Source organism: Planococcus wigleyi, assembly GCF_014836985.1.
Lineage (GTDB): Bacteria > Bacillota > Bacilli > Bacillales_A > Planococcaceae > Planococcus > Planococcus notacanthi.
Map to the genome: position 1 here is coordinate 1 of NZ_JACSPU010000002.1, position 115343 is coordinate 115343.

Annotated in this window: 100 protein-coding genes and 1 riboswitch (1 of these 101 running past the window's edge); of the genes, 71 read left to right on the plus strand and 29 right to left on the minus strand. The window is 45.1% G+C overall.

Going from position 1 to position 115343, the window contains the following annotated elements; all coding sequences use genetic code 11:
- Window positions 1-801 precede the first annotated feature (801 nt).
- The 6 genes from gyrA to dnaA form a co-directional block, all read right to left on the minus strand.
- Window positions 802-3384 (minus strand): DNA gyrase subunit A, encoded by a 2583-nt coding sequence (gene gyrA, locus H9630_RS05530; protein WP_191714523.1) that lies wholly within the window; start codon window positions 3382-3384, stop codon window positions 802-804.
- 30 nt (window positions 3385-3414) lie between these two features.
- Window positions 3415-5343, minus strand: coding sequence for a DNA topoisomerase (ATP-hydrolyzing) subunit B (gene gyrB, locus H9630_RS05535; RefSeq protein ID WP_191714524.1), 1929 nt, complete (start codon window positions 5341-5343; stop codon window positions 3415-3417).
- A gap of 164 nt (window positions 5344-5507) precedes the next feature.
- Window positions 5508-6620, minus strand: a complete 1113-nt coding sequence (gene recF / locus H9630_RS05540) for a DNA replication/repair protein RecF (protein WP_191714525.1) — start codon at window positions 6618-6620, stop codon at window positions 5508-5510.
- Window positions 6610-6849, minus strand: coding sequence for a S4 domain-containing protein YaaA (gene yaaA / locus H9630_RS05545; protein ID WP_146555346.1), 240 nt, complete (start codon window positions 6847-6849; stop codon window positions 6610-6612). The genes recF and yaaA overlap by 11 nt, the downstream gene beginning before the upstream one ends.
- A gap of 106 nt (window positions 6850-6955) precedes the next feature.
- Window positions 6956-8092 carry a DNA polymerase III subunit beta gene (dnaN, locus tag H9630_RS05550; protein WP_191714526.1) on the minus strand — a complete coding sequence of 379 codons (1137 nt, stop codon included), beginning with the start codon at window positions 8090-8092 and terminating at the stop codon, window positions 6956-6958.
- Between the two features lie 173 nt (window positions 8093-8265).
- Window positions 8266-9609, minus strand: coding sequence for a chromosomal replication initiator protein DnaA (gene dnaA / locus H9630_RS05555; RefSeq protein ID WP_191714527.1), 1344 nt, complete (start codon window positions 9607-9609; stop codon window positions 8266-8268).
- A gap of 490 nt (window positions 9610-10099) precedes the next feature.
- On the opposite strand from dnaA, the gene rpmH reads away from it, so the two are divergent.
- The 15 genes from rpmH (at window position 10100) to H9630_RS05630 (ending at window position 23821) form a co-directional block, all read left to right on the plus strand.
- Window positions 10100-10237 carry a 50S ribosomal protein L34 gene (gene rpmH, locus H9630_RS05560; protein ID WP_038705267.1) on the plus strand — a complete coding sequence of 46 codons (138 nt, stop codon included), beginning with the start codon at window positions 10100-10102 and terminating at the stop codon, window positions 10235-10237.
- An 80-nt stretch (window positions 10238-10317) separates the two neighbouring features.
- Window positions 10318-10659: a ribonuclease P protein component gene (gene rnpA, locus H9630_RS05565; RefSeq protein WP_191714528.1), complete on the plus strand. Its 342-nt coding sequence runs from the start codon at window positions 10318-10320 to the stop codon at window positions 10657-10659.
- A 60-nt stretch (window positions 10660-10719) separates the two neighbouring features.
- Window positions 10720-11499, plus strand: a complete 780-nt coding sequence (gene yidC, locus H9630_RS05570; RefSeq protein ID WP_191714529.1) for a membrane protein insertase YidC — start codon at window positions 10720-10722, stop codon at window positions 11497-11499.
- Entirely contained in the window at window positions 11496-12242 is a 747-nt protein-coding gene (gene jag / locus H9630_RS05575; protein ID WP_191714530.1) for an RNA-binding cell elongation regulator Jag/EloR, read from the plus strand. The genes yidC and jag overlap by 4 nt, the downstream gene beginning before the upstream one ends.
- Window positions 12243-12707: 465 nt before the next feature.
- The gene (gene mnmE, locus H9630_RS05580) at window positions 12708-14093 is read left to right on the plus strand and encodes a tRNA uridine-5-carboxymethylaminomethyl(34) synthesis GTPase MnmE (RefSeq protein ID WP_191714531.1); all 1386 of its coding nucleotides are present in this window, start codon (window positions 12708-12710) and stop codon (window positions 14091-14093) included.
- 22 nt (window positions 14094-14115) lie between these two features.
- Entirely contained in the window at window positions 14116-16005 is a 1890-nt protein-coding gene (gene mnmG, locus H9630_RS05585; protein ID WP_191714532.1) for a tRNA uridine-5-carboxymethylaminomethyl(34) synthesis enzyme MnmG, read from the plus strand.
- Between the two features lie 139 nt (window positions 16006-16144).
- Entirely contained in the window at window positions 16145-16858 is a 714-nt protein-coding gene (rsmG, locus tag H9630_RS05590) for a 16S rRNA (guanine(527)-N(7))-methyltransferase RsmG (protein WP_191714533.1), read from the plus strand.
- Between the two features lie 86 nt (window positions 16859-16944).
- Entirely contained in the window at window positions 16945-17808 is an 864-nt protein-coding gene (gene noc, locus H9630_RS05595) for a nucleoid occlusion protein (protein ID WP_191714534.1), read from the plus strand.
- 158 nt (window positions 17809-17966) lie between these two features.
- Entirely contained in the window at window positions 17967-18728 is a 762-nt protein-coding gene (locus H9630_RS05600) for a ParA family protein (RefSeq protein ID WP_191714535.1), read from the plus strand.
- On the plus strand, window positions 18721-19554 hold the full coding sequence (locus H9630_RS05605; RefSeq protein ID WP_191714536.1) for a ParB/RepB/Spo0J family partition protein: 834 nt from the start codon (window positions 18721-18723) through the stop codon (window positions 19552-19554). Before H9630_RS05600 ends, H9630_RS05605 begins: the two co-directional genes overlap by 8 nt.
- Window positions 19555-20171: 617 nt before the next feature.
- The gene (locus H9630_RS05610; RefSeq protein ID WP_191714537.1) at window positions 20172-20885 is read left to right on the plus strand and encodes a DUF554 domain-containing protein; all 714 of its coding nucleotides are present in this window, start codon (window positions 20172-20174) and stop codon (window positions 20883-20885) included.
- 19 nt (window positions 20886-20904) lie between these two features.
- Window positions 20905-21792 carry a mechanosensitive ion channel family protein gene (locus H9630_RS05615; RefSeq protein ID WP_191714538.1) on the plus strand — a complete coding sequence of 296 codons (888 nt, stop codon included), beginning with the start codon at window positions 20905-20907 and terminating at the stop codon, window positions 21790-21792.
- 19 nt (window positions 21793-21811) lie between these two features.
- Entirely contained in the window at window positions 21812-22012 is a 201-nt protein-coding gene (locus tag H9630_RS05620; protein WP_146555360.1) for a DUF951 domain-containing protein, read from the plus strand.
- An 88-nt stretch (window positions 22013-22100) separates the two neighbouring features.
- Window positions 22101-23201 (plus strand): redox-regulated ATPase YchF, encoded by a 1101-nt coding sequence (gene ychF / locus H9630_RS05625; RefSeq protein ID WP_191714539.1) that lies wholly within the window; start codon window positions 22101-22103, stop codon window positions 23199-23201.
- A gap of 239 nt (window positions 23202-23440) precedes the next feature.
- Window positions 23441-23821, plus strand: coding sequence for a gamma-glutamylcyclotransferase family protein (locus H9630_RS05630; RefSeq protein WP_191714540.1), 381 nt, complete (start codon window positions 23441-23443; stop codon window positions 23819-23821).
- Window positions 23822-23835: 14 nt separating this feature from the next.
- Here H9630_RS05630 and H9630_RS05635 read toward each other — a convergent pair whose 3' ends face one another.
- Window positions 23836-24396 (minus strand): DUF3267 domain-containing protein, encoded by a 561-nt coding sequence (locus H9630_RS05635; protein ID WP_191714541.1) that lies wholly within the window; start codon window positions 24394-24396, stop codon window positions 23836-23838.
- A gap of 177 nt (window positions 24397-24573) precedes the next feature.
- On the opposite strand from H9630_RS05635, the gene rpsF reads away from it, so the two are divergent.
- The 18 genes from rpsF to H9630_RS05725 all read left to right on the plus strand — a co-directional run bounded on the left by rpsF (window position 24574) and on the right by H9630_RS05725 (window position 44084).
- Complete coding sequence (rpsF, locus tag H9630_RS05640; RefSeq protein WP_106533339.1) at window positions 24574-24861, plus strand: 30S ribosomal protein S6; 288 nt, start codon at window positions 24574-24576, stop codon at window positions 24859-24861.
- 50 nt (window positions 24862-24911) lie between these two features.
- Entirely contained in the window at window positions 24912-25385 is a 474-nt protein-coding gene (ssb, locus tag H9630_RS05645) for a single-stranded DNA-binding protein (RefSeq protein ID WP_008427713.1), read from the plus strand.
- A 49-nt stretch (window positions 25386-25434) separates the two neighbouring features.
- On the plus strand, window positions 25435-25671 hold the full coding sequence (gene rpsR / locus H9630_RS05650) for a 30S ribosomal protein S18 (protein WP_006830564.1): 237 nt from the start codon (window positions 25435-25437) through the stop codon (window positions 25669-25671).
- A 341-nt stretch (window positions 25672-26012) separates the two neighbouring features.
- A complete protein-coding gene (locus H9630_RS05655; protein WP_191714542.1) occupies window positions 26013-26972 on the plus strand; it encodes a YybS family protein in 960 nt (319 codons plus the stop codon).
- Window positions 26973-26986: 14 nt separating this feature from the next.
- Window positions 26987-28963, plus strand: a complete 1977-nt coding sequence (locus tag H9630_RS05660) for a DHH family phosphoesterase (protein WP_191714543.1) — start codon at window positions 26987-26989, stop codon at window positions 28961-28963.
- A complete protein-coding gene (gene rplI / locus H9630_RS05665) occupies window positions 28960-29409 on the plus strand; it encodes a 50S ribosomal protein L9 (RefSeq protein WP_191714544.1) in 450 nt (149 codons plus the stop codon). Before H9630_RS05660 ends, rplI begins: the two co-directional genes overlap by 4 nt.
- 12 nt (window positions 29410-29421) lie before the next feature.
- On the plus strand, window positions 29422-30777 hold the full coding sequence (gene dnaB / locus H9630_RS05670) for a replicative DNA helicase (protein WP_191714545.1): 1356 nt from the start codon (window positions 29422-29424) through the stop codon (window positions 30775-30777).
- Between the two features lie 131 nt (window positions 30778-30908).
- A complete protein-coding gene (locus H9630_RS05675; protein ID WP_191714546.1) occupies window positions 30909-32195 on the plus strand; it encodes an adenylosuccinate synthase in 1287 nt (428 codons plus the stop codon).
- Between the two features lie 376 nt (window positions 32196-32571).
- Window positions 32572-33849 carry a peptidoglycan DD-metalloendopeptidase family protein gene (locus H9630_RS05680; protein WP_191714547.1) on the plus strand — a complete coding sequence of 426 codons (1278 nt, stop codon included), beginning with the start codon at window positions 32572-32574 and terminating at the stop codon, window positions 33847-33849.
- A gap of 191 nt (window positions 33850-34040) precedes the next feature.
- Window positions 34041-34748, plus strand: coding sequence for a response regulator YycF (yycF, locus tag H9630_RS05685; RefSeq protein ID WP_191714548.1), 708 nt, complete (start codon window positions 34041-34043; stop codon window positions 34746-34748).
- Window positions 34749-34757: 9 nt separating this feature from the next.
- Window positions 34758-36587: a cell wall metabolism sensor histidine kinase WalK gene (gene walK, locus H9630_RS05690; RefSeq protein WP_191714549.1), complete on the plus strand. Its 1830-nt coding sequence runs from the start codon at window positions 34758-34760 to the stop codon at window positions 36585-36587.
- A complete protein-coding gene (locus H9630_RS05695) occupies window positions 36578-37909 on the plus strand; it encodes a YycH family regulatory protein (protein WP_318247981.1) in 1332 nt (443 codons plus the stop codon). Before walK ends, H9630_RS05695 begins: the two co-directional genes overlap by 10 nt.
- A complete protein-coding gene (locus H9630_RS05700; protein ID WP_191714551.1) occupies window positions 37896-38705 on the plus strand; it encodes a two-component system regulatory protein YycI in 810 nt (269 codons plus the stop codon). The genes H9630_RS05695 and H9630_RS05700 overlap by 14 nt, the downstream gene beginning before the upstream one ends.
- 12 nt (window positions 38706-38717) lie before the next feature.
- Window positions 38718-39506: an MBL fold metallo-hydrolase gene (locus H9630_RS05705; protein ID WP_191714552.1), complete on the plus strand. Its 789-nt coding sequence runs from the start codon at window positions 38718-38720 to the stop codon at window positions 39504-39506.
- A 390-nt stretch (window positions 39507-39896) separates the two neighbouring features.
- The gene (locus H9630_RS05710; protein WP_191714553.1) at window positions 39897-41099 is read left to right on the plus strand and encodes a S1C family serine protease; all 1203 of its coding nucleotides are present in this window, start codon (window positions 39897-39899) and stop codon (window positions 41097-41099) included.
- A 409-nt stretch (window positions 41100-41508) separates the two neighbouring features.
- Window positions 41509-41673, plus strand: a complete 165-nt coding sequence (locus H9630_RS05715) for a CxxH/CxxC protein (protein ID WP_191714554.1) — start codon at window positions 41509-41511, stop codon at window positions 41671-41673.
- Window positions 41674-41762: 89 nt separating this feature from the next.
- A complete protein-coding gene (gene rlmH, locus H9630_RS05720) occupies window positions 41763-42242 on the plus strand; it encodes a 23S rRNA (pseudouridine(1915)-N(3))-methyltransferase RlmH (protein WP_191714555.1) in 480 nt (159 codons plus the stop codon).
- Window positions 42243-42575: 333 nt separating this feature from the next.
- Entirely contained in the window at window positions 42576-44084 is a 1509-nt protein-coding gene (locus H9630_RS05725; protein ID WP_191714556.1) for a DUF1846 domain-containing protein, read from the plus strand.
- A 362-nt stretch (window positions 44085-44446) separates the two neighbouring features.
- Here H9630_RS05725 and H9630_RS05730 read toward each other — a convergent pair whose 3' ends face one another.
- Entirely contained in the window at window positions 44447-44857 is a 411-nt protein-coding gene (locus H9630_RS05730) for a GlcG/HbpS family heme-binding protein (protein ID WP_191714557.1), read from the minus strand.
- A gap of 45 nt (window positions 44858-44902) precedes the next feature.
- Entirely contained in the window at window positions 44903-46120 is a 1218-nt protein-coding gene (gene fdhA / locus H9630_RS05735; RefSeq protein WP_191714558.1) for a formaldehyde dehydrogenase, glutathione-independent, read from the minus strand.
- 216 nt (window positions 46121-46336) lie between these two features.
- Between fdhA and H9630_RS05740 the strand changes: the two genes are divergently transcribed.
- The 3 genes from H9630_RS05740 to H9630_RS05750 all read left to right on the plus strand — a co-directional run bounded on the left by H9630_RS05740 (window position 46337) and on the right by H9630_RS05750 (window position 48080).
- Window positions 46337-46708 (plus strand): winged helix-turn-helix transcriptional regulator, encoded by a 372-nt coding sequence (locus tag H9630_RS05740; protein WP_191714559.1) that lies wholly within the window; start codon window positions 46337-46339, stop codon window positions 46706-46708.
- Between the two features lie 184 nt (window positions 46709-46892).
- Complete coding sequence (locus tag H9630_RS05745) at window positions 46893-47510, plus strand: NAD(P)-dependent oxidoreductase (RefSeq protein WP_191714560.1); 618 nt, start codon at window positions 46893-46895, stop codon at window positions 47508-47510.
- 87 nt (window positions 47511-47597) lie between these two features.
- Window positions 47598-48080, plus strand: coding sequence for a nucleoside deaminase (locus H9630_RS05750; RefSeq protein WP_191714561.1), 483 nt, complete (start codon window positions 47598-47600; stop codon window positions 48078-48080).
- Between the two features lie 95 nt (window positions 48081-48175).
- On the opposite strand, the gene ahpF is transcribed toward H9630_RS05750, so the two are convergent.
- Together ahpF and ahpC are read right to left on the minus strand one after the other, a co-directional pair.
- Window positions 48176-49723: an alkyl hydroperoxide reductase subunit F gene (gene ahpF / locus H9630_RS05755; protein ID WP_191714562.1), complete on the minus strand. Its 1548-nt coding sequence runs from the start codon at window positions 49721-49723 to the stop codon at window positions 48176-48178.
- A gap of 12 nt (window positions 49724-49735) precedes the next feature.
- On the minus strand, window positions 49736-50305 hold the full coding sequence (gene ahpC / locus H9630_RS05760) for an alkyl hydroperoxide reductase subunit C (protein ID WP_191714563.1): 570 nt from the start codon (window positions 50303-50305) through the stop codon (window positions 49736-49738).
- A 499-nt stretch (window positions 50306-50804) separates the two neighbouring features.
- Between ahpC and H9630_RS05765 the strand changes: the two genes are divergently transcribed.
- Window positions 50805-51998: a DUF4317 domain-containing protein gene (locus H9630_RS05765; protein WP_191714564.1), complete on the plus strand. Its 1194-nt coding sequence runs from the start codon at window positions 50805-50807 to the stop codon at window positions 51996-51998.
- 104 nt (window positions 51999-52102) lie between these two features.
- On the opposite strand, the gene H9630_RS05770 is transcribed toward H9630_RS05765, so the two are convergent.
- Entirely contained in the window at window positions 52103-53071 is a 969-nt protein-coding gene (locus H9630_RS05770; protein WP_191714565.1) for a sugar phosphate isomerase/epimerase family protein, read from the minus strand.
- A gap of 200 nt (window positions 53072-53271) precedes the next feature.
- Between H9630_RS05770 and H9630_RS05775 the strand changes: the two genes are divergently transcribed.
- The 6 genes from H9630_RS05775 to H9630_RS05800 all read left to right on the plus strand — a co-directional run bounded on the left by H9630_RS05775 (window position 53272) and on the right by H9630_RS05800 (window position 59965).
- Complete coding sequence (locus H9630_RS05775; protein ID WP_191714566.1) at window positions 53272-54261, plus strand: LacI family DNA-binding transcriptional regulator; 990 nt, start codon at window positions 53272-53274, stop codon at window positions 54259-54261.
- A 118-nt stretch (window positions 54262-54379) separates the two neighbouring features.
- On the plus strand, window positions 54380-55363 hold the full coding sequence (locus H9630_RS05780; protein WP_191714567.1) for a substrate-binding domain-containing protein: 984 nt from the start codon (window positions 54380-54382) through the stop codon (window positions 55361-55363).
- 64 nt (window positions 55364-55427) lie between these two features.
- Window positions 55428-56942 carry a sugar ABC transporter ATP-binding protein gene (locus tag H9630_RS05785; RefSeq protein ID WP_191714568.1) on the plus strand — a complete coding sequence of 505 codons (1515 nt, stop codon included), beginning with the start codon at window positions 55428-55430 and terminating at the stop codon, window positions 56940-56942.
- On the plus strand, window positions 56935-57909 hold the full coding sequence (locus tag H9630_RS05790; RefSeq protein WP_225218411.1) for an ABC transporter permease: 975 nt from the start codon (window positions 56935-56937) through the stop codon (window positions 57907-57909). Before H9630_RS05785 ends, H9630_RS05790 begins: the two co-directional genes overlap by 8 nt.
- A gap of 11 nt (window positions 57910-57920) precedes the next feature.
- Entirely contained in the window at window positions 57921-58979 is a 1059-nt protein-coding gene (locus H9630_RS05795) for a Gfo/Idh/MocA family protein (RefSeq protein WP_191714569.1), read from the plus strand.
- A 209-nt stretch (window positions 58980-59188) separates the two neighbouring features.
- Window positions 59189-59965: an alpha/beta hydrolase gene (locus H9630_RS05800; protein ID WP_191714570.1), complete on the plus strand. Its 777-nt coding sequence runs from the start codon at window positions 59189-59191 to the stop codon at window positions 59963-59965.
- Between the two features lie 231 nt (window positions 59966-60196).
- Here H9630_RS05800 and H9630_RS05805 read toward each other — a convergent pair whose 3' ends face one another.
- From H9630_RS05805 to H9630_RS05815, 3 genes are all read right to left on the minus strand, one after another.
- Window positions 60197-61645, minus strand: coding sequence for an SLC13 family permease (locus H9630_RS05805; protein WP_225218412.1), 1449 nt, complete (start codon window positions 61643-61645; stop codon window positions 60197-60199).
- A 1-nt stretch (window position 61646) separates the two neighbouring features.
- Window positions 61647-62828 carry a glycerate kinase family protein gene (locus tag H9630_RS05810; RefSeq protein WP_191714571.1) on the minus strand — a complete coding sequence of 394 codons (1182 nt, stop codon included), beginning with the start codon at window positions 62826-62828 and terminating at the stop codon, window positions 61647-61649.
- Between the two features lie 238 nt (window positions 62829-63066).
- Window positions 63067-63636 (minus strand): YdeI/OmpD-associated family protein, encoded by a 570-nt coding sequence (locus H9630_RS05815; protein WP_191714572.1) that lies wholly within the window; start codon window positions 63634-63636, stop codon window positions 63067-63069.
- 378 nt (window positions 63637-64014) lie between these two features.
- Between H9630_RS05815 and H9630_RS05820 the strand changes: the two genes are divergently transcribed.
- The 4 genes from H9630_RS05820 (at window position 64015) to H9630_RS05835 (ending at window position 66262) form a co-directional block, all read left to right on the plus strand.
- The gene (locus tag H9630_RS05820) at window positions 64015-64467 is read left to right on the plus strand and encodes a helix-turn-helix domain-containing protein (RefSeq protein WP_191715064.1); all 453 of its coding nucleotides are present in this window, start codon (window positions 64015-64017) and stop codon (window positions 64465-64467) included.
- Between the two features lie 248 nt (window positions 64468-64715).
- Window positions 64716-65210, plus strand: coding sequence for an LURP-one-related/scramblase family protein (locus H9630_RS05825; protein ID WP_191714573.1), 495 nt, complete (start codon window positions 64716-64718; stop codon window positions 65208-65210).
- A 280-nt stretch (window positions 65211-65490) separates the two neighbouring features.
- On the plus strand, window positions 65491-65916 hold the full coding sequence (locus tag H9630_RS05830) for an ATP-binding cassette domain-containing protein (RefSeq protein WP_191714574.1): 426 nt from the start codon (window positions 65491-65493) through the stop codon (window positions 65914-65916).
- Window positions 65909-66262 (plus strand): ABC transporter permease, encoded by a 354-nt coding sequence (locus H9630_RS05835; RefSeq protein ID WP_191714575.1) that lies wholly within the window; start codon window positions 65909-65911, stop codon window positions 66260-66262. The genes H9630_RS05830 and H9630_RS05835 overlap by 8 nt, the downstream gene beginning before the upstream one ends.
- Before the next feature lie 10 nt (window positions 66263-66272).
- On the opposite strand, the gene H9630_RS05840 is transcribed toward H9630_RS05835, so the two are convergent.
- Complete coding sequence (locus H9630_RS05840; protein WP_191714576.1) at window positions 66273-66500, minus strand: hypothetical protein; 228 nt, start codon at window positions 66498-66500, stop codon at window positions 66273-66275.
- Window positions 66501-66838: 338 nt separating this feature from the next.
- Here H9630_RS05840 and H9630_RS05845 point away from each other — a divergent pair, with 338 nt between their 5' ends.
- The 8 genes from H9630_RS05845 (at window position 66839) to H9630_RS05880 (ending at window position 77377) form a co-directional block, all read left to right on the plus strand.
- On the plus strand, window positions 66839-67420 hold the full coding sequence (locus H9630_RS05845; RefSeq protein ID WP_191714577.1) for a VanZ family protein: 582 nt from the start codon (window positions 66839-66841) through the stop codon (window positions 67418-67420).
- 29 nt (window positions 67421-67449) lie between these two features.
- On the plus strand, window positions 67450-68142 hold the full coding sequence (locus tag H9630_RS05850; RefSeq protein ID WP_191714578.1) for a response regulator transcription factor: 693 nt from the start codon (window positions 67450-67452) through the stop codon (window positions 68140-68142).
- Complete coding sequence (locus H9630_RS05855) at window positions 68126-69232, plus strand: sensor histidine kinase (RefSeq protein WP_225218413.1); 1107 nt, start codon at window positions 68126-68128, stop codon at window positions 69230-69232. The genes H9630_RS05850 and H9630_RS05855 overlap by 17 nt, the downstream gene beginning before the upstream one ends.
- A gap of 281 nt (window positions 69233-69513) precedes the next feature.
- Complete coding sequence (locus tag H9630_RS05860) at window positions 69514-71427, plus strand: PTS mannitol transporter subunit IICBA (protein ID WP_191714579.1); 1914 nt, start codon at window positions 69514-69516, stop codon at window positions 71425-71427.
- A gap of 96 nt (window positions 71428-71523) precedes the next feature.
- On the plus strand, window positions 71524-73611 hold the full coding sequence (locus tag H9630_RS05865; protein WP_191714580.1) for a BglG family transcription antiterminator: 2088 nt from the start codon (window positions 71524-71526) through the stop codon (window positions 73609-73611).
- A gap of 4 nt (window positions 73612-73615) precedes the next feature.
- The gene (locus H9630_RS05870; protein WP_191714581.1) at window positions 73616-74755 is read left to right on the plus strand and encodes a mannitol-1-phosphate 5-dehydrogenase; all 1140 of its coding nucleotides are present in this window, start codon (window positions 73616-73618) and stop codon (window positions 74753-74755) included.
- Window positions 74756-75106: 351 nt separating this feature from the next.
- Entirely contained in the window at window positions 75107-76606 is a 1500-nt protein-coding gene (locus H9630_RS05875) for a malate:quinone oxidoreductase (RefSeq protein WP_191714582.1), read from the plus strand.
- A 129-nt stretch (window positions 76607-76735) separates the two neighbouring features.
- Window positions 76736-77377, plus strand: coding sequence for an O-methyltransferase (locus tag H9630_RS05880; protein WP_191714583.1), 642 nt, complete (start codon window positions 76736-76738; stop codon window positions 77375-77377).
- A gap of 58 nt (window positions 77378-77435) precedes the next feature.
- Here H9630_RS05880 and H9630_RS05885 read toward each other — a convergent pair whose 3' ends face one another.
- From H9630_RS05885 to glcT, 4 genes are all read right to left on the minus strand, one after another.
- Window positions 77436-77978 carry an ECF transporter S component gene (locus H9630_RS05885; RefSeq protein ID WP_191714584.1) on the minus strand — a complete coding sequence of 181 codons (543 nt, stop codon included), beginning with the start codon at window positions 77976-77978 and terminating at the stop codon, window positions 77436-77438.
- 103 nt (window positions 77979-78081) lie between these two features.
- Window positions 78082-78897: an endonuclease/exonuclease/phosphatase family protein gene (locus H9630_RS05890; RefSeq protein WP_191714585.1), complete on the minus strand. Its 816-nt coding sequence runs from the start codon at window positions 78895-78897 to the stop codon at window positions 78082-78084.
- Between the two features lie 96 nt (window positions 78898-78993).
- Window positions 78994-81030 (minus strand): glucose-specific PTS transporter subunit IIBC, encoded by a 2037-nt coding sequence (ptsG, locus tag H9630_RS05895; protein WP_191714586.1) that lies wholly within the window; start codon window positions 81028-81030, stop codon window positions 78994-78996.
- 163 nt (window positions 81031-81193) lie between these two features.
- Window positions 81194-82036 (minus strand): glucose PTS transporter transcription antiterminator GlcT, encoded by an 843-nt coding sequence (gene glcT, locus H9630_RS05900; RefSeq protein ID WP_191714587.1) that lies wholly within the window; start codon window positions 82034-82036, stop codon window positions 81194-81196.
- 251 nt (window positions 82037-82287) lie between these two features.
- Here glcT and H9630_RS05905 point away from each other — a divergent pair, with 251 nt between their 5' ends.
- Entirely contained in the window at window positions 82288-83169 is an 882-nt protein-coding gene (locus tag H9630_RS05905) for a Cof-type HAD-IIB family hydrolase (RefSeq protein ID WP_191714588.1), read from the plus strand.
- 146 nt (window positions 83170-83315) lie between these two features.
- Here H9630_RS05905 and H9630_RS05910 read toward each other — a convergent pair whose 3' ends face one another.
- Both H9630_RS05910 and H9630_RS05915 read right to left on the minus strand, forming a co-directional pair.
- Entirely contained in the window at window positions 83316-84290 is a 975-nt protein-coding gene (locus tag H9630_RS05910; protein WP_191714589.1) for a cation diffusion facilitator family transporter, read from the minus strand.
- A gap of 167 nt (window positions 84291-84457) precedes the next feature.
- On the minus strand, window positions 84458-85717 hold the full coding sequence (locus H9630_RS05915) for a YeeE/YedE family protein (RefSeq protein WP_191714590.1): 1260 nt from the start codon (window positions 85715-85717) through the stop codon (window positions 84458-84460).
- Window positions 85718-85945: 228 nt separating this feature from the next.
- Between H9630_RS05915 and mnmH the strand changes: the two genes are divergently transcribed.
- The 12 genes from mnmH (at window position 85946) to H9630_RS05975 (ending at window position 103211) form a co-directional block, all read left to right on the plus strand.
- Window positions 85946-86995 carry a tRNA 2-selenouridine(34) synthase MnmH gene (gene mnmH, locus H9630_RS05920; protein WP_191714591.1) on the plus strand — a complete coding sequence of 350 codons (1050 nt, stop codon included), beginning with the start codon at window positions 85946-85948 and terminating at the stop codon, window positions 86993-86995.
- A 408-nt stretch (window positions 86996-87403) separates the two neighbouring features.
- Complete coding sequence (locus H9630_RS05925; RefSeq protein ID WP_191714592.1) at window positions 87404-90559, plus strand: DEAD/DEAH box helicase; 3156 nt, start codon at window positions 87404-87406, stop codon at window positions 90557-90559.
- 157 nt (window positions 90560-90716) lie between these two features.
- Window positions 90717-91331, plus strand: a complete 615-nt coding sequence (locus H9630_RS05930) for an NUDIX hydrolase (protein ID WP_191715066.1) — start codon at window positions 90717-90719, stop codon at window positions 91329-91331.
- A gap of 145 nt (window positions 91332-91476) precedes the next feature.
- A complete protein-coding gene (locus H9630_RS05935) occupies window positions 91477-92550 on the plus strand; it encodes a branched-chain amino acid aminotransferase (RefSeq protein ID WP_191714593.1) in 1074 nt (357 codons plus the stop codon).
- Between the two features lie 240 nt (window positions 92551-92790).
- On the plus strand, window positions 92791-93990 hold the full coding sequence (locus H9630_RS05940) for a multidrug effflux MFS transporter (RefSeq protein WP_191714594.1): 1200 nt from the start codon (window positions 92791-92793) through the stop codon (window positions 93988-93990).
- Between the two features lie 150 nt (window positions 93991-94140).
- Window positions 94141-95571: an alkaline phosphatase gene (locus H9630_RS05945; RefSeq protein ID WP_191714595.1), complete on the plus strand. Its 1431-nt coding sequence runs from the start codon at window positions 94141-94143 to the stop codon at window positions 95569-95571.
- A gap of 35 nt (window positions 95572-95606) precedes the next feature.
- Entirely contained in the window at window positions 95607-96251 is a 645-nt protein-coding gene (locus tag H9630_RS05950; protein ID WP_191714596.1) for a hypothetical protein, read from the plus strand.
- 200 nt (window positions 96252-96451) lie between these two features.
- Complete coding sequence (locus tag H9630_RS05955) at window positions 96452-97462, plus strand: hypothetical protein (protein WP_191714597.1); 1011 nt, start codon at window positions 96452-96454, stop codon at window positions 97460-97462.
- 315 nt (window positions 97463-97777) lie between these two features.
- On the plus strand, window positions 97778-99214 hold the full coding sequence (locus tag H9630_RS05960; RefSeq protein ID WP_191714598.1) for a carbon starvation CstA family protein: 1437 nt from the start codon (window positions 97778-97780) through the stop codon (window positions 99212-99214).
- 126 nt (window positions 99215-99340) lie between these two features.
- Window positions 99341-100588: a TerD family protein gene (locus H9630_RS05965; RefSeq protein WP_191714599.1), complete on the plus strand. Its 1248-nt coding sequence runs from the start codon at window positions 99341-99343 to the stop codon at window positions 100586-100588.
- A 548-nt stretch (window positions 100589-101136) separates the two neighbouring features.
- Complete coding sequence (gene proB, locus H9630_RS05970; protein WP_191714600.1) at window positions 101137-101907, plus strand: glutamate 5-kinase; 771 nt, start codon at window positions 101137-101139, stop codon at window positions 101905-101907.
- Between the two features lie 29 nt (window positions 101908-101936).
- Window positions 101937-103211, plus strand: coding sequence for a glutamate-5-semialdehyde dehydrogenase (locus H9630_RS05975; protein ID WP_191714601.1), 1275 nt, complete (start codon window positions 101937-101939; stop codon window positions 103209-103211).
- 46 nt (window positions 103212-103257) lie between these two features.
- Here the strand turns inward: H9630_RS05975 and H9630_RS05980 are convergent, their stop codons facing one another.
- A complete protein-coding gene (locus tag H9630_RS05980) occupies window positions 103258-103671 on the minus strand; it encodes a DUF4395 domain-containing protein (RefSeq protein ID WP_191714602.1) in 414 nt (137 codons plus the stop codon).
- Window positions 103672-103763: 92 nt separating this feature from the next.
- Window positions 103764-105122, minus strand: coding sequence for a magnesium transporter (gene mgtE / locus H9630_RS05985; protein ID WP_191714603.1), 1359 nt, complete (start codon window positions 105120-105122; stop codon window positions 103764-103766).
- 124 nt (window positions 105123-105246) lie between these two features.
- Window positions 105247-105334, plus strand: a riboswitch (cyclic di-GMP riboswitch).
- Window positions 105335-105380: 46 nt separating this feature from the next.
- Here mgtE and H9630_RS05990 point away from each other — a divergent pair.
- From H9630_RS05990 to H9630_RS06000, 3 genes are all read left to right on the plus strand, one after another.
- A complete protein-coding gene (locus H9630_RS05990; RefSeq protein WP_191714604.1) occupies window positions 105381-106250 on the plus strand; it encodes an amidase in 870 nt (289 codons plus the stop codon).
- 197 nt (window positions 106251-106447) lie between these two features.
- A complete protein-coding gene (locus H9630_RS05995; RefSeq protein WP_191714605.1) occupies window positions 106448-107494 on the plus strand; it encodes a HEAT repeat domain-containing protein in 1047 nt (348 codons plus the stop codon).
- The gene (locus tag H9630_RS06000; protein WP_191714606.1) at window positions 107491-108930 is read left to right on the plus strand and encodes a glycosyltransferase; all 1440 of its coding nucleotides are present in this window, start codon (window positions 107491-107493) and stop codon (window positions 108928-108930) included. Before H9630_RS05995 ends, H9630_RS06000 begins: the two co-directional genes overlap by 4 nt.
- A 34-nt stretch (window positions 108931-108964) precedes the next feature.
- Here H9630_RS06000 and H9630_RS06005 read toward each other — a convergent pair whose 3' ends face one another.
- The 5 genes from H9630_RS06005 to mtnW all read right to left on the minus strand — a co-directional run.
- A complete protein-coding gene (locus tag H9630_RS06005; protein WP_191714607.1) occupies window positions 108965-112165 on the minus strand; it encodes a hypothetical protein in 3201 nt (1066 codons plus the stop codon).
- A 133-nt stretch (window positions 112166-112298) separates the two neighbouring features.
- On the minus strand, window positions 112299-112835 hold the full coding sequence (locus tag H9630_RS06010; protein WP_191714608.1) for a 1,2-dihydroxy-3-keto-5-methylthiopentene dioxygenase: 537 nt from the start codon (window positions 112833-112835) through the stop codon (window positions 112299-112301).
- Window positions 112836-112850: 15 nt separating this feature from the next.
- Window positions 112851-113465, minus strand: a complete 615-nt coding sequence (locus H9630_RS06015) for a methylthioribulose 1-phosphate dehydratase (protein WP_191714609.1) — start codon at window positions 113463-113465, stop codon at window positions 112851-112853.
- Window positions 113462-114127: a 2-hydroxy-3-keto-5-methylthiopentenyl-1-phosphate phosphatase gene (locus H9630_RS06020; RefSeq protein WP_318247982.1), complete on the minus strand. Its 666-nt coding sequence runs from the start codon at window positions 114125-114127 to the stop codon at window positions 113462-113464. The genes H9630_RS06015 and H9630_RS06020 overlap by 4 nt, the downstream gene beginning before the upstream one ends.
- A 5-nt stretch (window positions 114128-114132) precedes the next feature.
- Window positions 114133-115343 carry the 3' portion of a 2,3-diketo-5-methylthiopentyl-1-phosphate enolase gene (gene mtnW / locus H9630_RS06025; protein ID WP_191714611.1) on the minus strand. Its footprint extends 4 nt past the window's final position, so only the last 1211 of its 1215 coding nucleotides appear in the window; the start codon falls outside the window, past its right edge; the stop codon is at window positions 114133-114135.

Below are 115343 nucleotides of genomic sequence, written 5' to 3' on the forward strand. Positions count from 1 at the left end.
GTTCGTCCTGAGCCAGGATCAAACTCTCCATTATAGAGTAGTTGATTGCTCAAATACTTGCTGGCGTACCGCCGTCCCGAAAGACGCACGGTTCGCTTTGATCTGCGTGAGCTGATCAGTAAGTTTTGCGCGGGCCGCGTTCAACGGCCGTTGCTGTATGTTGACGTTTTGCTGTTCAGTTTTCAAGGTTCAAGTTGTTTGCCGCGCTCATTGGCGACTCAACTAATATACCATGCTTACGTAATAGAAGTCAACACTTTCTGCAAAAAACTTTAAAACTAATAAAAATGCCTGTGGTAAAAATGAAAAAACTGAAGTTTTGCCAAAGAATAAGGCTTGCAGTAAAGCCTTGATCCAGTCTGCAGATACCGCATGATCCACTCTATAATCTTTGCAGCATGTGCTGTTGCTGTCTTACTGCCAAAAGAAAGACTTTACCGAAAAGCTTGCTGGCTACCAAAAGGAATCAACCATAAGACGGCGCCGAACAGTCCCACTTTCAAAGACTAAACCATCATATTCTATAGAGTTCCGGCTTTTATAAAAACGAAAGCCCTCCAATACTTTTCTCTTTCTCTTAATGATAGAAGAAACAAACGCTACAAGTTTATTGCGGGCAGACGCTACTGCATTCGTACGACTTTAATCCGTTTGTTCGATCCGGAAGATTCATTCTTACCGCACAACTCTCTGAACAGCTGTTCCCGCTCCTGCAGGCGAGAATGTCCGCATTCTTTCATTGCTCGCTGTTTCCATAAAAAAAAGCCGGCTGAATATGATCAGCCGGCTGCAAAAATCCAATTATTCTTCGTCTTCTTCTGGAGTTTCTTCTATATCATCAATCTTCTCATCAGCTACAACGTCTTCGTCTTGGAAAACATCTGCTTCAGCACTTTCTTCAATCAAAGTTTTCTCAACATCTTCATCGATGTCTTCCAGATCGTCAGGCATTTCAATATCTTTCTTCACTTTAGCTACAGTTGCCACAATTTCATCTTCACCCAATCGGATCAACCGAACGCCTTGTGTGCTTCTGCCCGTCGTTGAAATATCGTTGACATCCATACGGATCAAAATGCCATTGACGGTAATCAGCATAATATCTTCTGTTCCATTCACCGTCCGTACCGCAACAAGAGGTCCGTTTTTGTCGGTGATTTGGCAAGTCTTGATTCCCATACCGCCTCGGGATTGAACGCGGTACTCGGATTCTTTCGTCTGTTTGCCGTATCCTTTTTCCGTGATGACCAATACATTGTCGTTTGGATCCAAAATCTCCATGCCGACCACTGCATCTCCTTCACGAAGACGGATGCCCCGAACGCCACTGGCAGTTCGGCCCATGCTGCGGATATCGGTTTCAGGGAATCGGATCAAGGCACCGTCTCTCGTACCGATGACCATTTCCTTATTGCCGTCTGTCAGCTTCACTGAAATCAGTTCGTCTTCTTCACGAAGGCTGATGGCAATCAAACCGTTTTGGCGAATGTTGGCATAATTCGTCACAGGCGTCCGTTTGCTGACTCCTTCACGCGTCGTAAAGAAGAAGAATGCATCTTCTTTGAATTCGTTGACACGAATAACAGCTGTGACTTTCTCTTCCTTGCCGATTTCCAACAAGTTGACCAATGGCAAGCCTTTGGCAGTACGGCCGTATTCAGGAATCTGATAGCCTTTTTTACGGTATACTTTCCCTTTGTTGGTGAAGAACAGGATCGTATCGTGAGTAGACGTGTACAGCAAATGTTCGACGAAATCATCTTCGTTCGTACCCATTCCCTGTACGCCGCGCCCTCCACGTTTCTGGCTGCGGTAAGTATTGGCTGGAAGACGTTTGATATAGCCATTATGCGTCAGCGTCAATACAGATGCTTCCACTGGAATCAAATCTTCGTCTTCAAACATTTCCGCTCCGCCGGTTGTGATTTCAGTTCTCCGTTTGTCGCTGAAACGTTCTTTTATTTCAAGCATTTCTTCCTGGATGATCTCAAGAATGCGGTATTCATTCGCTAAAATCTCTTTAAGGTCGTCAATCAATTTGACAAGAGCTTGATATTCTTCTTCAATTTTGTCTCTTTCCAATCCAGTCAAACGCTGTAGGCGCATATCTAAAATGGCTTGAGATTGGCGTTCAGTCAAGTTGAAGTCGGACATCAGCCCATTGCGTGCCTGCTCAGCAGTCTGTGATCCACGAATCAAGGCGATGATTGCATCAATGTGATCCAATGCAATACGCAGTCCTTCAAGGATATGTGCGCGGTCTTCCGCTTTCGTCAATTCAAATTGCGTCCGGCGGCGAATCACTACTTTTTGATGTTCCAGGTAGTGGAACAGAATTTCTTTTAGGCCAAGAACTTTTGGATGGCCGTCTACAAGCGCCAGCATATTAATACCGAAGCTTGTCTGCATTGCGGTTTGTTTGTACAAGTTATTCAATAACACACTCGCACTCGCATCTCTGCGCACTTCAATAACGATGCGCATGCCGTTGCGGTCAGACTCATCCCGAAGATCGGTGATGCCATCAATCCGCTTGTCACGCACAAGCTCGGCAATTTTTTCGATCAACCGGGCTTTATTCACCTGGAAAGGAATTTCGTTGACGATGATGACTTCCTTGCCGTTGGCTTTTGTTTCAATATCGACTACTGAACGGATCAGGATGGAACCTTTGCCCGTTTCGTAAGCACGGCGAATGCCGCTGCGGCCAAGGATGATGCCGCCAGTCGGGAAATCAGGTCCTGGAATGAATTCCATCAGCTCTTCCGTAGTAATTGCCGGGTTTTCAGCCAATGCTAAAACAGCATCAATGGTTTCACCCAAATGATGAGGAGGAATATTGGTAGCCATACCAACTGCAATGCCTGAAGTTCCGTTGACCAATAGATTCGGAAAACGGCTCGGCAAAACAACCGGCTCTTTTTCTTGTCCATCGTAGTTGTCTCTGTAATCAATTGTGTTTTTATTCAAATCACGGAGCAATTCCATGGAAATTTTCGACATTTTGGATTCCGTGTAACGCATCGCAGCTGCGGAATCGCCATCAACCGACCCGAAGTTACCGTGTCCATCTACCAGCATATAACGGTAGCTGAAATCCTGTGCCATGCGGACCATTGTTTCATAAACAGCTGTGTCACCGTGGGGATGGTATTTACCAATAACATCTCCGACAATACGCGCTGATTTTTTATAGCCTTTGTCTGAAGTGATCCCTAAATCGTACATTGCATAAAGAATGCGGCGATGGACAGGTTTCAGTCCATCACGCACATCCGGTAAAGCACGGGAAACGATAACGCTCATTGCGTAATCCAAAAATGAAGTCCGCATTTCCGTACTTATATTTATTTCTTCAACACCACTGCTAGGCCGTTCAGCCATACCTGCAGCCTCCTCTCAACTCTCTATCACTTAAACGTCCAGATTTTTAACGTATTTCGCATTTTCTTCGATAAAGTTACGGCGTGGTTCGACGTCGTCTCCCATCAGGATATGGAAAGTTTCATCCGCCACCATCGCATCGTTTAATGTCACCTGGAGCAATGTCCGAACATCCGGATCCATTGTCGTATCCCATAGCTGTGTCGCGTTCATTTCTCCAAGCCCTTTATATCGTTGAATATTCGGTTTCGGTGTCGGAGACAATTTTTCAAGCGCCTCTTTTAACTGTTGGTCTGTGTAAACATAATCCACGTGCTTGCCTTGTTTGATTTGGAACAAAGGCGGCTGGGCAATATAAATATAGCCTGCTTCAAGCAATGGACGCATATAGCGGAAAAAGAACGTCAGCAGCAAGGTGCGGATATGGGCACCATCGACGTCCGCATCGGTCATGATGACGACTTTATGGTAGCGTGCTTTTTCCAAATTGAATTCCTCGCCAATCCCTGTTCCAAGCGCTGTAATGATGTTGCGGATTTCAGCGTTGGTAAGAATCCGGTCAAGACGGGCTTTTTCTACGTTGAGGATTTTCCCACGAAGCGGCAGGATCGCTTGGAAATGGCGATCACGCCCTGATTTTGCAGAACCGCCGGCTGAGTCGCCCTCAACGATATAGATTTCACTGACTTTCGGATCCCGTGATGAACAATCTGCCAATTTACCCGGAAGACTGGATACTTCAAGCACGGATTTGCGGCGCGTGAATTCACGTGCTTTTTTAGCGGCCATCCGTGCATGGGAAGCCATGATGCCTTTTTCAACAATTTTTCGCGAAACGGAAGGATTCTCCAATAAGAACCGCTCAAATCCGCCAGAGAATAAATTATTGACGATTGTGCTGACTTCCGTGTTGCCCAGTTTGGTTTTTGTCTGGCCTTCAAACTGTGGATCCGGATGCTTAATGGAAATGATGGCAGTCAAGCCTTCACGCACATCGTCACCCGTCAAGTTAAGATCCTGCTCTTTTAACATGCCATTTTTGCGGCCATAATCATTGACCACACGAGTCAAAGCCGTTTTAAAGCCCGATTCGTGCGTTCCGCCTTCATGGGTATTGATGTTGTTGGCGAATGAAAAGATGTTTGCTGCATAGCCGGCATTGTATTGCATAGCTACTTCAACAGTGATTCCTTCTCTTTCGGCTTCAACGAAAATCGCTTCTTCATGAAGTGGATCTTTTGTTTTATTCAAGTGTTCGACATAGGACTTGATGCCGCCCTCAAAATGATAGTTCTTCTCTTTCTCTTCACCTTCACGTTCATCTCTTACCACGATTTTCAAGCCGCGATTCAAATAGGCAAGCTCACGAAGGCGGTGATCAAGAATATCAAACTCGTAAACGGTCGTTTCTTTGAAAATTTCAGAATCTGCTTTAAAACGAATCGTTGTGCCGGTATGTTCTGAATCACCGATTACGTGAAGATCTTCTGTTACGGCACCACGTTCGAACTTGATGTAATGGCGTTTTTCGTCACGGTTGACGTATACTTCCGTAACTTCAGACAAAGCGTTGACGACCGAAGCCCCAACACCGTGGAGGCCGCCGGATACTTTGTAACCACCGCCCCCGAATTTACCGCCAGCGTGCAATACCGTCATAATAACTTCAACTGCCGGGCGCCCCATTTTTTCCTGCATGCCGACAGGGATTCCGCGTCCGTTGTCTTCTACGCGAATCCAGTTGTCCGGTTCGATTGAGACTTGGATTTCTGTACAATGACCTGCCAATGCCTCATCTATACTGTTATCAACGATTTCCCAAACCAAATGGTGAAGTCCTCTTGAACCCGTAGAACCGATATACATACCCGGTCTTTTACGAACGGCTTCCAATCCTTCCAATACTTGAATCTGATTGGCTTCATATGATTCCTGTAGACCTTTTTCTTCCATAGACATTCCATTCACCTGCTCTTTCTTACGCATTTCTTTCTCTTGTATAAACAAACTCTTGATTTCCAAACGGACAAGCAGCCGCACAAAAACAGCCGGCATCTGATTTTCTTATTAAATGACGGCTCAGCTATTCAAAGGATATGTGCGGGTGCATAAGGCATTTGTTTTCACTTCTTGACTGTCCCGGCAGAAACCTCAAACAAGCGGGCACTTTGAATCGTTTCGTGCTGGATGCCTTCAACGCTGGTTGTTGTGACAAACGTTTGGACAGACCCTTTGATCGTATTCAATAAATGCGATTGCCTGTAATCATCCAATTCGGAAAGGACGTCATCCAGCAACAGGATCGGCGCTTCTCCGACTTCTTGCTTGATCAATTCGATTTCCGCCAATTTCAGAGACAATGCAGTGGTGCGTTGCTGTCCCTGTGAGCCGTAAGTCTGGACATCGTAACCATTCACGAAAAATTGAAGTTCATCACGGTGTGGACCCACCAGCGTCACTCCACGTTCGATTTCTCGTTTCCTGACCTCTGCCAATTTCTGCTCTAAAAAAGACGCCATTTCCTCAGGCGTCCAGTCGGGCTTTAAACCGTTGATCGGCTGATAACGGATTTCAAGTTGTTCCAGCCCCCGGGAAATGCCGTGATGGATCGGTTCAGCCCACTTCTGCAAAAGCTCCATAAACTGATACCGCTTGCGGATGATTTTGACAGCCGACTCGATAAATTGTTCGGTATAAACGTCAAACATGACGTCATTGATTGTTTGTTTCCCATAATGTTGCTTTAATATATGATTTCTTTGTTTGAGGAGTTTTTGATAAGTTACTAAATCATGCAGATAAACTGGAGAAATTTGTCCAATTTCCATATCAATGAACCGTCTGCGGACCTGTGGACTGCCTTTTACAAGATGCAGATCTTCAGGAGCAAACATCACGACATTCAATTGGCCGACATAATCACTCAGCCTGCGTTGTTCCAAATGATTGACTTTCGCTTTCTTCCCTTTTTTTGACAATGTAATTTCAAGGGGCAGTTTGCCGTATTTACGGTAAACATCAGCTTTTATTTTACCATATTCGGCGTCCCAGCGTATCAATTCCTTGTCATTGGAAGTGCGATGGGATTTAGCCATGGATAAAACATACAAGGATTCCATGATATTGGTTTTTCCTTGTGCATTCTCTCCTATAAAGACGTTGATGTCTGGAGAAAACTCCAGTTCCAGCGTTTCGTAGTTTCGATAATTGACAAGCTCGAGGCGGTCAATCCGCATCGAAGCTCATGCCTTCAGCCGTCACGATACGAAAATCTCCAAACCCTGGAATGTTGACCAGATCATCAGGGCGCAATTTGCGGCCTCTGCGGTTTTCAGCTTCCCCGTTTACAAAAACCTCGTGTTCGCCTAAGAACCATTTGGCCATTCCGCCAGAACTTATCGTGTCTGTCATTTTCAATAATTGGCCAAGCGTAATATATTCAGTCTCAATCCCGATTTCTCTCAAAATGCACTCATCCTTCGATTCATAGTCTATCCCTTTATTTTACCCTATTTTAGCTAAAAAGTAAAAAGGATAGCCTATATGGCTATCCTGAGGGTCTGTTTTAAATTTAATAGGTTCGGACGGGAAGAATAAGCTGCAAAATCGAATCATCCAATGCCGATTTTAAAATGAACGGGCGCATCGCTCCAGTGAACTGGATGACGACATCCTGTCCGTCGATCGCTTTCAATGCATCCATCATAAATTTAGCACTGAAAGAGATTTTCAATTCTTCTCCTTCGATGCTTTGTGCTTGAAGCTGCTCTTCCACTTTCCCGACTTCCGGAGAATTAGATGAAACTTCGACCTCACTGCCGGAATTAGTAGAGAAGCGTACAACGTTGTTGCGTTCTTCTCTTGCCAGCAAGGATGCACGGTCAATTGCCTGAAGCAATGAACGGCCGTTTACTGTAACAGTTGTTTTGTATTCTGCTGGAATCAGGCGGCTGGTGTCCGGATAGTTCCCTTCCAATAGACGGGAAAAGAATAAAATGTGTTTGGATTTGAAGAGAACCTGCTGGTTGGTCATGACGATTTCCACTGCTTCAGAAGTGTCATCCAGAATTTTATTCAACTCAGTCAAACTCTTGCCGGGAATGACAACACTGTATTCCCCTTCCGGCAAAGTTTCGAGTTTTGTTTTACGGCGTGCCAAACGGTGGCTGTCAGTTGCTACACAAACAAGCTCCCCATCTTTGACTTCCCAATGAACGCCTGTCAACACAGGACGTGTTTCAGAACTTGATACAGCAAATACCGTTTCGCGGTTAATGGTCTTCAATAGATCTGCTGGAATGGTAAACAGCCGATCATCTTGAATATCAGGCAATTGTGGATAATCCATCGCATCCAACCCGATCAAATGGAATTCTGACTTCCCTGAACGGATATGAGTCTGGAAATTTCCTGTGATTTCGATTTCCACTTCATTTGTCGGTAATTTACGGATGATTTCACCAAAAACTTTGGCTTGAAGAACAATGCTTCCTCCATTGGTAACTTGGATGATCTGCTCTCCATCTTCTTCAGCTGGAATAAACGTTTGGATCGTGATGTCAGAATCACTTCCTGTCAATCTCATTCCTTCAGAAGAAACGTCCATTTTAATTCCTGTCAAAATCGGAATGGTCGTTTTTGAACTTACTGCTTTCATTACATCGTTTAATCCTTCAACTAGTCGCTCACGTTTTATCTCGAATTTCATTCTCGAACCTCGCTTATATATATATTTTATTTAAAGGCTTTTAAAGTAATAGTAGTAGTAGGGCCTGTGAATATGTGGATAAGCCTTTTAAAGTCAATAAAAGCAGCTTATCCACATGTAGACAGTCTGTGCATAAACTGCTTGCTTATTTATTGGGTTATCCACAAGGGATTTTACTTGCCGAGTGAACTTTTGATGTCTTTTACATCTTGCTGAAGCTGTTGATTATCTTTCAGCATCTTGGAAATTTTGTCGTGCGCATGAATAACCGTCGTATGGTCACGGCCTCCGAATTCTTCACCAATTTTCGGCAAAGAGAAATCGGTCATTTCACGGGACAAATACATCGCCACTTGGCGCGGATAAGCAATGTCCTTGGTGCGGCGTTTTGTTTTGAAATCTTCCAGTTTGACGTTGAATTGCTCACCGACCGCGTTTTGGATGTCCAAAATCGTAATCACTTTCGGCTTGGAATTCGGCATGATGTCTTTTAAGGCTTCAGCTGCCAATTCTGCACTCATATCACGGTTGATGAGAGAGGAGTAAGCCACAACACGGATCAAAGCCCCTTCCAATTCACGGATATTGGAGTCGATGGAGTTGGCAATATAGGTCATAACGTCGTTTGGAATATCCAAACCATCAGCTTTTGCTTTTTTGCGCAAAATGGCGATGCGTGTTTCCAGATCAGGCGGGGTAATATCAGTGATTAAGCCCCATTCAAAGCGGGAGCGGAGCCGATCTTCCAGTGTTGGAATTTCTTTTGGCGGCCGATCACTCGAAATGATGATCTGTTTGGATTCTTCATGCAGTGTGTTGAATGTATGGAAGAATTCTTCCTGGGTCTGCTCTTTGCCCGCTAAAAACTGGATGTCATCAATCAAAAGAATATCGACACCTCTGTATTTATCGCGGAATTCTCCAGTTTTATTGTCACGGATCGAATTGATGAATTCGTTCGTAAATTTTTCCGAAGATAAGTAAACCACTTTAGCATTCGGGTTGTGTTCGAGGACATAATGTCCAATTGCGTGCATTAAATGTGTCTTCCCAAGTCCTACTCCCCCATAGATAAACAGCGGATTATAAGCTTTTGCTGGAGCTTCGGCCACGGCCAAAGAGGCGGCATGGGCAAAGCGGTTACCTGAACCAATGACAAATGTGTCAAAAGTATATTTAGGGTTCAGCATACCAGGCAAAAACTCTTGCTGCTGGTCTTGCCCCGGTTTAATGCGAGGTGCAGGGAGTTGAAAATCATCCATATCCTGATCTTTTGGCACAACAAATTTAATCATCATATCATCGCCGGTGGAATCCGATAAGATCCCTGTAATCAAATGGACGTAATGGTTTTCCAACCAATCACGTGCAAAAGAATTAGGCGCTGAAATAGTGACTGTATCATCCTGGTAGGATAAAAGCTTTGTCGATTTTAACCATGTTTCAAAACTTGGTTTGGAGATTTTGGTTTCAACTTGGGCTAAGACACTCGACCATAGTTCGTCTAAGTGTTCCAATAGCTCGTCTCCTTTATATGCAATTATATTTTAGAGTATACCATACACAAAACCACAGCTTGTGGATAACATTTGCAAACAAGGTGGTGAATAACTATCCACACCTTACCCACAATTTGTGGATAACTTATTTAGGATGAAAACTGTTAACAAGTGAAAACAAGTTAATGTTACCAAAAAAGATGAGACAACACAAGAAGTTCTTTAAGTTATCCACATTTCTTTTTTTGTTCACATTGAATCTATCCACAAGGAGTTCTTATGTTAAAAAACTGTAGATAAGGCATGTGGATAATTATTTTTTGAAAAAATTAATGCACAGGGGATCAAGGGATAAAAAAAGAAACTGTGTATAACTTAAGAGATGGAGAAGAAGAGGATCTGAAGAGGTTTTACAATAAGATATTGACATTTATACCCGTGCGCCTTTATAATAGTCGAGACTGTCTTTAGAAAAATAGTTAACTCTTTATATAGGAGGTGTCTTATAATGACATTGCGCACATATCAACCAAATACACGTAAGCACAGCAAAGTACACGGCTTCAGAGCACGTATGAGCACAAAAAACGGACGCAGAATCATCGCTGCACGCCGTCGCAAAGGAAGAAAAGTATTATCAGCTTAAGTCCACTGACCGCATCAGTGGTCTTTTTTTCTTTTCTGCTGCATTTTAGCGGAGAGGCATTAAAATAAGCAGGTGAAAGAATGAACAAGCACCAACGGATCAAGAAGAACAAAGAGTTCCAGCATGTTTTCAAAAAAGGAAAATCTTTTGCGAATCGGCAGTTTATTGTTTACGTATTAAAAGGTGAGCAGCCCGAATTTCGCCTGGGATTGTCCGTCAGCAAAAAAGTAGGAAATGCAGTAGCCCGCAACCGTGTTAAACGGTATATCCGGCAAACGTTCCTGGAATTGAAGGACGATTTGCTGCCGAATGCAGACTACATTATCATCGCCCGACCACAGGCGGCCACATTGGATTTTCATGAAAGCAAGAAAAGTCTTGAACACGTATTGAAAATAGCACGTGCATTACCCAAGAAGTAGAAGACCGTGCCGAATAGATGTTATTATAGAAGTAATTGAAATTAGTTTGGGGGAAGAAGGGTGAATAAGAAATTAGTTTTACTTATTTCACTGATTGCAGTTACGTTGCTGCTTTCCGGCTGTACGGAGTTTGATCAGCCAATCAGTGACCAGAGTGAAGGGTTTTGGAACGAATTTATCGTTTGGCCGTTAGTATCAGCCATCACGTACTTCAAGAATTTACTGGGAACTTATGGCTTCGGGATTATTGCCGTTACGATCATCATCAGATTGGTAATGCTTCCATTGATGATCAAACAAACGAAAAGTTCGAAGCGTATGCAGGAAGTACAGCCTGAACTTGTTAAGTTAAAAGAAAAGTACAAGTCGAAAGATGCTGTAACGCAACAGAAATACCAAACAGAAATGATGGCGTTGTTCCAGGAAAAAGGCGTTAATCCGATGGCAGGTTGTTTGCCTGTCTTGATCCAAATGCCTGTCTTGATTGGGTTCTATCACGCAATCAGCCGAATGAACAATACACCTGAAATCGATTTGGGAGCGTTTCTCATCTTCCCATTGGCAGAGCCAAGCATTATTTTAGCGGTAATCGCAGGGTTGATGCAGTTTATCGTTTTGCGGACTGGACCAGCTATGGACAATCCACAAATGAAGATCATGATGTATTTCATGCCGGTAATGATCATTGGATTTGGTATTATCTTGCCGTCCGCATTGACACTTTACTGGGTTATTGGAAATATCATTTCACTTATTCAAAACCTGTTCATCTACCGTCCATGGGAGAAAAAAGAAGTGCAGCAACCTGTTAAAACGAAAGCAGGAGGGGTTAAAAAGTGAAACAGATTACGCAGACGGGTTTAACTGTTGAAAACGCGATATCTGAAGCATTAGAAAAACTCCAAGTTACACGTGAAGAAGTAAGCATCAAGATCATTCAGGAACAGAAAAAGGGTTTTTTCGGATTTGGGGCCAAAAAAGCAGAAGTTGAAGTCACAGTCATCGAAAAAATGCCGATTTCGGAAAAATCGCTGGATGAAACATCAGAAAAACTTGAAGAAATTCAGGAAAAATCTGAACTTTTGCCTAAAAAAGAGGAAGAAGAGGAAGCGATTCCGGCTCTTTCCAATGAACAAGCAATCCAGGAGACAAAAAATTACATTCAATCCATTGCTGAAGGCATGAAGATCGAAGATTTATCGATTACGCATGAGCAGCGGGGGAAAAAAGTGAATTTTTACTTGGAAAGCGAAAAAGTGGCGATGCTGATCGGAAAACGGGGACAAACCTTGAACTCCCTTCAGCAATTGGCACAGCTTGTTGCCAATAAATACTCAAATCAGTTTATGATGGTCGAATTGGACGCTGAGAATTACCGGGAGCGCCGCCAGGAGACACTGGAGCAGTTGGCAGACCGGATGGCGGATAAAGCGATCCGGACTGGTGGGCGTGTACAGTTCGAACCGATGCCTTCTTATGAAAGAAAAGTCATTCATCAGGCGTTATCAAGACGTCTAGACATTGATACGCATTCTGAAGGAAAAGATCCGAACCGTTATTTGGTCATTGAACCTCATAAATAAGCTTGAATCCGCCGATCTGGCGGTTTTTTTTATGCCGAATATGCTGCTTCAAACAAGAATTTCTATGGTTTTCCCGGAATCTCTGTATTTCTTGTATAGCTAAGCGGCTGCAGTGATTAAAAAGATAGGGGAGTTTCAGTTTCTACATGAAAAATGAAATTTGAATTGTTGGAAAGCCGGAAATACGGAGATTTCGCGTTAAACCAAGCCAATACAAAAAGCTTTGTGAACTTTTGAAGCGGAATTTTATTAAGGCGAAGCACTGTGTCTTTTGATTTCGACCATTTTATGCTATTGTAGTATGTTAGAAAGCCATGTGCATTTACTGGTTGTCCACATGTGGACAACTTTTTTAAAGCGTAAAATAAAGTTATGAACATAGATTTTGGTAATCAGGCCGACGCGCTGTTTTATTTGTTATCCACAGGACAGCGGGAACGCCTTTCTTTAAGAGGAGGAAACATCATGGAATTCGACACAATCGCTGCGATATCGACACCGAGCGGAGAAGGAGCAATTGCAATTGTCCGTTTGAGCGGTCCGGAAGCAGTAGCTATTGCGGACAAATTATTCCGGGCTCCCAGCAAAAAAGCGTTGGCTGTTCAGCCTACACACACCATCCATTACGGACATCTTGAAGATCCGGCCACAGAGGAAGTAGTGGAGGAAGTTATGGTCTCCCTCATGAAAGCCCCTAAAACCTTCACACGTGAAGATGTCATTGAAATCAATTGCCACGGTGGAATTGTTTCAGTCAATCGAGTACTGGAATTGGCGTTGCGCGCAGGAGCAAGACTTGCAGAGCCTGGCGAGTTCACCAAACGGGCATTTTTGAACGGCCGCATCGATTTGTCGCAGGCAGAAGCAGTGATGGATTTGATTCGCGCGAAGACGGATCGTGCCATGGATGTTGCACTCAACCAGATGGAAGGCCGGCTATCCAAGCTGATCGGTACATTGCGCCAGGCATTACTGGAATCAATTGCCCAAATGGAAGTGAACATCGATTATCCGGAATACGACGATGTGGAAGAAATGACACGTCCGGTTATGCTGGAAAAATCAAAATGGGTGCAATCGGAAATCGAGAAATTGCTGCAGACTTCCTCACAAGGCAAAATTTTGCGAGAAGGGCTTTCAACCGTCATTTTGGGGCGTCCCAATGTCGGAAAATCTTCTTTATTGAACAGCCTTGTTCAGGAAAATAAAGCCATTGTCACAGAAATAGCGGGAACAACCCGTGATATAATAGAGGAATACGTAAATGTCCGTGGTGTTCCATTGCGTTTAGTCGATACGGCAGGCATCCGGGAAACGGAAGACATTGTCGAACGGATCGGTGTTGAACGTTCACGAAAAGTGTTGAAGGAAGCGGATTTGATTCTTTACGTTCTGAATTATGCAGAAGCACTGACTCCGGAAGATGAGCTGCTGTTTGAAACAGTCAAGGATATGGACTATATTGTCGTTATCAATAAAACCGATTTGCCGCAGAAAATCGACTTGGAACAAGTACAGAGACTGGCGGGCGATAAATTGTTGGTGACCACTTCTCTGATTGAAGAAGAAGGGATCGATCAGCTTGAAGAAGCGATTGCTGACCTGTTCTTCCAGGGAGAGATCGAAGCAGGGGACATGACCTATGTATCCAATGTGCGCCACATCGCATTGCTGCATCAGGCACATCAAACTATTTCAGATGCGATCGGAGCAGCCGAAATGGAAGTTCCCGTGGATATGATTCAAATTGATGTCACTCGAACTTGGGAAATTCTTGGTGAAATTATTGGAGATACCGCAGATGACGGCCTCCTGAACCAATTATTCTCTCAGTTCTGTCTAGGGAAATAAAACTCGAAGGGAATGAACGAACATGCCACAATACGAAGCAGGCACGTTCGATGTCATCGTTGTAGGAGCAGGACATGCAGGAGCGGAAGCCGCTCTTGCATCTGCACGGATGGGCGCTAAAACGCTTGTTTTGACGATGAATCTGGATATGATCGCATTCATGCCATGCAACCCATCAATCGGTGGGCCGGCAAAAGGCATTGTCGTACGTGAAATTGACGCACTTGGCGGAGCCATGGGGCGCGTTATCGATAAAACACACATTCAAATGAGAATGTTGAATACAGCTAAAGGACCGGCTGTACGCGCTTTGCGTGCACAGGCGGACAAAGTGCTTTACCAACAGGAAATGAAGCGCTTGATGGAAGAAGAACCGAATTTAACTTTGCATCAAGGCATTGCTGAGGAATTGGTTGTAGAAGATGGTAAAGTACAAGGGTTGATTACGCAGGTAGGAGGCATTTACCGTGCCAAATCCGTCGTTATTACAACAGGGACATTCCTGCGCGGCGAAATCATCATTGGGGATCTGCGTTATTCAAGCGGACCGAACAACCAGCAGCCATCTATTAAATTGGCAGAAAACCTGGAAAAACTCGGCTTTGAAACGGTCCGTTTCAAAACGGGTACGCCTCCACGCGTCAACAGCAACAGCATTGACTACAGCAAAACCGAAATTCAGCCCGGCGATGAAGTGCCGCGCGCTTTCGGCCATGAGACCACCGAATACATTACAGATCAACTGCCATGCTGGCTGACTTATACAAATGAAAAGACCCATCAGATCATTGATGACAATCTGCATCTGTCGCCAATGTATTCCGGGATGATCAAAGGAACCGGGCCGCGCTATTGTCCGTCAATCGAAGACAAGGTTGTCCGTTTCAATGACAAACCACGTCATCAGATCTTCTTGGAGCCTGAAGGCCGTAATACGCGTGAGGTTTACGTACAGGGCCTTTCAACCAGTTTGCCGGAACATGTGCAACGACAGCTTCTAGAATCGATTCCAGGGCTTGAGAAGGCAGAAATGATGCGTGCAGGCTATGCCATCGAATACGATTCCATCGTGCCTACACAATTATGGCCGACATTGGAGTCAAAACAGATTGAAAATCTTTATACTGCCGGGCAAATCAACGGAACTTCCGGTTATGAAGAAGCGGCTGGCCAAGGATTGATGGCTGGCATCAATGCAGCGGCTAAAGTGTTGGGCAAAGAAGAAGTTATTCTCAGCCGTTCTGACGCCTATATCGGTGTATTGATCGATGACTTGGTGACAAAAGGGACCAACGAACCTTATCGCTTGTTGACTTCCCGTGCGGAATACCGCTTATTGCTCCGCCATGACAACGCAGATATGCGTTTGACAGATCTTGCCTACTCAATCGGCATGATTTCAGAAGAACGCTACGTGAAATATTTGGCGAAAAAAGAGCGTATTGAAGAAGAAATCAAACGTTTAAGAAGCATCATGATCAAGCCGAACGAAACGACCCAGCAAGTGATTCGCGATGCTGGCGGCAGTGAATTGAAAGACGGCATTCGCGGAGCGGATTTATTGAAACGCCCGGAAATGACCTATGACATGATTTCGCAGCTGACAACGTCGGTAGTGGATCTGGAAGACGAAGTAAAAGAACAAGTCGAAATTCATATCAAATATGAAGGCTATATCGAAAAATCGTTGCAGCAGGTCGATAAACTCAAAAAAATGGAAAACAAAAAAATTCCGGAAAACATCGATTATCATGCCATTTCAGGAATCGCTACAGAAGCGCGTGGAAAACTGGCGGAAGTCCGTCCGCTTTCCATCGCACAGGCTTCTCGCATCTCTGGCGTGAATCCGGCTGACATATCCATCTTATTGGTGTATATTGAACAAGGAAAGATTGCTAAGATTTCAGTGTAAACACGCAGGTGGGAGCACCTGTTCGGTATCATGGGACCCCCGTGAACAAAAGGCATAAGCTAGACAACAGAATGGGCTGGCTCACACCAGCCCATTTGCTTTTACATAGAAAACCCATAACAAGAGGGAGGAAGCCAACTTGAATGAACAACAGTTTAAAGATGCCCTCAGCGAAAAAGGGATCCTCTTAACAGAGGAGCAACTTGAACAATTCGGGATTTACCATAAGGAACTGGTTGAGTGGAATGAAAAAATGAACCTTACTGCAATTACGGAACAAACTGCTGTTTACTTAAAACACTTCTATGACTCCATTACTGCAGCTTTTTATATAGACTTTACAAAACCGATGAAGATTTGTGATGTCGGTGCAGGTGCAGGATTCCCCAGTATCCCACTAAAAATTTGTTTTCCCCATATCGAGGTTACGATTGTGGATTCATTGAATAAACGCATTCAATTCCTGGAGCATTTGAGTGGTGAACTTGGTCTTACGAAAGTTAAATTTGTTCATTCGCGGGCAGAAGATTTCGGCCAGTCGAACCATCGTGAAAGCTACGATCTGGTAACTGCACGTGCGGTAGCCAGACTGTCCGTGCTGGCTGAATTATGTGTGCCTCTTGTTAAAAAAGGAGGCGTATTCGCAGCTATGAAAGCTGCATCAGCATCAGACGAATTGGAAAATGCCGAAAAAGCGTTGCAGAAGCTCGGAGTGAAATTGGAAGCTGTTCATTCGTTCCTGCTGCCAGTGGAAGAAAGCGAACGCTATATTCAGGTCTTCAAAAAATTCAAGGAAACGCCAAAAAAATACCCTAGAAAAGCCGGAGTTCCAAATAAATCGCCAATCTCGTAATGTTTCACGTGGAACATTTTTGCCGATGGAATAATAGCGATGAAGATTAAGCAGCTAAGTGAGCTTGCAAAAGGTGGTGCTTGAGGATGAAAAGTCCTTTTTCCCGTTTCTTCGGAGGCGGCGATAAAGCAAATGATACAGCGAAGAAGGAAATGGTAGAACACAAAGCTTCAGAAGAAGTCATCAAACTGCCGCTCGACAAAATACATGCCAATAAATATCAGCCAAGAACAGTCTTCGATCAAGAAAAGATTGAAGAATTGGCAAGAACCATCCATGTTCACGGCGTTATTCAACCGATTGTAGTCAGGAAGTCAGAAGTTGAAGGCCAGTATGAGATCATAGCAGGGGAACGGCGTTTCCGTGCCATGAAGTCACTGGAATGGACCGAAGTGCCGGCCATTATCCGAAACTTGAGTGACAAAGAAACGGCCTCCATCGCATTGATTGAAAATCTTCAGCGTGAAGAACTTACTTCAATTGAAGAAGCACATGCTTACCAAAATCTGCTGGAAATTCAGGAGATTACACAGGAGGCATTAGCGCAACGTCTTGGAAAAGGCCAATCGACAGTAGCTAACAAACTTCGGTTATTGAAATTACCGGAAGAAATCCAAACAGCGTTGTTGAACCGCCTATTGACGGAACGGCATGCAAGAGCCCTTTTGAAAGTGAAAGATGCAGAACTTCAGAACAAGTTGTTCGAAGAAACGATTGAAGAGAGCTTGAATGTAAAACAGTTGGAAGAAAAAGTGAGCAAGCTGCTGACGCCTCAACCGAAAAAACCGAAAGCCCGCAGAAAAGCATTCAGCCGAGATATGCGGATTGCGATGAATACCATTAAAGAGTCCTTGAATATGGTTTCTAAAAGCGGCATTGATTTGACGGCAGAAGAGGAAGAACACGAAGATTATTATCAAATCACAGTAAAAATTCCAAAAAAGAAATAGTAGAGGCTCTTTCCTTCTTGGAAAGAGCTTTTTTTACTAGCTTTGCCATCATATTGTTGAAAAATTTTGATACAATAGGAAAATGGAGCCCGCTAAAATAGCATAAATAGAGGTTCCGCAGTAAAATGAAGAGAGTATTAAAGAAAGTTGGTGCAAGTGTGGGTAGAACTATTGCGATCGCCAATCAAAAGGGCGGCGTAGGGAAAACAACGTCTTCAGTGAACTTAAGTGCCTGCCTTGCTTATTTGGGCAAAAAAGTTCTGTTAATAGATATCGATCCTCAAGGGAATGCCACGAGTGGAGTGGGTGTAAACAAAGGGGATGTCGATCAATGCATCTATGAAGTTTTGATTGATGATGTAGATGTAAAGAGCACCATTATGGAAACCAAGGTGGAGAATCTGCACGTGGTTCCTGCTACAATTTCGCTTGCAGGCGCTGAGATTGAATTAGTTTCAACCATTTCAAGAGAAGCACGCCTGAAAAACGCCTTAGCAGAAGTCAAAGATATGTACGATTACATAATCATTGATTGTCCACCGTCATTAGGGTTGTTGACTTTGAATTCATTGACGGCATCTGATGCGATCATTATTCCGGTGCAATGCGAATATTATGCGTTAGAAGGACTAAGCCAATTATTAAGTACTATTCGCTTAGTGCAAAAGCATTTGAATCATGATTTAATGATTGATGGTGTGTTGTTGACCATGCTGGATGCCCGAACAAATTTGGGCATGCAAGTGATTGAAGAAGTGAAGAAATATTTCCAGGATAAAGTTTACAAGACTATTATTCCTCGGAATGTAAGACTTAGCGAAGCACCAAGCCATGGAGAGCCAATTATCATCTATGATCCAAAATCCAGAGGCGCAGAAGTGTATTTAGAATTGGCGAAGGAAGTGATTCATAATGGCTAAAGGATTAGGAAAAGGTATCAATGCGTTGTTTCCTGGCGAAACAATCAATGAAGCGGATAAAGTTACCCAAATCAGTATCAGTAAAATCGGTGCAAACCCATATCAGCCGCGCAAAATTTTTGATCAGGCAGCTTTAGAGGAACTGGCGGAGTCCATTAAGGAACACGGCATCCTACAGCCGATTGTCGTAAGAAAAAAAGGTGAAAAATTCGAATTGGTAGTGGGGGAACGCCGTTTCCGTGCAGCTAAGTTGATTAAATTGAAAGAAGTTCCGGCAATCATCAAAGAGCTGACCGATCAGCAAATGATGGAACTTGCTATATTAGAAAACCTTCAACGCGAAGACTTAACGCCGATTGAAGAAGCGGAAGCTTACCAGAAATTGATGGAAGCTTTGAATTTAACGCAAGAGCAGCTTGCTTTCCGATTAGGGAAAAGCCGGCCTCATATCGCCAACCATGTCCGCCTGTTGGCCTTGCCTGCAAACGTCCGAAAACTCATTTCTGACAAGGAATTGTCGATGGGCCATGGACGTACGCTGCTAGGTTTAAGAAGCAAAAAACTTATTCCGGAAACTGCGGAAAAAGTGGTCAAGGAAAACCTCAATGTGCGTCAGCTTGAAAATCTCGTACAGCGATTGAACGAAGATGTTCCACGTGAAACAATTGAAAAAAAGAAAGATATTTTTATAGAAGAAAAGCAATCTGAGTTAAGAGATCGTTTCGGTACGAATGTACAAATCAAGAAGAGCAAGAACAAGGGGAAGATTGAAATCGAGTTTTTCTCAGAAGATGATCTGGAGCGGATTTTAGAGTTGTTAAGCTGACGAGTGCCTATTTCCCAAAATGGGAAATAGTTTCAGACTGTAGACAAAGTCTATTCAAAATGCATAACAGTGTATACCTCCAACCAGGCTGGCCACTTCGCTTTCCGTGGGCTCAGCTTCAGCCTCCTCGTCACTGGCGTTCCTGCGGGGTCTTCAGCTTTCGCTGTTCCCACAGGAGTCTTCGTGGCCAACCCGGTTGGAAGCGTCCTGCTTCAAAAAAGAGAGTAAGCTAGTCAGTCACATAAAAAACAGCTTAGATGAAACGAATCATCACGTGACTGAAAGATCCGAAGCGCAAGGCGGCGACTCCTGCGGGATAGCGAAGTGTCGAAATCCACTCGGACCCGAGTCCGAGTTAGTTCGGCGCGAGCCCGCGGAAAGCGTCCGCCTGGAGCGCAGGATCTGGTGTAAACAAGATAAAATGAACAATTATTCTTTAAAAGATATCACTATTCTTTTGTCTACAAGCTGTGCCTATTTCCCAAAATGGGAAATAGGTTCTGTTTTTGATAGGTGAAATACGGTGGGGATTGGACGAAGACGTAAAATCGACCTTCAAAAGAGGGAGAAGAGAGTCGGAAAAGAATTAACGCATATTGTGGGAGAGGAGAAATAAAGTGGTTCTCTTAGGGACGTTTATAAATGCGGTTTTAATTGTAGTGGGAACCATTATTGGACGGGCTCTTCGCAATATTCCTGACAAGATGAAAGAGACGGTCATGTATGTGATTGGACTGGCGGTCATTGTGCTTGGTTTGCAGATGGGATTTGAAAGCCGAAATTTCGTCATTGTCATCATTAGTCTGGTACTTGGAGCGGTTCTTGGAGAATGGGCAGATCTGGATGGCAAACTGAATGCCTTTGGCCATTGGATTGAGCGCATGTTGGGAGCGAAGGAAAGCAAAGGCAGCATCGCACAAGGGTTTGTAACTGCCACCTTGATTTTTGTCATCGGAGCGATGGGAATTATCGGGGCAATGGAGAGCGGCTTGAGCAATGAACACGGAGTGCTGATCTCCAAAGGGATCATTGATGGATTCACATCTATTGTATTGGCTTCTACACTTGGTTTTGGTGTTTTGCTTGCTGCCGTTCCTGTATTTGTTTATCAGGGTTTGATTGCTTTGTTTGCTACTCAAATCAGTCGGGCTATTCCAGATGCTGCATTAGATATGTTCATTATGGAAATGACTGCGACAGGCGGCGTTATGATCGCTGCCATCGGTTTGAATATGATGGGTCTTACGAAAATTAGAGTGGCCAACCTATTGCCTGGAATATTGGTGGTCGGAATAGTGGTCACGGTCATCTATAAATTTAACTTGATGTAAGAGGTAGGAAGGTGAAAGAGTGAATTTAGAGAAAATAACGCATGAAATAACAACTGTATTGTCGGACCAGGAGATGTGGATTGACTTGGTTGTCATTTTATTGAAAGTGGTTTTGATCACCATCGCTGCGGTTGTACTGGTGAAAGTTTTGCGTGTTGTCATCCGTAAAACATTTTCTGTACGCATTAAAGGGCCATTGCTATACAACGAACGCCGGCAACAAACTTTGTCGAAGCTATTGTCCAACGTTGTAGCCTATGTCGTGTATTTTATAGCGGCTGTTTCGATTTTATCGACGTTTACAATTGATATTACCGGCTTGATCGCCGGAGCTGGGGTGCTCGGCTTGGCCGTTGGTTTTGGTGCGCAAAACCTGGTGCGCGATGTGATTACAGGGTTTTTCATTATTTTTGAAGATCAGTTTTCAGTAGGGGATTACGTCCGCATTGGTGCTGCAGAAGGCACTGTCGAAGAAATCGGTTTGCGGACAACAAAAGTGAAAGCATGGACAGGGGAGCTGTTTATCTTCCCTAACGGCACCATAACAGATGTCGTAAACTTTTCGATTCACAATTCCATTGCGGTCGTCGATGTCAATATTTCGTATGAATCGGATATTACCCGCGTGGAAAGTTTGATTATGGAATTTTTGGACGGTCTCCAGGATCGCTACGAACAAATCATCAAGCCGGCTGAATTGCTGGGTGTCCAAAATTTGACGACCACTGAAATTGTCATGCGGATCACTGCAGAGACATTGCCGATGCAGCATTTCGCTGTAGCCAGAGGAATGCGGCGCGACTTGAAGGACTTCCTTGATCATCGTGGAGTCGAAATCCCGTATCCGCGTATGGTAATGATGCAGCGTTCTCCAGAAGAAGCGCTTGGAAAAAACGCAAACAGTTAATATAGAAGGAGGCAGGCTCATGGAAATGAAGGAGTTTGGACTGAACGATATAGTTGAAATGAAGAAAGGCCATCCGTGTGGAGCTAATGCGTGGAAGATTATCCGTATGGGGGCTGATGTCCGGATTAAATGTGAGGGCTGCCAGCATAGTGTCATGCTGCCGCGTATGGAATTCAATAAGAAAATGAAAAAAGTTTTAGTAAAAGCCGAAGCGGAATGAAAAATGGACATTTTCAGGTTCTATTCCTATAATGGAATGGTTGTGTAAAAAATAATTCGTTTTATATAGAGGAAAGGTTGTGCATCCTATGGCATTAACTGCAGGGATTGTAGGATTACCAAACGTAGGGAAATCCACATTATTTAATGCAATAACAAAGGCGGGCGCTGAAGCAGCAAACTATCCGTTCTGTACAATAGATCCAAACGTCGGAATCGTTGAAGTACCGGATGAGCGACTTGATAAATTGACTGAACTAGTAGATCCGAAAAAAACCGTACCGACGGCTTTTGAATTTACCGATATTGCCGGAATCGTAGAAGGCGCCAGCAAAGGTGAGGGATTAGGAAATAAATTCCTTTCCCACATTCGCGAAGTTGATGCGATTTGCCAAGTTGTCCGTTGTTTTGCTGACGACAACATCACGCACGTAACTGGAAAAGTGGATCCGATTGCTGATATTGAAGTCATTAACCTGGAATTGATCTTAGCAGATATGGAAAGCATCGAAAAACGCATTGCGCGCGCAGCAAAATTGGTGAAACAAAAAGACAAAGACGCTGTTGCTGAAGAACCGGTTCTGATGAAATTGCGTGAAGCCTTTGAAAATGGCCAATTGGCGCGTTCAATCGAATTCACAGAAGACGAACTGCGCATTGCAAAAGGTCTGAACTTATTGACGATCAAACCGATGCTGTACGTAGCAAACGTATCAGAAGATGAAATCGCAGATGCGGACAACAATGAATACGTTCAACAAGTCCGTGATTTTGCTGCTAAAGACAATGCAGACGTAATCGTAATTTGCGCGAAGATCGAAGAAGAAATGGCTGAACTGGAAGATGAAGAAAAAGAAATGTTCCTTGAAGAGTTGGGCATTAAAGAGTCTGGACTCGATCAACTGGTCAAGGCTTCATACAGCTTACTTGGATTAGCCACTTACTTTACAGCGGGTGTCCAGGAAGTTCGTGCATGGACATTTAAAAAAGGCATGAAAGCACCACAATGTGCCGGCGTCATCCACTCTGACTTCGAACGCGGATTTATCCGTGCCGAAACTGTGGCTTATGAAGACCTGGTTGAAATAGGTTCAATGGCAGCAGCTAAAGAAGCAGGAAAAGTGCGCCAAGAAGGTAAAGAATACATCGTCAAAGATGGCGACGTAATGTTGTTTAGATTTAACGTCTAAAAGCGGAGGCGCCTGTCCAGCCCCGACAAGCGCTGGAGACCTTGCTGGTAATGACGTACTTTGCCATTGCTGGCAGGGCGAAGCGACCTCGAGGGGCTAGGCGCCGCAGCTGGATAAGTCTAAAAGCGGAAACGACCGTTCTGCCTTAAAAGTATTTAAAGTTCGAATGTGCAGTACCACAAAACTAAAAAGCAACCGGATGCCTTACCGCATCCGGTTTTTGCATGGAGGAATAGAAGATGTTGTTATTTGCATACGGAACGCTGAAACAAGGCGGGAAGTATCATTGTTATTTGGAAGAAGCGGAATTGGTGGAAGAACAGGCAACAGCAAAAGGAATCTTGTACGATACCGGAATGGGCTACCCGGCAATGGTTTTGTCGGATAATGGGCAGGTTGAAGGAGAACTTTATGAAATTCCTGACGTCCTTTGGCCGGCTTTGGATTATTTGGAGGACTATTCAGGGAATCCTGAAACCGATTTGTATGAAAAGGTGACGATTACCGTGCAGGCGGGAAGCGAAACGCTTGAAACGCTCGTTTATCTGGCAAAAGATGAAAAAATACTGAAGCAGCAGATCTCTACAGGAACATGGGATGTAGTTCATTCGGTAGTATAGAAAAAGCGCCGATATCAGTCGGCGCTTTTTCTATGTTCAGGGTATTGATCATAGACGTGCAGGCGCGGCAATGAAGGGTCATCAATGATCCATGCGGCATTTTTTTCTTTGCGTAATTCCTTATACATGATGAAGTCGCCGAACGCTCCAGCGGTCAGCATGGCACCGAGCAGGACAAGCACCTGGCTGTCGAGCCAAAAGCCTATTACAGTAGGAAGAGCAGCTGTCATCCAAAAAGGCAGCAGCAGTGCTTTGCGCATGGCGTGATTCTGCAGAGGTTTGTTAGTGGTGGCATAAGCAACACCAAGTTTCAAATTAAGGCCATAATTCAGGGAAGACACCGGGACTTTTCCAAATACCACAAAGCCGATCAAATGGAAGATTTCATGGACGACAATCAACAGCAGGTAGCCGATCAGAAACAACAAAATTCCCGACAATGAAAAATAAAAAGATAATGGTTCGTTCAAAAAATGATAGGCAGCTGCGAATGCCGCCAATAAAATGACATTGAACCAAAGTGCTTTGGGTGCTATTTCTTCCATTTTCAATTCAATGATATGGGTGGGTGTCATGCCTTCACATCCTTTGCATCTATAATCAAAAGTATAGTTGAATCTAAATGGAAAATCGCGCTTGCGGGACCTTGTGAATTGTGATACAATACTGTGATGTGAGTAATATTTATGAATTGCTTGCTCCTTGCCCGCTGGATACAGCAGGGCCCAAGTCCATGAGGAGGTGACAACACGATGAGAGAATATGAATTAATGTATATCATTCAGCCTGCAATTGAAGAGGAAGCTAAAAAAGCTCTAGTTGAGCGTTTTAACGACATCCTTACTTCTAACGGTGCTGAAATCATCGAGTCGAAAGAGTGGGGTAAACGTCGTTTAGCTTATGAAATCAACGATTTGCGTGAAGGTTTCTACCAGATCGTAAAAGTAAACGCTGGTTCTGAAGCTATCAACGAATACACACGTCTTGCGAACATTAACGAAGACATTATTCGTCATATCGCTGTACGCAAAGACGCGTAAACAGGATAATGGCACTGCAAATTTTTTGACTTGAAGGAGGTTGAATTCTGATGATTAACCGAGTTGTTTTAGTCGGAAGACTGACAAAAGATCCAGATCTTCGTTACACACCAAGCGGCGCGGCAGTTGCCCGTTTTACACTTGCTGTAAACCGGACATTCTCCAACGCTCAAGGTGAACGCGAAACTGATTTCATTAATTGTACCGTTTGGCGCAAACAAGCTGAAAACACAGCGAATTTCCTGAAAAAAGGAAGCTTGGCTGGCGTTGAAGGCCGCATCCAGACTGGTAGCTACGAGGGACAAGACGGGAAACGCGTCTATACGACTGAAGTAGTGGCGGACAGTGTTCAATTCCTTGAACCGAAGAATGCCAATACAGACCGTTCACAAGGGCAGCAGCCTTCCTATCAACAGAACCAATCACCGAGTCCAAGTCAGCAAAACCATACTCGTGTAGATGAAGATCCATTCTCAAGCGGCAGCGGTCCGATAGAAGTATCGGATGACGATTTACCGTTCTAAGATGGACTGAAGCTGACGAACAACTACTAAGCAAAGGAGGTAATTCGATATGGCACCACGTCGCGGAGGAAAAAAACGGAAAAAGGTTTGTTACTTCACTTCCAACAACATCACGCACATTGACTATAAAGATACTGACCTTTTGAAGAAATTCATTTCTGAAAGAGGAAAAATCTTGCCACGCCGTGTTACAGGCACTAGCGCTAAATGGCAACGTAAGTTGACAATCGCTATTAAACGCTCACGTATCATGGCACTTCTACCGTTTGTTGCGGAAGAAAGATAATTAAAGAAAAGCGAAAGCGCCCTAGAATCTGGGTGCTGGAGTCTGGACAATGATTTCAAAAAGACCGGGAAACCGGTCTTTTTTTTATGCCTTGAAACCGGTTGGTAGCCAGGCAAAGGTGCAATGCAAGAATGTAGTTTTTAAGAGGTGGCTTGTAGAATATCGAAGCGCCCGATGACCGAGTTTAAAGAAACCCAAGAGTTGTCCCCTTTGTGTCCGCTTCTCTTTAAAAGTCGGGCTTTTGCGCATTTCCCCAGACACTGCTGGTTTTGTTCAGGTTAATGAATCATGGTACAATTACAAGGATGAAATCTACCCGAAAGAAGGGGAAAAACAGTCATATGCAAAATCAACAAACGCGACAACTTACAAATGGGGCGATGATGGCGGCGGTCTTTACCGTACTGCTGGCGATCTCGGTATATGTGCCTGTTTTAAGTATAGTAAGTACTTTGTTTCTCGCATTGCCGGTCGCTTGGTACAGCGCAAAATATCCCTGGAAAGCTTCAGCGCTTTTCGCATCGGTCTGCCTGGTGCTGTCCTTTATCATCGGCGGGCTTTTGTCAGTGCCGCTGGCGTTGATTCATGTACCATTGGGATTGGCAATCGGCATTTCAATTTATTATAAGAAAAGCAAACTATTTATGTTCATGGGTGCGAGCATCGTGCTCTTGGCATCATTGATGATCCAATATGTGGCTTCCATTGCTTTGTTCGGCATCAATGTCCTGGAAGAGTTTAAGAACATGTTCGATCAATCTTATGAGCAGGCAGGTTCTATGATGAAGACGATGGGAGCTTCCGAGGCTTCCATAAAAGAATACAATGAGCTCGTGGCGCAAATGCAGTTTTCATTTGAAACGCTTTTGCCGGTGCTGCTGGTATTGGGTGTGTTCATCACGGTCTGGGTCTTGCTGCTGATCCTGCTGCCAATCTTGAAACGCTTGGGGATTGCAATTCCTAAGTTTCCGCCTTTCCGGAACATGAAATTGCCGAAATCCGTTTTATGGTATTATTTAATCGTGTTGCTTGTCTCGCTGTTATCGGAATTTGAACCCGGGACGATGGCATACATGATTTTCATTAATGCATCCGTGCTGCTTCAATTCCTGTTATTCCTGCAAGGTGTTTCTTTTTATCATTTCTACATCCACCAGGAAGGCTGGCCGAAATGGGTGACAGTGCTGGTGACGTTCTTGGCATTGCCGCTGCAATCATTTACGAGTATCGTCGGAATCGTAGACCTTGGATTTGATATTCGGGGCTGGGTCAAGCGGGCACACGAGTTTAAAGGAAAATAAGGAGCTGAAGAATAATGTCGGCTTTTTTTAGAAAGAGAAAACTTCGATATCCGCTTATTGCGCTGCTGTTTCTTGGTATTGTGGCAGCGATTCTGATTTCACTCTGGTCGGAATGGGCAGCGGGAATATTTACGCTGCTTTTTATTATTGCCTTCGCTGTAGCGTGGGTGACGGAAAAAAGAGTTTATGAAGCCACTGAAAAACACATTGAAACTTTGTCCTACCGAATGAAGAAAGTCGGAGAGGAAGCATTGCTCGAAATGCCGATCGGGATTTTGCTGGTCAATGAAAAATACGACATTGAATGGGCTAACCCCTATATGACATCGACACTTGAGTACGATACATTAATCGGCGAATCTCTTTATACCCTGTCGGACGAGTTCCATACATTGGTGAAATCAGAGGAACCGAGAGAGCTAACCATTACTTTGGGAGAGCGCAAATACCGCGTATTCTACAAAGCGGATGACCGGTTGTTCTACCTTTTCGATATTACCGAGCAAGTGGAAATCGAGACGCTTTATTACGCGGACCGCACGGTTATCGGTATTTTGTTCATTGATAACTACGATGAATTGGCACAAGGCATGGATGATCAGACGCGCAGCAATCTCAACAGCCTGGTGACTTCGCTCGTCAACCAATGGGGCGCCGATCATGGGATTTTCGTCAAACGCATTTCATCCGACCGTTTTATGGCAGTCTTCAACGAGTCGATTCTGAAGGAATTGGAACTGTCCAAGTTCGCCATTTTGGATGACATCCGTGAAGTTACCTCCAAAGATAATTTGGCATTGACTTTGAGCATCGGAGTAGGAGCCGGATCTGCATCATTAGTCGAGCTTGGAGGCCTGGCTCAATCCGGGCTGGATCTGGTGCTCGGCCGCGGAGGAGATCAGGTTGCCATCAAACATCCAAGCGGAAAAGTGAAGTTTTACGGAGGCAAGACCAACCCGGTCGAAAAACGGACACGGGTCAGGGCGCGCGTCATTTCCCACGCGTTGCGTGATTTGATTCAGGAAAGTGATCAGGTCTTTGTCATGGGCCATAAAATGCCCGATATGGATTCGATTGGCGCTGCTGTCGGTGTCGCTAAAATGGCCGCGATGAATAAAGTCAAAGGCCGCATCGTCATCGACTTTGATGAGTATGACCGCAGTGTCATGAGGCTCATGGAAGAAATTGAAGGTGCTCCAGAGCTGTTTGAACAGTTCATCACGCCTGAAGAAGCGCTGGCGGACATGACCGAACATTCCCTGCTGGTCATCGTGGATACGCATAAGCCGTCGATGGTCATAGATGAACGGCTGCTGCAGCGGATGGAACGGGTCGTTTTGATTGACCACCACCGCCGAGGCGAAGAATTCATTACCAACACCATGCTGGTTTACATGGAGCCTTATGCTTCATCGACGGCTGAATTGGTGACCGAATTGATTGAATACCAGCCGAAGCATGAAAAACTGTCTATGCTGGAAGCGACAGCTATGCTGGCCGGAATCATTGTCGATACCAAGAGCTTTACGTTAAGGACGGGGGCGCGGACATTTGAAGCAGCTTCTTATCTGCGGTCGAATGGAGCGGACACCGTGCTGGTACAGCGGATCCTGAAAGAAGACTTGGAAACTTATGTTGAACGTGCGAAAATCGTTCAGACGGTGGAATTTGTCGGAGACGGCATCGCTATCGCCAGAGGCGAACCTGGACGCGTATACAGTCCGGTGTTGATTGCCCAGACCGCAGACATCCTGCTGACGATGAAAGACGTCAACGCGTCTTTCGTAGTGGCTGAGCGCTCAGAAGGCGGCATCGGCATCAGTGCCAGGTCGCTTGGAGAAGTGAATGTCCAGATTGTTATGGAAAATCTTGGCGGAGGCGGCCATTTAACCAATGCGGCCACCCAGATGCCGAACGCAACGATAGAAGAAGCCATTGGCCAACTAAAAGCGGCCATTATGGAAAACAATGAAGGAGGAACAAACGAATGAAAGTGATCTTTTTGAAAGACGTAAAAGGCAAAGGCAAAAAAGGTGAGATTAAAAACGTGGCGGATGGCTACGCACATAACTTCCTGTTGAAAAACAATTTGGCGATTGAAGCGAACCAGGCGACCATCAGCAAATTGGACGGACAGAAGAAGAAAGAACAGAAGGAAGCTGATCTTGAGCGCCAGGAAGCTGAACAGCTGAAAGAAAAGCTGGAAAGCCTGACGATCGAACTGACAGCTAAATCAGGAGAAGGCGGACGCATTTTCGGATCGATCACAACCAAACAAGTGGCAACAGCGCTTGAGAAAAAACACGGCATCAAATTGGACAAGCGCAAAATGGAATTGGACGACGCAATCCGCGCGCTTGGCTATACCAATATTCCTGTAAAATTGCATCATGATGTGTCTGCTACGCTTCGAGTTCATGTTACTGAAGAAGCGTAAGGTGGAAGACCGATGAACGAAATGATAGATCGTGTCCCCCCGCACAACCATGAAGCCGAACAATCGGTTATTGGCGCCATCTTTTTAGAACCGCCATCTCTCATCACGGTTGCTGAAATCGTGATGGCAGAAGATTTTTACCGGATTGCCCATCAGAAGATTTTCCAGACGATGCTGAACTTGGCGGATCAGGGAAAAGCGATCGATGTGGTGACCGTGACAGAAGAGCTTTCGGTCAAAAAAGAGTTGGAAGACATCGGCGGCCTATCGTATTTGACGGAAATCGCCAATGCTGTACCGACGGCCGCCAACGTGGCGCATTACGCCCATATCGTTGAAGAAAAAGCATTGCTGCGCCGCCTCATCCGAGTAGCGACGACGATTGTCGAAGACGGCTTTACGCGCGAAGATGAAGTGGAAGCATTGCTTTCCGAAGCGGAAAAGAAAATGATGGAAGTATCGAGCCGAAAAAAAGCCGGTGACTTTACCCACATCAAAGATGTCCTGGTCAAGACCTATGACAACATCGAACTTTTGCATACACGCAAAGGAGACGTTACAGGCATCCCTACAGGCTTCCGAGACCTCGATAAGGTAACTGCAGGGTTTCAGCGAAACGACTTGATCATCGTGGCTGCACGGCCTTCTGTCGGTAAGACGGCTTTCGCTTTGAATGTCGCGCAGAACGTTGCGACTAAAACAGACGAAAACGTCGCCATCTTCAGTCTGGAGATGGGCGCAGAACAGCTCGTCATGCGTATGCTTTGTGCGGAAGGCAATATCGATGCCCAAGTGTTGCGTACAGGTGCCCTTCAGAACGAAGACTGGCGCAAGCTGACGATGGCTATGGGAAGTTTGTCCAATGCCGGGATTTTCATCGATGATACACCGGGTATCCGCGTCAACGACATCCGTGCCAAATGCCGCCGCCTGAAACAGGAATACGGACTTGGCATGATCATGATCGATTACCTTCAGTTGATCCAGGGACCCGGTAAATCCGGTGAAAACCGTCAGCAGGAAGTATCGGATATTTCCCGTTCCCTAAAAGGCTTGGCGCGTGAACTCGAAGTTCCGGTCATCGCCTTGTCGCAGTTATCCCGTGGAGTGGAGCAGCGGCAGGACAAGCGGCCGATGATGTCGGATTTACGTGAATCCGGAAGTATTGAGCAGGATGCCGATATCGTATCCTTCCTGTACCGGGAAGATTATTACGACAAAGAAACAGAAGACCAGAACATGATTGAAATCATTATTGCCAAACAGCGTAACGGCCCGACCGGTACCGTAAAACTGGCTTTTGTGAAAGAATACAATAAATTCGTCACCATCGACTGGAGCCAGCATGAATCCGGCGGAGACTTTTAAACACGAACATTAAATGTGGTAACACATTTATATGTTCGTGTTTTCTTCTGTTTTGTATTGACGACAGTCCATTTCATTGATACAATAAACACTGTTTGAGACAGGGCATATGCCTAACGGAGGTGCGGACGATGACATCAGTCGTAGTAGTAGGAACGCAATGGGGAGACGAAGGAAAAGGGAAAATCACTGATTTTCTATCTGAACATGCAGAAGTAATTGCACGTTACCAAGGCGGGAACAACGCTGGACACACTATCATTTTTGGTGGAGAAACGTACAAATTGCATTTGATTCCTTCAGGAATTTTTTATAAGGATAAAGTATCGGTAATCGGAAACGGTATGGTTGTAGATCCAAAAGCGCTTGTGAAAGAACTAAAAGGGCTTCACGACCGTGGAGTGACAACCGAGAACCTGCGCATTTCCAACCGCGCACACGTTTTATTGCCATACCACATCAAGCAGGATGAAGTAGAAGAAGCACGCCGCGGAGCAAATAAAATCGGAACAACAGGCAAAGGCATCGGACCTGCTTATATGGACAAAGCAGCACGTGTCGGAATTCGCATGGCGGATTTACTGGACCATGTTGTGTTCGAAGAAAAGCTGCGCATGAACTTGAAAGAAAAGAACCGTCTGTTCGAGAAGTTCTACGAAACAGAAGGCTTTACTGTAGAAGAAATTATGGAAGAGTATTATGCATATGGCCAGGAAATCGCCAAATACGTAACGGATACGTCAAAAGTATTGAACGATGCAGTTGACGCTGGCCGCCGCGTGTTGTTTGAAGGTGCTCAAGGCGTTATGCTTGATATCGACCAAGGGACTTACCCATTTGTTACATCTTCGAACCCGGTAGCGGGCGGAGTGACAATTGGTGCAGGTGTCGGCCCGACAACAATCCAGCACGTCATCGGCGTCTGCAAAGCCTATACATCACGTGTCGGCGATGGACCATTCCCAACGGAATTATTCGATGAAGTGGGCCAGCAGATCCGCGAAGTCGGCAAAGAATACGGAACAACCACTGGACGCCCACGCCGCATTGGCTGGTTCGACAGCGTTGTTGTCCGCCATGCAAGACGCGTCAGCGGTTTGACAGATTTGACCGTCAACTCGATCGACGTATTGGCAGGCCTTGATACGGTGAAGATTTGTACAGCTTACCGCTACCAGGGAGAATTGATTACGGAATACCCAGCGAACTTGCGTATGCTTGCTGAATGCGAACCCGTCTATGAAGAACTTCCAGGCTGGCCGGAAGATGTAACAAACTGCAAATCATTGGATGAACTTCCTGCAAACGCACGCCATTACCTGGAGCGCATCGCTCAGTTGACAGGCGTACAAATTTCGATTTTCTCTGTCGGTCCTGACCGCAACCAAACGAATATTGTTACAAGTGTTTGGAGATAATACTAAACATTGCTGATGAAAGCAGTCGCCTCAGGGCGGCTGCTTTTTTGCGTTTACCGGGCTCTTTTAACATTTTCGCCACAAATGAAAAAGAGGGAAACAGATAAATGTGACAAGTATGACGAGAAAAAAGAGAATGGCAGTTGAAAGAGAGAGGAATGTGCGTTTATTTCCCGGTGATTTCTCTCAGGTATTTTGCTGTAAAGCAAAATAAATCCAATTAATAACTATAAGTGGATGAAATGATACGTTTCCGTTACGAGTGCTAAGAATCTGCTGTTCAGGTGTTTGGATATGATAAAGTTGGGAAGGAAAAAACGATATTGCAGAATGGCTGCAGTGCAGCACTCGAATAAATGAAGGAGTTACATAAGAAATGAAATACAGATTAAAAAACAACAAAGCGCGCCAATTGAAAGTAGGAGCTGCAGCGGTGCTGTTGGTGTCCGTGATTGGCGCGAATACCATATTTGCGAAAGATGCACCAAAAGAGCTGGAAACAATCCATCATTTATACAGTAACGGAAACTACATTGGAGCGGTTTCACAAGAGGGGCCGGTTGAAGAGCTGATCGAAGAAAAGCTGGTGGAAGTGGACCAGCAATTCAAGGATTTGAAACTGCAGCCGAGCGAGGACTTTAAAGTGGTGACCGAACAGAGTTTTTCACCCAATGAAGCTGACGAGGAAGAAGTGCTGGACCGGCTGGATGGACAATTGGAGATCAAAGCATCGTCGTTTGCACTGGCTCTTAATGATGAACTGACGGTTTATCTGAAGGATCGGGCAGCTTATGAAGAAACGGTTCGGCTTTTGAAGCTGGCAGCCGTTTCTGAAGAAGAATTGAAAATCTGGGAAGATCAACAGGCTGCTGCAGAAAACTGGCGGGAAGTGGAGGCAGGAGAAACACGGATAGCTGATCTGGCCATCAGCCATAAAATCTCAGGAGTGACCCGGCAGGTTGACCCGGCAAAAGTCTTGACTGCCGAACAGGCAGCTGCTTTCCTGCTGGACAAAGCTAAGGTAAAAGTTATGGTGACAAAACAACAGAACGAAAAACAAGCCGTCGATTACAAAGTCATTGAAAAAGAGGATTCGACGTTATTGATTGGCGAAACGAAAGTGGAACAAAAAGGGCAACAAGGCGAAAAAATGGTCAGTTATACAATACGTGAAGAAAACGGAAAACAGCTGGAGCGCGTGGCAGGGGAAGAAGAAGTCCTCAAGGAGCCGCTAGAGGAAATTGTGCTGAAAGGCACCAAAGAACTTCCAACTGTCGGAACCGGAGAATTTGCATGGCCTGCTGAAGGCGGTTATATTTCAAGTGGGCGCGGGCAGCGCTGGGGAAGAATGCATAACGGCATCGACATCGCCCAACCGGATGAATTGACGATTAAATCTGCCGACCATGGCATTGTCAAAGCAGCAGGAGCTGCAGGCACTTTTGGAAACCGTGTAGTAGTCGATCATCAAAACGGCTATGAAACCATTTACGCTCATCTGTCTTCCATTGATGTAAGGGTGGGAGATAAGGTCCCGAAAGGCACCAAGCTTGGGAATATGGGCAGTACAGGGCGTTCAACGGGGCTTCATCTGCATCTGGAAATATCATTGAATGGAGTTACGCAGAATCCGTTAAACTACATCTCTTCATAAAGTTCCAGGCCGCGCCATGAAAATGGCCGGTTTTTTCTTTGGTGCTTACGCCATGCCTGCCTGATCCGATCAGGGGCTTAGCCGCTGATAGGTGCGAAATGCCCTAAACAATGATAAAGTATAGGGTAGTAAAGAATGTGCAACGGCTGTCAAAATAGGGTGTAAGCGGGAAGAAAAAGGGGAGAAAAATGATGAGTAAAACCATTTTGGTTGTAGACGATGAGAAACCGATTGCAGATATTCTGCAGTTTAACTTAAAAAAAGAAGGCTTCAACGTGGTATGTGCTTACGATGGAGATGAAGCGATTAAGATTGCCGGTGAAATTCAGCCGGATCTGATGTTGTTGGATATCATGCTGCCGAACCGTGATGGTATGGAAGTGTGCCGAGAAATCCGTAAGAAATTCGATTTCCCGATTATCATGCTGACGGCGAAAGACTCGGAAATCGACAAAGTTCTCGGCTTGGAATTGGGGGCAGACGATTATGTCACAAAGCCTTTTTCAACCCGTGAATTGATTGCGCGTGTAAAAGCAAACTTGCGCCGCCAAAACATTGCGCCTGCTGAAGAAGAAGGGCAGAATTCAAACGATATTCAGGTCGGTTCATTGACGATTCAGCCGGATGCCTATTTGGTCCTGAAGCGTGATGAAACCATTGAATTGACCCACCGTGAATTCGAGCTGCTCCATTACCTCGGAAAACATATCGGCCAGGTCATGACGCGGGAGCATTTACTGCAGACTGTATGGGGCTATGATTATTTCGGGGACGTTCGGACAGTGGATGTCACAATCCGTCGCTTGCGTGAAAAAATCGAAGACAACCCAAGCCATCCGGCGTGGATCGTGACACGCCGCGGCGTGGGCTATTATTTGCGAAACCCTGAACAGGAGTAGGTCGAGTTAATGTCTAAAGTGAATTTTTTAAAATCGATACATGTGAAGTTTGTATTAATCTATATTCTGTTGATTTTGCTGGCGATGCAGATCATCGGACTTTATTTTGCCCAGCAGCTTGAAGAAACCCTGAAAGGGAACTTTGAAAGCTCCATTAGAGACCGTATGGAAATTATTGAATTCAGTGTCCGGGAAGAAATGATCAAAGAGCGCACAGAGGAAGACCTGACTCTCGAGCAGACATTGCGGACCGTATTATATGGTTTCCAGTCGGACGACATCATTGAAATACGCGTCGTCAATACACGCTACAGCATTCTGGCGTCGTCAGTTATCGAAAACCAGTCATCCGTTGGCCAACGTTCCACGAATGATCTCGTCCGGCGTTCCATCATCGGAGAAACAGAGCTGGAGCAAACGTATGTGGATGAAGAAAGTGAAGAACGCATATGGGTGCGAACGCAGCCGATCATTGCAGCTGGCGGGGAAGTATTGGGAACGTTATACGTCGTGGCGGAAATTGAGAATGTCTATGACCAAATGGACGACATCAACTCTATTTTGGCTGTCGGCACCGCGATTTCTCTTGTGATCACGGCGATTTTGGGGATTCTGGTTGCCCAAACTATTTCACGTCCGATTGCTGATATGCGGAGACAAGCGCAGGCAATGGCTAAAGGGAATTTCTCACGCAAAGTGCGCGTTTACAGCGATGATGAAATCGGGCAGCTTGCCCGTGCCTTCAACCACTTGACGAACCGGCTGCAGGAATCCCAGCAGTCGACTGAAAGTGAACGCCGCAAGCTGGCATCTGTCCTTTCCAATATGACCGATGGCGTTTTGTCGACGGACCGAAGAGGCCGCATTATCCTGATCAACGATCCGGCTCTGCAACTGCTGAATGTTTCACGTGAAACGGTGATTAACCGTCCGGTAACCAGCATATTGGGACTGGAAGAGGAATATACTTTTGAAGATTTGATTGATATGAAAGAGGCACTGACGCTCGATTTCAGTTCATATGAGCAAAGTACTTTACTGCGGACGACGTTTTCAGTCATCCAAAAAGAAACAGGTTTTGTCAATGGGCTGATTGCAGTCCTGCATGACAATACAGAGCAGGAAAAAATCGATATGGAACGCCGTGAATTCGTGGCCAATGTCTCGCATGAATTGCGGACCCCATTGACGACCATGCGCAGTTATTTAGAGGCATTGGCGGATGGGGCTTGGCAAGATCCGAACCTGGCACCAAACTTCCTGAATGTCACGCAAACAGAGACGGAACGGATGATCCGGCTCGTTAATGATCTGCTGAAATTATCGAAAATGGATTCCAGTGACACGGAATTGAGCAAAGAAATGGTTGAGTTCAATGTCTTCTTCAATCGCATCATTGACCGTTTCGAAATGTCGAAATCCCATAAAGTCCGCTTTGAACGGCAGTTGCCGAAAGAACAGTACTTTGTGGAAATCGATCCTGATAAATTGACGCAGGTGATTGATAATATCATTTCCAATGCCTTGAAATATTCGCCGGAAGGCGGAAAAGTCCGTTTTGGCATGACCGTGGAAGAAGGATTCCTGCTGATTCAGATCAGTGATGAAGGAATGGGCATTCCAAAAGAAAATGTGGATCGCATTTTCGACCGCTTTTATCGCGTAGACCGCGCGCGTTCCCGCGAAATGGGGGGAACAGGTTTAGGATTGGCCATTTCAAAAGAGATGATTAACGCTCATGGCGGCGTCATTTGGGCAGAAAGCAAGTATGGGAAAGGAACGACTATTTTCTTTACATTGCCTTTCGAAATGGACGACGATGGAGGTGAGTGGGATTGAAATACGTAGAGCAAATTAAGTCGATAGCATTGTTTTTGCTGATCCTGCTCAGTCTGGCATTGACCTTTACAATCTGGACGTTCACTCCTACCCACGAAACCATCGCGCCTTCAGCCATCGTTGAAGAGCCGATAGCAGAAATCAAGAACACGGAAGAAGTTGTCCGCCCGGTAAAAGTGCTGTTCCATAGCGAAGAGACTGTTACAGGAACTGATGAACAAAGCAGTATCGAGGCAATATTGGACGCGGTGCAGCTTTGGGAAATCCGGGATATAAGGCTCGTTCAGGAAGAAGCGACTCCTGATGCTGTTGAATCCTATATGCACAGTTCCGAGCGAGCGGTCATTTATTATCCAGGTCCGATTCCTTTTCCGGTATTCGATTCGATAACCAATATTGCAGATGTAGCGATTCCCGAATCTTCCTTTAACCGCATTGTCATCGAATGGGAAGCGCCTGCTAATGATCAGCCAGCACTGTATTTTATCAATACGGTATCCGGCAGAATTTATAAAGCGACCATTCCGCCGGCAGCGTTCAAGCAATTCGAAGAGGAATTTGTTACTAAGGCGGCTGAATACGAAACATATATCACGGATGAAGCAATCGGCTCATTGCCGATTTATGTGCAGGAAGGCGATGTCGAAAAACCGAGAGTGAATTATTTGCTGGATGAAATATCAACGGCAAGATTTGCCGAATCATTGCTGGACAGTCCAGGACTGGCATTGTCAGCGGATTTCATGACACAGGAATACACAGATGATTCGGGTGCTTTGATGAGGGAAAACTCAAATAACAAAAGCATCAGCTATGTCCAGCCAAAAGCGGAAACTTCAGATCCGGCAATCCCTTCAGATCTGTTGTTCGATTCACTTGGATATGTCAATGAACATGGCGGCTGGACCGATCAGTATTTCTACGAAGGCATGAATTCATTGAAGCAGCAAATTAAGTACCAGCTATATATCGAAGATTTGCCGGTTTTCAGCACAAGCATAGCCACAGGTTTAGAGATTACCTGGGGAGTGGATGCAGGCGAGGAACAAGTGTACAGCTATCTTCGGCCAACCTATCAATTGGAATCTGAAGCAGAAAAAAGAATGATGGTACTGGCTTCCGGAAAAGATGCCCTGAATGCCGTTAAACAGCTGGATACCGATTTGTCTGCTATAACGGATATTAAACCGGGCTATAAATTGACGGAAAGCGAAGAAAATAAGTTGATCACGTTTGAACCGGCTTGGTATTTCGAAACGAATGGTGCCTGGACAGAACTGACGAGTGAACTGACAGGAGGTCGTAAGCTTGGATTGGAATAAAACCAAGACCATCTTTATTATTGTCTTTTCCATTTTGAACGTCTTTTTATATTCCTTGTATTTGGATCGCTATACAGAAGCCGAGAATTTAGAAGAACTTCCCGAATCATCGGTGGATGAAAAATTAAAAGACGACAAAATCACATATTCAAACCTTCCGGAAAATGTTCAGGATATGCCTTATATTCGAGGCGACATTAAAACCTTCACGGCTAAAGAAGCACCAAAAGATAATGTACGTGTCAATATTCAGGACGGCAAGCAGCTCCAAGTAGCTTTTGAAAAGCCAGCTGCTCTGGCAGGAGAACCGGAAAGCGCTGAAGCATTGACTGCTTTCCTTGAAAAGGAAGTCCATAAAGGCACTTCCTACGGATTATGGGAAATTGATAAAGAACAGAACAAAGCGGTCTTTTTCCAAATTTTTAACGATGAAATGCTTTATTTCAGTGAATATGGAAAAGTCACGGTTTACTGGAATGAAGATGGCGATGTTGTCCGCTACGAACAAACCATGTTTACGGATATCATCGAAAATCAGGAATCCAAAAAATTATTGTCAGCCATCACGGCGATCCATACGCTGTACCAAAAAAATGCGCTGGAACCCAACTTGACCATCACAAAGACCGAATTGGGTTATTCCATGCATGTTCAGGTTTCAGAAAGCCGGCAAATGTTTGTGCCGACTTGGCATATTGAAGCGGAACTTTCAGATGGCAGCCGCCAGGATTATTTTGTTAATGCGGTAAAAGATGGCGTCATCGAATTGAATCAACCACAAGAGGCAGTAGAGTAAGGAGATTTTGCTATGCAATTCAGTGTATTAGCCAGCGGCTCAAGCGGCAATGCCACTTATATAGAAAACGAAGGACATTCCTTTTTGGTCGATGCCGGATTGAGCGGCCGCAAGATGGAAGAATTGTTTGCGGCAATCGGCAAGAAAATGAGTGATTTGGACGGCATCCTGGTTACTCATGAACACAGCGACCATATTAAAGGGCTCGGCATCGTGGCACGCAAGCACAAGGTGCCGATTTATGCCAATGCCAAAACCTGGACGGCGATGGATGGATTGGTCGGAGCGATTCCAGTCGAACAGCGATTTCATTTCGATATGGATACCGTAAAGACTTTTGGTTCACTGGACATCGAATCATTTGCAGTGTCGCATGACGCGGCGGATCCGATGTTCTATGTTTTCCATGCAGGCGGACGGAAGCTGTCATTGATCACCGACACAGGTTATGTCAGCGACCGGATGAAAGGCGTTATCCAGGCATCGGATGCCTATGTGTTTGAAAGCAACCACGATGTCGGCATGCTGCAGATGGGCCGTTATCCATGGTCTGTCAAACGCCGCATTCTCAGTGATGTCGGACACGTTTCCAATGAAGATGCCGCAGTGGCAATGAGCGAAGTGCTCGCTGAAAAACCGACACGCATCTATTTGTCGCATTTGAGCAAAGACAACAACATGAAGGATTTGGCGCGCATGAGCGTCGAACAGACCCTGCAGTCAAAAGGCATCATCGTCGGAGAATACGTCAATCTTCTCGACACCGATGCCAACATCCCAACTAAATTAGTCATTGTGTAAGTTTATTGCTGTTGAAACGCCATTTTGTTGGCTATTCAACAGCTTTTTTATTTTCAGAACTTAAACTGGCTGCTCTCCGTTCCGGTGCTCACTTTCGGGCTTACAGGAGGTGGTGCGACAGGACGTCGCGGTACCATCTGCCAAGAGTTCGCGCAACTGCATTCCAAACATCTAAGTATAGAAAACAGGATTTTTAAGAGTTAAACCAAGATGTAAGAATTAACTCTTTACCATTAAGCGAGCTCAGCGATGTAAAAACAGGCGCTTCAACTTGCTTTGTCAGCTTCAACTTTCTAAACTGTAAAAGTAAGTATAAATTACAGCTTTCAGGAGTCTTAATGAGCGGCTAAGCGGGGTAAACAGGTACTAGATAAAGAAAGGATGAAGGCAATGGGCTATTACAATCAAACACCGAATGGCAGGCAAAAGCCGAGCCGTTTGGGCGCATTTGCTGCCGGGCTTGCAGGAGTGGCGGCGGGTGCATTATTGGTATGGTTATTGTTTTATTCGATGCCGGGGTTGATACCGGATAGTGGCAATGAAACACAGATTGTCCAACAGGAAACCGAAGGACGTTCTGAAGCAGTTTCAGTGGACATCACGACAGATGTCACAGAGGCAGTAGAGATTGCGGCGGATACGGTTGTAGGCGTGACGAATCTGCAGGCAGCCGGAGATTTTTGGTCGCAATCACCTGGACAGGAGCAGGCAGTGGGCACGGGGTCAGGCGTCATCTATAAAAATGAAGGCGGAATCGCACATGTAGTGACCAATCATCACGTCATTGACGGTGCGAATGGCATCGAAGTGACATTATCAGATGGTTCCAAAGTGGAAGCTACGTTGGTCGGCAGCGACATCTGGACGGATTTGGCTGTTCTTGAAATGGATGGAGCCAAAGTACAGGCGGTTGCCCAATTCGGTAATTCAGATGTTTTAAAACAAGGAGAGACCGTCATTGCGATCGGTAATCCCCTAGGGCTGGATTTTTCAGGTTCAGTGACCACAGGTGTGGTTTCGGGAACGGATCGGGCAGTTCCAGTCGATTTGAACGGTGATGGACAAGAGGATTGGCAGGCTGAAGTTCTTCAGACAGATGCCGCCATCAATCCAGGAAACAGCGGCGGTGCTTTAATCAATCTGGCAGGCCAATTGATCGGGATTAACTCCATGAAAATCGCAACATCTGCCGTGGAAGGCATCGGCTTTTCGATTCCCATCAATTCTGCAATGCCAGTCATCAATTCGATTGAAGAAAATGGAGAAATGATCCGTCCCGCGATGGGCATTACGCTGATGGATTTGATTCAAGTGCCTCAAGCGCAGCGTCAAGATACGTTAAATCTTCCTGAAGATATCACACAAGGTGTCGTGGTCAATTCAGTAGTGGAAGGATCAGCAGCGGAGAAAGCCGGAATGGAGCAGTTTGACGTCATTGTAGAGATGGACGGCGTAGCCATCACAGACATCATCGAATTGCGCCAACATCTGTATAATGAGAAAAAAATCGGAGATACCATGACAGTAAGCGCATACCGCGACGGCGAACTGATGGAATTTGAATTGGAACTTGTTGATAACTCAGCTCTATAGGACAGAGAACCTGTGTAGATACTTCTATACAGGTTTTTTTGTTGGATAAATCGTTTGAGTGATTTATAAGTTGAAGCAATAATGCAATATAGTCGATATTCCGCAAACCCGCTGTCAAAGATTTTATATACCATTCTCGAATTCTCTATTTTAACTTCAACAATAAACTTTCGTGTAATACTATTTAAATTCGCTTATTTTTAGATGAATGACAAGATACAATTCCCGAGAAATAAGAAAAAGACATGTGGATAACTTTTTTGGTGTTAATTTTTTATTAACAATCCACAGAAGGAGAAAAGCTTCGCTATCCGTAGCTCTTTTCTTCTGTTAGAATGGGTTGTGGATAAAAGAGAATGAAATGTGTATAACTGTGTGGAATATTCGGAAATCGAAAGAGGTGAAAAAAATGAAGATTAACTGCTGTAAAAACCATGTAGAGCATGCATTAGACATGTTCGTAGCAAAGGCTGAAACATACCCGATTCTTACTGAACTATCTGAAAAAGAAAAGTTATCCACAAAATGCGACTACTGTGAAGAGACTGCAACGTATCTTGTGGCAAATGCATAACTGGGCACAAGATGTAGAAAATCCTGTGGATATGTGTATAACATCTGTGCGTAACTTGTTTGTAAATTTAATGTGAAGGGGGATAACTTGTGAATATCTCAATTATCAGTGTCGGAAAGCTGAAAGAAAAGTACTTGAAGTCGGGCATCGAAGAGTACACAAAACGGCTGGGAAGCTATACAAAGATAAATGAAATAGAAGTAGCAGACGAAAAAGCGCCCGAGCAATTGAGTGATGCCGACATGGAAATCGTCAAAAAGAAAGAAGCAGAGCGGATTTTGGCGAAGATTGCACCGGACGCATATGTTATTGCATTAGCAATCGACGGCAAAATGAAGACTTCCGAGCAGCTGGCAAAAGATATCGAATCACTCATGACCTACGGCCGCAGCAAAATCGTTTTTGTCATCGGAGGATCGTTGGGGCTTCATGATGAAGTATTAAAGCGTGCGGATGAAAAACTGTCGTTTTCAAAAATGACCTTTCCACATCAGTTGATGAAATTGATTTTAGTGGAGCAGGTTTATCGGGCTTTTCGGATTATGAAGGGTGAACCTTACCATAAGTAAATGAGGTTTATCCTATAAATAAAGTCTAACTTATACATGAATTGTCCAAATGCTAAAGACAATCCAGTTATGGAAACTATCCAAGAGAAACAGATTTTATCAGTTGGATATGCTGAATATTGATTTAAATTCTGTTATTTTAGTGGAATATCCTTGGTAAGGCCACCGCGTTTATTAGGATAACTCACTCAATGAAGCAATTGGACCGATTTACTTTTTTAAAAAAAAATTTATAATGATTAAGGATGGATTTTTATTGGGATTTTCTCTTAAAGCGTTTTTATATACTGGGTTAAGAGAAAGCTTGAAGCATAGAAGGCGGGACTGAAATTAATGAAAAAAATTGGATTTGATTCGGAGAAATATTTGCAAGAACAATCAGCTTACATCCTAGAACGGGTGCAGCAGTACGATAAACTTTACTTGGAATTTGGCGGGAAATTGATAGGCGACAAACATGCCAAGCGTGTCTTGCCTGGATTTGATGAAGATGCCAAAATCAAACTATTGCATACACTGAAAGAAAAGGCGGAAATCATCATCTGTGTCTACGCTGGAGACATCGAACGAAACAAAGTCCGTGAAGATTATGGCATCACTTATGACCAGGATGTCTTGCGCTTAATTGATGAATATCGGGCATATGGCATTTCTGTCAACAGTGTCTTGATCACTCGTTATCAAGGGCAACCAACAGTCAAAGTATTTATGACAAAGCTTGAGAGAAGCGGAATTAGCGTCTGCATTCACCGTGAAATCGAAGGTTATCCGACAAACGTGGACGCGGTCCTTGGGGAAGAAGGATTTGCGACAAATCCTTATATCAAAACGACAAAGCCGATCGTGGTAGTAACGGCCCCTGGCCCGGGCAGCGGAAAGCTCGCCACCTGCCTTAACCAAATGTACCATGAGAATAAACTGGGGAATGAAGTCGGCTATGCCAAGTTCGAGACTTTTCCGGTTTGGAACTTGCCGTTAAAGCACCCGGTAAATATCGCTTATGAAGCGGCTACCGTCGATTTGAAAGACGTAAATATGATTGACAATTATCATTATGAAGCATACGGCAAAGTTGCGATCAATTACAATCGCGATATTGAGACGTTCCCTGTCATCAAACGGATTATTGAAAGGATTACCGGTAAAGAGTCTGTTTACAGCTCACCGACTGATATGGGGGTTAATCGTCTGAAATCGGGCATCACTGACGATATGGTTGTGCAGGAAGCTGCCAAGCAGGAAATCATTCGCCGCAGTTTCATCGTAGAGAACGACTATAAAAAAGGGCTTGCTGATGAAGACAGTGTGCGCCACATGCAAGTAATTTTGGAAGAAACCGGTTTAAAGAAAGAGGATCGGGTACCTGTATTGCCGGCCCGTAATTATGCAAAAGCAATCCAAGCGCAAATTGACAGCACGAATTTGCAAGCCGTAATTGCGATAGAACTGCCGAATGGCGAGATAATCACCGGTCGAACGACCACTTTAATGGATGCTTCAGCAGCCGCGATTCTGAATGGGTTGAAGAAATTGACCAATATTTCCGATGAAATTAATTTGTTGTCGCCGATGATTTTACAAACGATTCAACGTTTGAAAACCGATGATTTGAATAGCCGCGTCCCGACATTAAGCGCCAATGAAGTGCTCATTGCACTGGCAATCAGTGCGGTCACCAATCCTACTTCTGAGCTGGCTTATAAGCAATTGCCAAATTTAAAAGACAGCCAAGCTCATTCCACGGTTATATTGAATAGAGAAAACGAACAAACCTTTAAGAAGCTTGGAATCGACATCACCAATGATCCGGTGTATCCAACTGAGAACCTATATTACAATTAGATTTTAGAAAACACCTGCCTTTTTCTTCTTACCTAGAAGTCTGAGGCAGGTGTTTTTCAATTATAGAGTTTACTGAAAAGGGGTGGTCTTCTAATGAGAAGACTGCACCTGAGCTAGTAGACTTATTCAGTAACGCAATCTCGCAAAAGAGCTTAGTCATCAGACTTAGCTCTTTTTGTTTTAAAGAAGAATAAATCAAATAAACCTCGTTTAGATACAATACGGTGAGCCTTATCATAAGTAGGGGAGAATTTCTAAAATAAACGCAGAAAGATATAAGCCAAGTCGCTATCCCTGCACTAAAAAAGAAGCGCCAGGATCATACTCTTGGCGCTTCTTCATATAGAAATTTCTTTACAATGTTAATGCTTATTGAATACATTAGCGCCGGCTTCTGCAACTTGCACATCATGCGGCACGCTGCTCCCGCTGACGCCTATGGCTCCCATTACTTTGCCATTCAAGATAAGAGGGATTCCCCCGCCAAAAACGACAAGGCGTCCGTTATTGGTTGTATTTAATCCGTAAAGTTCAGCTGCAGGAACCGTTGCATCAGCTAGGTTCGATGTAGGCATTTTCAAGGCTACGGATGTCCAAGCTTTGTTTTGGGAAATATCGATACTCGCCAACCACGCATCATCCATCCGGTGAATGGCCATTAGGTTGCCGCCATCATCCACAACGGAAATAACCATGGCAACGCCAATTTTAGTTGCTTCTTCTTCAGCGCCAGCAATAATTTCTTTTACCAGTTCTAAAGTGATTTTTTCCAAAGGAATTAACCTCCTTGTTTTTCCATAAGCAGATAAGAAAGCAATTTACTTATTGAAATGTCCATGGGGATCAATGACAAACTTCTTGGAAGCTCCTTGGTCAAATTCAGCATATGCCTCTGGTGATTGATCTAATGTAATGATCGTTGCGTTTACCGCTTTGGCAATTTGTGCTTTTCCGCTTAAAATCGACATCATCAAGTCACGATGGTATCTCATGACCGGAGTTTGGCCTGTTACAAAAGTATGTGCTTTTGCCCAACCAAGCCCTAAGCGTACCTTCAGTGTTCCGATTTTTGCATCTTCATCGACCGCGCCTGGATCGCCGGTTACATAGAGCCCCGGTATCCCAAGACGTCCGCCTGCACGAGTGACTTCCATAATGGAGTTTAATACGATAGCTGGAGCTTCACCTGCACCTTCTCCATGTCCGCTGGCTTCAAAACCAACACAGTCAATGGCACAATCAACCTCTGGGACACCCAGGATTTGAGCGATTTGTTCGCCGAGATCTGAATGTTCCCGAAGATTTACAGTTTCACAGCCGAAACTATGGGCCTGTGCAAGGCGCTCCTTGTTTAAATCACCTACGATAACGACAGAGGCACCCAGCAGTTGGGCTGAATGGGCAGCAGCTAAACCGACAGGGCCAGCTCCAGCGACATAAACCGTAGATCCTGGTTTTACACCTGCACTCACAGCGCCGTGATAGCCTGTCGGGAAGATATCGGAGAGCATCGTTAAATCAAGGATTTTTTCCATGGCTTGATCTTTATCCGGAAATTTCAGCAACTGGAAATCTGCATAAGGGACCATGACGTATTCCGATTGGCCGCCGACCCATCCACCCATGTCGACATAACCATAAGCAGACCCAGGACGATCCGGGTTTACGTTCTCGCAAATATGTGTGTCTTGCTCTTTACAGCTGCGGCAGCGGCCACAAGCGATATTAAACGGGACAGATACCAGGTCGCCTTTTTTTATGAATTCAACATCACGGCCGACTTCAATGACTTCACCTGTAATTTCATGGCCAAGGACAAGCCCTTCAGGAGCGGTCGTCCGGCCACGCACCATGTGTTGGTCACTACCGCAAATATTCGTAGTCACAACTTTTACTACCACTCCATGTTCGCATTTGCGCCCTACATTCAACGGATTTACCCCGGGACCGTCTCTGATGATTAATTCAGGGTAGCTAATATCTTCAACCGCTACAGTTCCAGCACCTCTGTATACAACCGCTCTGTTTCCTGCCATTTCTGTCATCTCCTATCTAATTTTTTACATATAGAGATTCACTCTTTACACCGGGGCAGCATCATAGAAGGGGAAAACTTTAAGAATTAATATTAAATATTCTCTATCTTCGATTTATTCTAAATTATAATTCTTTTTAATGGAAGAACGCACTTTTTTGTGAGAAGGTTACCTAAAGGATACTTTCAGGAAGAAATGGAAGAAAGGGGCAGTCTGATGGAAGATTTGCGGTCAGAAATAAAAAGGGAAATTGAGAGCGGTGAATTTAATTGCGAAAAAGAACTGACCTTATCGATTATCAGCGGTAAATGGAAAATCATCATTATTTACTATTTGGGAACAGAGGGTGTGTTGCGCTTTAGTGAAATTACACGATTGCTTCCCAAAATTTCACACAAGGTACTGACTACTCAAATTAGAGAATTAGAGGAAGATGGGATTGTCCATCGGAAAGTCTTTGCTGAGGTTCCGTCTAAGGTAGAATATTCGTTAACGGCTTTGGGAGAAAGCCTCATTCCAATCGTTTTAATGATGGATGAGTGGGGGAAGAAAAACATCAAACACTTTCCTGTTGCAAAAAATGTGTGAGGATTCCTTCGTGGGGAATCCTTTTTCGTTTTTCCTAAGGCGTCTTCGCTGTTTTGCTCCATATCTTTAGGGATTTCTCAGCGCCGGAGCATATATCGTAAACAAATGAAATTTATTGCTATACTTTTAGATGTAGAAGAAGCAACCATACTAACTAATGATTGAGAAAGAAAGGTGAACTGTTATGAAAATACTTGTTTTCGGTGCTACTGGCGGTGTAGGGAAGGAAGTCGTGAAGCAGGCCGTGGAAAATGGCTTCGAGGTTACAGCGTTCGTTCGGACACCGGCAAAGCTGGAAGTTGCACATGATCAGTTAACCGTGGTTAAAGGCGATGCCTTCAACCAAGCGGAAGTCTCCGCAGCAATTGCCGGCCATGGTGCGGTCGTATCGTGCTTAGGTTCGAGCCAGGGCATGAAAAAATCAACAGAACTCCGAGAGATGGTTAAACATATCGTAACAGGCATGCAGGAGCATGGCGTGAAACGGATTGTTTATACGGCCTCTGCAGGGATTTATAACGAATTGCCGGGCATAAGCGGGAAATTGATGATGGGCATGCTCAAGAATGCGCTGACAGATCACCGGGCTGCAACTGATTCTATTAAAGCACATGGACTAACCTATACAATTGTCCGGCCGATGGGGTTAACCAATGGACCGTTTTCGGGAAACTACAGAGAAGCGGCAGAGGGTGTACCTGAAAAATCAAAGTCCATCTCACGGGCAGACGTTGCCCACTTCATCTTAAAAGCATTAAAGGACAATAAATATGAAAATGCATCGATTGGAATTGCCAATTAAATCGTATAACAACTCAAGCGGGACCAAGACGTTCAGCAAGTCCTGAAGGATAGCTGGAATGGAAAGCATACGGAGGAGGAGTCGGAAATGATCAGCGAAACCGATTTAAAACATTTGCGCCGATGTGTGGAATTGGCGGAAACCGCATTAGAAAAGGGCGATGAGCCGTTTGGTTCTGTCCTTGTTTCGGCTGCTGGAGAGGTGCTATTCGAAGACCATAACCACGTAGCTGGCGGCGATCATACACAACATCCCGAGTTTGCGATTGCGCGCTGGGCAGCCAATCATATGGCACCGGAAGAAAGAAGCGAAGCGACGGTCTATACGTCAGGGGAACATTGTCCGATGTGTGCTGCGGCTCATGGCTGGGCCGGTTTGGGCAGAATCGTTTATGCGAGTTCTTCCGAGCAATTGGCGGGGTGGTTAATCGAACTGGGCGCTGCTCCGTCGCGTGTGCGGAATCTGTCCATTCAAGAAGTAATCAAAGACACAGTGGTAGACGGGCCTGTTCCTGAGCTGGCGGAGCACATGCACGAGCTCCATGGCCGGCTGCATAGAGCGAAACAGTAAGCCTCCATTGGAAAATAAGCACATACCGACAAAAAAAACAGGACTGTGGCAAGAGATTGAATCTCTTCCACAGTCCTGTTTTTTTTGAGCTTTTCTTATACTAAAACGGGTACTTCACTTCTGATGAGGTGGTCGAAAGCACTCAACGATGCTGTCGCACCCGATCCCATTGAAATGATGATTTGTTTGTATGGAATGTTTGTGCAGTCTCCCGCCGCAAACACACCCGGTACGTTCGTAGCCCCGCGTTGGTCGATGATGATCTCACCGTACTTCGTGCGTTCCACTACGTCGCCTAACCAGTCTGTATTTGGAACCAGACCGATTTGGACAAATACGCCCGATAATTCAATGTGTTTTTCAGCCCCTGTTTGAAGGTCTATATAAGAAATGCCGTTCACTTTATCGGTCCCGGTGATTTCCTGCGTTCGTGCATGCGTGATGACTGTTGCATTCGGCAGGCTGCGCAGGCGGTCCTGAAGGACTGAATCTGCTTTCAGCTCTGCATTGTATTCAAGAACAGTTACATGGTTTACAATGCCCGCAAGGTCGATCGCTGCTTCGACGCCGGAGTTGCCGCCGCCAATTACGGCTACGTCTTTGCCTGCGAATAACGGGCCATCACAATGTGGGCAGTAAGCTACCCCTTTATTCTTGAATTCAGCTTCGCCTGGCACCCCGACATTGCGCCAACGGGCACCTGTTGAAAGAATGACGGTTTTGCCTTTTAGGACAGCCCCGTTTTCAAGTTCGATTTCGATGAACTCTTTCTTTTCTAAACGCTTGGCACGCTGCAGGTTCATCACATCGATGTTGTACTCTTTCACGTGTTCTTCAAGGCTCGCGGCAAACTTCGGCCCTTCAGTATGCTTGACGCTAATGAAGTTTTCGATGCTGAGTGTATCCAGCACTTGTCCGCCAAAACGTTCGGCAACAATGCCCGTACGAATGCCTTTGCGTGCAGCATAGATGGCTGCACTTGCACCCGCTGGTCCGCCGCCGACAACAAGAACTTCGTAAGGCTCTTTATCCGCAAATTCGGACGCATCCGGGGCACTGCCTAATTTAGCTAGCAACTCTTCCAATGACATCCGCCCGCTGGAGAACGATTCTCCATTTAAGAAGACAGTTGGGACTGCCATGATGTCTTTGCTCTCAACTTCTTCTTTGAATGCGCCTCCGTCAATCATCGTATGTGAGATGTTGGGGTTAAGCACACTCATTAAGTTCAAGCTTTGGACAACTTCAGGACAGTTCTGGCAACTTAAACTGATGTAGGAGTCGAAATGGTAAGTGCCTTCAATTTTTTTGATTTGGTCAATCAGTTTCTGATCGACTTTTGGCGCACGGCCGCTTACTTGCAATAAAGCAAGGACCAATGAAGTAAATTCATGGCCAAGGGGAATGCCCGCAAACGTGATGCCGGTTTCTTCTCCGATCCGGTTTACGCTAAAACTCGGTGTTCTTTCCAACTGCGTGTGTTCGACTTTAATCTTGGCAGACATCGAAGACAATTCATCCACCAATGCCAACATATCACGGGAGACGTTGTCAGAGCCTGCGCTGACTTTCAACAGCACATCGCCTTCCAATAATTGAAGATATTGTTCTAATTGAGCTTTTATTTCTGCATCTAGTATCATTATCAGAACTCCTTAAATTTTACCTACAAGGTCAAGGCTTGGCTTAAGTGTTGCGCTGCCTTCTTCCCATTTTGCAGGACAAACTTCTCCTGGGTTGTTGCGCACATATTGTGCGGCTTTGATTTTGCCGACAAGCGTACTTGCATCACGGCCAATGCCGTCCGCATTGATTTCTGCTGCTTGCACAACACCTTCTGGATCAAGGATGAATGTACCGCGTTGTGCCAGACCTGCTTCTTCGTCCAGTACATCAAAGCTGCGGGAAATTCGTTGAGAAGGGTCACCGATCATGATGTATTCGATTGTGCTGATCGCATCTGAATGATCATGCCATGCTTTATGGGTGAAGTGAGTATCCGTTGAAACTGAATATACTTCAACACCTAAACTTTTTAGCGTAGCGTATTGCTTTTGAAGATCCTCAAGTTCCGTAGGGCAAACGAAAGTAAAGTCTGCCGGGTAGAAGCAAACCACACTCCATTTCCCTTTCATGTTTTCTTCAGTAATGTCGATAAATTCTCCGCTTCCGGCATTGTAAGCTGAAGTGGCAAATGGTTGGATTTCTTTTCCGATCAAAGACATATAAAATTCCTCCTAAGTATTATCTTTAGAATGATCATAGTTAATGACTTCATAAAAAATACCAACCGAAGTTATCTACTCGATTAATATGATTATTTAACTATAATTATTCTAATCCTACTATTAATGGTATATGAAATAAATTCTTTGTCAAAGGTAACCCTTTATTTTGAGTTTTTCCTTTAAATACGGTAAAAAAAGGAACTTAAAGTAAAAATCCAACACTTCCAGAAAACCAAATTCAACTTTAAAATCTGGTGAATTTAGAAAATATATATATTTCAGAATACTATTGATTCTTATTTATTAATTTGCATTCGAGTATGGAGAAATAGTTTGTTTCGCTTATTGCAGGATGACAGTCAAACCTGAATTGACTGTCATCCTTTCTTCATCTTAAATATTGTTATAATGAAGAGGTGGTAAAAGCTGCACAAAAACCTTGGATGTCTTTTTATGCATCACACGGATTTTATTAGCCAGGGAGTTGGACTTGAAAATGAATAAAAAAGATATAGCAGATATTCGCAAGCGATTTAAACTGGATACCGATCTACTGAAGATCGCGGAAATTTATAATATCTACATCCAGCAGGAAAGCACGGAAATCTTCCACGAGGAAAGCCGTTCTTTTGCCATGTTGGACCGCGATCAGCAGGAATTGTTCCTTGAGAACTTTAAAAAAGTCTTGGGCGGCAAACTGGATGCGAAGATGTTTGAAGTGAAATTCCAGCCTCAGGAAGAAGGGCAAGCGGATCATACGCAAAAGCTTTTGTATGAAGGGCTGGAGGCAAGTGAGGTTGCTGAATGGAAAGCGAATATGCAGCGCATCGCCTTGAAGATGGTGGAAGAACGGCCATACGAAAAAGACATGGTGGTCACGTTCATCCGCGGGAATTATCATAAGACGACAAGACGCCAGCCCGATGAGACGGAAATCGATATGCGGGACGAAGTGTATACGACATCGTTTATCCTTTGCAGCATGAACCAGACGGAACTGCCGAAAAGCTCATTGGTCTTTGATTTTGTCGAGAAAGAGTATAAAGCGAATGTACTGGTCGATCCGGTCATCAAGCTGAGCTCGCCGATCGGCGGATTCCTGTTCCCAAGCTTCACGGACAATGCCGCTGATATCCATCACATCTTGTACGCAGCAGGCAAAGCGAATAAACCGGATTTCCAGTTTATCGAGAACGTCTTGAATGGCGACGAAATTGTTACAGCTGAGGAAGAGAAAGCGGTCTTTGAAGAAATTGTGAAAGCTGTCATTGGAGAAGAAGTGAACTCAAGAACACTTGCCGGTGTTTACGATGAAATCAATCAGATGCTCGTCGTAGCAGAAGAAAGTGAAGATGATGAAGAAAGCGCGCCGGTTCTGGATACAACAGAAATTACACGTGTGCTGAAAGCGAGCGGCGTCAAAGAAGTCAGCCCCGAAAAAGTGGAACGGGCTTTTCAGCAAGTGGTTCAAGACAAAACCTACGAAATGAAAGCAAGCCATATCGTTCCAAGTTATGCGTCCAAGTCCATCAAAATCAACACGAAAGTCGCAAATATCGCAATCAGCCCTCAAGACTTACGATACGTCAAAGAAGTCAATTACAACGGCAAACGCTGTATTCTGATTGAAGTGGAAGAAGACACGATGATCGAAGGGTTCAAGCTGCTTGCGGAAGAAGAGCTGGAGTAGGAGAGAAAATCTGTGTCCATCCAGTTAAAGAAAACAATCAATAAACCTCATTCAGCCCTGTTACAGAGAGCTGAATGAGGTTTTTTTTTACTAATGATCCACACTCACGTCCACCACATCTCGCCAACAGACTCTTTCACCAGTACAGGTTTCAGATTTTCCACAGCTTTCGTAAATCCTTCATCGATCGACATCAGCCCGTCTTCGTGTTCGATGCTGACGACATAATCGTAGCCGTAAAGGCGCAAAGTACTGATGATGTCAGCCCAGGTCTTTTGGTCGTGGCCGAATCCCACGGTACGGAAATACCAGGCGCGGTCTTTCATCTGAGAATAGTCGGTCATGTCCGTCAGGCCGTTTCGGTTTGTGTTTTGTTGGTCGATGGCGGTGTCTTTGGCATGGAAATGATGGATGGCGTTTTCGCGTCCGAGAATTTTGATGGCTTCCACCGGATCGATGCCTTGCCACCACATATGGCTCGGGTCCAGATTGGCGCCGATAGCCGGACCGCATGCTTCCCGCAGCCGCAGCATGGTCGCGGGGGTGTGGACGGAAAATCCGCCGTGCAGTTCAAGGCCGATTTTCACATTGAGCGATTCGGCGAGCTGGTTCTTTTCTTTCCAATAAGGAATCAGTTTTTCTTGCCATTGCCATTTCAGGATTTCCTGGAAATCGTTTGGCCAGGCGGCAACTGGCCAATTGGGATAAAGCGCGTTTTCGTGGTCGCCGGGACAGCCGGAAAACGTGTTGACGACTGGAACTTCGAGTTTCGAAGCCAGCTGCAAGGTCTTGATGAGCAATTCGTCTGCAGGACCGGCAATTTGCTGTTGCGGATGGAGCGGGTTGTTGTGGCAACTGAGCGCGCTGATCATCAGACCGGCATCTTCAATCTTTTGCTTGAAAGCTTTCTGTTTTGCTTCATCTTCAAGCAGTTCGTCCAATTTGCAATGGGCATCTCCCGGGAAGCCGCCAGTAGCCAGTTCAATTGCCTCGATGCCTTTTGAAGAGACGTAAGCCAACATATCTTCAAAGTTTCTATCGGAAAATAATACGGTAAAGACTCCTAACTTCAATAGAATCCCTCCTCTTAATATTTCTGAATATACTGTCATGTAAACCATTACATTACTAACATATAGAAATAATACGCTTAAATCAATCTATTTCAAAGTAAAAAAATACTTATTGACAGATAATTCTGAATAAATTAAGATGAAAATGTAATCGATTACATTTCGGAACAAGAGCTTGGGGTTAGAAAGAAGGAACGTATATGGCAAACATCCAGCAAGTGGCTAAGCAGGCAGGCGTTTCAGTTGCAACAGTCTCTCGGGTACTCAACGGTAAAGACAAAGTAAGCACAAAAACAAAACTAAAGGTAGAGGAGGCGATCCAATACTTAAATTATGAACCGAGCATGCTCGGCCGGAACCTGCGGAATTCCGAAAGCCGCATTGTGTTGATCCTGATTCCCTCGATTTCCAATCCGTTCTATTTTGAAGTCATCAAAGGAATTGAAAATATGGCACTCAGCCAGAATTACAGCATTTTGCTGTGCGAAACGGATTCGAAGCCGGAAAAAGAAGAGATTTATTTTGATTTGGTTCGGAAAAAGATGGCAGATGGCATCATTTCGATGGATCCGGCGGTAAATGTGGAGACATTGAAAGAACTGGCTGAAAACTATGCCATTATCCAATGCAGCGAATACGGGGGAGGCATCGGAATTCCTTATGTCACCATCGACAGCGAAGAAGCTTCTTACCATGCGGTAAAGCACCTGATCCAGATTGGACACAGAAAAATCGCCTTGATGAATTCCGACGAGAAATTCCTCTATGCACGCGAACGGCGGATGGGATACGAGCGGGCACTTCAGGAACATGGCATTCCGTTGGACGGAGAGTATATCTTCTATACACAGGAATTGGGCTTCGAACAAGGCCAACAAACGATGAAAAAAATTCTTCAGTTGCAGGACCGGCCGACAGCTGTTTTTGCGGTATCGGATTTATTGGCAATCGGTGCATTAAAAGAGATTAATGCAGCAGGACTCCACGTACCGGAGGATGTGGCCGTAGTCGGTTTTGATAAGATTGATTTTTCCAATATGACGAACCCGGCACTGACAACGGTTGCCCAACCGATGTACAAGATGGGAACGGTAGCGGCAAGGATGCTGATTGAAAAGATACAAGGGAAAACAGTGGACAGCATCGTTTTGGGCCACGAACTGGTCATCAGGGAATCGACAACCGGATAAGGAGGCTGAGGCCAGCGCTCTGTTATTAAAAAGCTTGATGATGGAGCGCTGGGCTTAGCTGATACGTAAGCATTCAGGTTAAGAAACGGGTTTTCAAAAATATAAAGGGGTGAATAAAGTGAAGAAATTGTGGATCATTTTATTGTCTTTTATCACAATTTTCGGTTTGGCGGCATGCGGCAGTTCAGAAAGCGGCGGCTCCGGTTCTACGGATGAAGAAGCAAGCGGCGACGAGCAATTGACGATTGGGATCTCTCTTCCTTCGGCAACGCATGGCTGGATGGGCGCTTTAATTGACAGTGCTGAAAAGCAGGCGAAGGCGTTAAAAGAAAGTGAAGGCATTGATTATGTCATGACCAATGCGGAAGATCCGAATACGCAGGCAAACGACGTGGATGATCTGATTGCACAAGAAGTAGACGTTATTGTCATGCTGCCGATTGAATCCGCGGCTTTGAGTCCGGTCGGACAAAAAATCAAAGATGCGGGCATCCCGTTGGTCATTGTTGACCGGGAACTTGAAAATGATGCGGCAACGGTGGTGGTTAAAGGAGACAATGAAGGAATTGGTGTCAATGCAGGAAAATACTTCGTTGAACAATTGAATGGCGAAGGGAAAATCGTTGAAATCACTGGCCCTCCAAGTTCTGTGACGGAACAGCGGGGATCTGGGTTTAAAGAAGCAGTTGCGAGTGAATCAGGAATGGAAATTATTGCATCACAAAGCGGAGACTTCTCGACTGAAAAATCATTGGAAGTCATGCAGAATATTTTGCAGGCAAACCCTGAAATTGATGCCGTCTTCACGCAAGATGATGGGATGGCATTAGGCGTACTGCAGGCCATTAAAGAAGCCGGCCGTACGGATATCCAATTTGTTACAGGTGCCGGCGGAGCAAAAGGCGTTTTTGAAGATATCCAAAACGATGGGCTTATGAAAGCTACGTTCCTTTACTCGCCGACTATGGTGGAAGATGCAGTGAAAATTGCGGGAGACATTGCCAAAGGCGAAGAACCGGCTGAAGCGATGGTTGTAAAAGAAGCAACGCAGGTAACAAAAGAAAATGTCGATGAGTATTACGATCCTGAATCGAAATTCTAGACGAATTGCCGGGAAATGCAATGGAGCCATTGCATTTCCTGTTTTCCTATAAGGGGGTAAAGGCATGGCTTCACATCCTTTTGTGGCAATGAACACCATCGAAAAATCATTTAATGGCGTACCGGTCTTGAAGAAAGTAACACTGGAAGTGGAAAAAGGTGAAATTCATGCATTGCTTGGTGAAAACGGAGCGGGAAAATCGACGTTGATGAATATTTTAGGCGGTGTCCATCAACCAGACAACGGACAGATCTTCATCAATGGCGAGGAAGTTAAAATGGCGGATCCGCATGTTTCACAGGCACAGGGCATCAGCTTTATTCATCAGGAGCTGAACATGGTCGGTGATTTGAGGGTTTATGAAAACATGTTTCTAGGTTCAGAAATTCGCAATAAAATCGGATTTTTGAACGTGGAAGAAATGTGCCGCCAAACCCGCGAAATTTTAGCGGAACTTGGCGTTACCATCAACCCGAAAGAGTATGTCCGCAACCTTGCGACTTCCTATAAGCAATTGATCGAGATTTCAAAAGCGCTGCTGCACAAGTCGCAATTGATCATCATGGATGAACCGACGACGTCGCTTGCAGAGCACGAAGTAAGCCGACTTTTTGTTCTCATGAAGAACTTGAAAAAGTCCGGCGTTTCCATCATCTATATTTCCCATAAGTTGAAGGAAATCCAGGAAGTATGTGATCGCTATACGGTTTTGCGGGACGGCCAGTTGGTGAAGACCGATGTCATGGAAAATGAGAATCTGGAAGTGATCACCAAGCTGATGGTGGGCAAATCCATTTCCCAGGAACGGTATGTGCATGGGCATGAGTTTGGTGAAGTGGCGCTGGAAGTAGAAGGATTGACGAGCGCCGGCTTATTTAAAGATATTAATTTCTCCGTCCGCCAAGGACAGATAGTGGGCTTTACGGGTCTTGCGGGCGATGGCAGAACGGAACTTTTTGAAAGTTTGTTTGGTTACCGGAAGAAATACTCAGGCATCGTGAAAGTGAAAGGCAAACCCGTGAAGATTAATCATCCCCGAAAAGCGCTGCAAGCGGGAATGGGCTATGTGCCGAAAGACCGGAAAGAAAATGCGATCATCAAAGATTTAAGCGTCATCCATAATATGAGCTTGTCATCGATGGGGAATTTTGAGCGGTTGGGTTTTATACAGGGCAAAAAGGAACAGCAGAAGTTCCAGACCTACAAAGAAGCCTTGAATATCAAAGTGCACAATCCGCGAATCACCATCGATAAGTTAAGCGGCGGAAATCAGCAGAAAGTCATCATCGCCAAATGGCTGGAAGCGGAGACGGATATCCTGATTTTCGATAACCCGACACAAGGAATCGATGTGGGGGCCAAACAGGAGATTTACCAGCAGATTCTGATGCTTGCGGAGTTTGGCAAAGCCATCATTATCCTGTCATCCGAAGCCCCGGAAGTGATGCGGATTTGCCACGACATCAACGTCATGTACCACGGCGAAATCACTGCGCGCTTCACAGGCGAAGAGGCAAGCGAAGAGGAAATCATGCATTATGCCACAGGAGCAAAAAGGGAGGGAGAGAAAATTGGCTAATATAGACGCAAAACAATACAGCAGGGAATCTCCAAGCATGAAAAGCCGGATGTCCTGGCTTTGGTCGGAATACAGCGTCATTATCGCATTTGTCATCATTTATATCGGCGCTTCTGCGATGAACCCGCGATTTCTTGATATGAACAATCAACTTAATATCCTGATGCAAGTTTCGATTATCGGGATTATCGCACTTGGCATGACCGTCGTCATGCTGTCAGGTGGCATCGATTTGTCGGTCGGTTCCGTTCTGGCGCTCGCTGGTGTGGTGTCAGTGCTGGCATTGAATGCCTCCGGCAGTATTTGGATCGGCGTTTTGACAGCGCTTTTGGTCGGTTCGTTTGCCGGGTTCCTGAATGGCCTGATGGTCGCGAAAGGAAGAATCGCCTCATTTATCGCTACGCTCGGAATGATGGCAGGGGCACGTTCCATCGCGCTTTATATCGCGGAAGGCGGCAGTGTGTCGGGTGAAGTCAGTGGATTTACCGCTATCGCCAACAGTGATTTTTGGATTTTTGATTTTCCTGTCATCATTTTCTTCGTAATGGCTGTGCTGATTTATGTATTGATGCACAAAACCCGATTCGGCAGGTACGTCTATGCCCTGGGATCAAACGAAAAAGCGGCCATGCTGTCGGCGATCCGAGTAGACCGCATTAAAATTGGGGTCTATACGCTGATTGGAACCTTGGTCGGAATTGCGGCTGTCATTGAAACGTCACGGCTGAATTCGATATCTTCCTCAAGTTCAGGTGCGCAATACGAACTTGACGCCATTGCAGCCGTTATCATCGGGGGCACGCGCATGACCGGTGGACGCGGAAAAATAATCGGAACGATTTTTGGCATCTTGATATTGGGAATCTTGAACAACATGATGAATCTGATGAATGTTTCTCCTCACCTTCAGGGATTCGTTAAAGGATTGATCATCATTATTGCAGTGGTATTTCAAAAAAGAGAATAGGAGGAGATGGGATGGGCATCAAGGTAGGCATTATCGGATGCGGGTCCATAACGAAAATGCGCCATGCACCGGAATATACAGCAAATCCCTATGTCGATGAAATCGTTTTTTATGACCGGAACCTCGACCGGTCAGAAGCGATGGTGGAACTGTTTGGGGGAACGCTCGTAAAGAGCGTGGATGAGCTGTTTGCTGATCCTGACATCGTGGCAATCAGCGATTGTTCCTCAAATGAGCATCATCATCTATTTTCTACACGGGCGCTTCTGAGCGGCAAGCATGTCCTGTGTGAAAAACCGATTTCGTTGACGGTGGAATACGCGAAAGAAATTTTGGCGGCCCAAAAAAAATCCGGGAAAAAGCTGATGGTTGACCATAACCAGCGCTTTACACGCGCCCACCAGAAAGCGAGGGAAATCCTTGCCGGCGGGGAACTTGGAAAGGTGCTGACGTTCCGTACAGCATTCGGACATGCAGGGCCGGAAGCCTGGGGCATCAATAAGACCAAGTCCACCTGGTTTTTCAAAAAGGAGCGGTCCGGATTTGGCGTAGGCGGAGACCTTGGCATCCACAAAATCGACTTGCTGCATTATTTGCTCGATGATGAAATTGTTCAAGTGAGCGCATTTCAAGGAGCGTTGCATAAAGTGGATGAAAACGAGGAGCCGATAGAAGTATGCGACAATCTGGTATGCAGCCTGGCAACCCGAAAAGGGCGTCTCGGAAACGCAGCCTTTTCCTGGACCTATTATGGAGAAGAAGACAACAGCACCGTTGTCTACTGCGAGAAAGGCATCATGAAAATTTATCATAACGAACAGTACCAGCTTGAAATCATCATGCAATCCGGTGAAAAAGTAAATTACGAGCTGGAAGCCATCCAAACTAACGATAACCAGACACCCAGCGGCGTCATCGATGCTTTTATCGACGCCATCCGCCTCGACCAGGAACCGATTGTTACGGGTGAAGATGCACTCAAATCGCTGAAAGTGATGTTAGGCATCATGGAAGCGGCTGATACAAAACAAGTGGTCACCATCGAAAAAGAGTCTCTCCTTCATCGATAAGGAGAGACTCTTTTTGAATGCTTCTGGACGCAATAATCGTTTGGATGAAGAGTCATCTGTTCAGTGAATGTAGAGAATTAAAAATAATTGGTTTTAAAACCTAGTTGACAAGTAGGTTTTAACTGTAGTCTAATGTGAATAAGCTTTTTTCAGTACTAGTAAGACCAAACAACAAAATATAGCTTTAGAACAGGCAAAGGAGGATTCAAATGGCTGCTGAACGACATCCGGTCATCCCACAAGCTGAATCATTTTTTCTAAAAGGCACTAGCACGGGAATATTATTGTGCCACGGCTTTTTAGGCACGCCGCAAAGTGTGAGGGATTTGGGCGAGGCCATAGCTGCACGTGGCTATACAGTTTCTTGTCCTAGACTTCCAGGCCATGGCACGCACTTCAAAGACCTTGAGCATTTTGGCTGCGATGATTGGTTCGCGCGGATAGAAGAGGCCTATAATGAACTGCGACAGACATGTTCCAGCGTTATCGTCATCGGGCAATCGATGGGCGGGACCTTGAGTTTGGATTTGGCCAGCCGCCACTTCGACATTGAAGGAATTGTCCTGATCAATCCGGCGATCAATATCCCTGCGTTTGAAACATACCGCACTCAACCATCTTCCACTTATGTTACAGAAGGCCAGCCGGACATCAAGAAAGAGGATGCAGTGGAAATCACTTATGAGCAGGCGCCAGTGAAAGCGTATCACCAATTATTGCATTATATGAATGCGGTTGATGCTAAACTCTCGGACGTGCGTTGTCCGGTCGTTTGTTTCCAATCGCTTGAAGATCATGTTGTCCCGCCGAGCAACACAGACTATATTCTTACTAAAGTTCAATCAGAAAACACCTATAAATATGAACTGCAAAACTCGTATCATATTGCCTCTATGGACCATGAACTGGATTTTGTCGTCGACAAGGCCATTCAGTTTGTTGAAGAGACGCTTTCAGTGGAAGCCGGAGAAAAACTTCAGAAATGACATAATTTCTAATTAACTAGAAATGAAGAGATAAAATTGAAAAGACTGTTGAAAAGAAGTTGGTTCTTTTCAACAGTCTTAACTTTTGCTTGAGTTTTCATTAGCAAAAATCATCATTTTCGGGTGGGATGGTTGAGTGAGCTTAAGGATGCAGTTCTGCCATATGGATTGGATGCCGTTAATCGGTTAATATTTTACTTGATTCCGGAAGAGTTTGTTTGGTGTCTCCTTTTACAATTGCAGCCCGGTCCATTGCCAATAAGAAAAATAAAACAGCATCATTACGCCGATGTAAATCGGCATTAACAGCAAACTGATTTTCAGTAGAGTTTTTGCATCGTATGAGTTTTCTTCATCCTCATAAAAGAGCAGCAATGCTTTTGAACTGACAGGGAACGTTACGCAATAGTTCATGCCGATTAAACTTAAAAAAACCACGGTAGATGGGTTTGCCCCGATTGCTTCACTGAACAGCAAGAAACCTGGGATAAAGACGATGGCACGAGTGGTATGTGAGGTAATATATAAATGGCTTGTCACGGATACGAGCAGAATAGCCAACACAATCTGCCAATCTGGAGCATCTGCAAATAGCTGGAGAAAGAACAGCATTTCTTTTTCCACCCATTTGACCACTCCTGTATCCACTAACACTTTCCCCAATGCTGCCGCTGCGGCCACAAAGATGATCAAATTCCATGAAACAGACTTCATTCCTTGTTTCCAGCTAATAATACCGTAGGTTGGTGCCATGACAAAAATCGCACCGACCATTGCCACGAAAGCAATGTCATAGCCGTGAATGCTTTCCGTCATCCAAAATGCAATCAAAGAAACCAACACGAGTAATGTCTTTTTTTCTATTGGATTCATTCGTTTTTTCACTTCGGAACGTTCAGCCATTTGGCTGTTTTCCAGCAGTTCCCCTCCATTTTTTGGCCAAAGCGTCCATTTCACAACGAAAAAGGAAACAATCGTCATCACGATGGCAAAAGGGAGTCCCCAGATGAACCACTGGATAAAAGAAATGGACTGCTGGGCTGTACTTTCAAGCAGCCCAATACCGATTAAATGTGAACCGGCTCCGATAAAAGTAGCGGAAGTGCTCATTAAGATGAGCAGCGGCGCTAACAGAACCAAGACACGTTGTTCTTCTTCCGTATATTTTTTGCTTAGTTGATTGATGATCGGCATAGCTAATGCTGCCCGACCGGAAGTGGAGGGGATAAAAAACACAGTCGCAACTATAACAGCATTTATGCCCGCCAGCACGTTTCCTTTTTTCTTTGATTTGCTCAAGATAATGACTACTAACCTCTCTGCTAATCCAGACTCTTTGACGGCATTTCCAATAATAAAAGAGCCGATCATCAACCAGATAACTTGTTCTGAAAGGGATGTATACAGCAAATCCGGTTCGGCAGCCTTCATAATAATAACGAATCCAATAAGTGAAATGGCAACAAATCCAGCTGGCATTTTCGTAGTAACCCATAGCGTCATCGCTGACAGGAAAGCGAATAAAGCAACCTTTGGCGGATAGTCCAGAGTATCGATTGACAATATAGCTAAGAAAAAGAAGACATGGAGGCCAGCAAGAACTGCCGGCTTCGAGTATAAAGAATTTCTTACAGTTAACAGCCGCTCTTTTTTAAGATGATTTTCGAATCCTTTCATCATTTTAGAGGGACACCTTCTTTAATATGCCCTGATCAGTCATCCTCCAGCCGATGGCTACTTTCCGCAATGCGGAGTAAGTGCTTTCCTCGATCCATTTCGGTGCATTTATCATAGCCGATTCCATTGAAACAGGTTTTTGAATAATACTGCTGTAGGCATCTATCCCTGCCTGGTAGTTTAATTCTGCTCCTTCTCCGATGGTTCCCGTAATTGCAATTACCGGAATATGGCTTGTTTTGGCGATTCGCGCCACTTCCGATGGAATTTTTCCGTTCGGCGTCTGGAAGTCCAAGCTGCCTTCTGCTGTAAATACGATATCTGCTGTTGAAATTTCTTTTTCTATATTGATAAAATCCATAATGATATCGAAGCGGGGATGCAGGATTGCATTGGTAAATGCCAGAAGTCCTGCCCCTAATCCTCCAGAAGCACCGCTCCCTGGCAATGAACGGACATCTAATCCTGTTTCGTTCTGTATAGCTCCCGCATATTGCTCCAATGCTGAGGATAAGACATCCACCTGTTTGGGAGTTGCTCCTTTTTGTGGTCCGAAAACGCGCGCTACACCTTTTCTTCCGCATAAAATATTCTTCCAATTACATGCGACATCGATGGATATATTCTTCAACCGGCTATCTACATTTGCTGCAAGAAGAGAGTCCACTTCCAGTAAATCTTCTCCTCCTTTGATCTGGACCGGTTGTTGTTTCTTATCAAAAAATTGGACGCCTAATGCCTGAGCCATCCCAGCGCCGCCGTCTGAAGTGCCGGAATCTCCACAGCCGATCAAAATATGGTCTATACCAAAATCGAGAGCAGCAACAATTAATTCGCCTACTCCATAAGTTGTCGTTTTTAAAGGATTCCGTTCGTCATGGGGAACAAGTTTCAACCCTGCCACTGCTGCCATCTCAATAACTGCTATTCGTTTGCCGTTCTCTTGGTAAAAGCCGAAGTAACTATCAATTTTCTTTCCGACAGGCCCGGTCACTTTTTTATTAACGATAATCCCGTCTTTTATATTGATAATGGTTTTGACAAATCCTTCACCGCCGTCAATCATTGGAATCACAACTGTATTAATCGATGGATCAAAACGTCTGACGCCCCGATCCATTGCTGCTGCCACATCTTCTGCATCCAAGCATTCTTTAAAACCAGAAGGTACGATTACAATTTTCATCTCTAAACTCCTCCTAAAACATTGATACTCTCTAAGCTACCCGTGAAATATGAGAGGAAGATGAGATGAACATGAGAATTCGAATAGAAATTAGTAAAATACTAGAAAATAATTTAATTAACCCATAAAAAGAAGACAATAAGAGAGTGACCAAAAAGACGAACTATAAAAGGCTTTTGCTTAAGCCTTTTATAGTTCGTACTTAACCAGACCATTTGGATTGGATTTTTGGTGTTTTTCAATAATCAAGCAGCCGCCCATTGTCATGCCATTGGCCATACATTTTGTTTTCTTTTGTCTGTTCAATAAATTTGTCCAACCTTTTATTGAAAAGTTCAGGGTCATGTTTATAACTTTGGATGGTATCGATTCGGATTCTTTTATAGGGTTCAGGGAAGTTCAGGAAGTTTTGATAAACTTGCTCCTCTTTTTTCAGACGTGCTTCAATCTCCTCATCGATGACAAAGGACTCCGGACGCATATCAGGCAAAACCCGCCGTCCTCTTTCCGCCATCAACCCCAATTTTTCTAATCTTCTTATCCGCTCTTTATTCAACTCGGTAAAATTGCTGTTTTTCTTCCGCGGCGAAAGACGTTGGGCTGTCTCTGTCTCGGAGAGTTTCTTTTTTGTGCTGTCGATCCAACCAAAACATAAGGCTTCTTCAACTGCGTCTAAGTATTGAACGACTCCAAGCTGTTCTTTCACACTGACAACCACCCAGCAGAATTTCTCCGTTGCGGAATTTTCTGCAAGCCATTCCCTCAGTTCCTGCCGGGTCTTCACATCGATCAGATTTTCAATTTCCATTTTGGCCCCTCCTTTTTATCAGAGATAATTGCCTTTAGTATAACGGGTAAATAAGTTGGTATGAAATAGATGATCGGCCTAATAAAGGAGTAATCTGGACAAGAATCCTTATTGTTGGAATTTCCAGATATAGTAAATCCAACTATGACGAAACGGAATACTTTATAGCACACCTAAGGAAATCGGGGAGACCTGGTTTCCTTTATTTTTTGGGGTTGTATAGTAAAAGAAAGGGAGAAACTGCGAGTTGCTGAAACTCCGCTATACATCGTTCACCAAGGCAGCAAGCAGAGGTTGCTCCTTAGTGCGCCCAGAACTCGCTTTACTTTGCTCTGTCTCTTCATAATACTGAAATTATAAGGAAAGGCGATGAATGCCATGATTTTTAGTGAACGATTAAAAAGTGAAAGAGAAAAAAAGGGGTGGTCCCAGGCAGAACTTGCTGAAAAGATTCATGTCAGTCGACAGTCCGTTTCGAAATGGGAGACAGGGAAAAACTATCCGACTATCGAAGTGATCATTGACCTCAGTGATCTGTTCGGTATCACGATAGATGAATTATTAAGGAGTGATAAGGAGTTGAAGGATAAAGTGATTCAAGACAGTAAACAATTGGCTCACCCGAAGTGGAAAACGTTTTTTGATACGGTATTTATGGTGGGGGTAGTTTTATTGGCAGTAAAAATTATACTGCTCGCTTCAAATTATTTCTTTGGGACAAACGTTGTCATACCGGAAGGAGCACCACGGTTTATTTCCAACTTCCTGCCGTTGTTCTTGATGGTGGTCGGTGGAATTGGCGGAGATTCTTTGAAAGATAAATACATTTAAGAAATTACCGCATGATGAAAAAGCAAAGAGGAGCCGGAAAATCGGCTCCTCTTTGTCTGCTTACTGCCCTCTTCATGGGTTAACTCATAATGTGGGATGCCACCGGCAATATCAGCCCCATTCCTAAATCGCGTGCTTCTTCAAAGGCTTTCCTACATAATAAAGAAAACGCGAAATAGAAGCAGAAAAGGTTTGTTATCTACACTTCTTTATATGATCCTCAGTCTGATAAAAAGGAGACGATTAGGATGAATGAACTCTACATCAAACAAAAGGTATTCAGTTTAAGCGGCAAATTTACCGTGAAGGATAAGCAACAGCAGGATGTCTATTATGTGGAAGGCAGCTTTATGCAGATTCCTAAAACCTTCTCTATTATGAATATGGCCAGAGCTGAAGTTGCGCTCATCACCAAAAAGACATTCAGTTTTCTGCCGAAATTCTTTGTTGAAGTAAACGGACAGGAGCGGTTGACGATCCAAAAAGAGTTTTCCTTGCTCAAAGCCCGCTATACGATTGATGGAACTGGAATTGAAATTCGTGGGAACTGGTGGGATATGGATTTTCAAATCCTGCAGAACGGGGAAGTGATCGGCCAGGTGAACAAAGAATGGTTCAGCTGGGGAGACAGTTATAAAGTCCAAATCTTGAATGATGAGATGGAGGAAGTGGTCATCGCCATTGTCGTAGCGATTGACTGCGTCAAGGCTGACCAGGCTGCAGCAGCTTCCGGAGGCGCATAGCCTTGTTGTAAAGATGATTAAGTTTTTTTGAAAGTTGCTGAAACAACGGCAGCTTTTTCTTTGTTTTTCAGAAACTCGAACCTAAATAAGCAATAAAAAAGGAACACTGGACTCCCATGTGGAGTGAAGGAGAAGAAACTATCGGTAAACATATCATGGAACTGCTCAGAGAGAAGGATGACGATGAACGAATTGATACTGCTCGTTGAAGACGATCAGCAAATTCATGAGATGGTGTCAAACCATCTGCAAAAAGAGGGATATAAGGTTATATCTGCGTTTGATGGCGATGAGGCGCTGCACGTTTTTTCACAGCAGGCAATACGGCATCACTTTATTGATTTCCAGCCACAACCTGGCGGAAATTGAACATATTGCCGATACGATCGGGGTAATCCGAAAAGGAAAACTGATCAAGGAAGCTTCGATGGACGAAATCCGCAGCACGCATGCCAACCACATGGAATTGGTCGTAGCGGATTATCCAAAAGCGGCTTTTGTGCTGGAAAACGAATTGAAGGCGTTGAACTTTCAGGTGAAGGAAGACAGAGGTGCCATTCATATTTATGATGACCAGCTCACACAGAATGACGTTATCCAGGCGATGGTCCGAAGCCAAGTCAAAATCGGTGCGCTCAATGATAAAAAGCAGCCTCTCGAAGATTATTTCCTGCAGCTCATAGAGGGAGGCGATTCGCATGCTTAATCTGATTAAATTGGAAATGAAAAGAATGAATTTGCCGGGGATCGCTTTAGCATTCATTTTGATCAATGCGGCGATTGTCGGCATGCTCTTGTTGTTGGGGACGGAGCCGGACGCTGTAGAAGAGTTTTTTTCAAGTGCTGAAGACATCATGATGCTGATTGAACTACTCGTAGTCGCTGCTTTTGTCATTTATGCCTCGGTCCTGCTATCTACTATGATCATTGAAGAATTTAAAAATAAAACAATTACCGTCCTATTTATGTACCCGGTCAGCCGAAAGAAATTGCTGCTGGCTAAGCTGATCATCATCAGTTTGCTGACTTTTTTTTCGTCATCGCTTCGGTGATCATTGTGTTTTACAGCTTTTCCATTTTTAATGGGATGTATTCGTTCACTCCGGTTGTATTACCGTCCGCTCTGCTGGGAGAATACGCCATCCACCTGATCGTTATAGCTATTGCTTGTGCCGGTTTATCATTAATCCCCTTGTTTTTTGGCATGATGAAGTACTCTGTTCCGGTGACGATCGTCTCCTCGGTTTTAATCGTGGCGCTTTTGTCTTCATCTGTCGATCCGGCAGGCACCAATCTGCTCTCCTATACAGCTGTCCCTCTTTTGCTTGGAATTGTTGGATTCTTTGCAGCGACTTTGGTGGTAGGCAGAGCCGTAAGGCAAAATTTTTAAAAGAAAACATGAATGAGAATGCTTTGAGGTTTTACATTCCAGTGATCTCCATAAATTGGCCGATCCAAAAACACATCAATCATAAAGAATTGCTTCTTTTTTTATTTTCAACATTAACTAATCCTTTCTCTTTTCTTAAGAAAAACTTTAAAAATGCTGATTATACTTTAGTTATCCTTTGAAAGAAGGCATGCCGGCTACAAGGCGAATAACATAATCACTGCTAGGAGGAAGAAATATGAATGATTCCATCATCTTCACCATCAATTCGAGTTCCATTTTGTTGCCGTTATTTTTGATTTTTCTGATCTATTTGCTGGTTTCCACCTTTTTCAAAAGGAATTATTATGGAATGGGCCAATTTACGCTGGTGCTGTCTTTCGCCATTTATTTATTGAGTATGCTGCATTTGGTGATTTTTCCGATTGAAGTGAATCTGGGTGAATACCGCAACCTGACCCCATGGTATAAAGCGGCTAACTTTATTCCGATTCTAACGATTGATGTAAAGACTTTTGTGTTGAACGTCATCATGCTGGTGCCATTCGGCATGTACCTGCCATTTTTGAACCGGAAAATCCAATCTATTAAACAGGCGGCTCGCCTTGGGTTTTATGTCAGCTTATCATTCGAACTCACTCAATTAGTGATTAGGATCTTGCTCGGAAGCGGAAGAAGTACAGATATAAATGATTTGATTGCGAATACATTAGGCGCTGTGATAGGGTTTTTACTAATAAGAAAAGTTTCGAAAATTTCATTGGCTCAATCCGTTTTCCATAAATTCAGCTTGGAAAAAAGAGCTGGAATAAATCGCTAGGACGGATTTTGCAGAGGAGAGGAACGAAAGTGAGCCAAACTGTTTTAATTGTGGACGATGACCGTGATATTGCGAGGCTGGCAGAGATCTATCTGAAAAACGAAGGATATTCTGTCCTTCAGGCGCAGGATGGGATAGAGGCGTTGGCAGTCATCGATCGTGTCCCTGTCGACTTGATCGTTTTGGATATTATGATGCCCCGCATGGATGGCATGGAATTCTGCCGGCAAGTGCGGAGCGACAGCCAGGTGCCGATTCTCATGCTGAGCGCCAAAGTGCAGGACATGGACAAAATCACGGGCCTCATGACAGGCGCCGATGACTATATGACGAAACCGTTTAATCCGTTGGAATTGAATGCCCGGGTAAAAGGCTTGCTTCGGCGCGCAAACTACATTCCGTCCGGCAAAGAGCATGCAAGCCTCCAGATCGGTTCCTGGATCATCGATAAAAAAGGCCATCAGGCCAGTATCCATGGCAAAGAAATCAAATTGACTTCCAGTGAATTCGATATCCTTTATTTGCTGGCTAAAAATCAAGGCACTGTCTTCAGTTCGGAGGAAATCTTTAAGCAATTGTGGCAGGAAGACAGTATGGGTTCAAATAAAACAGTCATGGTGCACATTAAGAATCTTCGGGACAAGATGCAGGCAGCCAGTCCCGGGGATGCGCTGATTCAAACTGTTTGGGGAGTAGGCTATAAAATTGAAAAAAGTCATTAAATTTATTCCCGTTTGGAAATTGCTGTTGTATGTTGTCCTGGCACTCTTATTGACAGCGGGAACAGCCCAAATGCTTCTCTATGCCTTATTTTTTCTGGAAACTCAATCTTCCCGTATCGCACAGTTCATCGAATTAAGCGGCACGTTTGGTTTAGTGCCTTTCATCATCTTGTGTATTCTGCCCTTTACTTTGTTTTTATCTCTTTTTTATCTTTACGAACGGCAGAACTATACAGAAAGCATGATGAAGAAGTTGATGGGTGAAATGGAAAGCATCGCAGACGGACGCTTTGCTCAGGAAATGACAATGGAAGACGATGGACTGATAGGAGAATTAGCCGCAAAAGTAAATCAGCTCCTTCTGCAATTGGACCAAGCGAAAAACGAGCAAAAAAAGGCAGCTGAAGTAAAAAATGATTTAATCACCAATGTGGCCCATGATCTCCGCTCACCATTAACATCCATTGTCGGCTACTTGGACTTGATCAACGAAGATCGGTATAAAAGTGAAGTGGAGCTTAGGTATTACATTCAGATCATCCATCAGAAATCCCACGAGCTCAACCAGTTGCTCAATGATTTATTCGAGTACACCTTGGTGCAGAATAAAGAGGCACTGATCAATCGAGTACCGATTAATTTGGAAGAAATGCTGAACCAATTAGCCGTCCAGTTTCAATTCCAACTGAAAGAAGCGGGTATGGAACTTCGGCAGCACGGTGCATTCACAGAAAACCCCTTTGTTATGGGAGAAGGAATAAAATTGGCCAGGGTGTTTGAAAATTTGATTCAAAACGCCATCCGCTACGGCAAACAAGGAAAGTATATCGATCTGTCAGCAACCGAATCAGAAAATCTCATTCAAATTGAAATTGCGAATTACGGCCAACCCATTCCAAGCAGCGATTTGCCCTATTTGTTTGAACGATTCTATCGGGTTGAAAAATCACGTTCCCAGTCTACAGGCGGTTCAGGATTAGGCTTAGCTATCGTAAAAAGCATCTTGGATCTGCACGATGGCCAGATCCACGCAACAAGTGCATTCGATAAAACTGCTTTTGTCGTCACGCTTCCTAAAAAGAGTGAGTAAACCTTTGCATCGGTGCAAAAAACCACGAAAAAAGACTGTCCTATCGTCATGCTTCAGGCGAAAGGGCGGTCTTTTTCTGTAAAACAACAAGCTTGTCACGACAAGCCCGACAAAGTTGACTTTCCTTATTATTGAATACGCTTCCATTTAAGCGCTATGATAAAGGAACATCATAAGAAGTGAAAAATTAGAAAGCGACCGTCTTAATTAAATGAGTTGCAACGGCAGTCGCGCTTATCCGTTTAGAGTAATTACCTAAAAACTTAAAAGGAGAGGATCACATGAACGATTCACAAATGAAAGTTCGGGTACAAAAGTTCGGCAACTTCTTGAGCTCCATGGTTTTACCGAATATTGGTGCGTTTATTGCTTGGGGATTGATCACGGCGTTGTTTATTCCAACCGGATTTTTCCCGAATGAAAAATTCGGCTCATTAGTAGGGCCAATGGTCAACTACATGTTGCCGCTGTTGATCGGGTATACAGGGGGTAGACTCATTCATGGCCAGCGGGGTGGAGTAGTCGGGACGATTGCGACAATGGGCGTCATTGTCGGAGCTCCTGATACACCGATGTTCCTGGGTGCCATGATTATGGGGCCTCTGGGAGCTTATGTCATCAAAAAGTTTGACCAATTGATCGAAGGAAAAGTCCGGACCGGTTTTGAAATGCTGGTCAATAACTTTTCTGCCGGTATTTTGGGCGGGGCACTTGCCCTTCTTGCATTTTCTGGCGTAGGGCCGGCTGTAAGTGCGTTTACCTCAGTTCTTGTTTCAGGGGTGGACTGGTTGTTGGCGGCTGGACTCTTGCCGCTGACCAGCATATTGATCGAACCGGCGAAAATTTTGTTCTTGAATAACGCCATCAACCATGGTGTGTTAACGCCTATCGGACTCGAACAGGTTCAACAAACCGGGAAATCAATCCTGTTCTTGCTTGAAGCCAATCCGGGGCCAGGTCTTGGAGTCTTGCTTGGATTTATGTTATTCGGCAAAGGCATCGCAAAACAATCCGCTCCCGGAGCGGCTATCATTCATTTCTTCGGAGGAATTCATGAAATCTATTTCCCGTATGTATTGATGAAGCCGATGTTATTGCTGGCTGTCATTTTCGGCGGAATGAGCGGAGTGTTTACGCTTGTCTTAATGGGCGGCGGACTGGTCGCACCGGCTTCCCCGGGAAGCATTTTGGCTATTGCAGCGGTGACACCGCCTGAAGGAATGGCATATGTAGCGAACTTTGCTGCCGTCATTGTGGCAACAACCGTCTCATTCCTCATCTCAGCAGTAGTCTTGAAATCAAGCAAACAGACAGATGAAGACATGGAAGAAGCAACGAAGAAAATGGAACAAATGAAAGGCAAAAAGAGTTCTATTTCCCGGGAAATAACGTCGCCCGCAACTGCTGGCAACGGTGCTTTTCCGGAAAATGTGCAAAAAATCGTCTTTGCCTGCGATGCTGGGATGGGATCGAGTGCCATGGGTGCTTCGCTTTTGCGCAAAAAGGTAAAAGAAGCGGGATTGGGCGTAACGGTGACCAATACGGCCATCAGCACAATTCCAACAGATTCTCAAATTGTCATTACGCAGGAAAAATTGACGCCGCGTGCTGAAAGCAAGGTTCCGGATGCTTACCACATTTCTGTTGATAATTTCCTGTCGAGTCCTGAGTACGATGCATTGATTGATCGTCTGCAAAATAGTGGAACGGAAGAACAACCCGAGCTGGTTGAAGAAAGTGGAGCGGTGGTTCCACATGCAGCGGAAGACGACCAGCTGTTGTTGGAGGAAAACGTCTATTTGGGGCAGAAGTTCCGGACGAAAGAAGAGGCGATCCGATTTGCAGGCCAAGCATTGGTCAGAGGCGGATATGTCGAAGAGTCCTATGTAGATGAAATGATGAAACGAGAAGAAATCACGACAACATACATGGGCAATAACGTCGCCATTCCGCATGGCACGGAAGAAGCCAAGAAATCTGTTCTTAAATCAGGCTTTACTGTTGTTCAGGTGCCAAATGGAGTAGACTTTAATGGAGAAAGTGCAAAAATGATTTTCGGCATCGCCGGAAAAGACGGCACGCATTTGGAAATCCTTTCAGGAATCGCCGTCATTTGCGCTGAACAGGAAAACGTGGACCAATTGGTGAATGCTAAATCAGCCAAAGAGTTAATCGCCATCATCAACAGCAATTAAATAGCGACAATGGAAAGGCGGGGATTCCTGCCTTTTTGTTCTATTTACATTTCCGGGTCCGGCAGAAGGCATTCTAAAGTGAAATGAGTGAGATGAATGTTTATCACATTTAGGGAAAAGTCCATTATCGAATTGATTGTCAGGACCTCGGGCCAGCATACCGTACAATCGCTGTCTTCCTATTTGGCCGTCAGTGCCCGGACCATCCAACGGGATTTAAAATCAATCGGAAAAATGCTGAAGGATTTTGATTTAACCGTCCAGCGTACGGCAGAAGAAGGTCTTTTTATTGCAGGGAAAAACGAACAGGTCTACCGGCTGATACAAAATTTGATCAGCGTCAGCCCGGCAGATGAAACTCCCGAAGAGAGAAAGCTGAAATTGCTGATCATTTTAATGGAGGAAGGCCCCTTTTTTAAAAAACAGGTGCTGGCCGGCCAATTGGGAATCAGTACAGCTACTTTAACGGCTCATTTGGAGGATTTAACCACATGGTTGCAGAAGTTCTTTATTGAAGTGTCGATAACGAGAGGCGTCGGAGTGGAAGTAGAGGGCACGGAAGCCAACAAACGCCATGCCATAAGCAATTATGTTCTCGCTTATTTTTATGAAGAAATGGTCGAATGCCTGTATTTTCTTCAACAAGGGAAAAAGCAGGAAGAGAAAATCCTTAGTTATTTTTCGCCGGACTACCTGGCTGCTGTCGATGAACTGGTGAATCGAAAAATCAATAAAGAACAAAACCGGTTGGCGGATAGCGATTATATGGGACTGGTCGTTTACAGTTGCCTGGCTCTTCAGCGGACACAGGCCGGATTCCTGCTGGATCAGGCAGACGGAATCGAAAATGATTCCGGCAATGAGTACCAATTGATGGAAGAGATTTGCAATGAATTGAAAGAGCGTCTGCGCATCCAGCTAAGTAAGGCCGATGTCCATTTTTTATCGGTGATTTTAAAAGGCTCGAAAGTACAGGAGGCTGACTTGGCCTATTATGACAATGTACTGCTTGGGCGTCTGATCAAAAACCTGATCCTCGATGTTTCGGAGCAGCTGCATGTCGACTTGGTGAATGATTTCTCGTTGTATCAAGGGCTTCTTGCGCATATGGGTCCTTCCATTTTTCGTTTAAAGCAGCACCTTGAATCGTTCAATCCTTTGACGGACGAAATCAGACGGAAATATCCGGTATTGTTTATGGCGGTCAAGCAAGGGTTGGAAAATGAATTCAAGGACTTGGCGTTTTCCGCAGATGAGACAGCCTTTATTGTCCTGCATTTCGGTTCGGCTTTACTGATGAACGAGGAGCAGGTTCGGATTAATGCAGTCGTTATTTGTCCGACAGGCATCGGGACCTCCAAGATGCTCGCAAGCCGGATCCAAAAAGAGCTCCCTGAAATCAATTCAGTGGAAGTGCTATCGCTCAATGATTTCCAAAAAACGCATTTTCAAAATTACGACCTGGTAATCTCGACAATCCGGCTGCCTGTTGCCGAAGTCGATTATATTATGGTCAGCCCTTTGCTGAGTGACAGGGATATCGGCTATATTGAAAGCTATTTGCAGAATAACGTGGAAAAGCTAACCAGCAACAAGCATTATTTGAATCCTAAAGATTTGCCCGAAGCACAAGCCGCTAGCAACCAGCCTACTATACAAACTATGCTGCGGGAAATAAAAGAAGTACAAAGCAGCATGGAAGCGATCCTGGCCAATTTTAAAGTCATCCACACACCGTTGGCAAAAGATCATTGGGAAGTGTTGCAGGAAGTGGTTGAAATGGCCGAAGCGGCTGGATTGCTAACGGATATAGCCGCGGCCATGCTGGAACTGAAAGAGCGGGAGAAGAAAGGCGGATTAGGCATTCCGGATACCCATATGGCGCTTTTCCATTGCCGAGAAGATTCGGTTCAAGAGCTGCTCTTTCAAGTGATCCATTTGGAGGTGCCCCTTACCGTTAAAGGGATGGATGGAGAAGACATGCAGATGAAGAACCTGCTGCTCATGCTGGCTCCTGAAAAGCTGACGGCCAAAGAGCAGGAAGTGCTCAGTTTGATCAGCACCAGCCTCATTGAAAGTGATGGATCGAGGATGATTTTTTCATCTTCCAATGAAAAGGCAATTCGGCAGAAGCTCGAGCATATTTTCTTGGATTATCTACAAAATAATTTGATAAAGGGATGATTAGATGAGACAAACCGTTCATTTTGGAGCAGGAAACATTGGCAGAGGATTTATTGGGGCTTTATTTTCCGAATCAGGCTATCACGTGACCTTCGTGGATGTGGCCGAACAAGTCATCAATAAGCTCAATGAAGAAAAAGGCTACCAGGTGAATCTTGCTCAATCACAGGAAGAAACGATCAGCATCGGAAATGTTTCAGGCATCAACAACATGACACATGAAGATGACGTCATTGAAGCAATCCAACAGGCTACGTATTTGACCACAGCGATCGGCCCGAATATCCTGCCGAGAATCGCACCGCTGATCGCCCGCGGGTTGGCTAAACGTGTGGCAGCAACAGATGACAAACTCTACGTTATCGCTTGTGAAAATCAAATTGGCGCAACGGATATCCTGAAACAGCATATACTGGATAATCTTGATGAAGAGACGAAGAACCAATTGGAAGGAAAGGTCTATTTCTTCAACTCAGCCGTTGACCGCATTGTGCCGATACAGGATCAAAGTTCATTGGACGTTTTAGTTGAACCGTATTACGAATGGGTCGTGGAAACGGCAGAAGACATTCCACAGGTAACGGGCATGAAAATGGTGGCAGACCTTGCACCGTTCATCGAACGGAAGTTGTTTACCGTGAATACAGGACATGCCGTCATTGCATATCTTGGTTATCTGGCAGGAAAATCGACGATCGACGAAACCTTGGCTGATGAGGAAATCGTCACGCAGGTAAGAGAAACGCTGAAAGAAACCGGGGCGTACTTGGTGAAGGAATACGGCCTTGATGAAGAAGAGCATCTCGCTTACATCAATAAAAACATTGAGCGTTTTAAAAATGCCTACCTCAACGACGGCGTCACCCGAGTGGGACGTGCACCTATCCGGAAGCTGGGTCCTGAAGACCGCCTGATCCGTCCGGCAACGCAGGCGCAAAAAGCAGGCTTGCCTTACACGCATTTAGCCAAGGCAATTGCAGCTGCGCTATTGTTCGACCATCCAGAAGATGAAGAGGCAATGAAGATACAAGAGATGATCCGTGAAACGGGTCCAGAAGGTGTCCTGAAAACAATCAGTGGCCTGTCGGAAGACAGCGATATAACCAAAGAAGTGGTGCGTCAGTATAAGACATTACAAGGCTGACAATAGGTGTCAATAAAAGCTGGATTTCCATAACAAAATAGATTCTATAGTGTGCTGAAAAGATACAATAGCCGCTTTATAAAAGAAAGCCCAAATGCTGACATTCTGGAGAATGACTGCATTTGGGCTTTTCAGGCTTAATTCCTCTTAAAACGGGCATCTTTCTTTTTTAGCTTTAGCACTTGAGGTATAATAAACAGGCAAAATCAAATGGGTATAATCCGGAAATATGATATAATTATATAATTGAAGCAGAAAAGGTGTGTTTTTTGGTTGTACCTGGCTTTTTGTATTATTTGATCAGGAGCAAGCTGCACCTATTTGCAAATATACGGGATAAGGAAGGTTATAATGGACAACCTACAGAAAAAAAGAAACGTCATCTTAATCGGTGCTGGCGTCATGAGTGCGACTTTAGGGTCTATGCTTAAGGAATTGGCACCAGACTGGAACATCAAAGTATTTGAAAAGCTTGAAAAAGCAGGGTCTGAAAGTTCCAATGAATGGAATAACGCAGGAACAGGACATGCTGCACTTTGTGAGCTTAACTATACACCGGAACAGGCTGACGGCTCGATCGACATCAAAAAAGCCATCAACATCAACGAGCAGTTCCAACTTTCAAGACAATTTTGGTCTTTCCTTGTAAACAACAAACGCATCAGCAATCCGCAGGACTTCATCATGTCGATTCCTCATATGAGTATGGTTCAGGGAGAAGATAACGTTCGTTTCCTGAATAACCGATTTGAAGCATTATCAGCCAGCCCTTTGTTCAAAGGCATGGAATATTCAGCTGATCCTGCAATATTGAAAGAATGGATTCCGCTTATCATGGAAGGCCGTCCTTCTGGTGAAGCGATTGCTGCTACAAAAATCGACTCCGGGACTGACGTCAACTTTGGCGCTTTGACGGAAATGCTGTTTGACCACTTGAAAGAAGAGCAAGTCGAAATCAATTACAAACATGCCGTAAAAGACATTAAACGCAGCAGTGACAGCACTTGGGAAGTGAAAGTGCAGGACCTTGAAAACGATAAAATTGAATACCATAACGCTGACTTCGTCTTTATCGGCGGCGGTGGCGGAAGCTTGCCATTGCTTCAGAAAACAGGCATTCCAGAATCCAAGCATATCGGCGGATTCCCGGTAAGCGGACTGTTCCTGGTCTGCAACGACCCTGAAATCGTTGAGCAGCATCATGCAAAAGTATACGGAAAAGCGAAAGTCGGAGCTCCACCAATGTCCGTACCACATTTGGATACACGTTTTATCGACAACAAGAAATCTTTGCTGTTCGGGCCATTTGCAGGATTCTCTCCAAAATTCCTGAAAACAGGATCGAATATGGACTTGATCGGATCTGTAAAACCGAACAACGTCTTCACGATGCTGGCTGCAGGAGCAAAAGAATTGTCATTGACGAAATACCTTGTTCAGCAAGTCATGCTGTCAAATGAGAAACGCGTAGAAGAATTGCGTGAATTCATTCCGACTGCCAAACTTGAAGACTGGGATGTAGTCGTAGCAGGCCAACGTGTTCAAGTAATCAAGGACACGGATAAAGGCAAAGGCACTTTGCAGTTCGGTACAGAAATTGTAACGGCTGCCGATGGCTCGATTGCTGCATTGCTGGGAGCTTCTCCAGGTGCATCCACAGCTGTACATGCGATGCTGGAAATCTTCCAAAGATGTTTCCCGGATCATGTTGGCGAATGGGAACCGAAGATTAAAGAAATGGTTCCGTCGTATGGCATGTCCTTGTCTGAAAACCCGGATCTCCTTCAGGAAATCCATACTTCAACTGCGAAAGCACTTCAATTGGACGAAAAAAGCCCAATCGAAATATGATAATACCCAAAGCCCCTTGCATCAAATCTGATGCAAGGGGCTTTTTTTGGACAGTTGCGAATGCAAAGGGCTACAATTCAATTTATACATGGTTAAAAAAGTAAATTAACAAAAAAGGAGTTTCTGAGCATGAAAAAAATCAATCAATACATTGAGACTGTTTTCACTGAACAAGATTCAGTATTGGAAGGGGTCATCTCTTCTATTGAAGAAAAAGGCATGCCATCGATTTCCGTATCACCGTCATCCGGAAAACTGCTGACGATGCTGGTTTCGGTCGCGGGCGCCAAAAACGTATTGGAGATCGGGGCGCTTGGCGGGTATAGCGGCATTTGCCTGGCGCGCGGATTCAACAGTCCTGAAGGGCGGCTGACTTCCTTGGAGCTTGAAGAACAGTATGCTGAACTGGCCCAAAGCAATCTAACGAAAGCCGGGTTTGGTGAACAGGTTTCGTACATGACTGGTGCGGCTTTAGAGAACCTCGGCAAACTGGCCGCAGAAAACCGGAAGTTTGATTTCTTCTTTATCGATGCAGACAAAGTGAACTACGAAAATTACTTGAATGGCTGCCTGAAGCTGGCAGAGCCTGGTGCATTAATCGTAGCGGACAACGTATTGGCAAGAGGGACGGTCGCAGATGACGCAGCTGAAACGAGCCGTCATACCGAAGTGATGAGGGCATTCAACCAGGTCGTGGCAAACCATCCTAAGCTCGAATCCTTATTGATTCCAATAGGGGACGGCCTGACCGTATCGAAAGTAAAGAACTGAAAAAAGAGCGTGTCTGATATTCAGACACGTTCTTTTTTGAATAGCTTCGCATAAAAGCTTATTTAAAAAACGGAGTTTTCTTTAAAGCGACGGCTACTGGGATCGCGATGATCAGTCCAACTGTGTTTTGAACGAGATTGCCAGGAATCGAAGCGGCTGGAATGATCCAGCTGCTGAAAATGATGGCTTCACCAAGGTAGTAAATAGCGACCATAAACGGGATCGAAACGACAGCGGCTAAAATATTGAACGCTGTGCTGCCGCCTTTTCTGCCTCCTGACCATGCAATCTTTCCGACCAGGTAACCCTGCAGGCCGCGTGCCAAGAAGGTGATCGGCGCCCATAAAGTCCAGCCGGAAACCAAATCGAACAGACCCATACCGATTGCGCCGGCAATCATCCCTTTTTTAGGTCCAAACAAGATGGCAATGACGAAAAGCATGGCAGTTCCGAGGTGGACAAGCCCGCCGTTTGCTGCAATCGGCAGACGGATGTTCAGTAATAATGTAGCGACAAAGACAAGTGCAATGGCCATAGAGCTTAAAATCAAATCGAAAGTACGGGAATTGGCTGCGGGTGAATAGCTGGTTGTTTTCTGCATGGTTGGTTACCTTCCTATCTTTTCTTTTTCAGATAAGATTAGCAGAGGGCTGATCCAGTTAAAAGTGCCAATTCCGAACAAAACTTAGTGGTCAGTTTAAGATTTAGTGGGACGATTCCGATTTTTCAGGAATACGTACTTCAACTTCTACCCCGAAATGGTCGGAGACGATGGGCTTATTCCGGTTGTTGAAAATGACTTCGGACGACAGTACCGGCAAGGATTTATTCGTTAAAATCAAGTCGATGCGCAGGTCTTGCTTGTTGTCATGCCAGCCGGTGATTTTCCCTTCAACAGTGGTTCCCTGATCTTTTGTACCGGCCAACTCATACGTATCGCAGAGTCCGTGGCTGATCAAGTAATCATAGCCCTCTCCCCGCAAGGCGGCGCTGTTATTGAAATCGCCCATCAGAAAAACAGGCGAATCAGATTTAACTTGCTGTAAAAGCCTGTCTGCCTGCTGTTTGAAAGGTTCTTCTTCATCCATCCACCAGCCCATATGGCAGGAATAAAAGGACAATGGAAGCCCGTAAAAATCGATTTGGGCACCGACGATTTTGCGCGTTTTCCAATAAGTGCTGTCTGTGCTTAAGCTGACAAAAAAGGATTCTTTTTTAACAATTGGGTGCTTCGTCAATATGGCGACGCCTTCTTCATAGATGCCATAGACCAAGTGGGAAAAGCTCCAGACAAACGAATAGTCCCGGACACCGATTCTTTCAAGTTCCTCCAGCAGCACGATGCCGTAATTATCCTTCTTGATATCGTCATACAGCAATTCGGCATCAATCGATTGATTGACTTCCTGAAGCGCGATAACGTCATAGGATTTCTCTTTGATGGCGTCTGCTAAATGGCGTATTTTTTCAAGCTGATTTTCTTCATGCCAGGCATGGCAATTCAAAGTCAACAGTTTCATGTCTTATAGCCTCCTGATTAATAGTTTATATAGTAAAACCCGGCTGCATTCGGAAGAAATCCGTATAAAACCGGGTTTTTAAATGGTGTTGCTGGATCAAACGACAGATTCACCATGTATAATTTCCATGATGCCCTTATCCTTAGCCGCTATTGAGCCAGACTTGTTGAGCTTGATCGATTGGCCTTCTTCAAGGTTCGTAAAGACAACTGGCGTAATGATGGACGCAGCGTTTTCAGCGATGTAATCCAAGTCCATCTCCATCAAAAGCTGTCCTTGTTCAACGAGGTCACCTTGTTCAATATGTGCAGTGAATCCTTCACCTTTCAAATTGACTGTATCAATACCGATGTGGATCAGAATTTCTGTGCCGTTGTCTGCCGCAATGCCAATGGCATGTTTGGTGGGGAAGACCGTAACGACTTTGCCGTTTACCGGAGAATAGACTTTTCCTTCTGTCGGTTTGATGGCAAATCCGTCTCCAACCATTTTACCGGAGAAGACTTGGTCAGGAACATCTGAAATCGGCAGCAACTCACCGGTAATCGGGCTGTTGAATTCCAAAGGTGTTTCTGTAGCCACTGCCGTTTCAGCAGGAGCTGCTGTTTTTTGTACGGAGCGAGGCTTTTTGCCGTTGATGATGTCCTGCATTTGGCCGCGCAGGCTGTCAGAAACGGGTCCGAAAATAGCTTGGATGTTATTGCCGACTTCCATAACACCGGATGCACCAAGTTTTTTCAATCTGTTTTTATCAACATTGCCTTTGTCTGCTACGCTGACACGGAGACGCGTGATACATGCATCCAAATGGGTGATGTTTTCTTGTCCGCCCATAGCGGCAAGGATTTCGTATGGCAATTCGCCAACTTCCCCTGTTTCTTCATCGCCTTCTTCATCGTCTTCACGTCCAGGTGTCATCAAGTTGAATTTCTTGATGGCAAAACGGAAACCGAAGTAGTAGATGACCGAGAACACAAGACCGACGACGATGACCCAGAACCATTCAGTTCTGCCAGGCATGACCCCGAAGAGCAGGAAGTCGATCAGTCCACCGGAGAATGTCATACCGATTTTAACGTTTAACAAGTGCATCGTCATGAACGACAGACCCGCGAAAACTGCGTGAATACCGAACAGAACAGGTGCAACAAACAAGAATGAGAACTCAAGTGGCTCTGTGATCCCTGTAAGGAATGATGTCAAAGCACCTGAAAGCATGATGCCGCCGACAATTTTCTTTTTCTCAGGGCGTGCACAATGATAGATAGCAAGTGCCGCAGCCGGAAGGCCGAACATCATGAACGGGAATTTACCGGTCATGAAGGTACCAGCTGTAAAGTCAACGCCGTCTTGCAATTGGGCAAAGAAGATGCGCTGATCGCCGCGGATGATTTCACCTGCAGCATTTGTATATTGGCCAAATTCAAACCAGAATGGTGAGTAGAAAATATGATGCAAACCAAAAGGAATCAATGAACGTTCAATGGTTCCGAAAACGAATGCTGCAAGCGTACGGTTTGTTTCCAGCATAAAGTGGGACAATGCGTTCAAACCGGTTTGAGCGAATGGCCAAACCAGGAACATAACGATTCCAAGAAAAACAGCAGAGAACGCAGTAATAATCGGAACAAAGCGTTTGCCTGCAAAGAATCCTAAAAACTGTGGCAATTGGATATTGAAGAACTTATTGTACATAAACGCTGCCAGAACACCGACGATAATCCCGCCGAAGACTCCGGTTTGCAATGTAGGAATGCCCAAGACATTGGCATATGCGGGATCAGTGGTCATTTCCATAGTGATTCCGCCAAAGGCTTTCATGGTGACGTTCATAATCAGGTAACCGATGATGGCAGCAAGTCCTGCTACTCCATCACCACCGGCCAGGCCGATCGCGACACCTACTGCGAACAGCAAGGGCAGGTTATCGAAAATAACACCGCCGGCTTCCGCCATAATGAATAATAATTGCTGAATCCAGCCAGCTCCCATAAACGGAACCGCTTCCAAAAACGAATCTTCTGCAAAACTTGTACCGAAAGCCAACAGGATACCGGCAGCCGGCAAGAGTGCAACTGGCAGCATGAGTGCTTTCCCGACTTTTTGCAGCGTGCCGAAAAAATTGAATGACATATAGTTTCCTCCTCGATGGTGCGAATATAAAAAATGGCCAACTGAACACATAATAAAAGGCATGAGCAGAAAAGGAAAAAGTCGATAAAAGGGCAGAAATGTCCTGTTGGTCAACTTTTCATCTTTTCATACTCATGCCTGATCGAATCAGTAACACGTATGGTCAGAATTTATGTGTCAAGCGCTGCAGATGAATCGTCAAATACATGACTTCAGCTTCATCTACGGGCTTATTCAATTGGTTTTGCATAACTTTAATGAGCTTCCAAGCAAGATTATAGCACACCGGATATTCGCTTTTCAACATGGCGGCTAATTTATTTTCTTCTCCCAAAGGCGCCCCTTTATCGGCCCTGTCGATGGCTCGGTGAAGATGCTGGATAAGGCGATGGTAGTCGATATTGTCTTTTTCCAGTTGGATGTCCAGGCTGTCTTCAATGATCTTCACCATTTTTGAAAGAAGCGCATGATACCGGTTGATATCGCGCAGGGACTTGTCTGTAACGGCGCTGTGGATATGCAAGGCGATAAAACCGATTTCCCCTTCAGGAAATGAAACGCCGGTCCGTTCCTCGACTTTTTTCACCACATCTTTGGCTACCAGGTATTCCTTTGGATACAGTGATTCAATTTCAAACAGAAAAGGATTGGAAAATTGAATGTCTTTTTTTGCCCGGTTAATGGCAAAGGCGATATGGTCAGTCAATGCTACGTGGATATGCTCGTTCAATTCCTTACCCATTTTTTCTTCAATGAAAAGCAGCAGCTCATGGATGAAAGCAATCAGCTTTTCTTCGATATAAGGAAGCAAATTGACGTATTGTTCCATTTCCTTTTCGTCTTTCAGCAAAAATGTTTTATCAGCTTCATCAAAAGGGATTGTATCGCCTTTTTTTCGATTAAAACCTAGTCCGTTGCCGATCAGGACGACTTCTTTATAAGCATCGTGGTGGGCAATGACAACATTATTATTCAATATTTTTTGAATGGTCAAGATCTGTTTCATTTCAACCTCCATCTGCCGCCTGGCTTAATGCCGGTCTGACTAGCTTGCACCAATGTTTTTTTCTTATCGGATAAACGGTGACTGGCACCGAAAATAAAAATCTGAAAAATTTTGTATCCTTTATTCTACCATTTCTATCCTTTCTGCAATAGGGTTTAATCCGGGCAGAAATAGGCATTCATTGAGTTTAGAAAAAGCAAAGCGTATACTGAGGCTGAATCATTTGTACTTAACGATCAGGAGGTCATACAGTGGCAATCAACCCTAAAGCCATCTTTTTGGATATGGATGGCACCATTTTAAATCATTTTAACGAAGTGAGCCTGGATACGAAAGAAGTTATAGATAAACTGCGAAACGAAGGCATATATGTTTTTGTGGCGACAGGCAGATCCGCAGATGAAGTGGCAGAGATGCTTCCGGAAGGATTTGCGGTGGATGGCATCATCACTGCAAACGGCATGGCGGGATACATTGGAGACGAAGCCGTATTTGAACATTCACTGCCAATGGAGTTGGTGGAAACCATCCTGGCAAAAGCGCGTGAACGCAAAATCTATTACGAGCTGTTCCCGCACGGCAGCAATCGCTTGGTGCTGGAACAGGACAGAGCATTTGTCGAAGCCGCTGTTCGAGATCCAAAACCAGATTCCGTTCAGATCAACGAATGGATTTCCCGCCAAAAAGCGATTGAAGAAGAAATTGAATGGACAGACGAAATAACCGAATCTCATTTTTCGAAATTTTACTTTTTCGCAAGAACCCGTGAGGAAATAAACGATTGGAAAATCGAATTGAAACAGCTGCAAAAAGACATGAAATTCACGATGACTCCATCTTCTCCGCATAATGCCGAAGTCATGGTGGCCGGTATCAATAAAGCATCTGGAATCGAACAGATGCTGGAGCGTTTCGGTTTAACCGGTTGTGAGACATTGGCCATTGGAGACAGCGATAACGATGTCAAAATGTTCGAGTATGTCACGCATGCCGTAGCAATGCAGAATGCAGCAGCACATATCAAGGTTCTGGTGGATGAAGTGACAGAATTTACTTGTGATGAAAACGGCGTCTATCATTACCTGAACACAAAAGTACTGGCTGGCATCAAGGCAAAAGCACCAAGATTGTAAGAGTGGAAGTGAAGGAAAGGAAATTTGACAGATGCCCCCTTGCATAGGTGGATTGCCATTTTGCATTTTCTCATGAAAACAACCCGTTCCAGAAAAGGAAAATCCTTTTCGGAACGGGTTGTTTTTTTGCCATAATATTAGTGTTGTTACTCGTCCAAGGCTTTGTTCCATGTAGGCAGACCATCGTCTTCGTCAAACTCAATGATGATATCAGTGACGTTTTTTACGTTTTCTTTGATTTTTTCTTCGATGTAATCCCGAAGATCATCGGCTTCTGCGATGGTCATTTTGGGATCGACTTCAATCTTCAGTTCAACATGGAGGCTGTCGCCTTCTTTAATAACATCCAAATCCTGAATGTCGTTGATTTGGGGATGCTGCAGGATCCGGGCACCCATTCTGGCCTGCATTTTCACATCGGCAACGCCAAGAGCTCCTGCCGCGTTATCCAAGAAGATGCGGCCGACGACGAAAATAAGAGCGACACCGATAATGATGGAGGCATAGCCGGTAGCACTGTGGAAAGGCGTATAAGTAGAGATGACAATGGCCAGCATCGCAAGAAGTGCTCCGCCGACGGCAACGTTGTCTTCTAAAAAGACCAGTTTCGAAGCAGGGTTGGCACCTTTTACATGCTTATAACTTTCCGGAATTATTTTTAATCCTTTTGTTTGTTCTTTTGGCAAATGTTCTGTAATTTCTTTCATGGCTTTGTAAAGAACAGCAGACTCCAATAGCGCTGCTGCGCCAAGCACACCGATATTCAGCCAGAACCAATCTTCTGAATGGGTGGCATCGGAAATGTGATGGATTCCTTCCACAATGGTTTCATAAGCCAGTACACCGACAATCAATACAGCCCCCAGCAGCACGAGGTTGACCAAGCGTCCGAATCCTCCAGGGAAACGTTCTGTCGGTTCTTTTTTGCTGAACGCAGAACCGATGAAAACGAAAAACTGGTTGGCGGCATCTCCGAAACTGTGCATCATTTCAGCAAACATCGCTACATTTCCGGTAATCAAATAGGCAGCGGTTTTAATAAGAGCAACTACAGTATTGACGATGGCTGCCAATAAAGCCGATTTGGTTCCGAACTTCATTAAGCCAAAAAATTCTTTCATAAAGTTTTCTCCTCTCCATTATGGCGTCGATTGGATTTAGCGCTATTTAGTTTATTTCCCTTAAGATGAACATTGAAAACCAAAGGGATCGAAAGGCATCTTATCGAAAAAATCCCACAAAAAAACAGGCGGTCGGGATGTCCCGACCGCCTGTTTTTAAAAGAAATTTAACACACGGAATCATTGGATTTAGGTACCGACAACCCGAACAGAGGGCGGAGGTACAATGCTACAAATGTTCCGGCTAAGGCCAGGATGCCCCAAATATAACCATGAAGGCTGAATGACGCAATGCCGCCGAAATAAGCACCGATGTTGCAGCCGAATGCCAAACGGGCACCGTAACCCATCATTAGACCACCAATTACAGAAGCGAAGAAGTTGCCTACTTTCACTTTCGTGAATTTGAACAAACCGCCGGCCGCTGAAGCAAGGAAAGCCCCAATGATTACACCGAAGTTCAAAATTGTCGTAGAGTCTGCAAAGATCGAAGACTCGAGCATAGCAGCATTGGCACCTTGCCAATACCCCCAGCTTGCTACATCCACGCCGAAGAATTCAGCGATTTTTGAGCCCCAAAGAGCAAATGCCGATGTGATGCCCCAAGGTGTACCACGGACCATCAATGTTACTGCATTTAATACAGCCAGAACGATCGCCGCTGCAAATAAAGGCCATGAACCGCGGAAAATCCGTTTCCATCCAGAAGCGGATGGAAGAGGTGCCATTTTCGGAGAACGTCTCTTTTTCTCAATAACCAAACTGATCAAAGCGACTAAGCCGAAAATGACAATCGATACAAGCCAAGCACCGCCATAACCGAGTCCGGTTGATGTGGCCAAAGAAATCGGCTCAAACGCCGGCATTTCTTCTGTCCAGAACGGTAAATGGTAAGCGCCGATGGTTGTTCCGATAATGAAGAACAGCAATGTCACGAACATGACAGTACGTCCGCCGCCAATGGCATACAAAGTTCCGGAAGCACAGCCGCCGCCAAGCTGCATGCCGATACCGAAGACAAATGCACCGACAACCAGACTGACGCCTACAGGCGAAACATAGCCTGCCACACCGGTTCCGAAGAACGAATAGCCATATGCCAAAATTGGGGCAAACAAAGTGACTGCCACAGCCAGCATCAGCATATGGGCCCGCATGGCTTGTCCGTTGCCGACCGATGCCAAGCGACGGAATGCAGAAGTGAAGCCGAAGCGTGCATGGAACAAGGTATAGCCAAGCAACAGGCCGATGATCAACAAGATAGGTTGTGAGATATGTTGAGTAGCCAACAAATAAATCGTCAACAAAGCGGCAACGACCAATCCGCCGACGATCAATGAAACTTGAGGACTATTTAAAGCTGTATCTTTTCGTGCAACCGGACCTTTTGCTTCGTCAACCGGTTGAACTTTCGTTATAGAAGTCATGAAATCATCCTTTTCTTAGTGAGTTAGTCGGGAATACTCAGCTATCATAATGCCTCACCCTTGCTGTGTCAACGAAAATTGCTCAATTGAATAAAAGCGGTATCGAATTTGTAAACAGTGAAATAAAGCGGGCAACAAGTTAAAATAAGCAACCAAAAACGAAAACTGGTTCAGATGGGTGTATACTAATAGAATGATTAAAAAGTGTGTGTGTTTGGAGGGAAATGGATGTTCAGTGATATTGCAGTAGAAGAATTGATTCCGTTAAGTGAAAAGAACAAAATGGTCCTGATCGATGTAAGGTCGCCATCTGAATATAAAAATTTCTCGATTCCCGGCAGCATCAACATTCCTTTTTTTGACGATGCCGAACGGGCGGAAATTGGCACTCTCTATAAGCAAGTAAGCGTAGCGGCAGCGAAAGAGCGAGGCCTTGCTATTATATCTGCTAAACTTCCAGAGTTTGTGAAGCAATTTAAACAAGTCGAAGGCAATAAAACGGTATTTTGCTGGCGCGGCGGTATGCGCAGCCGGACAACAGCCACGCTCCTGTCATTGATGGATGTTCATGTCAGCCGGCTGGAAGGCGGTATCCGTGAATACCGGAGATGGGTTCTCAAGCAGCTTGAGCAGTCTGAAGCGCCTTTTAAGGCATATGTACTGAACGGCCTGACCGGAACCGGCAAAACCCGAATTCTGAAAGCGCTGGAAGAGCAGGGCTATCCGGTTATCGATCTGGAAGGATTGGCTAACCATAAAGGTTCGATTTTTGGGCACATTGGCGTTGAACCCCATAACCAGAAAGTATTCGATTCCTTATTTGTCCAGCAATTTCGGGAACTGGAAAAAGCACCGTTTGTTCTATTTGAAGCTGAAAGTTCACGGATCGGCAAGGTAGTCATCCCCAATTGGGTGATGGAACTGAAAGCCAACAGCATCCAGCTCATCATAGACATGCCGATGGAAGAAAGAATCAAAGAAATCATCGAAGATTATCGTCCTGAAGAATATCAGGATGAGTGCATCGCCGCTTTCCAACGCATCAAAACCCGGATGCCACAGGATGTCTCGAAACAGATTGAAGAGGATCTGGAAACAGGTGAATTTGCTTCTGCTGTGCGTCTGTTGCTGGAGTTTTATTACGATTCCCGCTACAAGCACACCGGCCTTCAATATCCGGACCAGCAAAAGAAAGTACTTCAGGTCCGTAACCTGGAAGAAGCGATCGAAGCGATAAAAGAGCAGATTCCCGAACCTGAAAAGTCTTCGGTAAGCTGAGTCCTATCAAAATTGTAAGCGGGCTGTCCCATAAGGTCATGAAAAATGGCTTTTAGTGGGCAGCCCTTTTTTGCATACAAAAAAGGGCGAATGTCCATTTCGACGGACGCTTTCCGCGGGCACGGCCTCAGCCGGTTGCACCGTCTTCACCACGCGCTGTTCCCGCAGGAGTCGCCGTCTCCATTTCCATCTGCCAGAAAGCATCCGCCTAGCGCGCAGAATCTGGTTAAAAATAACGAAATTTATAATCATGCGCTAAAGCATATAAGTATTTTTTAGGTGAATCACAAGTGCAAACTAAAAGTAAGCTGAGTTGATTCACTCCAGGCAGTCAGTGATAATGAAGAGAGCAGCAAAATTCTACAACTGTTTCCGGTATTCGGGCATATACAGGAAGGAACTGGCCTTATGAACTTCTCACTTAATGAAACAAAAATAAAAAAATTATGCGGTCAGGCTGCTTTCAAAAAGGGCCGGGCTTTTATTCAGGCAGGCAAAATCCAGTTATCGCCGGATCCGAATGAAGATCGGCTGATGAAAGGGGTCGTCAGCGGACGCAATGAATTTTACGTCAGCGTTAAACAGGAAGCAGACGGGGAAATCCTGGCTTCCTGCAGCTGTCCGCCAGTCGGGTTTGTGTCGACTTATTGCCATCATATTGCCGGCGTCTTGTTGGCGATTGAGGACATGCAGCAGCGTGAGAATCCGGCTATGAAAATGCTCAATCTATTCACGCGGCAAACAGCCGGCACAAAAGGAAGACGGCAGTATTTCGACAAACGGCAAACCCTTCAAATTGAATTCAGCATCCTGCCGGTTTTAATGGGAAAATCGGGTTATATGCTGGGTCTGCGGATTGCTGGGGGAATAACGAACCTGGAACCGATTCGTGATATAGGAGGGTTCTTGGCTGCGGTAAGGACGGAAGAAGCGTATAGTGAATCACCGGGCTTTTCTTACGCACCACCGGACCACCGCCTTGAAGATGACACTGAAAAAGTCCTCGATTATTTGGCGAAAACCCGAATGGCCGGAGTTGGAAATCTTGAGCAAACTGATTTATTGGTGATGGCTGCATCGGATTGGGAGCGGCTATTGCCTTTAATGCAAGCCGCACCTAACGTCAAACTTATAGGGGCAGGACGAATTATCGAAGGCATCCGTATCGAAAAGGAAATGCCGCTATCTTTCCATTTCGATAAAAACCGATCAGGTGGATTTCGGCTGGATGTAGAAGGGCTGGAAGAAGTGCTGATTCTGAAGGCTTACGACATGGCAATTGCGGATGGCGCTCTATACCATTTGACTGAAGAAGATGCCAGGCGCCTTGCGGAACTGAAGGAAATGCTGCCTGGCTCAATCGACCAGCTGATCATTCCATCACAGGAAATGGATCGATTTATGGCGACGGTTGCCCCTGGGTTGGAGCGTTTAGGAAAAGTGCATATTTCAGATGCCGTAGCAGAGCGGCTGGTGGAAACCCCTCTACGCGCCAAACTGTTTCTCGACCGCATCAAACACCGGCTGCTGGCCGGAGTGGAATTCCATTACGGACATTTGGTCATCAATCCATGTGAAGAGCCGGAAGACGAATTCCGCCATTACCCGGGAGTCCGCAGACAGCGAGAGCAGGAACAGGAAATCCTGCGAATCATGAAAGACAGTGCATTTACACAAACTGAAGGCGGCTTCTACATGCAGGATGAAGAAGCGGAATACCAGTTTCTTTATCATGTCATTCCAGTACTGGAAGAATTGATGCAAATTTACGCAACGACAGCTGTGAAGCTGCGAGTCCAAAAAAATTATGGCGGCCCTAAAGTGAAAGTTGAAATCAGTGAACGCACTGATTGGCTGGAGTTCCGTTTCGACCTTCAGGATATACCGGAAGCAGAAATCAAAAAGATTCTAAAGGCATTGGAGGAAAAGCGGCCTTATTACCGCATCCCTAACGGAACGTTAATGTCTTTGGAGACGGCAGAATTCCTTGATTTAAGTGAATTTCTGCGTGAATTGGATATCACCGCAGCCAATTTTGGCAGAGAAGAGATCCGGATTCCATTGGTTCATGGGCTGCATTTGGCCGCATCATTGGATGAGGGACAGCTTCTTGATCCCGGAGCCGGCTTTGCGCACCTTCTGCAAAATTTGAATCGTCCGGAAGAGCTCGATTCAGACATACCGGAAAGTTTGAACGGTGTACTCCGCGATTACCAGGAAGCGGGTTTCCGTTGGCTCAAGCTGTTGGCCAAGTATAAATTCGGCGGAATCTTGGCTGATGACATGGGACTCGGCAAAACCTTGCAGAGCATCGCTTTCATCGTATCGATGCTGTCGGATATCCGTAAGCGTCAGCAGCCTGTGCTTGTGGTTGCGCCTTCATCGCTCGTCTATAACTGGTTGAACGAACTGACGAAGTTTGCACCAGCTGTAAAAGCCAAGGTCATCGATGGCAATAAAACACAGCGGGCATCTTTAATTAAAAACTCACAAGAGATGGATGTCATCATCACTTCCTATCCTTCCTTGCGCATGGATCAAGTACTGTATCGGGATCAACATTTTCATACGGTATTTTTTGATGAAGCACAGGCGTTTAAGAATCCTGTGACACAAACGGCGAAGGCGGTCAGAGGGATTCAGGCGGATTATCGCTTTGCGCTTACCGGTACGCCGATTGAAAATTCACTCGACGAGTTATGGTCCATTTTCAATGTGGTGTTTCCGGAGTTGTTGCCAAACCGCAGGCTGTTCAGCGAAATGAGACGTGACAGCATCAAAAAGCGGGTGCGGCCATTCATTCTGCGCCGCATCAAGACGGAGGTTTTAACGGAACTTCCGGATAAAGTAGAGACAATCCAATTTTCAGATCTTCAGAAAGAGCAGAAGAAATTATACGCGGCTTATTTAGCAGAGTTGAAACAGGATGCACTGAAACATTTGAACAAAGACAGCTTCCAAAAGAACCGCATCCGAATTTTAGCCGGATTGACCAGGCTGCGCCAACTATGTTGCCATCCCGCATTATTTGTGGAAGGTTATGAAGGAGGTTCCGCCAAATTTGATCAGTTGATGGAGATTGTAGAGGAATGCCGTCTTTCCGGAAGGCGTGTGCTGGTATTTTCGCAATTTACTCAAATGCTGGGCCTCATCGGTCACCAGTTGGCGAAAGAGGGCGTGCCTTATTTTTACCTGGATGGCCAAACGCCGCCTATGGAGCGGGTGGACTTATGCAGCCGCTTCAATGAAGGGGAAGGCGATTTGTTTTTGATTTCCCTGAAAGCCGGAGGGACAGGCCTGAATCTGACGGGCGCTGACACAGTCATTCTTTACGATTTGTGGTGGAATCCGGCTGTCGAACAGCAAGCTGCTGACCGGGCACATCGCATGGGACAGAAAAAGGAAGTGCAAGTGGTTCGGCTTGTCGCGAAAGGCACCATCGAAGAAAAGATCAATGAGTTGCAGATGAAAAAGAAAAACCTGATCGATGATGTCATCCAGTCAGGAGAAGAACCGCTGAAAGCCATGTCAGCTGATGATATCCGGGAAATTTTGACGATGTAATCCTATGAGTGTTGCTTATTTATGCCGTTTCAACGGTCAGTGTTATGAAAAATCCCCGCTGACCGAATTTTTTATGGATTCAACTAAAGAGCTTCTTCGAAAAGGAATTATTGTGTGGGTTTTGGTAAAATGGTTGAAAGAGAGCCGAGGTGTTGATATGGATCCGAAAAGCATGCTGGAAAAAGTGAAAAACCGGGTTCCTGATGTACTAGGGAATAAGGATTTTTCTAAATACGCCATTCTTTTGCCCCTTATCGAAAAAGAGGGAGAAATTCATGTCCTCTTTGAAGTCCGTTCATACGATTTAAGAAACCAGCCAGGCGAGATTTGTTTTCCAGGCGGCAAAATCGATTTCCAGGATCAGACCGAAGAAGACACGGCGGTCCGGGAAACGATTGAAGAACTGGGAATAAAAAGAGAAGAAATTTCGAATATCTTTCCATTGGACTACATCGTTTCGCCTTTTGGCATGATTGTCTACACATTTGCCGGCATTATCGATCCTGAAGCCGAATTCAGCCCGAATCCGCCGGAAGTAGATAGCATCTTTACGGTGCCGCTGTCTTTTTTCCTGGAAAAAGAACCGAAAGTGTACAGCATCAACTTTGATATCCAGCCGGAAGAAAGCTTTCCCTATGATTTGATTGCCGGAGGAGAAAATTACAATTGGCGGACGCGCCAGGTTGATGAGTTTTTTTATATTTATGACGACAAAGTTATTTGGGGATTGACCGCAAAAATACTTGCCCACTTTATTGAGATCATTCGCTGAATGGTCTTTTTGTTTTGGAAGAAAACGGGTCTTTTATCGTAATTTTTGAATTATGGCTGCCGAAGCTTTTAAAGGGCGGCAAGAACGTGTATAATTATTCATATTACTGATAATTATAATTATTTTCACAAAAGGAGTCCTGACGATGACTACATATCAGCTTGAGGTTATTGAAAATACCAGCAAAAAAGAAAAACCAGTGAAAGATCAAGTACCATTCGGGACTACGTTCACAGATCATATGTATATCTTGGAATACGAAACTGAAAAAGGCTGGTATGATCCAAAAATCGTTCCGTACGGCCCGATCAGCCTGGATCCGGCAGCGATGATTTTCCATTATGGCCAAACAGTCTTTGAAGGAATGAAAGCTTACCGTACAGAAGATGGCCGTATTTTATTGTTCCGTCCGGAAAAGAACTTTGAGCGTCTGAATCTTTCAAGCGAGCGCTTGAGCATTCCGCCAATTGATGAACAACAAGCTTTGGAGCATTTGACGCAATTGATCAAGCTTGAAAAGGAATGGGTACCGAAAACACCCGGAACTTCCCTGTATATCCGCCCTTATATCATTTCAACAGACGCCAACCTGGCAGTCGGACCGTCTCAAACCTATAAATACATGGTGATCTTGTCACCGGTCGGATCTTACTTCCCAGGTGGCCTTCAGCCGGTTGTCATCCATGTGGAAGACAAGTTCACCCGTGCTGTAAAAGGCGGCACCGGTATGGCCAAAACCGCCGGAAACTATTCATCGGGTTACCAGGCTCAAGCGAATGCCAAGAAAGAAGGCAACGCGGATGTCCTGTGGCTGGACGGCGTCGAGAAAAAATACATTGAAGAAGTCGGCAGCATGAACATTTTCTTCAAGATCAACGGCGAAGTGGTGACGCCTGAATTGAACGGCAGTATCTTGAAAGGCATCACGCGCATGTCCATTATCGAGTTGCTTGGCACATGGGGAATTAACGTAACAGAAAAACGCATTTCCATTGATGAACTGTATGAAGCCTATGAAGCAGGCCAAGTAGAGGAAGTCTTCGGCACCGGAACAGCTGCTGTTATTTCTCCGGTTGGAGAATTAAACTGGAAAGGCCAAAAAATGATCATCAACAACCATGAAATCGGTGAACTGTCGCAAAAACTATATGACACGATCACAGGCATCCAGACTGGGAAAGTTGAAGATACACTCGGTTGGACCGTAGAAGTAAAATAACAGCGAAAAAGTAAATCTGAAGCCCGTCGCTGCCCGGTTATCCTTCGTGATAACTTGGCAACGACGGGCTTTTCATTGCGTTGAGCCAACAGCGATTCATAAATTAATGAAAATCAGCACATCATTGAAGAAAGACTGGAAGTATTATGATATGGTAGAAAACAGCAATTTACCCTTGAGCGGGGAATCCAAACTTGGATCGACCTGCTTATTTTGACGGGAAAAGGAGTGTGTAAAGCAGTGAAAAGCATAACCGGTTTAAAGCGCGTCCATTTTATATTGCTGATGGGCGCATTAACATCCTTGATTCCGTTCACGATTGATATGTATTTGCCGGCATTTCCAATCTTAGCCGACGTCTATGAGACGAATGCCACTTCTGTTCAATTGAGCTTGACCGCTTGTCTGCTTGGGCTGGCACTCGGCCAATTGATCGCTGGCGCACTCAGTGATATGCAGGGGAGACGCAAGCCGTTGCTGATTTCCCTGGTTGCTTATGCAATAGCGTCGGTAGCGTGCATTTTTGCTCCCAACATTTACATATTTATTCTCTTGCGCTTTGTACAGGGATTTGCGGCTTCAGGCGGGCTGGTTATTTCCCGGGCAATCGTACGGGATGTCAGCAGTGGAGCGGAATTGACCAGGTTGTTCGCTTTACTGATGGTCGTAAACAACCTGGTGCCATTACTGGCGCCTTCTGTCGGCAGCGGAGTGCTGTTGTTTGCCGACTGGCGCGGGATTTTCCTGGTGCTGACCGTATTGGGGATCGTCTTGCTGCTGATTTCGGCTTTCCGCTTAAAGGAAAGTCTCCCTCCCGAAAAGCGCGTCCCGAGCAACTTAAAATCGACGTTCAGCAATTTCGCGGGAATTCTGAAGAACCGCCAGTTTACCGGTTACGCATTGGCGCAAGGCTTTCTGATCGGAGGTGTTTTCGCCTATGTGTCTGGAACGCCTTTCATCTATCAAAATATTTACGGCGTTTCACCTCAGGTGTTCAGCCTGTTGTTCGGTATGAATGGCATCGGTTTGATTATCGGAAGTTACGCTGTCGGCCGGTTCTCGCATGTCTGGTCTGAGAAACGCTTCCTGGAAACAGCTCTATACAGCGCAACTGCCGCTGGTGCGGTTCTGCTGGCTGTTGTGGTACTGGAAGGGCCTTTGTGGGCCGTTGTCATTCCGATTTTCTTTTTCGTCATGTCGATCGGTGTGGTCGGAACGGCCGCATTCACACTCGCTATGGAAAGCCAGGGCCATGTAGCAGGAAGTGCTTCTGCGCTATTGGGGCTGTTGCCTTTCGTTTTAGGGGCTGCGACAGCTCCACTTGTAGGGATTGCTGGAGAAAATACCGCAGTGCCAATGGGACTCGTCATTTTCTCTATGTGTGCCATCGCCTTATTGGCCTATCTCCTATTGGCGAAAAATTCAACTTCAACGACTTGAACTCACGAAAGCCCAGAGATTTCTGGGCTTTTTGTAATGCGTTTAAATGCCTATTTTTAGGAATTTACAGAAGCTAAACATAAGCTTCATGAAGGCTTAATATTCAGGCCCTACACTGAACTTGTTCATCAAATGACTGGAGGGAAAAAAATGATACATAGAAACTTGAAAATGAAAGTACTTCCGATTGCTTTAGCTTCAGCAGTAGCTTTAACAGGAGTAAGCTCCTTCTCGTTATCAGCAGAAGCGCATGGCCCCGGCAACAATCAAGGAAAAGCTCCCGAGCACAGTCAAGGGAAGGGCAAAGGCGGCCATAAAAAAGATAAAGTAAAAAACGTCATTTTCCTGATCGGTGATGGTGTTGGGACATCGTATACATCTGCTCACCGGTATTTGAATGACGATCCTTCTACTAAGATGGTCGAAGCTATGTCGTTTGATCCGTATTTGGTTGGACAGCAATCGACTTATCCGGAAGATCCGGCGCAAAACATCACCGATTCAGCTTCAGCGGCAACAGCCATGTCTGCCGGCATCAAAACGTATAACAACGCCATTGCTGTCGATAACGATGAAAGTGAAGTGAAAACAGTCCTCGAGGCAGCCAAAGAAAAAGGCAAAGCGACAGGATTGGTTGCAACTTCTGAAATCACGCACGCCACACCGGCATCATTCGGTGCACATGATATTGCCCGGAAAAATATGAACGCTATTGCCGACGATTATTACGATGAATTGATCAATGGCGAGCATAAAGTCGATGTATTGCTGGGTGGAGGCGTCGATTTATTCGATCGTCCGGACCGTAACCTTACGGAAGAGTTCCAGAAAGACGGCTATAGCTACGTGACAGACCGCGACGAATTGCTGAGCAACGATGCAGAGCAGGTACTTGGGTTGTTTGCGCCGGCTGGCCTTCCGAAACTGATTGACCGTGATGACAGCACGCCATCATTGGCGGAAATGACAACGTCTGCAATCGACCGATTGTCTGAAGATGAAGACGGCTTCTTCCTGATGGTCGAGGGAAGCCAAGTAGATTGGGCAGGGCATGACAATGACATTGTGGCTGCTATGAGTGAGATGGAAGACTATGATCGAGCATTCCAGGAAGCGATCAAATTTGCTGAAGAAGACGGCAATACATTGGTCGTCGCGACTGCCGACCATTCGACTGGCGGCTTCTCCATTGGCGCAGACGGCATCTACAACTGGTTCGCTGAGCCGATCAAAGCAGCAAAGCGCACTCCGGATTTCATGGCTGAACAAATCGTCAGCGGAGCGGATGCAGAAGCAACTTTAAAGGAGTTTATCGACCTTGAACTGACAACTGATGAAATTGCTGCTGTGAAAAAAGCAGCGGCTGGCGGCAAGTATACGGATGTCGACAATGCCATTGAAAAGATTTTCGATAAGCGCTCGCATACCGGCTGGACAACTGGCGGCCACACTGGGGAAGATGTTCCGGTTTATGCATACGGCCCCGCAAGCGATAAATTTGCTGGACAGCTCGACAATACCGATCACGCAAAAATCATCTTTGATTTGCTGAAAGCGAAAGTGGAGATCAACGATAAATAATGTTCTTGAAATAAAGGATGGAATGGGGAACTGACATGAAAAAAACCGTTTATTTATTGGCGCTCTCCGCGCTATTGCTGGGAGGATGTTCAGAATCGGATGATTCGACAATGATCGCTTCGGCAGCCGATCAGACAAACGATATTCCGGGTTATTATGATGGTTATGTTCTGAGCCCGCAGGTGACAGATGACCGTCTGCTGCAGGAAACCGGCCAAAACAAGCGGGATGCCAAAGGAGAGGCAACAGTGAAGGCGGTGAACATGGACAGTGAAACCTATAAGGCGGGTCCGGTGGAGCTGATTGTGGCAGAATCGAAAATCCTTCAGCTCGAACCGGATTATAGCCTGATTGATTTTTTTCATTCCTATACACATGAACAGGAATTTGAAGTCGTGAAGATGTTTGTGGAAATCACCAATACCTCCGATGAACCTATCCATTTTGCACCGGTAGCGTTACTCGAAACTGCTGAAGAAGAATTGAAGCTGTGGGAAGATGATATTTATCTGGAAGAATTGAATGGTGAATTGGCTCCAGGTGAAACCAAGACAGGCAATGTCGGATTTATTATCGAAAAAGGTGGAATTGAATCGATAAATATCACCACCAGTGATGTCTTCGACAGCAAGGACAAACAAATCGCCAAAGCAGTAGAATTCAATACGCAGTTCGAATAATATCGGATTTTTGTAAAATTTTTTTAGAAAAAAAGTAATTATTAAAGTTTGGCAGGCTCTATTCCAGAGCCTGTTTTTCTATTTTTAAAATTGACGGAAAATAAAGAAAATATGTTTTTAAACAGATTGGAACAGTGTATGATAGAAGCAATTAAAACGGACGGAATAGGAAATTTCTTTACTAAAAGGAGAGGTTCGCCATGAAGCTGGTGGAACTGTATATCAGGGAAGTAACAAGAAGGCTGCCGGAAAAAAAGCGTGCTGAAGTTGAAGAAGAGCTGCGGACGATTATTGCGGAGAAGCTGCCGGTTGACTGCATGGAACAGGATGTGAAAAATATGCTTGCCGAATTGGGCCATCCAGCAGTTTTGGCGAGCCGATATGCGGATCGGCCCATGTATTTGATCGGTCCAAGGTATTATGATCTTTATCTTCAGCTGTTGAAGCTTGTCTTGCCGATTGCCATCACTGTAACGACCATTGTCATTTTGATTGTCACGATTGTTTCAGGGGCAGGAGAGGAACCGGTCTTCACCATCATCGGAGAATTGATTGGACGAATCATTTCCGGAATCATCAATGCAGTGGTTCAAGCGGTCTTCTGGCTGACACTGGTTTTGGCATTTGTGGAACGCGCAGAGCATTCGAAATCGCAAAGGCCGTTGGGATTGAATTTTGAAGAATGGACACCGGATGACTTAAGGGAATTCCCAGAGCGTCCGCACATTTCCAAAGAAAAACGGATTCCCCGAAGCCAAATATTCGGCAGCCTGATTTGGACGGCTATTTGGACGACCGTTTATTTTAATGCAGATAAGCTGCTTGGAATTTACCAGCAAGGGCGGCAAGGCGGACTGGAATTTACCACACCCATCTTCAATCAGGCTGTTCTTGTTTCCTATTGGCCCCTGATTATCCTGGTCGTCGTACTGGAAATCACTTTGGCAGTCTATCAATGGCGGGCTGTACAATGGACCAATAAACTGGCGCTGTTCAATGCTTTTGTCCAAACGACTTCCGTATTGGTATTTGTTCTGGTATTCACCAATTCCAATTTAGTCAATGAAGCATTCCGCCAATGGCTTACTGATCTCTTTGGCGGGACGGCCTTCCTTACTTGGCTTATTGGCAGTATTTTAGTGGTGGTCATCATTTCTTCTGCTATAGATGCCATTCAAGGCATCCGAAAAGCCAGGATCCGTTCCCGATAGCAGTGGGCTGCACTGAATTCAACCACAAGGAAATCAACGATGGCGCAGGGAACTTTTCCCTGCGTTTTTTTGATGGAACAACCAAGGACTTTAATAAAGACATAATGATTTTGTAAACGCATTCTTTAATATACTATTCAATTCTTATGAAAATATTCCTAGTAAACGCCGATAAATAAGGGAATGTAAATTATTTTGATGAAAAATAGTTATTTTACAGTAAATTTGTTTTTTTCTAAATATTATGTTTATATATTTAAAAAACATGGTATCATAATTTATGCTTTTAACCACGACATCAGGAGGAACGTTCATATGATTACATTTTTTGCTGCTTTGGCATTACTTATTTTAGGATATGTTTTTTATTCGAAATTTATTGAGCGTGTTTTTGGCGTCGATGACAATACACCAACTCCGGCCTATGCCAAAACAGACAAACTGGATTATATGCCAATGAGCTGGTGGAAAGGCAATCTGATCCAACTGTTGAATATCGCTGGCCTTGGTCCGATTTATGGAGCAGTTGCCGGAGCGTTATATGGTCCAGTCGCTTTTGTCTGGATTGTGCTTGGCTCTATTTTCGCAGGAGGCGTGCATGATTACTTTTCGGGCGTCATGTCCATGCGCCATGGCGGTGCCCAATTTCCGACATTGGTAGGGAAGTACCTGGGTAAGAACGCCAAAGTATTTATCAATGGCCTGTCTTTAGTTTTGATGCTGCTGGTGACTGCAGCGTTTACTGCAGGACCTGCCCAGTTAATTGCCCAAATTACGCCAATTAACTTTATGACTGCTTTAATCATCATTTTCTTCTACTTTATCCTGGCGACGATTTTGCCGATAAATAAAATAATTGGCCGTATTTACCCCCTGTTGGGCGCCATTTTATTGTTTATGGCGGTAGCTGTAGCGGTAGCATTGGTCTTCTCGGGAAAACCGATGCCAAACTTGACATTTGCCAACCTGCATCCGGGTGATCTGCCGATTTGGCCATTGCTGATGGTGACCATTTCATGTGGCGCCATATCAGGATTTCACTCTACACAAAGCCCGATCATTGCACGCACGATGAAAAAAGAAACCGATGGCCGAAAGATTTTTTATGGTGCTATGATCATTGAGGGAGTTATCGCCTTAATATGGGCAGCAGCGGGCATGACATTCTTCAATGGTACGGAAGGCTTGGGAGCAGCGCTTGCTGCTGGAGGGCCATCAGGCGTTGTCAACGAAATCTCCATTTCCCTATTGGGTACGATGGGTGGACTGCTGGCGATTTTCGGTGTCATCATCCTGCCTGTAACGACTGGTGATACGGCGTTACGGTCTTCACGAATGATCTTGACGGACATCCTTTCGAAATTTGTAAACATGGAAGGCAAAGTGAAGGTCCTGCTGGTGACGATTCCACTGGCGATTCCAACCTTCTATATGGCAACAATCGATTATACTTTCTTGTGGAGATATGTCGGCTGGACGAATCAGCTGGTGGCGACATTCATGTTGTGGACAGCTGCAGTTTACCTGATGAAGAACTATAAGTTCCACTGGGTGGCTGGAGTGCCTGCCATGTTCATGACCGCCGTAGTCTCTATGTATATCTTCTATGCACCGGAAGGCTTGAACATGGATTATCAAATTTCCGCCATTATTGGCGCCTGCATCACTTTGGTGGTGTTGCTATGGTATGTGGCACAAATTATCAAATACAGAAGCTTGAAACAGCTAGAGGCGGATTATCGCCCACTATAACCAAAACTCCCACAGGGCCTGGCTCTGTGGGAGTTTTTCTGTCTATGAGGGAATCATGTGAACATAGAATTTATTTACAGTATAGTAAAATAAGAAGCATTTTTGATATTCAAGGAGGAGAAATGGATGGTTGCATTGATAAAAGGACAAAAAGTGGATTTAACGAAAACACATCCACGCTTGAAGAATTTAAAGATTGGATTAGGATGGAATGTCAGCCAGACGGCTTCATCGATTGATTTGGATGCAGTGGCGTTGCTTGTGGATGCGGAAGGCAAAGTCGCTGGAAAAGAACATCTGGTCTACTACAATAACCTGTCGGACACAGCCTCTGCGGTCAAGCTTACAAACGATAATCAGACAGGAGCTGGGGATGGAGACGACGAACAAATCACTGTTCAATTGGATAAAATTCCAGGCGGAATCAAGAAAATTGCCGTAGCGATCAGTATTTATGAAGGAAAGGCAAAAAAACAGGATTTTGGCCAGGTGGCAAATGCTTATGTCCGGATTGAAGACGCCGACAGCCAAAAAGAATTGTGCCGTTACGATTTGGGCAGGGACTTCAACCAGGACCTGACGTTATTGACAGGAGAAGTGTATTTGCATAATGGAGAATGGAAGTTTTCCGCGATCGGCCAAAGCGTTTCCGGTGATCTTGGGGAACTGTGCAGGCAATTCAATCTGGAGCTGCCAGCGGAAGCATTCCTGAAAAAGGCTCAGGCTGTGAAAACAGAGACACCGAGCGCTAAATCTGCTCCGGTGAACTTAAAAAAAGTGGAGCTTAAAAAGACCGGCGACAAAATCAATTTGAACAAAACCGAATCGCCTTTAGGTGAAATAGTGGTTAATTTAAATTGGACGCAAAAAACGGGCGGAGGATTTTTGTCATCGGTTCTCAACGCCGGCAAATCAGTGGATTTGGATTTGGGCTGTCTGTTTGAGTTGGAGGATGGTTCCAAGGGTGCTGTCCAGGCGTTAGGCAATGCTTTTGGAAACTTGAAGCAACAGCCCTATATCGCGCTTGACCATGACGATCGGACAGGTACGTCCAAAAGTGGAGAAAACCTTCGCATTAATGGAGATCAGCTCAAGAAATTCAAACGTATACTGGTTTATGCTTTTATCTATGAAGGAGCGGCGAATTGGGCAGAAGTGGACGGGGTAGTGACTTTGAAGCAAAAAAATGGCCCGGACGTCGAAGTCCGCTTGGATGAACACCGCAAAGGCAAGCGGATGTGCGCCATCGCTTTGATCGAAAATGAGAAAAACCAAACCTTGAGCGTCAAGAAAGTGGTCGAGTACTTTGCCGGCCACAGGGAAGTGGACAAAGCTTTTAATTGGGGCATGACCTGGAGCGCAGGATCTAAATAAAAAGGGGAAAAGAGCATGGAACCATTCCATGCTCTTTTGTTTTGGCCGAAATCGTTCTGATTTGTCGGACTGATCGCGGGTTAATTTAAATAATTGCTTGTTGAATCCTGCTGTAAAAAGATCAGTGAAACCTTGTTTAAACTCTCTGCTTGTCTTTCAGTCGGCCCGTTCCGTCAAAAGTGCCGTTTGCGGATGGTGGGATTTGTGATAGACTGGCATTTCAACTTAAAATTAAAATTTTCAATTTAGTTTGAATAAATAATCCTTTTGAGTTCTTAAAGCTTGTTGCATAAGGAAATAAGAGATTTAAACTTTCATTAAAGTGAATAAATATTCAACTTTGTTGCATATTTAGATTGAGGAAATGTATTTATAGAGGAAAAAACATTTTATAACATTGACTTAAAATGCAAAACAGTGCATAATAACTCTATTAAATAGATTCGGGAAAGAAATGTTGGAAACAATGTCACGGAGGCAAGGTTCTTCCGTTTTTAGATGAAATGGAAGAATTTTTTTTATTTATCAAAATCGGGTGGTGACTGCACGTGGAGAAGAAAAGAATTGTTGTGAAGATTGGCAGCAGTTCATTGACAGATGAACGTGGCAAGCTGTCGATTGAAAAATTACGTGAGCACGTGGATGCGCTGGCTCGCTTAAAAGAATATGGGCACGAAGTCATTCTGATATCGTCGGGAGCAGTGGCGGCAGGGTGCACAAGCATGGGTTATTTATCGCGCCCTGATACGGTGGTCGATAAGCAATCAGCCGCCGCGGTCGGACAAAGCCTGTTGTTGCAGGCTTATGCTGATGAATGCAAAAAACATGAGATCGTGGCAGCTCAGCTGCTGTTGACGAAAGATTTGTATAAAAATGCCAATGCGACCATTTCAAAATTACTGGAAAGAAACGTCATGCCGATTATCAATGAAAATGACTCTGTTTCTGTAAAAGAGCTGACATTTGGAGACAATGATATGCTGTCGGCATTGGTCAGCGGGCTTGTCCATGCGGACTTCCTAGTGATTCTGACAGATATTAACGGCATTTATCAAGACAACCCAAGAACCAACCCACAGGCTCAAAAATATCTCCATCTTCAGGAAATCCCCGATGAATTAATAGAAGCTACCTCCTCGGAAGGCTCTGAAGTCGGAACAGGGGGCATGAAGTCAAAAGTTGAAGCCGCAAGAACGGCTTTGGCTTTAGGCGTCCAAGTGTTCATCGGTTCCGGGACAGGCAGCGAAAAGTTAGTCGACATTTTCCAGGGCAGAGGCGACGGAACCTACATCGGTGTCAAAACAGAACTGAGTGTTTAAGCAAAGGGAAATCGAAAGGGGCATCAGGAATGACCGAACTTCTACAGGAACAGCAAACTGAAAGCGAACTTCTCCAAAAGGCTAAGCAAGCGAAACAAGCTGCAGCCACATTGGCGAAATTGACGACCAAGCAAAAAAATAACGCCTTGCGTTTGATTTCAGCTCAATTGCTGGAAGAACAGGTCTATATCTTGGAAGAAAACAGCAAGGATGTTGAACAAGGACGCCAAAACAGAATGAGTGACTCCTTGGTCGACCGTCTTCAACTGGATCAATCCCGCTTGAAAGACATGGCGGATGCGCTGGTTCAATTGACAAAGCTGGCAGATCCCATAGGAGAAGTGCTGGAAAAATGGGAACGGCCAAACGGTTTGACGATGTCTAAAATCCGCGTGCCTTTGGGCGTTGTCGGAATGATTTATGAAGCGCGTCCGAATGTCACGGTTGATGCGTCCAGCTTATGTCTGAAAACCGGGAATTCTATCGTGCTGCGCGGCAGCTCCACAGCAATCCACTCCAATAAAGCCATTGTTGCCGTTATTCATCGGGCACTCCAGAAAAGTGAAGTTCCAGTCGAATCCGTGCAATTATTGGAAGATACGAGCAGAGAAGCAGCTTCCCATATGTTTAAATTGAATCAATACCTGGATGTCCTCATCCCGCGAGGCGGTGCAAAACTCATTCAGACGGTCGTCCAAAACTCCACGGTTCCCGTCTTGGAAACAGGTGCAGGAAACTGCCATATATATATTGATGAGACAGCGGATATAAAAATGGCGATTGAGATTGCGTTGAATGCCAAAACGCAGCGCCCTTCAGTGTGCAACTCCTGCGAAAGCATTTTGGTCCACAAAACTTGGGCAGACAAGCATTTAGCGGAGTTGTTTTCCGCTTTGCAGAACAAGCAGGTTGAAATCCATGGGGATGAGTCTATCCAACAACTCTCTCCTACGGTCATACCTGCAGAAAATGCAGATTGGGGAACGGAATACTTGGGTCTGGAAGTGGCAATGAAGACGGTCACTGGTGTGGATGAAGCGATTCAGCACATCAATACTTACGGAACCAAGCATTCTGAAGCGATCATTTCTTCCAATTCTGCAAATGTCGATCAATTCTTCATGGAAATTGATGCAGCAGCAGTCTACCATAACGCTTCTACGCGCTTCACAGACGGCTTTGAATTTGGGTTTGGCGCCGAGATTGGCATCAGTACACAAAAGCTTCATGCGCGGGGGCCTATGGGCTTGCCTGCATTAACTTCAACAAAATACATCATCCGCGGCAGCGGCCAGATAAAGTAAACTATAGAAAAAAGACCGGAGGCATTTGCTTCCGGTCTTTTTTGTGTCAGGCCTGTGCTTTTGTTCGGTTATGCTTCCACATCAGGTAACGGTAGCGGACAGTGCAGCCGATGCAATAGCCCATCAATGCAACTCCTGCTGCAAGTATGACCATAATGCTGAAGGCATAAGCAGCCAGTTGGATGCCTAAAGAGAAGAAAAGGAGTGACAGCCCCAGGCAAATCGTTGCAATCCATTGATTGAACAATTGCTGGTCTTTGTCTTCCTGCTGGTAGCTCGCTGACGGCTTTTTCAGAAAGCGGCGGCTAAAGTGGATGACAGGATTTTTCTTGGTGATCAATGTATAGGCTCCAACCGCAAACGGCAACAGCAAAATGGCTGGATGGAACAACAATGCTGCCAATACGGTGACGACGATGAAAGCTTGGTTTATTTGGACAAGGGGTTTGGGAATGGTCATGAACTCTCCTCCTTCAATTAAAACTTATTATACCTAGTAAATTACTAGGAACAAACCTAATTGCTCAGAAAGAGAGTCATTCGATTCGTTTTCTACATCAGCTGGGTAATGAACAATGTAGCCATGCCAAAATAGATCAATAAGGACAAGATGTCATTGATTGTCGTAATTAGCGGACCGGAAGCCACAGCCGGGTCAATATTGAATCGATAAAGAATCAAGGGAATGATTGTTCCGGCTAAGGTCCCGATAATCAAAGTCATCAGTAGCGAACCGCCGACCACAATGCCCAGCACAAAATTGCCTTGCCATACATAAGCAATCAATAAAATGAGAACAGAGCAGATGGCTCCGATGATGATGCCGACCCATAATTCCCTGATGACCAGCTGGACGGTCTGTTTAAAATTCAGCTTCTGGGAAGCCAATCCACGGACCACAACGGACAGCGACTGCGTACCCGTATTTCCGGTCATGCCGGCAATCATCGGCATAAAGAACGTCAGCGCTACAACAGTCTGAAGCGTTTCTTCGAATCGGCTGATGATGCCGCCGGAAAACAAGCCGATAAACAACAGGAGAATCAGCCAAGGCAGACGGCGATAAGCCGCAATCAAAGCAGGCGTATTAAAGTCGATTGACTTACCGGAAGCCGACAATTTTTCAATGTCTTCATTCGCTTCCTGCATGACGACATCGATGACATCGTCCACCGTGATGACCCCGGCAAGCGTATTGTCTTTTTCAACAATCGGCAACGTGACGAAATCATAGCGGCTGATCAATTGGGCGGCCTCTTCCTGGTCGGTCAGGACGTCGGCTTTGATGACGCGGTTGTACATGACTTCTTCGATTTTGTCCTCAAGGTTTCCAAGAATCAAATCCTTATAAGAAAGAACGCCAAGCAGCTTTTTGTCTTCGTCCACTACATAGAGGTAGTTGAGGTATTCCGCTAATTCGGCAAATTGCTTGATCTTATCGATAGCTTGCCGAATCGTGTAATGCCGTGGAATCCATACATAGCGGTTATTCATTAAGCGTCCCGCTGTTTCAGGTGGATACGTCATCGTATTGTGGACAAACCGGGAGTCGTCCTGATTGATCTGCGACAACAGCTCTTCAATGCGTTCCGGTTCCAAGTCGGCCAGCAACAAAGCCAAGTCGTCGTTGTCCATACGATCGAGGACCTTTGCCGATTTTTCTATACCCAGCTTATGAAGAATATCAATTTGTTCATTTTTCGGAAGTTCCTGCATCAGTTCCGTCAGTTGGCGGATCGTCAAATAGAGGAGAAACTTATTGCGGTGTTTGTCCGGCAGATGCCGGTACTGGATCGCCATATCATACGGCTGGAGCTCATCCAGGATGTCCTGGAATTCAATTATTTTTCCTTCTTTCATGGCCTTGATCAACGCCAATGTAATTTCGTCTTCAAGCAATGCTACAGTCATGGGGCTCACTCCTTCTATGCGGAAAATCCAGAAACTCTATTGTTGATTATTGCCTTAAATGCATGATTTGAAAAGGGGAGAAAAAAAGATAGCAGAATTGAATTAATTGACATATAATAATGAAAATCTGAAAAGGCAAACTTCACCGAAAGGGAAGGACGCAAAGCCATGAGCCTAACCGTTGAAAAATGCAAGGTTGTCAGGTTGCCTGGGTCTCGTTCTGTGAGCCACGGCCAGCAGAATGGGAGGAATAGAGATATGAAAAAATTAATGATGGCAGGTGTGTGGTTATTGTTTATGCTGACACAAACCGGTTTTCAGGCTCAAGCGGCTGAAGTGGATGTCAAAGCCACTTGGTTGTGGAATCCGTGGATGATCTACGAAGATGAAGCGGGTACGATCGCTTTTCTCGAAAGCAAAAATGTAAACAAAGTATATGTCCAGATTGATGCGGATATTCCGGCTGGTGTATACCAGAGCTTCATCGAAAAAGCTGGAGCTGCGGGCATGGCCATTTACGCGTTGGATGGAGCGCCTGACTGGGTGGCAGCAAAAGGATTTACCAAACAGGACCGGTTGATGTCTTGGTTGTCAGCCTATCAACAAAAGGCTGCCTTGACGCAGAAGTTCGCCGGTGTCCATTTGGATGTGGAACCTTATTTATACAGCGGTTGGAACACCAATCGTGCAGCAACAGTCAAAGCTTATCAAGCCTTGCTGATGAAAGCCGTATCCAGCACAAACGCGTTGAACTTGCCTCTGGAAGCCGATCTTCCTTTCTGGTTCGACGAAATTCCATATAAAAACACTTACGGTAGTGGCATACTTGCCGAATGGGTCATCGCCAATACGCACAGTGTCACGCTTATGGCTTACCGGGACTCAGCAACCATGATAACAGAACTGGTAAGAAATGAAGTGGCCTATGGAGTGAAATACGGAAAAACGGTTGTGGTGGGAGTTGAAACAGGCCAAACCGATGAAGGTGAAGCTATCTCCTTCTATGAAGAAGGCGAGGCTTTCATGAACAATGAGTTAGCTGCTGTTTCTTCTCATTATGCCTTTTCCAAAGGCTTTGGAGGAATCGCAGTTCATCACGTGGACAGCTGGAAGACGATGGCTCCGTAAAAATTAGTCCACAACGATTTCTTTATTTTCCTAACAAGGAAACAGCAGACTCAGTTTAAATAGCTGAATCTGCTGTTTTTTTCGTAGAGTTAAGTCAAGTGAAATATGGTACACTATCCATAAATTATGAAACAATAAGGTTTTTAATAGAAATATTTTACTTTAAAAAAGATGCCTTCAAAAAAGGGGACTGGCAAATGATTGAGTTATTTATATGGGCGGTTTTGGGTTTATTGGGAATTCAATTGCTGATTTTAGCTCTGCTGATCGGTTGGAAAAGAAGGAATTTAGCTGATGAAAATGTAATAGAAGAAGCGTTAGCTGCGTTAAAACCACAATTTCGAGAATATATAGAAGGGGCCAGAGAAATAGAACCTGCGCTCCCGCCTGAAAAAAAACATCGTTTTAAATTGATGGAAACGATGTTGGATGAGTTTTCAGCTGAAGAATTTCCGGAAATGCAGTTCTCAAAAATTCATAGATTAGCGGAAAAGTATTTGGCAGAGCATTACCGGCTTATTTTGAAAAAAGGCCAATGGGCAGAGCGTGTCAACGCGTTGTATTTTATTGAAGACTTCCGGCTTTTTTCGTTGAAAGAAGATGTCTATCAGCATTTTCTGAGAATCAATAAGCGTGACGAAGAGTATCGCCAGTGCATCCGCGTCTGCGCTACACTGCAGGAAGCTCGGCTGATGGATGTCGCTATTGAAAACAAGAGCTTGTCATTCGGAATGATCAAAGAATTGCTGCACCGGCTGGAAGATGATTTATTGAAGGTGACAGCGGAACGGATGCAGGCTAAAGAGGATATTTCCGAGAACATGCTTAATGCCTTTATTACATTCAGTGGGGAACGCCGGATGGCCCTGTTATTTCCTTTTGTCGAACAGAAGTTGCGCGATGAACGAAAGGAAGTGCGTCTGAAAGCCATGAGCAGCCTATGCCATTACGGAGAAATGGCGGATCCGTCAATTCTTTTGGAATTTTATGATTCAGAGCATTGGCAAGAACGGATGTATGCGGCAAAACTGACGGGTGCCTGCCGTTTTGAGCAGTACAAACAAAACCTGGTTGATCTGCTGTCGGATAATGTCTGGTGGGTCCGCTTTGCAGGTGCTGAGAATATAAAAGTCTTTCAAGGCGGCAATGCCATCCTTGAGCAGGTCTCAATCGAACACACGGATGCCTATGCACGAGATATTGCCAAACATATGCTGACAAGAGAAGGCGGGGAGCTCGCATGAGTGGAACTGGAATTACAGTAGTCATTGAAATCATTTCCTGGGCAATAATAGCTTATATGTTGGCTGCCGGCGCGATTTACTTGATTCTTTTCTTTGTCGCTAGCCCAAAGATAAGCAAAGAGAAGAAATTGAACCGCCAGGAGCAGATAGAAGAACTGTCGATCAATAAAGATACGTACCCTATTTCTATTCTGGTCCCTGCTTACAATGAAGAAGCAGGTGTGGTCAGCACTGTCCGATCATTATTGAACCTGAACTATCCTCAGTATGAAATCATCGTAGTGAATGATGGTTCCACAGACAGAACCAGTGAAAAAGTGCTTGCCCAATTTGGAATGGAGCCGATTGAACTGGCGATCCGGACATATTTTAAAACAGGGGAGATCAAGCGGGCTTATCGATCGACACTTCACCCCAATCTTTTTCTAATCGAAAAAGAAAATGGCGGGAAGGCAGATGCTTTGAATGCAGGCGTCAATTTCTCGAGATATCCGTACTTTGCGGCGATTGACGGAGATTCCATTTTGGAACAGGACGCCTTGCTGAAAACCATGAAACCGATTGTGGATTCGAGTGGCCTGGTCACAGCTACAGGCGGGACTGTGAGAATTGCCAATGGCTGCAAAATAAACCGGGGTGTCATCGAACAGGTGGCGTTGCCTAAAAAACCGCTGGAAATCATGCAGATTATCGAATACTTCCGCGCGTTTCTTATTGGGCGCCTCGGTTTTAGCCGGGTCAATATCCTGCTGATCATTTCAGGCGCGTTTGGCGTCTTTGAAAAAAGCCGTGTCATCAAAGTGGGTGGCTACAAAACAGATACGGTCGGGGAAGACATGGAACTCATTGTCCGATTGCACCGTTCCATCAAAGATGAAAAGTCGAAACAACGGATCGAATACATCCAGGACCCTGTTTGCTGGACAGAAGCACCCAGTACTGTGGCTTCCCTGCGGGCGCAACGGATCCGCTGGCAACGAGGTCTGGCGGAAACGCTGTGGACTCACCGGGGAATGATGTTCAATCCGAAGTACAGAGGGATTGGTTTGTTTTCGATGCCTTATTATGTGTTTATTGAATTGTTGAGTGCAGTTTTTGAAGTGATGGGGTATTTTATCATTATCGGCGGCTTTGCGTTCTCCTTCATTGAAACCGACATTGCGGTAGTGATGCTGCTGGTGATGGTCCTGTATGGTTCCTTGCTGTCCGCGCTTGCTGTGCTGCTGGAGGAATGGACCTATCACAAGTATCCGACCGTCAAAAGCATTCTTGTGCTTTATATTTATGCATTGACTGAGACATTCTGGTACCGCATCCTAATGAACTTTTGGCGTGTACAGGGTCTGTTCTACGCTTTCAAGAAAAAATCAGTATGGGGAGACATGGAGCGAAAAGGTGTGTTCTCTGATGAAGAACCAGAAGAAGGAAGCCTGTAAAAGGCTTCCTTCTTCTGGTTTCTAGATGATTTTTTTAATTTGTCTCGCCGAAGGTCTTTTGAAGAATGTAATAAGATTGCTTCAGCCGCTCTTCGGATTGCGGCAGCCCCCAAGTTTCCCATGAGTACCGAGTTGCTTGAGAAGCCTCAAAAGTTTCAACAGCTTTTCCGTTGCTATCGGTCAGGCTGGCGGCGACGTCCAGTCCTTTTATCGTTTCGGAAGACTCGATGCCGTCTTTCCAGAGATTACCGATGAATTCGCGTTTAGCGGGATCTTTGGCATTCAGCAACATCCATGGAATCCGGATTTCCATGGTTCCCGTCTTTTCATCATAGTAATAATCATTGAGGGAATCATAGTCTTCGTGCTCAGGATTAGCGATTCCAAATCGGAAGATGCCAGTTTCATAGGAATCGAATGGATAGATTTCTCCTGTATCCGGACGCACAAATTCCTTGTTCAACGCAAGACGGATAGGGTGGAACGTCGATTCGATGTCTTCTTCTGAGGGAATCATCTTCAAGCGTTCATGGTAATCATAATAGAAGCTATCGTAATCGCCTGCTATCTGCAGCTGCGCTTTCTTCAATCCTTCAACCTTCAATCGGAAGTCTGCCAGAAACTCTGTTTTCTCCAAGGCGTCGATCCCGATGCCCTGGTCTTCACGGATGCTGAAGTAAAGGTTGAAATCCTGTTTGTCCCACCAGTTTTTATTGGTTGGATCGAACTGGGCTTTAATGTAAACGTAGCGTTCATCTGAATCCATGGTCAAGGTTCTGAGTGCTCCATCTTCTTTTTCATAAAGAGTTTCGCCCTCTGTCCAATCGTCTACGCCGTCCACTCTGACTTTATGGCGATCAAAGCTCAATAATCCGAATTGCTGCTCATTGGTTTGGGCGTTGGACCAAAATGGACGTTCGTCGGGATTGTCATAATCCATCGTGTTCCAAGTACGTTTAAACCATTCATCCTGCCAGGTGAAGACCATACCGCCCAGCATGCCTTCTTCGAGAATGTCTTCATACATGTGGGTGACGATTTCACCTTGCTGCCGTTCAGAAATGAATCCCTGATTCCAGCCGAAAGGATTTTCATGAGTCATGCCACGAGATGCTGGAATCCCGAATTCGGCGATGACAATCGGCATGTCGTGCGAATCATTCAAGTCTCTCAAGTAACCGGCGTAATTATTGAATTCGCCGCGGTGGTCAACAAATTCAGTGTAGCGTTCCTCCAGATTCAAAAAATCAGGATAGTACGGATAGACATGGTAGGAGGCGAACATGCCGACCGTATCTGTTATGCCTTTGGTTTTGATGTGATTTGGGTCGACAGTGGCTATATCTTCCTGATCACTTGGCTCTGCAGGCTGATCGATATTGTCCGTCGTCACCCAGTTGGTGAAGCTGAGAGGGCGCATGCTTTGGTATTCGTCCAACTCGTAGGCGGCCAAAAAGTCCAATTGCTGTGCCAGCCAATGCTCCATTGGATTTGCCTCTTCTGTATAGACATAGGTGCCTTCAAAATCACCCAAGTCCGGATAATCCTGCTCCATTTGATCGACTGTTAAAGGAAACCATTCAATGCCAATCATCCAACCGATGACATAGGGAGAAATATCAGACTTATAAGTTCCGTAAGCGTGGCCCGGTTCCTGTTCAACCACAGCATCGCCGTGGATCACATCGACAATTTTCTCGACTTCAGTTTGAAACCGTTCTGTGATTTCAGGAGTAAAAGCGTCCAATGTCTCCACCAGCGGCTCTTCGTCAATCCAAACCCCGTGATACAAGTAAAGCGGCTCGTCAGCGCTGGCATTGTAAGCAGCGAATGCTTCGTAGAAAGCCGGCGGATGGAGCGTATAGACACGGATTGCATTGGCATTCATCTCGCCGATTGCCTTGAACCACCGGTCGTATTCTTCGCGGGTGATGGCCGCTTCTCCTGGAAACGTTCCGGGTTTGGCCATTCCCATATTGACGCCTTTAATAGTGAAGGGCTGCCACTTGCCATCCTCATAAACTTCAAACGCTTGCCCATTAATGCGGGAAGGATATGCGATCCCCTCTTTCGTGGCGGCAGTAGCTTTAATTGTTTCAACTTGTTTTTTCTTCTGTTCTGCATTCGCCAAAATCGTTTCCATCATAGGTACGTAAGTCTGCCAATAAAAACTCTTTTCGCCATCAAGCGATTCCATGGAAAGGAATGAACGCAGCTTCGAGAATCCTGAATAGCGGTAGAAGTTTGGCGTGTCATCCATATCGACAAAATCCCCTGCAAAGTAATAAAGATCCGCTCCGTGTTTCGATTGATGAAAGACAGCTGGAAAATCCAACGGAATATCTGCTGCTTTCAATTTGTCGCTGCCTTTAGTTTCCAGGTTCCATTGGTAGTCTGCTAAGACCTCGGTGCCTGACTGCGCTTGGTTGATATCAAACCAATAATCAAAAGAAGGGCTTTCCTTCAACTCGAATTGAGCTGTACCTTGTTCAGTGAAGGCAAGGCGAAGCCCGTCAGTACCGACTTCTCCGGCATCTTCAGAAAGGACCACGATTTCACCTTCAGCATCATTGACCAAGACAAATCCGGCCCCTTCAAAATTCCATTCTCCATCATTTCTTTCATAGTTCTCAATAATCCATTGAGGTACTTCGCCGTCAGTAGAATGGAGATCCGCGAAGTGGCGCCCACTCCAGCCGCTCCATTCCAATCCCAGGAATTCGTTCATTTCCTGGGTGACTTCTTCCGTAGTTGGGGAGGCGAAGGTATTGAATTCTACAACCAAGTCCGTGCCTTGGGACTGCACCTGCTTTTTGATGGTTTGCCATTCAGCCATTTCAAGCCCGCCGGAAAGCATGGATGAAGTGCCCGGCTTTTTCTCTGCAGACTGCCAAGGAAGATCTTCTTCATAGACTCCATAAGAATCCGCTAAATAAATCAAGTCCGTTCCAGATAGATCTTGAGGCAACTCAAGGGTTGTATAGCTTTCCGCTTGTTCATCCGGAACAAAGCCGTAATAATCGGACTCTGCCTGATAGGGCTCCTGGGATTCTGTTACATAGCGATGGTGATTCAACAGCCAGGTCAGTCCTTTATGTTCCCGGTAGCTTTCAGTCGGAACTGTTTTATCGAGTATGGCTATGTTTACTATTTTTTCTTCTTTAAAGAACCAGACAAGAACGGGCAGCAAAAGCAGAATAATAATTGCTGTTATAGATAGAAGCGTTTTCTTCATTCATATCACTCATTTCTATTTACAAAATATAACTCAAAAGACATTATAGCTTAAAAGACATTAAAAATAGAAAAAAATTACCTGTTTTTCAAAATAAAAAAGACTCGATTACTCGAGTCTTTTTGAAAAATTATTAGCTTTGTACACTGCCTTCTTCCTGGTAAACCGGTACCCATCCTTCAGTCGTTACAAAAATACGGATAGCTACGACTTTGCGGTCGTCAGCAAGTGTAAAGTAATGGGTGATGTTTTCAGGAACCGAGATTAAGTCGCCTGGCGTCAAGTGAACTTCAAAAAAACGTTCGTCTTTTCCTTGGATGATGAAGACGCCGTGTCCGCTGACGATGTAACGGACTTCGTCATCTGTGTGAATATGCTTGCGCTGGAAGTTTTTCAAGAGCTCATCCAATTTCGGATTAGAGTCAGACAGGGAAATGATATCCGCTGCCTGGTAGCCGCGGCGCTCGGAGATGTCATCGATTTCTGTTTTGAATGCCTGAAGGATTTCGTCTTTGTCAACATCGCTCAAATCAAATTTTTCGCGCAGGTTCTCCGGCAATTTAGTGTTGTCCCAATGTTCATAAACGACTTCCTGCTGCTCCAGAAATGCCGCTACTTCGTTTTGTGCCTCGATTGTTTCGTTTGTTCCTTGAATTTTAATGATCGCCATTTAAATCTTCCTCTCTTATTTTAACTGTAGTTGTAACGCTAATTGGTATTGAAATAAAAATTCGCTGGCTTCAAGCAGCTTCTTTGCTTCAAAGCCGTCTTTTCCCCAAACGGTGATGCCGTGGTTGCGGATCAGCACCGCTCCTTTATCGGCAGTGATATAAGGTTCAAAGGCTGCGGCAAGCGTCGGGATATCGGCGTGATTTGGAATGATCGGAATGGTCAATACAGCATCTTCTTCCCATAATCCAAAGGCCTTGATCAATTCCTGTCCCTGGAAATCGATTTTTCCGGCATCTCCGTATAATTCGGAAATGACGTTATTGGCTACCGTGTGGACGTGGAGGCTGCAGCCGGCCCCTGTCTTTCCATATATCGCACAGTGCAACAAAGTTTCTGCAGAAGGCTTCAATAGAGTCCCGGCAGCAGGCTGTCCATCGGCATCCACAAGAAGGAAGTCTTCGTCAGTGCGTTTTTTCTTGTCTTTTCCGCTGGCGGTAACCAGAAATTCAAGTGGCTCGTCCGCCACTTTGATGGCGAGATTTCCACTGGTTCCCATAAACCAGTCACGAATAGCCAGTTCATCTTTGACATCGGCCAGTTCCAGCCATTTATCGTGCAATGCCGTCATGACTTCACCCCTGTATAGTCATCCACAATGGCGATGACTTCATGGAAAGTTTCAAACGGTTTATAATCGATGTCCGCTTCCTGGCATTTTTCAGCCAGCAGATCCCGGGCAATGACAAAATCAGCTTGTTTGGCGGCTTCCCAGTCACTGATGGAATCGCCGATGACGATACTTTTGGCGCTGCTGCCTAGAAGATCCCGAATGACGGATGGTTTGCAGCAGCCACAGCCTTGGCTGGTACAGGTTTCGTCACAGCCATGTGGAAATACCAGTTTGATGGTGTCTCCTGAAAAATCGGCGCTGTTGCAATAGATGCCGTCAAAAGGTCCAAATGGTTCAAGCAGCGGGTAAACAAAGAAATCGATGCCGCCGCTGACGATGTACAAAGGAAGTTGCTGTTGCTTTGTATAAGCGACAAAATCGCTGAAGCCTTCGCGTATTTCCGCCTGCTCCAGCACATATGAAATGATGTCATCTTTTGCCTCGACCGGAAGGAGGGAGAACATCTTCGCAACACCCTCACGTATCGAAATGGATTGGTCAAGAATCTGGTTTTTGACGGTTTCCCAGCCCGGCGGATTAAATTTCTTCATAATGGCGATGATGTTGTCATTGGCTGTAACGGTGCCGTCAAAATCGCAAAAAATAATCGGTTTACTCAATTTGTTCACCCCCATAGCTCAAGTGCTGTTTGTAGTTCTTGATGTTGTTTGCCTGCCGCCTGCAGAGTTTCTCCCTGCAGTACCGCATCGATGGCCTGCCTGAAAGCCTGTCCGCCGCCAGCTGCACCAGCGGGATGTCCATGGACACCGCCGCCGGCATTGATGACACTGTCGATTCCATAATCAGCCATCAGTAATGGCACAAGGCCAGGGTGGATGCCTGCAGATGGCACGGGGAAGCTGCGCTTCAGAGGGCTGTCTATCGTCAGTTCTTTGCCGAGCGCAAGGGCCGCTGTTTTCTCCAACGCAACACTGCCGTAAGGAGAAGGAAACAGGGAGAAGTCAGCTCCTGCATAGCGGATCATTTTCCCGAGTGCGAGCGGCGTAGCGAGACCATAGAAAGCGGAAGAAGTGAAAGCGCCGCTGAAAGCCGGATGTGCCATGAGCGGCAAAGCAATTTCATCATCTTCAGCCAGTTCCTGCAGTACATCGAGCCCATATGCATGAACGTTGAATAGTAAAGCATCCGCTCCAAGTTCACATGCTTTTCGTGCTTTTCCTCTCAGTTCGGAAGTTCGCCCTGACAAGTTCACCGCATAAAGTGTACGATGGCCTGTTTCTTCATAAACGCTTGTCAGTACGTCTTTGCCAGTGGTGATTCGTTTTTCAAATGGAGTCAGTGGATTGTCGAATAAAATTTCATCGTCTTTGACCAAGTCCACACCACCCAATGCCTGTTCACGCAATTGAGCAGACAGAAAATCCAGATCGCGGCCGATGACGCCTTTGAATATGCTCATCAGAAGCGGTCGTCCGGCTACGCCAAGTGTGTTGCGGATTTCTTCAATGCCGAAGCGTGGACCGGGAAAATGGCTGAGCAAGTCGTGGCTGAAATCCAAATCCACTAACTTCACTTCTCCGTCCAATGACAATTTTCCGAAAACCGTGGTCAAGATGGCCGGAAGGTCAGCAGAGAAATTGGCGGATGGATAAGCGACAGCAACTTCCGCTTTGACCAGTTCGGGTTTCAATGGATGGTTGATTTCTTCAAATTCCTTAACGGAAACGACGTTTCCTTTATGGTGTTTCAGCTGCTCCTGTTCGAGGAGCGGCAAATCGGTCCAGGAGCCGATCGTCAGACCTAAAGCGATGCCTTCCGCCTTTTTCTCAAAAGAACCAGGCTTTCCGTATAATTGATAAGTAGCAGTCAAGATGC

Excerpts from the sequence above, each read along its gene's own strand:
- gyrA (WP_191714523.1), bottom strand. The coding sequence starts at position 3,384 with ATGGCTGAACGGCCTAGCAGTGGTGTTGAAGAAATAAATATAAGTACG.
- gyrB (WP_191714524.1), bottom strand. The coding sequence starts at position 5,343 with ATGTCTATGGAAGAAAAAGGTCTACAGGAATCATATGAAGCCAATCAG.
- recF (WP_191714525.1), bottom strand. The coding sequence starts at position 6,620 with ATGCGGATTGACCGCCTCGAGCTTGTCAATTATCGAAACTACGAAACG.
- dnaN (WP_191714526.1), bottom strand. The coding sequence starts at position 8,092 with ATGAAATTCGAGATAAAACGTGAGCGACTAGTTGAAGGATTAAACGAT.
- rpmH (WP_038705267.1), top strand. The coding sequence starts at position 10,100 with ATGACATTGCGCACATATCAACCAAATACACGTAAGCACAGCAAAGTA.
- rnpA (WP_191714528.1), top strand. The coding sequence starts at position 10,318 with ATGAACAAGCACCAACGGATCAAGAAGAACAAAGAGTTCCAGCATGTT.
- mnmE (WP_191714531.1), top strand. The coding sequence starts at position 12,708 with ATGGAATTCGACACAATCGCTGCGATATCGACACCGAGCGGAGAAGGA.
- mnmG (WP_191714532.1), top strand. The coding sequence starts at position 14,116 with ATGCCACAATACGAAGCAGGCACGTTCGATGTCATCGTTGTAGGAGCA.
- noc (WP_191714534.1), top strand. The coding sequence starts at position 16,945 with ATGAAAAGTCCTTTTTCCCGTTTCTTCGGAGGCGGCGATAAAGCAAAT.
- H9630_RS05605 (WP_191714536.1), top strand. The coding sequence starts at position 18,721 with ATGGCTAAAGGATTAGGAAAAGGTATCAATGCGTTGTTTCCTGGCGAA.
- H9630_RS05620 (WP_146555360.1), top strand. The coding sequence starts at position 21,812 with ATGGAAATGAAGGAGTTTGGACTGAACGATATAGTTGAAATGAAGAAA.
- ychF (WP_191714539.1), top strand. The coding sequence starts at position 22,101 with ATGGCATTAACTGCAGGGATTGTAGGATTACCAAACGTAGGGAAATCC.
- H9630_RS05630 (WP_191714540.1), top strand. The coding sequence starts at position 23,441 with ATGTTGTTATTTGCATACGGAACGCTGAAACAAGGCGGGAAGTATCAT.
- H9630_RS05635 (WP_191714541.1), bottom strand. The coding sequence starts at position 24,396 with ATGACACCCACCCATATCATTGAATTGAAAATGGAAGAAATAGCACCC.
- rpsF (WP_106533339.1), top strand. The coding sequence starts at position 24,574 with ATGAGAGAATATGAATTAATGTATATCATTCAGCCTGCAATTGAAGAG.
- ssb (WP_008427713.1), top strand. The coding sequence starts at position 24,912 with ATGATTAACCGAGTTGTTTTAGTCGGAAGACTGACAAAAGATCCAGAT.
- rpsR (WP_006830564.1), top strand. The coding sequence starts at position 25,435 with ATGGCACCACGTCGCGGAGGAAAAAAACGGAAAAAGGTTTGTTACTTC.
- H9630_RS05655 (WP_191714542.1), top strand. The coding sequence starts at position 26,013 with ATGCAAAATCAACAAACGCGACAACTTACAAATGGGGCGATGATGGCG.
- H9630_RS05660 (WP_191714543.1), top strand. The coding sequence starts at position 26,987 with ATGTCGGCTTTTTTTAGAAAGAGAAAACTTCGATATCCGCTTATTGCG.
- rplI (WP_191714544.1), top strand. The coding sequence starts at position 28,960 with ATGAAAGTGATCTTTTTGAAAGACGTAAAAGGCAAAGGCAAAAAAGGT.
- dnaB (WP_191714545.1), top strand. The coding sequence starts at position 29,422 with ATGAACGAAATGATAGATCGTGTCCCCCCGCACAACCATGAAGCCGAA.
- H9630_RS05675 (WP_191714546.1), top strand. The coding sequence starts at position 30,909 with ATGACATCAGTCGTAGTAGTAGGAACGCAATGGGGAGACGAAGGAAAA.
- H9630_RS05680 (WP_191714547.1), top strand. The coding sequence starts at position 32,572 with ATGAAATACAGATTAAAAAACAACAAAGCGCGCCAATTGAAAGTAGGA.
- yycF (WP_191714548.1), top strand. The coding sequence starts at position 34,041 with ATGAGTAAAACCATTTTGGTTGTAGACGATGAGAAACCGATTGCAGAT.
- walK (WP_191714549.1), top strand. The coding sequence starts at position 34,758 with ATGTCTAAAGTGAATTTTTTAAAATCGATACATGTGAAGTTTGTATTA.
- H9630_RS05705 (WP_191714552.1), top strand. The coding sequence starts at position 38,718 with ATGCAATTCAGTGTATTAGCCAGCGGCTCAAGCGGCAATGCCACTTAT.
- H9630_RS05710 (WP_191714553.1), top strand. The coding sequence starts at position 39,897 with ATGGGCTATTACAATCAAACACCGAATGGCAGGCAAAAGCCGAGCCGT.
- H9630_RS05715 (WP_191714554.1), top strand. The coding sequence starts at position 41,509 with ATGAAGATTAACTGCTGTAAAAACCATGTAGAGCATGCATTAGACATG.
- H9630_RS05725 (WP_191714556.1), top strand. The coding sequence starts at position 42,576 with ATGAAAAAAATTGGATTTGATTCGGAGAAATATTTGCAAGAACAATCA.
- fdhA (WP_191714558.1), bottom strand. The coding sequence starts at position 46,120 with ATGGCAGGAAACAGAGCGGTTGTATACAGAGGTGCTGGAACTGTAGCG.
- H9630_RS05740 (WP_191714559.1), top strand. The coding sequence starts at position 46,337 with ATGGAAGATTTGCGGTCAGAAATAAAAAGGGAAATTGAGAGCGGTGAA.
- H9630_RS05745 (WP_191714560.1), top strand. The coding sequence starts at position 46,893 with ATGAAAATACTTGTTTTCGGTGCTACTGGCGGTGTAGGGAAGGAAGTC.
- H9630_RS05750 (WP_191714561.1), top strand. The coding sequence starts at position 47,598 with ATGATCAGCGAAACCGATTTAAAACATTTGCGCCGATGTGTGGAATTG.
- ahpF (WP_191714562.1), bottom strand. The coding sequence starts at position 49,723 with ATGATACTAGATGCAGAAATAAAAGCTCAATTAGAACAATATCTTCAA.
- ahpC (WP_191714563.1), bottom strand. The coding sequence starts at position 50,305 with ATGTCTTTGATCGGAAAAGAAATCCAACCATTTGCCACTTCAGCTTAC.
- H9630_RS05765 (WP_191714564.1), top strand. The coding sequence starts at position 50,805 with ATGAATAAAAAAGATATAGCAGATATTCGCAAGCGATTTAAACTGGAT.
- H9630_RS05775 (WP_191714566.1), top strand. The coding sequence starts at position 53,272 with ATGGCAAACATCCAGCAAGTGGCTAAGCAGGCAGGCGTTTCAGTTGCA.
- H9630_RS05785 (WP_191714568.1), top strand. The coding sequence starts at position 55,428 with ATGGCTTCACATCCTTTTGTGGCAATGAACACCATCGAAAAATCATTT.
- H9630_RS05795 (WP_191714569.1), top strand. The coding sequence starts at position 57,921 with ATGGGCATCAAGGTAGGCATTATCGGATGCGGGTCCATAACGAAAATG.
- H9630_RS05800 (WP_191714570.1), top strand. The coding sequence starts at position 59,189 with ATGGCTGCTGAACGACATCCGGTCATCCCACAAGCTGAATCATTTTTT.
- H9630_RS05805 (WP_225218412.1), bottom strand. The coding sequence starts at position 61,645 with ATGATGAAAGGATTCGAAAATCATCTTAAAAAAGAGCGGCTGTTAACT.
- H9630_RS05810 (WP_191714571.1), bottom strand. The coding sequence starts at position 62,828 with ATGAAAATTGTAATCGTACCTTCTGGTTTTAAAGAATGCTTGGATGCA.
- H9630_RS05815 (WP_191714572.1), bottom strand. The coding sequence starts at position 63,636 with ATGGAAATTGAAAATCTGATCGATGTGAAGACCCGGCAGGAACTGAGG.
- H9630_RS05820 (WP_191715064.1), top strand. The coding sequence starts at position 64,015 with ATGATTTTTAGTGAACGATTAAAAAGTGAAAGAGAAAAAAAGGGGTGG.
- H9630_RS05825 (WP_191714573.1), top strand. The coding sequence starts at position 64,716 with ATGAATGAACTCTACATCAAACAAAAGGTATTCAGTTTAAGCGGCAAA.
- H9630_RS05835 (WP_191714575.1), top strand. The coding sequence starts at position 65,909 with ATGCTTAATCTGATTAAATTGGAAATGAAAAGAATGAATTTGCCGGGG.
- H9630_RS05845 (WP_191714577.1), top strand. The coding sequence starts at position 66,839 with ATGAATGATTCCATCATCTTCACCATCAATTCGAGTTCCATTTTGTTG.
- H9630_RS05860 (WP_191714579.1), top strand. The coding sequence starts at position 69,514 with ATGAACGATTCACAAATGAAAGTTCGGGTACAAAAGTTCGGCAACTTC.
- H9630_RS05865 (WP_191714580.1), top strand. The coding sequence starts at position 71,524 with ATGTTTATCACATTTAGGGAAAAGTCCATTATCGAATTGATTGTCAGG.
- H9630_RS05870 (WP_191714581.1), top strand. The coding sequence starts at position 73,616 with ATGAGACAAACCGTTCATTTTGGAGCAGGAAACATTGGCAGAGGATTT.
- H9630_RS05875 (WP_191714582.1), top strand. The coding sequence starts at position 75,107 with ATGGACAACCTACAGAAAAAAAGAAACGTCATCTTAATCGGTGCTGGC.
- H9630_RS05880 (WP_191714583.1), top strand. The coding sequence starts at position 76,736 with ATGAAAAAAATCAATCAATACATTGAGACTGTTTTCACTGAACAAGAT.
- H9630_RS05885 (WP_191714584.1), bottom strand. The coding sequence starts at position 77,978 with ATGCAGAAAACAACCAGCTATTCACCCGCAGCCAATTCCCGTACTTTC.
- H9630_RS05890 (WP_191714585.1), bottom strand. The coding sequence starts at position 78,897 with ATGAAACTGTTGACTTTGAATTGCCATGCCTGGCATGAAGAAAATCAG.
- ptsG (WP_191714586.1), bottom strand. The coding sequence starts at position 81,030 with ATGTCATTCAATTTTTTCGGCACGCTGCAAAAAGTCGGGAAAGCACTC.
- glcT (WP_191714587.1), bottom strand. The coding sequence starts at position 82,036 with ATGAAACAGATCTTGACCATTCAAAAAATATTGAATAATAATGTTGTC.
- H9630_RS05910 (WP_191714589.1), bottom strand. The coding sequence starts at position 84,290 with ATGAAAGAATTTTTTGGCTTAATGAAGTTCGGAACCAAATCGGCTTTA.
- H9630_RS05915 (WP_191714590.1), bottom strand. The coding sequence starts at position 85,717 with ATGACTTCTATAACGAAAGTTCAACCGGTTGACGAAGCAAAAGGTCCG.
- mnmH (WP_191714591.1), top strand. The coding sequence starts at position 85,946 with ATGTTCAGTGATATTGCAGTAGAAGAATTGATTCCGTTAAGTGAAAAG.
- H9630_RS05925 (WP_191714592.1), top strand. The coding sequence starts at position 87,404 with ATGAACTTCTCACTTAATGAAACAAAAATAAAAAAATTATGCGGTCAG.
- H9630_RS05930 (WP_191715066.1), top strand. The coding sequence starts at position 90,717 with ATGGATCCGAAAAGCATGCTGGAAAAAGTGAAAAACCGGGTTCCTGAT.
- H9630_RS05935 (WP_191714593.1), top strand. The coding sequence starts at position 91,477 with ATGACTACATATCAGCTTGAGGTTATTGAAAATACCAGCAAAAAAGAA.
- H9630_RS05945 (WP_191714595.1), top strand. The coding sequence starts at position 94,141 with ATGATACATAGAAACTTGAAAATGAAAGTACTTCCGATTGCTTTAGCT.
- H9630_RS05950 (WP_191714596.1), top strand. The coding sequence starts at position 95,607 with ATGAAAAAAACCGTTTATTTATTGGCGCTCTCCGCGCTATTGCTGGGA.
- H9630_RS05955 (WP_191714597.1), top strand. The coding sequence starts at position 96,452 with ATGAAGCTGGTGGAACTGTATATCAGGGAAGTAACAAGAAGGCTGCCG.
- H9630_RS05960 (WP_191714598.1), top strand. The coding sequence starts at position 97,778 with ATGATTACATTTTTTGCTGCTTTGGCATTACTTATTTTAGGATATGTT.
- H9630_RS05965 (WP_191714599.1), top strand. The coding sequence starts at position 99,341 with ATGGTTGCATTGATAAAAGGACAAAAAGTGGATTTAACGAAAACACAT.
- H9630_RS05975 (WP_191714601.1), top strand. The coding sequence starts at position 101,937 with ATGACCGAACTTCTACAGGAACAGCAAACTGAAAGCGAACTTCTCCAA.
- H9630_RS05980 (WP_191714602.1), bottom strand. The coding sequence starts at position 103,671 with ATGACCATTCCCAAACCCCTTGTCCAAATAAACCAAGCTTTCATCGTC.
- mgtE (WP_191714603.1), bottom strand. The coding sequence starts at position 105,122 with ATGACTGTAGCATTGCTTGAAGACGAAATTACATTGGCGTTGATCAAG.
- H9630_RS05990 (WP_191714604.1), top strand. The coding sequence starts at position 105,381 with ATGAAAAAATTAATGATGGCAGGTGTGTGGTTATTGTTTATGCTGACA.
- H9630_RS05995 (WP_191714605.1), top strand. The coding sequence starts at position 106,448 with ATGATTGAGTTATTTATATGGGCGGTTTTGGGTTTATTGGGAATTCAA.
- H9630_RS06000 (WP_191714606.1), top strand. The coding sequence starts at position 107,491 with ATGAGTGGAACTGGAATTACAGTAGTCATTGAAATCATTTCCTGGGCA.
- H9630_RS06005 (WP_191714607.1), bottom strand. The coding sequence starts at position 112,165 with ATGAAGAAAACGCTTCTATCTATAACAGCAATTATTATTCTGCTTTTG.
- H9630_RS06010 (WP_191714608.1), bottom strand. The coding sequence starts at position 112,835 with ATGGCGATCATTAAAATTCAAGGAACAAACGAAACAATCGAGGCACAA.
- H9630_RS06015 (WP_191714609.1), bottom strand. The coding sequence starts at position 113,465 with ATGACGGCATTGCACGATAAATGGCTGGAACTGGCCGATGTCAAAGAT.